This window comes from Streptomyces sp. NPDC006385 (assembly GCF_040612485.1).
Taxonomy (GTDB): Bacteria; Actinomycetota; Actinomycetes; order Streptomycetales; family Streptomycetaceae; genus Streptomyces.
The window spans coordinates 1-95,683 of record NZ_JBEXQG010000031.1; the positions used below are offsets into that span (position 1 = coordinate 1).

At 72.9% G+C, this 95,683-nt stretch carries 89 protein-coding genes and 5 pseudogenes; 50 read left to right on the forward strand and 44 right to left on the reverse strand.

From position 1 onward, the window contains the following. Positions 1–125 precede the first annotated feature (125 nt). The 3 genes from lhgO to ABZ078_RS23160 form a co-directional block, all read right to left on the reverse strand. On the reverse strand, positions 126–1,334 hold the full coding sequence (gene lhgO, locus ABZ078_RS23150) for an L-2-hydroxyglutarate oxidase (RefSeq protein ID WP_356577948.1): 1,209 nt from the start codon (positions 1,332–1,334) through the stop codon (positions 126–128). Between the two features lie 541 nt (positions 1,335–1,875). Beyond that, positions 1,876–2,865 (reverse strand): endonuclease/exonuclease/phosphatase family protein, encoded by a 990-nt coding sequence (locus tag ABZ078_RS23155; protein ID WP_356577950.1) that lies wholly within the window; start codon positions 2,863–2,865, stop codon positions 1,876–1,878. Positions 2,866–3,220: 355 nt separating this feature from the next. Further along, entirely contained in the window at positions 3,221–4,000 is a 780-nt protein-coding gene (locus ABZ078_RS23160; RefSeq protein WP_356577952.1) for an alpha/beta hydrolase, read from the reverse strand. An 88-nt stretch (positions 4,001–4,088) separates the two neighbouring features. Here ABZ078_RS23160 and ABZ078_RS23165 point away from each other — a divergent pair, with 88 nt between their 5' ends. Beyond that, positions 4,089–5,408: a PLP-dependent aminotransferase family protein gene (locus ABZ078_RS23165; protein WP_356577954.1), complete on the forward strand. Its 1,320-nt coding sequence runs from the start codon at positions 4,089–4,091 to the stop codon at positions 5,406–5,408. On the opposite strand, the gene ABZ078_RS23170 is transcribed toward ABZ078_RS23165, so the two are convergent. After that, complete coding sequence (locus ABZ078_RS23170; RefSeq protein ID WP_356577956.1) at positions 5,323–6,243, reverse strand: hypothetical protein; 921 nt, start codon at positions 6,241–6,243, stop codon at positions 5,323–5,325. The two genes, ABZ078_RS23165 and ABZ078_RS23170, sit on opposite strands and share 86 nt — an antisense overlap. Before the next feature lie 219 nt (positions 6,244–6,462). Then, positions 6,463–6,939 (reverse strand): hypothetical protein, encoded by a 477-nt coding sequence (locus ABZ078_RS23175; RefSeq protein WP_356577958.1) that lies wholly within the window; start codon positions 6,937–6,939, stop codon positions 6,463–6,465. Positions 6,940–7,069: 130 nt separating this feature from the next. Between ABZ078_RS23175 and ABZ078_RS23180 the strand changes: the two genes are divergently transcribed. The 3 genes and pseudogenes from ABZ078_RS23180 to ABZ078_RS23190 form a co-directional block, all read left to right on the forward strand. Then, positions 7,070–8,260 carry a PP2C family protein-serine/threonine phosphatase gene (locus tag ABZ078_RS23180; protein WP_356577960.1) on the forward strand — a complete coding sequence of 397 codons (1,191 nt, stop codon included), beginning with the start codon at positions 7,070–7,072 and terminating at the stop codon, positions 8,258–8,260. A gap of 69 nt (positions 8,261–8,329) precedes the next feature. After that, a pseudogene (locus tag ABZ078_RS23185) lies at positions 8,330–8,959 on the forward strand (hypothetical protein); the annotation flags it as partial. Positions 8,960–10,603: 1,644 nt separating this feature from the next. Next, positions 10,604–11,026, forward strand: a pseudogene (locus tag ABZ078_RS23190) (hypothetical protein); the annotation flags it as partial. Between the two features lie 84 nt (positions 11,027–11,110). Here the strand turns inward: ABZ078_RS23190 and ABZ078_RS23195 are convergent. Beyond that, positions 11,111–11,947: an NPP1 family protein gene (locus ABZ078_RS23195; protein ID WP_356577962.1), complete on the reverse strand. Its 837-nt coding sequence runs from the start codon at positions 11,945–11,947 to the stop codon at positions 11,111–11,113. Positions 11,948–12,285: 338 nt separating this feature from the next. Here ABZ078_RS23195 and ABZ078_RS23200 point away from each other — a divergent pair, with 338 nt between their 5' ends. The 3 genes from ABZ078_RS23200 (at position 12,286) to ABZ078_RS23210 (ending at position 17,727) form a co-directional block, all read left to right on the forward strand. Continuing rightward, complete coding sequence (locus tag ABZ078_RS23200; protein ID WP_356577964.1) at positions 12,286–16,011, forward strand: hypothetical protein; 3,726 nt, start codon at positions 12,286–12,288, stop codon at positions 16,009–16,011. A gap of 164 nt (positions 16,012–16,175) precedes the next feature. Further along, a complete protein-coding gene (locus ABZ078_RS23205; RefSeq protein ID WP_356577965.1) occupies positions 16,176–17,039 on the forward strand; it encodes a hypothetical protein in 864 nt (287 codons plus the stop codon). A gap of 85 nt (positions 17,040–17,124) precedes the next feature. Then, a complete protein-coding gene (locus ABZ078_RS23210; protein ID WP_356577967.1) occupies positions 17,125–17,727 on the forward strand; it encodes a TerB family tellurite resistance protein in 603 nt (200 codons plus the stop codon). Between the two features lie 41 nt (positions 17,728–17,768). Here the strand turns inward: ABZ078_RS23210 and ABZ078_RS23215 are convergent, their stop codons facing one another. Further along, positions 17,769–17,942, reverse strand: a complete 174-nt coding sequence (locus ABZ078_RS23215; RefSeq protein ID WP_356577969.1) for a hypothetical protein — start codon at positions 17,940–17,942, stop codon at positions 17,769–17,771. 100 nt (positions 17,943–18,042) lie between these two features. On the opposite strand from ABZ078_RS23215, the gene ABZ078_RS23220 reads away from it, so the two are divergent. From ABZ078_RS23220 to ABZ078_RS23230, 3 genes are all read left to right on the forward strand, one after another. Beyond that, complete coding sequence (locus tag ABZ078_RS23220) at positions 18,043–19,386, forward strand: tetratricopeptide repeat protein (protein WP_356577971.1); 1,344 nt, start codon at positions 18,043–18,045, stop codon at positions 19,384–19,386. A gap of 300 nt (positions 19,387–19,686) precedes the next feature. Next, on the forward strand, positions 19,687–20,430 hold the full coding sequence (locus ABZ078_RS23225) for a GAF and ANTAR domain-containing protein (RefSeq protein WP_356577973.1): 744 nt from the start codon (positions 19,687–19,689) through the stop codon (positions 20,428–20,430). Positions 20,431–20,463: 33 nt separating this feature from the next. After that, a complete protein-coding gene (locus tag ABZ078_RS23230) occupies positions 20,464–20,739 on the forward strand; it encodes a ribosomal protein L7/L12 (protein WP_356577975.1) in 276 nt (91 codons plus the stop codon). 37 nt (positions 20,740–20,776) lie between these two features. Here the strand turns inward: ABZ078_RS23230 and ABZ078_RS23235 are convergent, their stop codons facing one another. The 4 genes from ABZ078_RS23235 to ABZ078_RS23250 form a co-directional block, all read right to left on the reverse strand. Continuing rightward, entirely contained in the window at positions 20,777–21,565 is a 789-nt protein-coding gene (locus ABZ078_RS23235) for a hypothetical protein (protein WP_356577977.1), read from the reverse strand. Positions 21,566–21,801: 236 nt separating this feature from the next. Next, on the reverse strand, positions 21,802–22,080 hold the full coding sequence (locus tag ABZ078_RS23240) for a DUF397 domain-containing protein (RefSeq protein ID WP_356577978.1): 279 nt from the start codon (positions 22,078–22,080) through the stop codon (positions 21,802–21,804). Beyond that, positions 22,040–22,888: a helix-turn-helix transcriptional regulator gene (locus ABZ078_RS23245; protein WP_356577980.1), complete on the reverse strand. Its 849-nt coding sequence runs from the start codon at positions 22,886–22,888 to the stop codon at positions 22,040–22,042. Before ABZ078_RS23245 ends, ABZ078_RS23240 begins: the two co-directional genes overlap by 41 nt. 195 nt (positions 22,889–23,083) lie before the next feature. Next, positions 23,084–23,368, reverse strand: a complete 285-nt coding sequence (locus tag ABZ078_RS23250; RefSeq protein WP_356577982.1) for a hypothetical protein — start codon at positions 23,366–23,368, stop codon at positions 23,084–23,086. A 410-nt stretch (positions 23,369–23,778) separates the two neighbouring features. Here ABZ078_RS23250 and ABZ078_RS23255 point away from each other — a divergent pair, with 410 nt between their 5' ends. From ABZ078_RS23255 to ABZ078_RS23295, 9 genes and pseudogenes are all read left to right on the forward strand, one after another. Then, positions 23,779–24,402, forward strand: coding sequence for an RNA polymerase sigma factor (locus ABZ078_RS23255; RefSeq protein WP_356577984.1), 624 nt, complete (start codon positions 23,779–23,781; stop codon positions 24,400–24,402). Further along, entirely contained in the window at positions 24,368–25,237 is an 870-nt protein-coding gene (locus ABZ078_RS23260; protein WP_356577986.1) for a zf-HC2 domain-containing protein, read from the forward strand. Before ABZ078_RS23255 ends, ABZ078_RS23260 begins: the two co-directional genes overlap by 35 nt. After that, positions 25,234–26,109, forward strand: coding sequence for an ABC transporter ATP-binding protein (locus ABZ078_RS23265; RefSeq protein WP_356577988.1), 876 nt, complete (start codon positions 25,234–25,236; stop codon positions 26,107–26,109). Before ABZ078_RS23260 ends, ABZ078_RS23265 begins: the two co-directional genes overlap by 4 nt. Beyond that, positions 26,106–27,695, forward strand: coding sequence for an ABC transporter permease (locus tag ABZ078_RS23270; protein ID WP_356577990.1), 1,590 nt, complete (start codon positions 26,106–26,108; stop codon positions 27,693–27,695). Before ABZ078_RS23265 ends, ABZ078_RS23270 begins: the two co-directional genes overlap by 4 nt. Next, complete coding sequence (locus ABZ078_RS23275; RefSeq protein ID WP_356577991.1) at positions 27,692–28,399, forward strand: ABC transporter; 708 nt, start codon at positions 27,692–27,694, stop codon at positions 28,397–28,399. The genes ABZ078_RS23270 and ABZ078_RS23275 overlap by 4 nt, the downstream gene beginning before the upstream one ends. A gap of 248 nt (positions 28,400–28,647) precedes the next feature. Then, positions 28,648–29,886, forward strand: a pseudogene (thrS, locus tag ABZ078_RS23280) (threonine--tRNA ligase); the annotation flags it as partial. A gap of 76 nt (positions 29,887–29,962) precedes the next feature. Continuing rightward, positions 29,963–30,976, forward strand: coding sequence for a nucleoside hydrolase (locus ABZ078_RS23285; RefSeq protein WP_356577993.1), 1,014 nt, complete (start codon positions 29,963–29,965; stop codon positions 30,974–30,976). A 161-nt stretch (positions 30,977–31,137) separates the two neighbouring features. Beyond that, positions 31,138–32,160, forward strand: a complete 1,023-nt coding sequence (locus ABZ078_RS23290) for a transcriptional regulator (protein WP_356577995.1) — start codon at positions 31,138–31,140, stop codon at positions 32,158–32,160. Between the two features lie 87 nt (positions 32,161–32,247). Further along, positions 32,248–32,688 carry a hypothetical protein gene (locus ABZ078_RS23295; RefSeq protein ID WP_356577996.1) on the forward strand — a complete coding sequence of 147 codons (441 nt, stop codon included), beginning with the start codon at positions 32,248–32,250 and terminating at the stop codon, positions 32,686–32,688. Between the two features lie 70 nt (positions 32,689–32,758). Here ABZ078_RS23295 and ABZ078_RS23300 read toward each other — a convergent pair whose 3' ends face one another. Continuing rightward, positions 32,759–33,700 carry an LAETG motif-containing sortase-dependent surface protein gene (locus ABZ078_RS23300; protein WP_356577998.1) on the reverse strand — a complete coding sequence of 314 codons (942 nt, stop codon included), beginning with the start codon at positions 33,698–33,700 and terminating at the stop codon, positions 32,759–32,761. Positions 33,701–34,022: 322 nt separating this feature from the next. Here ABZ078_RS23300 and ABZ078_RS23305 point away from each other — a divergent pair, with 322 nt between their 5' ends. The 4 genes from ABZ078_RS23305 (at position 34,023) to ABZ078_RS23320 (ending at position 37,905) form a co-directional block, all read left to right on the forward strand. Then, the gene (locus ABZ078_RS23305) at positions 34,023–35,696 is read left to right on the forward strand and encodes a glycoside hydrolase family 13 protein (RefSeq protein ID WP_356578000.1); all 1,674 of its coding nucleotides are present in this window, start codon (positions 34,023–34,025) and stop codon (positions 35,694–35,696) included. 138 nt (positions 35,697–35,834) lie between these two features. Next, on the forward strand, positions 35,835–36,119 hold the full coding sequence (locus tag ABZ078_RS23310; RefSeq protein WP_356578002.1) for a hypothetical protein: 285 nt from the start codon (positions 35,835–35,837) through the stop codon (positions 36,117–36,119). Positions 36,120–36,298: 179 nt separating this feature from the next. Then, positions 36,299–37,186 (forward strand): carboxypeptidase regulatory-like domain-containing protein, encoded by an 888-nt coding sequence (locus ABZ078_RS23315; RefSeq protein ID WP_356578004.1) that lies wholly within the window; start codon positions 36,299–36,301, stop codon positions 37,184–37,186. Positions 37,187–37,290: 104 nt separating this feature from the next. Continuing rightward, on the forward strand, positions 37,291–37,905 hold the full coding sequence (locus ABZ078_RS23320) for a hypothetical protein (protein ID WP_356578006.1): 615 nt from the start codon (positions 37,291–37,293) through the stop codon (positions 37,903–37,905). Here the strand turns inward: ABZ078_RS23320 and ABZ078_RS23325 are convergent. The 6 genes and pseudogenes from ABZ078_RS23325 to ABZ078_RS23350 all read right to left on the reverse strand — a co-directional run bounded on the left by ABZ078_RS23325 (position 37,877) and on the right by ABZ078_RS23350 (position 41,665). Beyond that, positions 37,877–38,065 (reverse strand): hypothetical protein, encoded by a 189-nt coding sequence (locus ABZ078_RS23325; RefSeq protein WP_356578008.1) that lies wholly within the window; start codon positions 38,063–38,065, stop codon positions 37,877–37,879. The two genes, ABZ078_RS23320 and ABZ078_RS23325, sit on opposite strands and share 29 nt — an antisense overlap. Before the next feature lie 73 nt (positions 38,066–38,138). After that, positions 38,139–38,507, reverse strand: a complete 369-nt coding sequence (locus tag ABZ078_RS23330; protein WP_356578010.1) for a DUF6479 family protein — start codon at positions 38,505–38,507, stop codon at positions 38,139–38,141. Between the two features lie 52 nt (positions 38,508–38,559). Continuing rightward, a pseudogene (locus ABZ078_RS23335) lies at positions 38,560–38,649 on the reverse strand (VOC family protein); the annotation flags it as partial. A gap of 106 nt (positions 38,650–38,755) precedes the next feature. After that, entirely contained in the window at positions 38,756–39,418 is a 663-nt protein-coding gene (locus ABZ078_RS23340; RefSeq protein WP_356578012.1) for a DUF305 domain-containing protein, read from the reverse strand. A gap of 106 nt (positions 39,419–39,524) precedes the next feature. Beyond that, on the reverse strand, positions 39,525–39,941 hold the full coding sequence (locus ABZ078_RS23345; protein ID WP_356578014.1) for a DUF6153 family protein: 417 nt from the start codon (positions 39,939–39,941) through the stop codon (positions 39,525–39,527). Between the two features lie 143 nt (positions 39,942–40,084). Beyond that, positions 40,085–41,665 (reverse strand): CBM35 domain-containing protein, encoded by a 1,581-nt coding sequence (locus ABZ078_RS23350; RefSeq protein WP_356578016.1) that lies wholly within the window; start codon positions 41,663–41,665, stop codon positions 40,085–40,087. 350 nt (positions 41,666–42,015) lie between these two features. On the opposite strand from ABZ078_RS23350, the gene ABZ078_RS23355 reads away from it, so the two are divergent. The 4 genes from ABZ078_RS23355 (at position 42,016) to ABZ078_RS23370 (ending at position 44,139) form a co-directional block, all read left to right on the forward strand. Next, positions 42,016–42,423: a sortase-dependent protein gene (locus tag ABZ078_RS23355; RefSeq protein ID WP_356578018.1), complete on the forward strand. Its 408-nt coding sequence runs from the start codon at positions 42,016–42,018 to the stop codon at positions 42,421–42,423. Further along, a complete protein-coding gene (locus ABZ078_RS23360; protein ID WP_356578020.1) occupies positions 42,420–43,055 on the forward strand; it encodes a class F sortase in 636 nt (211 codons plus the stop codon). Before ABZ078_RS23355 ends, ABZ078_RS23360 begins: the two co-directional genes overlap by 4 nt. 90 nt (positions 43,056–43,145) lie before the next feature. Continuing rightward, positions 43,146–43,637 carry an RNA polymerase sigma factor gene (locus ABZ078_RS23365; RefSeq protein WP_356578022.1) on the forward strand — a complete coding sequence of 164 codons (492 nt, stop codon included), beginning with the start codon at positions 43,146–43,148 and terminating at the stop codon, positions 43,635–43,637. After that, the gene (locus ABZ078_RS23370) at positions 43,621–44,139 is read left to right on the forward strand and encodes a hypothetical protein (RefSeq protein WP_356578024.1); all 519 of its coding nucleotides are present in this window, start codon (positions 43,621–43,623) and stop codon (positions 44,137–44,139) included. Before ABZ078_RS23365 ends, ABZ078_RS23370 begins: the two co-directional genes overlap by 17 nt. Here the strand turns inward: ABZ078_RS23370 and ABZ078_RS23375 are convergent. After that, positions 44,120–44,740, reverse strand: coding sequence for a hypothetical protein (locus ABZ078_RS23375; RefSeq protein ID WP_356578026.1), 621 nt, complete (start codon positions 44,738–44,740; stop codon positions 44,120–44,122). The two genes, ABZ078_RS23370 and ABZ078_RS23375, sit on opposite strands and share 20 nt — an antisense overlap. A 52-nt stretch (positions 44,741–44,792) precedes the next feature. Beyond that, positions 44,793–45,776, reverse strand: coding sequence for an expansin EXLX1 family cellulose-binding protein (locus tag ABZ078_RS23380; RefSeq protein WP_356578028.1), 984 nt, complete (start codon positions 45,774–45,776; stop codon positions 44,793–44,795). 215 nt (positions 45,777–45,991) lie between these two features. Here ABZ078_RS23380 and ABZ078_RS23385 point away from each other — a divergent pair, with 215 nt between their 5' ends. The 4 genes from ABZ078_RS23385 to ABZ078_RS23400 all read left to right on the forward strand — a co-directional run bounded on the left by ABZ078_RS23385 (position 45,992) and on the right by ABZ078_RS23400 (position 50,816). Beyond that, positions 45,992–47,461, forward strand: coding sequence for a hypothetical protein (locus ABZ078_RS23385; protein WP_356578030.1), 1,470 nt, complete (start codon positions 45,992–45,994; stop codon positions 47,459–47,461). Positions 47,462–47,626: 165 nt separating this feature from the next. Beyond that, positions 47,627–48,910 (forward strand): MoxR family ATPase, encoded by a 1,284-nt coding sequence (locus ABZ078_RS23390; protein WP_356578032.1) that lies wholly within the window; start codon positions 47,627–47,629, stop codon positions 48,908–48,910. Further along, entirely contained in the window at positions 48,907–50,166 is a 1,260-nt protein-coding gene (locus tag ABZ078_RS23395) for a VWA-like domain-containing protein (protein ID WP_356578034.1), read from the forward strand. Before ABZ078_RS23390 ends, ABZ078_RS23395 begins: the two co-directional genes overlap by 4 nt. Positions 50,167–50,300: 134 nt before the next feature. Beyond that, a complete protein-coding gene (locus ABZ078_RS23400) occupies positions 50,301–50,816 on the forward strand; it encodes a signal peptide protein (RefSeq protein ID WP_356578036.1) in 516 nt (171 codons plus the stop codon). Positions 50,817–51,061: 245 nt separating this feature from the next. Here the strand turns inward: ABZ078_RS23400 and ABZ078_RS23405 are convergent, their stop codons facing one another. After that, positions 51,062–51,823 (reverse strand): carbonic anhydrase, encoded by a 762-nt coding sequence (locus ABZ078_RS23405; RefSeq protein WP_356578038.1) that lies wholly within the window; start codon positions 51,821–51,823, stop codon positions 51,062–51,064. Positions 51,824–52,290: 467 nt separating this feature from the next. Between ABZ078_RS23405 and ABZ078_RS23410 the strand changes: the two genes are divergently transcribed. From ABZ078_RS23410 to ABZ078_RS23420, 3 genes are all read left to right on the forward strand, one after another. After that, positions 52,291–52,740, forward strand: coding sequence for a hypothetical protein (locus ABZ078_RS23410; RefSeq protein ID WP_356578040.1), 450 nt, complete (start codon positions 52,291–52,293; stop codon positions 52,738–52,740). 117 nt (positions 52,741–52,857) lie between these two features. Beyond that, entirely contained in the window at positions 52,858–53,526 is a 669-nt protein-coding gene (gene cseB / locus ABZ078_RS23415; protein WP_356578042.1) for a two-component system response regulator CseB, read from the forward strand. Between the two features lie 11 nt (positions 53,527–53,537). Then, positions 53,538–54,758, forward strand: coding sequence for a HAMP domain-containing sensor histidine kinase (locus ABZ078_RS23420; RefSeq protein WP_356578044.1), 1,221 nt, complete (start codon positions 53,538–53,540; stop codon positions 54,756–54,758). A 5-nt stretch (positions 54,759–54,763) separates the two neighbouring features. Here ABZ078_RS23420 and ABZ078_RS23425 read toward each other — a convergent pair whose 3' ends face one another. Then, complete coding sequence (locus tag ABZ078_RS23425; RefSeq protein WP_356578105.1) at positions 54,764–55,762, reverse strand: LacI family DNA-binding transcriptional regulator; 999 nt, start codon at positions 55,760–55,762, stop codon at positions 54,764–54,766. 337 nt (positions 55,763–56,099) lie between these two features. Between ABZ078_RS23425 and ABZ078_RS23430 the strand changes: the two genes are divergently transcribed. Together ABZ078_RS23430 and ABZ078_RS23435 are read left to right on the forward strand one after the other, a co-directional pair. Continuing rightward, positions 56,100–58,151 carry a glycoside hydrolase gene (locus ABZ078_RS23430; RefSeq protein ID WP_356578046.1) on the forward strand — a complete coding sequence of 684 codons (2,052 nt, stop codon included), beginning with the start codon at positions 56,100–56,102 and terminating at the stop codon, positions 58,149–58,151. A gap of 214 nt (positions 58,152–58,365) precedes the next feature. Beyond that, on the forward strand, positions 58,366–58,980 hold the full coding sequence (locus ABZ078_RS23435; protein WP_356578048.1) for a dihydrofolate reductase family protein: 615 nt from the start codon (positions 58,366–58,368) through the stop codon (positions 58,978–58,980). 84 nt (positions 58,981–59,064) lie between these two features. Here ABZ078_RS23435 and ABZ078_RS23440 read toward each other — a convergent pair whose 3' ends face one another. From ABZ078_RS23440 to ABZ078_RS23465, 6 genes are all read right to left on the reverse strand, one after another. After that, complete coding sequence (locus tag ABZ078_RS23440) at positions 59,065–59,940, reverse strand: DUF72 domain-containing protein (protein WP_356578050.1); 876 nt, start codon at positions 59,938–59,940, stop codon at positions 59,065–59,067. A 78-nt stretch (positions 59,941–60,018) separates the two neighbouring features. Further along, positions 60,019–60,399 carry a hypothetical protein gene (locus ABZ078_RS23445; protein WP_356578052.1) on the reverse strand — a complete coding sequence of 127 codons (381 nt, stop codon included), beginning with the start codon at positions 60,397–60,399 and terminating at the stop codon, positions 60,019–60,021. 54 nt (positions 60,400–60,453) lie between these two features. After that, positions 60,454–60,741 carry an SCO5918 family protein gene (locus ABZ078_RS23450; RefSeq protein ID WP_356578054.1) on the reverse strand — a complete coding sequence of 96 codons (288 nt, stop codon included), beginning with the start codon at positions 60,739–60,741 and terminating at the stop codon, positions 60,454–60,456. A 119-nt stretch (positions 60,742–60,860) separates the two neighbouring features. Beyond that, entirely contained in the window at positions 60,861–62,408 is a 1,548-nt protein-coding gene (locus ABZ078_RS23455; RefSeq protein WP_356578056.1) for a DEAD/DEAH box helicase, read from the reverse strand. A gap of 185 nt (positions 62,409–62,593) precedes the next feature. Then, on the reverse strand, positions 62,594–62,797 hold the full coding sequence (locus tag ABZ078_RS23460; RefSeq protein WP_007383480.1) for a cold-shock protein: 204 nt from the start codon (positions 62,795–62,797) through the stop codon (positions 62,594–62,596). A gap of 232 nt (positions 62,798–63,029) precedes the next feature. Continuing rightward, a complete protein-coding gene (locus ABZ078_RS23465; protein ID WP_356578058.1) occupies positions 63,030–63,368 on the reverse strand; it encodes a helix-turn-helix domain-containing protein in 339 nt (112 codons plus the stop codon). A gap of 378 nt (positions 63,369–63,746) precedes the next feature. Between ABZ078_RS23465 and ABZ078_RS23470 the strand changes: the two genes are divergently transcribed. Then, complete coding sequence (locus ABZ078_RS23470) at positions 63,747–65,042, forward strand: phosphatase PAP2 family protein (RefSeq protein ID WP_356578107.1); 1,296 nt, start codon at positions 63,747–63,749, stop codon at positions 65,040–65,042. 10 nt (positions 65,043–65,052) lie between these two features. On the opposite strand, the gene ABZ078_RS23475 is transcribed toward ABZ078_RS23470, so the two are convergent. Together ABZ078_RS23475 and ABZ078_RS23480 are read right to left on the reverse strand one after the other, a co-directional pair. Next, complete coding sequence (locus ABZ078_RS23475; protein ID WP_356578060.1) at positions 65,053–65,193, reverse strand: hypothetical protein; 141 nt, start codon at positions 65,191–65,193, stop codon at positions 65,053–65,055. A 132-nt stretch (positions 65,194–65,325) separates the two neighbouring features. Further along, positions 65,326–66,429, reverse strand: a complete 1,104-nt coding sequence (locus ABZ078_RS23480; protein ID WP_356578062.1) for a substrate-binding domain-containing protein — start codon at positions 66,427–66,429, stop codon at positions 65,326–65,328. Positions 66,430–66,795: 366 nt separating this feature from the next. Here ABZ078_RS23480 and dacB point away from each other — a divergent pair, with 366 nt between their 5' ends. Beyond that, positions 66,796–68,079, forward strand: a complete 1,284-nt coding sequence (gene dacB, locus ABZ078_RS23485) for a D-alanyl-D-alanine carboxypeptidase/D-alanyl-D-alanine-endopeptidase (protein WP_356578109.1) — start codon at positions 66,796–66,798, stop codon at positions 68,077–68,079. A 170-nt stretch (positions 68,080–68,249) separates the two neighbouring features. On the opposite strand, the gene ABZ078_RS23490 is transcribed toward dacB, so the two are convergent. Together ABZ078_RS23490 and ABZ078_RS23495 are read right to left on the reverse strand one after the other, a co-directional pair. After that, positions 68,250–68,699 carry an SRPBCC family protein gene (locus tag ABZ078_RS23490; protein WP_356578064.1) on the reverse strand — a complete coding sequence of 150 codons (450 nt, stop codon included), beginning with the start codon at positions 68,697–68,699 and terminating at the stop codon, positions 68,250–68,252. A 30-nt stretch (positions 68,700–68,729) separates the two neighbouring features. Then, positions 68,730–70,085, reverse strand: coding sequence for a hypothetical protein (locus tag ABZ078_RS23495; RefSeq protein ID WP_356578110.1), 1,356 nt, complete (start codon positions 70,083–70,085; stop codon positions 68,730–68,732). A gap of 116 nt (positions 70,086–70,201) precedes the next feature. On the opposite strand from ABZ078_RS23495, the gene ABZ078_RS23500 reads away from it, so the two are divergent. Next, positions 70,202–71,443 (forward strand): molybdopterin-dependent oxidoreductase, encoded by a 1,242-nt coding sequence (locus ABZ078_RS23500; RefSeq protein WP_356578066.1) that lies wholly within the window; start codon positions 70,202–70,204, stop codon positions 71,441–71,443. Positions 71,444–71,756: 313 nt separating this feature from the next. On the opposite strand, the gene ABZ078_RS23505 is transcribed toward ABZ078_RS23500, so the two are convergent. The 3 genes from ABZ078_RS23505 to ABZ078_RS23515 are packed head-to-tail and all read right to left on the reverse strand — an operon-like array spanning position 71,757 to position 73,875. Next, positions 71,757–72,506 carry a class I SAM-dependent methyltransferase gene (locus ABZ078_RS23505; RefSeq protein WP_356578068.1) on the reverse strand — a complete coding sequence of 250 codons (750 nt, stop codon included), beginning with the start codon at positions 72,504–72,506 and terminating at the stop codon, positions 71,757–71,759. Next, on the reverse strand, positions 72,503–73,174 hold the full coding sequence (locus ABZ078_RS23510; protein WP_356578070.1) for a TIGR04282 family arsenosugar biosynthesis glycosyltransferase: 672 nt from the start codon (positions 73,172–73,174) through the stop codon (positions 72,503–72,505). The genes ABZ078_RS23505 and ABZ078_RS23510 overlap by 4 nt, the downstream gene beginning before the upstream one ends. After that, the gene (locus ABZ078_RS23515) at positions 73,171–73,875 is read right to left on the reverse strand and encodes a glycosyltransferase family 2 protein (protein ID WP_356578072.1); all 705 of its coding nucleotides are present in this window, start codon (positions 73,873–73,875) and stop codon (positions 73,171–73,173) included. Before ABZ078_RS23515 ends, ABZ078_RS23510 begins: the two co-directional genes overlap by 4 nt. Positions 73,876–73,989: 114 nt before the next feature. Between ABZ078_RS23515 and ABZ078_RS23520 the strand changes: the two genes are divergently transcribed. Together ABZ078_RS23520 and ABZ078_RS23525 are read left to right on the forward strand one after the other, a co-directional pair. Further along, on the forward strand, positions 73,990–74,745 hold the full coding sequence (locus ABZ078_RS23520; protein ID WP_356578074.1) for a response regulator transcription factor: 756 nt from the start codon (positions 73,990–73,992) through the stop codon (positions 74,743–74,745). Positions 74,746–74,747: 2 nt separating this feature from the next. Further along, complete coding sequence (locus ABZ078_RS23525) at positions 74,748–75,860, forward strand: HAMP domain-containing sensor histidine kinase (protein ID WP_356578076.1); 1,113 nt, start codon at positions 74,748–74,750, stop codon at positions 75,858–75,860. A gap of 20 nt (positions 75,861–75,880) precedes the next feature. Here the strand turns inward: ABZ078_RS23525 and ABZ078_RS23530 are convergent, their stop codons facing one another. After that, positions 75,881–76,882 (reverse strand): NAD-dependent epimerase/dehydratase family protein, encoded by a 1,002-nt coding sequence (locus ABZ078_RS23530; RefSeq protein ID WP_356578078.1) that lies wholly within the window; start codon positions 76,880–76,882, stop codon positions 75,881–75,883. 196 nt (positions 76,883–77,078) lie between these two features. On the opposite strand from ABZ078_RS23530, the gene ABZ078_RS23535 reads away from it, so the two are divergent. Further along, positions 77,079–77,648, forward strand: a complete 570-nt coding sequence (locus ABZ078_RS23535) for a DM13 domain-containing protein (protein WP_356578080.1) — start codon at positions 77,079–77,081, stop codon at positions 77,646–77,648. A 76-nt stretch (positions 77,649–77,724) separates the two neighbouring features. Here the strand turns inward: ABZ078_RS23535 and ABZ078_RS23540 are convergent, their stop codons facing one another. Beyond that, complete coding sequence (locus ABZ078_RS23540) at positions 77,725–78,408, reverse strand: class I SAM-dependent methyltransferase (RefSeq protein WP_356578081.1); 684 nt, start codon at positions 78,406–78,408, stop codon at positions 77,725–77,727. 109 nt (positions 78,409–78,517) lie between these two features. On the opposite strand from ABZ078_RS23540, the gene ABZ078_RS23545 reads away from it, so the two are divergent. The 5 genes from ABZ078_RS23545 (at position 78,518) to ABZ078_RS23565 (ending at position 83,024) form a co-directional block, all read left to right on the forward strand. Further along, positions 78,518–78,853 (forward strand): metalloregulator ArsR/SmtB family transcription factor, encoded by a 336-nt coding sequence (locus tag ABZ078_RS23545; protein ID WP_356578083.1) that lies wholly within the window; start codon positions 78,518–78,520, stop codon positions 78,851–78,853. After that, positions 78,853–79,599: a cation transporter gene (locus tag ABZ078_RS23550; protein WP_356578085.1), complete on the forward strand. Its 747-nt coding sequence runs from the start codon at positions 78,853–78,855 to the stop codon at positions 79,597–79,599. Before ABZ078_RS23545 ends, ABZ078_RS23550 begins: the two co-directional genes overlap by 1 nt. Positions 79,600–79,784: 185 nt before the next feature. Then, positions 79,785–79,910, forward strand: a complete 126-nt coding sequence (locus tag ABZ078_RS23555; protein ID WP_356578087.1) for a hypothetical protein — start codon at positions 79,785–79,787, stop codon at positions 79,908–79,910. Between the two features lie 217 nt (positions 79,911–80,127). Continuing rightward, the gene (locus ABZ078_RS23560) at positions 80,128–81,207 is read left to right on the forward strand and encodes a DUF1611 domain-containing protein (RefSeq protein ID WP_356578089.1); all 1,080 of its coding nucleotides are present in this window, start codon (positions 80,128–80,130) and stop codon (positions 81,205–81,207) included. Then, the gene (locus ABZ078_RS23565) at positions 81,204–83,024 is read left to right on the forward strand and encodes an ABC transporter ATP-binding protein (RefSeq protein ID WP_356578091.1); all 1,821 of its coding nucleotides are present in this window, start codon (positions 81,204–81,206) and stop codon (positions 83,022–83,024) included. Before ABZ078_RS23560 ends, ABZ078_RS23565 begins: the two co-directional genes overlap by 4 nt. Here ABZ078_RS23565 and ABZ078_RS23570 read toward each other — a convergent pair. Continuing rightward, positions 83,012–86,284 carry a S8 family peptidase gene (locus tag ABZ078_RS23570; RefSeq protein ID WP_356578093.1) on the reverse strand — a complete coding sequence of 1,091 codons (3,273 nt, stop codon included), beginning with the start codon at positions 86,282–86,284 and terminating at the stop codon, positions 83,012–83,014. The genes ABZ078_RS23565 and ABZ078_RS23570 overlap by 13 nt on opposite strands. Before the next feature lie 220 nt (positions 86,285–86,504). On the opposite strand from ABZ078_RS23570, the gene ABZ078_RS23575 reads away from it, so the two are divergent. Continuing rightward, entirely contained in the window at positions 86,505–90,323 is a 3,819-nt protein-coding gene (locus ABZ078_RS23575) for a helix-turn-helix domain-containing protein (protein WP_356578095.1), read from the forward strand. On the opposite strand, the gene ABZ078_RS23580 is transcribed toward ABZ078_RS23575, so the two are convergent. The 5 genes from ABZ078_RS23580 to ABZ078_RS23600 all read right to left on the reverse strand — a co-directional run bounded on the left by ABZ078_RS23580 (position 90,324) and on the right by ABZ078_RS23600 (position 93,698). Further along, positions 90,324–90,674 (reverse strand): MerR family transcriptional regulator, encoded by a 351-nt coding sequence (locus tag ABZ078_RS23580; RefSeq protein ID WP_356578097.1) that lies wholly within the window; start codon positions 90,672–90,674, stop codon positions 90,324–90,326. It lies immediately after the preceding gene. A gap of 426 nt (positions 90,675–91,100) precedes the next feature. Then, positions 91,101–91,403: an SCO5918 family protein gene (locus ABZ078_RS23585; protein WP_356578098.1), complete on the reverse strand. Its 303-nt coding sequence runs from the start codon at positions 91,401–91,403 to the stop codon at positions 91,101–91,103. Between the two features lie 70 nt (positions 91,404–91,473). Next, the gene (locus ABZ078_RS23590; RefSeq protein WP_356578100.1) at positions 91,474–91,755 is read right to left on the reverse strand and encodes a CBS domain-containing protein; all 282 of its coding nucleotides are present in this window, start codon (positions 91,753–91,755) and stop codon (positions 91,474–91,476) included. A gap of 53 nt (positions 91,756–91,808) precedes the next feature. Continuing rightward, on the reverse strand, positions 91,809–93,302 hold the full coding sequence (locus tag ABZ078_RS23595) for a DEAD/DEAH box helicase (protein WP_356578101.1): 1,494 nt from the start codon (positions 93,300–93,302) through the stop codon (positions 91,809–91,811). Positions 93,303–93,494: 192 nt separating this feature from the next. Beyond that, a complete protein-coding gene (locus ABZ078_RS23600) occupies positions 93,495–93,698 on the reverse strand; it encodes a cold-shock protein (RefSeq protein WP_028799214.1) in 204 nt (67 codons plus the stop codon). Positions 93,699–94,294: 596 nt separating this feature from the next. Here ABZ078_RS23600 and ABZ078_RS23605 point away from each other — a divergent pair. Further along, a pseudogene (locus ABZ078_RS23605) lies at positions 94,295–94,495 on the forward strand (hypothetical protein); the annotation flags it as partial. Here ABZ078_RS23605 and ABZ078_RS23610 read toward each other — a convergent pair. After that, the gene (locus ABZ078_RS23610) at positions 94,455–95,237 is read right to left on the reverse strand and encodes a polysaccharide deacetylase family protein (protein WP_356578112.1); all 783 of its coding nucleotides are present in this window, start codon (positions 95,235–95,237) and stop codon (positions 94,455–94,457) included. The pseudogene ABZ078_RS23605 and the gene ABZ078_RS23610 overlap by 41 nt on opposite strands. Positions 95,238–95,411: 174 nt before the next feature. Between ABZ078_RS23610 and ABZ078_RS23615 the strand changes: the two genes are divergently transcribed. Continuing rightward, positions 95,412–95,555 (forward strand): hypothetical protein, encoded by a 144-nt coding sequence (locus ABZ078_RS23615; protein WP_356578104.1) that lies wholly within the window; start codon positions 95,412–95,414, stop codon positions 95,553–95,555. Positions 95,556–95,683: the final 128 nt, after the last annotated feature.

Genomic DNA, 95,683 nt, shown 5'->3' on the forward strand with positions numbered 1-95,683 from the left:
GGGGTCTGGGGGCCGCAGGCCCCCAGGGACGCCGGGGTCGAAGGGGCAGCGCCCCTTCAGGATGGGACGGGTAGGGGCGGCGGGGGCGAAGAACATCGACGTCGGCCCCAACCACCCCGCCCCGCTCAAACCCCCTCCAGCACCGCCAACGCCCTCCGCGCCACCTCTCTCCCGATCGGCAGCGAAGCCGTCGCCGCGGGACTCGGCGCGTTCAGCACATGCACGGCCCGAGCCCCCTCCCGTATCAGGAAGTCGTCCACCAGCGTCCCGTCCCGCAGCACCGCCTGCGCCCGCACCCCCGCCGCCGCGGGCACCAGGTCGTCGGACGACACCGCGGGCAACAACCTCCGCACCGCCACCGTGAACGCACCCCGCGACACCGACCGCCGCAGCTCCCCCGCCCCGTACCGCCAGTGCCGCCGCGCCATCCGCCACACCCCGGGCCACGCCACCGTCGCCCCGACCTCCCGCGGCCGTACGACACCCCACCCGTACCCCTCCCGGGCCAGCGCCGGCACCGCGTTGGGCCCGATGTGCACGCCCCCGTCGATCCCCCGCGTGAGATGCACGCCGAGGAACGGGAACGCCGGATCCGGCACCGGATACACCAGCCCCCGCACCAGCTCGGGCCGCGCGAGCTCGTAGTACTCCCCCCGGAACGGCACGATCCGCACATCCGGCTCGTCCCCCGTCATCCGGGCCACCTCGTCGCAGTACAGCCCGGCACAGTTCACCAGCACCCGCCCCCGCACCACCTCCCCGCGCGAGGTCCGTACGGCGACCCCCAGCTCCGCCCGCCGGTCGACCCGCTCGACCTGCGCGCCGTACCGGATCTCCGCCCCCGACGCCTCGGCGAGCTGCCGGGCGACCCCGGCGAAGTCGCACACCCCCGTCGTCCCGACGTGTATGGCGGCGAGCCCCCGCACCTCCGGCTCGTACTCCGCGATCTGCGCGGCGCCCAGCTCCCGCACCGGAATGCCGTTCTCCCGGCCGCGCTGCACCAGCGCGTGCAGCCGCGGCAGCTCCTCCCGCTCCGTCGCGACGATCAGCTTGCCGGTGACGGCGTGCGCGATGCCGTACTCCGCGCAGAACTTGACCATCTCGGCGGCGCCCCGCACCGCGTACCGCGCCTTCAGCGACCCCGGCCGGTAGTAGATCCCGCTGTGGATGACCCCGCTGTTGCGCCCCGTCTGATGCCGGGCCGGACCCGGCTCCTTCTCCAGCACGGTCACCCTCGTGCCCGGCGCGGCACGCGTGATCGCATACGCCGTGGCCAGCCCGACGATCCCACCGCCGACCACGAGCACGTCACAGTCGTAAGCGATCGCCCGCACCTGCCCCACCTCCCGGTTTCGATAATGCACTGCGCCACTGACAACGCCTTCAAACCCGAAGATCCCCGCGCCCCGGGCGGGGGTGCGGGGTGCGGGGCGCGCGTACTTTCCACGACGCGGCCGGAGGCTCGGCCCACGGAGATCATCCCGCGCGCCGCGCTGACGGGCCTGCCCGCCGGCACCGAGGGCGCCACGGCGGCAGGGCCCCGCCCCCGCGCGCGGTGGGGCACAGGCATCGGCGGGCTCAGGACGCCCGCTGAGCCGCCGGCCCCGAGGGACGGAGGGCGTCTAGGGCCTGTTGCGAAAGTGGCGCCTGCCGCGCGACGCCCGGCACGCCCTCTCGCCGCACCGCCCGAAAGCCCGAGTACGCCCAGTACGAGGGCTTCCGGGCGGCACGCCGAGAGGGCGCACCGGACGCCGCGCGGCCGCCCTTCGGGCGACGACGCCACTTTCGCAACAGGCCCTAGTCCGGCCGGAACCCACCCCCCACACCCGGCGCGGTCGCCCTCCTGCACAGGGCGGCCGCGCCGACGTGTGCCCCTCACGGGCGCCGGTGCAGCGTGACGTCGGCGAGGAGGGCGCGGTGGTCGGTGCGGGGGAGGTCGAGGAAGCGGGTGGCGCCGGCGGAGAAGTCGGCGGAGAGGAGCACGTGGTCGATCTGCACCCCGAGCGTCGGCGCCGTGCGGGCCGGCCAGCTGGGCGTGCGGTCGGCGCCGGTGAGCCGGGCGGCGTCACGCAGCCCGGTGTCGAGGATGCGGCGGAAGGCGGCGTGGTCCTGGGAGGCGTTGAAGTCCCCGGCGAGGATCAGCGGCGTCCGGCCGTCCGCGGCGGCGAAGTCCCGCAGCTCGTCGAGCTCCCGGCGCCACTGGTCGGTCCGGCCGGGCAGCGGCGGCATGGGGTGGGCGAGCTGGAGCCGTACGGCGTGCCCGCGTACGTCCGCGACGGCGCCGGGCATGGCCATGGCGCCGTCGACCCCGTCGGCGGGCGCCAGCGGGAAGCGGCTGAGGACGACCGACCCCGCCGATCCGTCGGCCACCCGCGCAGCCCGGTGCGGATAGTCGGCGCCGAGGGCCCGCTTGAGCGTGGCGTCGCAGCCGTACTCGCACTCCTGGACGAACACGATGTCCGGCCGCTCGCGGCGGACGGCGGCGACGAGGGCGTCGGTCGCGTGCCCGAACTCGACGTTCGAGGTCAGCACGCGCAAGGAGGCGAGCGGGGGCCCGTCCGGCTGCTCGCTCTTGCCGTACGGCTCGATGAACCAGGCCAGCAGTCCGAGCACCACGACGCCCCAGAACAGGCCGACCCACCAGCGGGCGAGCAGGGAGAGCAGCAGCGCGCATCCCGTGGGGACGAGCAGCCAGGGGAGGAAGGCGAGGAGTTGGGGGACCGGGGTGATGCCGTCGGTGTCGGCGACCCGGCATCCCACGACGACGGTGACGCCGGCGAGGAGGAGGGCGGGGAGCCACCGTCCGGCCCGTCGTCGGGGCCTGCCGTCCGGGGAGGCCGTCCACTCGGCAGCCGCAGTGTCCAAGTCCCGGCCTTCCGCTCGCGGGTGGGATGACCGAATCCTCCCTCATCGGGAGGGGTCCCGGTGGTGCGCGCCGATGATGGGGCGCCGGTCACCGTAGGGAACAAGGAGATCCGAGATGACACCCGTGCAGGTCAACTGGCTGACCCTGGTGCTCGGCCCCTCGCCGTCGTCGGCCTGGTGGTCGCCTTCGTCGCCGCGCGTTCGGCGGCCAGGAGGGGCGAGCCGATGCCCGGTTGGGGGAAGGCTGTCCAAGGGGTGGCGATCACCTTCGTACTGCTCGTGGCCTTGATGCAGATGGCCTGGAGCGGTTCGTAGGTGAGGGAAGCGGTGAGCAGGTGAGCAGGCGGGGTACGGGTCACCCGTCGATGCGGGCCAGGAACGCCCCCAGCGCCTCGTTGAACTCAGCCGGCCGCTCCAGGTTCGGCATGTGCGCCGCCCGCTCGATCACCCGCAGCGTCGAGTCGGGGAGCGCGGCGTGCATCGACTCCGCGTCCGCGACGGGGGTGTAGGCGTCGTCCTCGCCCACGACGACCAGGGCGGGGACCGTGACGCGGGTGAGCAGGGCGCGGTAGTCGGGGCGTTCGGCCCGCCCGCGCAGGGCGGCCGCGGCGCCCTCCGGGGCCGTCGCCGTCATCATGCGGTGCACATGGGCCTTGACCTCGGCGTCGGCGTACGGCGCGACCATCTTCTCCAGCACCTCGTCGGCGTACCCGCGCATGCCCTCGCGCAGCAGCCGGTCCGCCATGGCGCCGCGGGCCCGCTTGCCCTCGGCCGTCTCCGCCGAGGCGAAGGTGTCCGCCAGGACCAGGCCCCGGACGCGGCCGGGGAAGCGGTCGTAGCACTCCATGACGATCTGGCCGCCCATCGACAGGCCCGCCAGCACGAAGGTCTCCACCTTCAGGTCGTCCAGGAGCGCCTCGATGTCCGCGGCGAAGACGGACAGGGGGGTGACGCCGGGGACGACCGGGGAGGCGCCGTAGCCACGCAGGTCGGGGGCGACGACCCGGCGAGTGGTGGCGAACGCCTCGATCTGCGGGGTCCACATCGTGCGGTCGAAGGGATGGCCGTGGACGAGAACGAGGGGGACCGATGAGGTATCGGCGCCTTTGTCCTCGTATGCGAGGAAGGGGCTCATGGAGACGACCCTAGATCGCCCCAACTCCTCGGTGCAATAAGATCTTTGCCCTCGGTGCAATGGGAACGGCCTGGTCAGGGGGCAGCGCGTGGACGACTACCGGCGGCTGGCCGACCGCGTGGCCGACGACATCACCGCCGGGAGGCTCAAGCCCGGTGACCGGCTGCCCCCGCAGCGGGTGTTCGCCCGGCGGCGCGGGATCGCCGGATCGACCGCCGGGCGGGTCTACGCCGAACTCGTGCGGCGCGGGCTCGTCGTCGGCGAGGTCGGCCGCGGCACCTTCGTGCGGGCCGCTCCGGAAGGAACCGGGCGGACCCTCGTCGAGGCCGCGACCGCGGCGCCGGTCAACCTGGAGCTCACCTACCCGTCCGCGCCCGGCCAGCCGGAGCTGGTCGCCCGGTCCCTCGCACCGCTCCTGCGCTCCGACGTCCTGACCGAGGCCCTGCGCCCGGCCGCCGCCACCGGCACACCCGAGGCCCGCGCGGCGGCGGCCGCCCTGCTCGCCACCCCGCGCTGGCACCCCGCGCCCGACCGGTTCCTCTTCACCGGCAACGCCCGTCAGGCCGTGGCCGCCACCCTCGCCTCCCTGGTCCGGCCCGGCGGCCGGGTCGGGGCCGAGGCGCTGACGTACCCCGTGGTCAAGGAGATCGCCGCCCGGCTCGGCATCACCCTGGTGCCGCTGGCCACGGACGCGCAGGGCCCGCTCCCGGAGTCCGTCGCCGCCGCCCACCGCACGGCCCCCCTGTCCGCGCTGTACCTCCAGCCGACCCTGCACAACCCGACCTCGCTGACGACGAGCCCCGAGCGCAGACGCCAACTCGCCCGTCTCGCCGTCGACTTGAACATTCCGGTCGTCGAGGACCGCATCTGGTCCTTCCTCACCGACGACGACCCCCTCGCCGCCCACGCGCCCGACCTCACCCATGTCGTCGACGGCCTCTCCAAGCGCGTCGCCCCCGGGCTCACCGTCGGCTTCGTCGTCGTTCCCGAGGAGCGCGTCGAGGCGGTGGCGGCCGCCGTGCGGTCCGGCGGGTGGAGTGCCGGGGGGTTCGCGGTGGCGGCGGCCGTGCGGTGGATCGCGGACGGGACGGTGCGGCGGCTGGTCGCGGCCAAACGCGCGGACGCCGCGCACCGGCAGCGCCTCCTCGGCGAGGAGCTGCGCGGATTCGCCGTACGGTCCGATCCGCGCGGCTGTTTCGCCTGGTGGGAGCTGCCCGCGCCGTGGCGTGCGGACACCTTCACGGCCGCCGCGGCCGCGCACGGCATCGCGGTGACGCCGGGCCCCGCCTTCGCCGTCGACCCCAGCCGCACCCCGGACGCGGTCAGACTCGGGCTCGCGTCGGCCCCGGAGCCGGATCTGCGGCGGGCGCTGCGGACGCTCGCCGGCGTCGTGCGAACAGCTCCGTGAGCCGGCAGACGAGAGCGACCGTCAGACCGAGGGCGATCAGCAGCCAGGACACCGTGCGCAGGGTCTCGGTCAGGGCGTCGTAGACCGCGCCCGCGGCCGGACGGTGGGCCGCCTCGGGCAGGTCGGCCAGCGTGAGCCGGCGGCCGATCGCCAGCGCGAGGAGCAGGAAGCCGCCGCCGAGGGCCGAGCCCAGCGCGGTCGCGGTGACCGCGCGGCGGCGGCAGGCGGCGACCGCGATGCCGGTCGCGGCGAGCACGGCGGCCGAGACGGGCAGCCAGAAACCGGCGACCTCCAGCACGTCGTACCCCTTCCTGAGCCGGTCCAGCTCGTGCGCCGGGAGCACGGCGACCTCGGTGTGCTCGACCGGGATGCGATGCGCCAACGGCACGTGGTCCTCGGTGAGCCGGCGTTTGACCTGGGCGGTGACCGGGGCCAGATCGACGGTGACCGCGCGGTCGCGCCCGTCCTGAAGGGCGCTCAGCACGGCGCCGTGGACCGCCCTGTTGCTCGCCTCCCACGCCGTGCGGAACGCCTCGGTCCGGGTGAACGAGCGCACCGCGTCCCGCACGAAGGGCCGCACGGTGCCGCGCTCGTCGCGGGCCTCCCACTCGGGGTGGAGCCGGGGAGCGACCTCCTGCATGATCCCGGCCCCGACGGTGTCCGCCACCGCGCCCTGCACGGCCGGATCCGCGGCGAGCGGCGCCATGGCGGTGACGTACCGCCCGGTGTCGGCCAGCCCGTACGTCACCCAGGCCGCCAGCGCGCCGAACGGCACGAGGAGGCACGACAGCGCGATCAGCGCCGCCGACAGGGCGTTCCGCAGACGGGTGGGCACCCCTACAGGCAAGGAGCACCGGGGCGGGGGCGCCAGTCGTATGACTGCATCCGGCCGCACCGATGCGCTCTCCGGTGGAGAGTTCACCCGAACGGGTGTCTCATGGATCGGGGGAGCGAGTGGAGCGATCGCGTGGGTGGATGACGTGGGTGGATGAAGTGGGTGGATGAAGGGGAACGGTCCGGCCCCGGCGAGCAGCCGGGGCCGGACCGCGAGCCCTCAGCCGATCCGTCGGCCCTGGGCGTCCTCGTGGGTGTAGTAGCGGTAGAACAGCACGACGAAGAAGGCCGCGCCGATCACGGCCGCCATGAGCGCGGACCTGAGGACGCTCTGGTCGGCCTGGCTGAACAGGAACCCGAACGCGCAGCCCGCGAAGGCGGACCACAGCAGCGCGTGCAGCTCGCGCTTCATCCGGGGGGCCAGCGCGCGCACGGCGAGGTAGAGCGCCATGAACACGAAAGCGGTGACGAAGCCGAAAAGCAGGTTCCAGCCGGTGATCTCCCCGCCGGAGCGCCGGTTCGCCGCGGCCCAGTAGCCGTAGACGAGGCCGAGGACGATCGCCGCGGCGACGTTCGCGACGCGGTGCGTCCGTGCGCTGAAGAGGTCGGGCGGGGCGCTCGTGCCGGTCCTGCCGGTCGTCGTCGCCCGTCCGGACCGTCCGGACCGTCCGCCGGGCACGGGTGCCGCATGAGCCATGAGAGCACTCCTCTCTCCTCGCCCCCGCATCCAGGGCACACCTGAGGGCGCCGGCCGGCAAGTCGGCACTGCCGGGAAGGCCCCGGGCACCCGGATGCGGCGCGTCGAACGCCGTGATTCGCTGAGGCTCATGAGGGCCGTCAGCGACGGTGGAGCCAGTGCGCTGGGCAGCGCGCGCCGGCCGCAGCTGCTGCGTGTGCGCGACCGTAGCGTCGCCTGGGTGCCGCCGCTGCTGTTGCTCATCGGCATCGTGGCGGTCGACTACGAGACCAGCAGTGACTTCCGGATCCTGTCCTGGATGGTGCTGGTGCCCGGTATCGCCGCCGCGATCTGCGGGGTGTGGGGGACGGCGGTGTTCGCGGTGCTCGCGCCCGCCACCTACGCCACCGCGGACGCCGTCCTGCCGCACGAGTACCAGGCCGGCCTGCCCGACCTCGTCCTCGCCGGCGTCGGCGGCGTCCTCGCCACGCTGGCCTGCGTCGTCCGGGTGCGCGGCGAGCAGCGCATGCTGCACATGCAGGACGTCGCCGAGACCATCCGCCGTACCGTGCTGCGCCCGCTGCCGCCGGGCTGGGGCGGCCTCGACCACGCGGCCGTGTACCTCGCCGCCGACAGCGCGGCCAGGGTCGGCGGCGACTTCTACGACATCCAGACCGGTCTGCACGGCACCCGCGTCATCCTCGGTGACGTCCAGGGCAAGGGGCTCGGCGCCGTGGAGGCGGCCGCCGCGCTGCTCGGCACGTTCCGGGAGGCCGCCTACCACGAGCCCGACCTGACGACGGTCGCCGTACGCCTGGAGGTCCGCATGCAGCGGCACATCCGGATGCGCACGGCCCTCGGCGGTGAGGAGGGGGACCGGTTCGCCACCGCCGTCCTGCTCGGCTTCCCCGAGGAGCGGCCGGACGCGCTGGACGCCGTCGTCCTCGGCCACGAGTCCCCGCTCGTCGTCCGTCCCGACGGCGTACGGTCCCTGCCGACCGGCCACGGCCTGCCCCTCGGCCTGGGCGGCCTCGCCCCGGTCGAGGGCCCGCCGCCGGTGCTGCACGTGCCCCTCGGCCCCGGCGAGACGCTGCTGCTGACCACGGACGGCGTGACCGAGGCCCGGGACGGCGACGGCACCTTCTACCCGCTCGCCGACGAGGTCGCCGCCGCCGTCGCCGCCGATCCGGACATCGCGCAGCCCCGGCGGCTGGTCGCCTTCGTCCGGGAGAGCACGCTGCGGCACTGCGGTGGGCATCTGGCCGACGACACGACGGTGTTCGCGGTACGGCGGAGAGCCGGTGTGGGGAATGGGGACGGAATCGGACGTAAACGGTCCTGAGATCCCTCTTCGCGGCCGCAGCGGTTACGGTGCTGCCGTACGTGATCGACGGGGGATGGGGAGGGACCGATGCCCGGAACCGTTCTGCTGCTGGCCGCCGCACCGGCGGGCAAGGGCTGTCTGGTGGACGCCGCTTCCGTGCTCCCCGTCCTCGCCGCCGTGCCGCCCGCGGTGCTGTCCGGCACGGACACGGCGAACGTCGTGGAACTCGCCGACCCCCTGGAGCCACAGGCCGTCCTCACCCGGCTGCGCGCCGCGGCGGTCTCCCCCGGCCCGCTGACCGTCTTCGTCACCGGCCAGTTGCAACTGGACCGCCGCCAGCACCTCCCCCACCTCGCGCTGGCCCGGACGACCCCGTCGACGGTCCGCTACACCGGCTTCCCCTGGCACTGGATCCGCGAGGAACTGCGCCTGCGCGCACCGGGTTCGACATCCCTCCTGCTCGACCTGCACGCCGACACCGAGACCTGGGAGTGGCTGCGCGCCCACCCCCTCGACTCGGGCCACAACAACACGGTGTACGGCCGTGTCGCGCCGCCGCCGAGCCGCCGGACGGTGGCGGGGCCGGCGTACATGAAGGCCGTGGCGACCCTGCTGCGCAGCGGCCACCGCCCGCCCCTGGACCAGCTCCACCAACAGGCCCTGTACCGCATCGCCCCCGACGCCGGCGCGGGCATCGACATCGTCCTGACCGCACCGAACGCGCCGCAGGTGCCTGCGCGGGGCATCCACCAGGAGCCACCCCACAGCCCGGCCCGCCAGCAGGAACCCCTGCGGCCCCCGACGCCGGGCGCCCAGCAGGACCGGCCGCAGCCCCCGGCGCACACCGGTCGCCAGAACCTGCCGGAACCCCCTGCGCAGGGTGCCTCGCAGCTTCCGGCGCCGACCCAGCCGCTCCCTGCGACGAGCTCCGTGCCGCTCCCTGCGGCAAGTGCGCCGCTCCCTGCGGCAAGTGCCGTGCCGTCCTCTGCGCCCAGTCCGGCCCAGAGTCCGACGCGGAGTCCTCAGCAGAATCCGACGGAGGCGCCCGCGCAGAGTGCGTCGCAGCTTCCGGCGCCGCGCCAGCCGCTCCCTGACTCCACTGACGCGCCGGTTCCCGTATCGAGTTCTGTACCGGCTCCCGGGCCGAGCGCCGAGCACGGTGCGGTGAGCGCGGCGCCGACCCCTGCGGCGTCCGAGGAAAGAACGCTGCAGTTCCCTGCGCTGAGCGCGACGCCCCCGTCGGAGGCGCCCGCGCAGAGTTCCCCGCAGCTTCCGGCGCCGAGTTCCGTACCGCTCCCTGCGGAGAGTTCGGCCCAGAGTCCGAACCTGCCGGGGGCGTCCGAGGAAAAGACGCTGCGGCTCCCTGCGCTCAACGCGGCGCCCCCTGAGCCGGGTTCGGCTCCGAGCCCGACGCCGACTCCCGCGCCCGGTGCCGCCCAGAGCCCGGCGGGCTCCACGCCGGTTCCGGCGCCGAGTCCAGCGCAGAACCTCGGCCCGGCTCCGGGGTCGGGTCCCGGGTCCGGTCCGGGGTCGGCTTCCGCGTCGGGTCTGGGGTCGGCTTCCGCGTCGGGTTCGGGGTCGGGTCCCGTGTCGGCTTCCGCGTCAGCTCCGGGGTCGGCTTCCGGGTCGGGTCCCGTCCCAGCTCCCGAGCCAGCTCCCGCGCCAGCTCCCGTGTCGGCTTCCGCGTCGGCTCCGGGGTCGACTTCCGTCCCAGCTCCCGCGCCAGCTCCCGTCCCAGCTCCCGGGTCGGCTTCCGCATCGGATCCCGCGTCGGGTCCGGGGTCGGGTCCCGCGTCGGGTCCGGGGTCGGGTCCCGTGTCGGGTCCGGGGTCGGCTTCCGCGTCGGGTCCGGGGTCGGCTTCCGTCCCAGCTCCCGTGCCGGCTTCCGTCCCAGCTCCCGTGCCGGCTTCCGTCCCAGCTCCCGGGTCGGGTCCGGGGTCGGCTCCCGTGTCGGCTTCCGCGTCAGCTCCGGGGTCGGCTTCCGGGTCGGGTCCCGTCCCAGCTCCCGAGCCAGCTCCCGTGCCAGCTCCCGTGTCGGCTTCCGTGTCGGGTCCGGGGTCGGGCCCCGTGTCGGGTCCGGGGTCGGGCCCCGTGTCGGGTCCGGGGTCGGCTTCCGTGTCGGGTCCGGGGTCGGCTTCCGTGTCGGGTCCGGGGTCGGCTTCCGTGTCGGGTCCGGGGTCGGCTCCCGGGTCGGTTCCGGGGTCGGCTTCCGCGTCAGCTCCCGTGCCGGCTCCCGTCCCAGCTCCCGCGCCAGCCCCCGCCCCGAACCCCCCACACATCCCCGCGCACACCATCCCCCCGATCCCCACGCGACCCCCCGCCCCGAGTCCCGCGCAGAAGCCGGCGTCGCCGCGCGCGCCCGGTGATCCGCATGCCGCCATCAGTGCTGCGGTGGAGGCGGGGCGGCATGGTGAGGCCGATGTGCTGGCCGCGCATCATGAGCAGGTCGCCATCCGGGCCCATGGGCATGCCTCGGAGGAGGCCCTGCACTGGATCGAGGTGCGGGCGGATCTGGCGATGCTGGCGGGGGACCCGGTGCGCAGCTGCCGGAATTGGCTGACGGTCGCCTCGGCAAGGCTCTCCGCGGGGCAGAGCCCGGACCTGCCCGCCGTGCAGGCCGCCGTCGACCGGGCCCACCACCAGTGGGGGCAGATCGGCGACGCGGCGCTCGCGCGCGAACTGGGGTCCCACCTGGCGGAGCTGCGCGGCCGCGTCCCGGGGCGTCGGCGGGGCGCACTGGAGAACGTCCACGAGCGGCTGCGTCAGTTGCAGGTCAGCGGGTGAAGGCGACGTAACTCCGGGGGCAAGAGGAAGCCCCCGGCGGGACAGGGGGGGCGTCCCCGCCGGGGGCGGCTGTGGTGCCGGGTGTCAGCTCCAGGCGTTGAAGCTGATGCCGGCCGGCTTGGCCTTGTTCAGGGTGCTGCGGAAGTGGTCGTTCTTGTCCTGGAGCGGGAAGTTGGCCCTGCCCCAGCTGGAGTTCTCCAGCGCGTTCCAGGCGGTGCGGTTGCGGCTCCACAGGGTGTCGTAGGGCACCAGGGCCGGGCGGTCCCAGCTGCCGTTGCCCCACGCCTCGCCCCGCTCGCCCGCCTTCGCGAAGCGGAAGGAGTGCGTGCCGAAGGGGCCGGCCGGGAGCTGCCCGTCCTTGTGGTAGACGACCTTGAAGCGCTTGCCCTCCCGCTCCACGTCGTTGAAGCGCTTGGTGGTGTAGTTGCCGTGCGCGGACACGGACACGTAACTGGGCCACTGGTCCCTGCCGTGGTACCAGACCACGGCGGCCTCGAAGTCGTGCCGGTGCCCGAACGCGTCGGCGGCGCCGGCGACGCCCTGGTCCTTCTCGAAGTACAGGGTGTAGACGATGCCGCACCAGCCGGAGCCCCTGTCGCACTTGGCCCGCGAGTAGGTGTTGGCCTGGCCGAGGTGACCGCTCTTGCATCCGCCGCCGAGCGATCCGGCGTTGTGGAGACCGCCGTTGAGCCGGCCGCTCGCGTCGACGGCGGCCGCCGGGTAGCAGCCCTCCGCGTCGTAGTCGAACAGCGGCTGGAACATCTCCTGGGCCGGGGCGCTGCCGCCCATGTAGGGGAAGGGCTTCAGCACGGCGGCGCCGGCGCTGCCGGCCAGGCCGACGGTCAGGGCGGCGGCGCTGCCCATGACGAGCGCGGCCTTGCCGAGGCGGGAGGTCCGCCTGGTCTTGACTGCCTGGGACATACGGTCTTCTCCAGTTGCTCGGTGTGCCGGGATCCGGCGGTGACACCGAGACTGGCGAGCGGAGCGTTGATCGGCACTCCCTCCGCCCAGAGCGATCAATTCCGTCAATTCCGCGCGATGGTTCGCGGGGATTTCCAGGAACCGGAGGATTGATTGCCGCATCTACTTTGTCAGGACAAGAGAAATCCATGATCATTGATGACTTGTCCGGTGGTGAATATTCCGTCGCCTTTCATTTACCCGTACGTCACTCAGTGCGGGCCAGGGTGAAATGTTCAGCGACGTATCGTCACCGCCCCTGACGTCGGATTCGTCGGCTGTGTGGAGGTACGTAACGCATGGGCCGTCCTGAAAGACCCCTGGACCCGGCCGCCGGCCCCGTGGCCCGGCTCGCCCATGAGCTCCGCGAGCTGCGCAAGGCCGCCGGCAGCCCCGCGTACCGGCGCATGGCCGAGACGGCCGGCTTCTCCGCGACCACGCTGTCCCAGGCTGCGGCCGGCGAACGGCTGCCGTCCCTCGCCGTCGTCCGGGGATACGTCGAGGCATGCGGCGGCGACCCCGCGCAGTGGGAGCCGCGCTGGCAGGAGGCGGAGGCGGCGGCCGCCGAAGCGGTGCGCGCGGAGGCGGCGGACACCACCCCGCCGTACCGGGGCCTCGCCCGCTTCGAGCCCGACGACCGGCATCTGTTCTTCGGCCGGGACCGGATGGTGGAGGAACTGCACCGGCTGGTGTGCGACCACCGGTTCGCGGTGCTGTTCGGGGCGTCCGGCAGCGGCAAGTCCTCGCTGCTGCGGGCCGGGCTGATCCCCGCCCTGCGCGAGGAGATGGGCCGCCGCAGCCGTCGGGCGGTGCTGCGGGTCCTCACTCCGGGCGCGCGGCCCGCGAAGACCTACGGCCACCTCCTGGCCCCCGGCGAGAGCCAGCCGGAGAGCTGGGTGGTGGTCGACCAGTTCGAGGAGGTCTTCACCCTGTGCAAGGACCGCGAGGAGCGCGCCCGCTTCATCGACCTGCTGCTCGCCGCCCGGGACCCGGCGGGCCGGCTGCGGGTGCTGATCACCGTACGGGCCGACTTCTACGCCCGCTGCGCCGAGCACCGCGGCCTGGCCGACGCGCTCACCGGCGCCGGGCTGCTGCTCGGGCCGATGACGGCCGACGAACTGCGGCAGGCGGTGACCAGGCCCGCGCAGTCCGCCGGGCTGCTGGTGGAGCGGGAGTTGACCGCGCGGATCGTCGAGGAGGTCGTCGACCAGCCCGGCGGACTGCCGATGCTCTCGCACGCGCTGCTGGAGACCTGGCGGCGGCGCAAGGGCCGGGTGCTCACCCTGGCCGCGTACCAGGCGGCGGGCGGCGTGCGCGGCGCGATCGCGGCGACGGCGGAGGAGGTGTACGGGCAGCTGACCGAGGACCAGGCGCGCACCGCCCGCCATCTGCTGCTGCGGCTGGTGGAGCCGGGCCGGGGCACCCCCGACACCCGGCGCCCGCTGGCCCGCGCCGACCTGGCGGAGTGGACCGGGCCCGAGGTGCCGGAGGTGGTCGAGCGGCTGGCCCGCGCCCGCCTCCTCACCGTCGACGAGGACGGCGTCCAGCTCGCCCACGAGGCCCTGATCACCAGCTGGCCACGCCTGTCCGGCTGGCTGGACGAGGACCGCGAGCGGCTGCGCCACCACCGCCGCCTGACCGAGGCCGCCCGAGCCTGGCTGGAGCACGACCGCGACCCCGACGGCCTGTACCGGGGCAGCAGGCTGGAGCGGGCCGAGGAACTGTTCGGGGAGGACGACGGCTCGCTCACCGTGCGGGAGCGCGGCTTCCTGGTCGCCGCGCTGGAGGCCCGCGAGACGGAGCGGCGGGCCGCCGCGCGGACGGCCCGCCGGTCCCGGCTGCTGATCACCGCCCTGTCCGCCGTCCTGTCGGTGGCGCTGGTGGTGAGCCTGGCCGCGTGGAGCCAGCACCGCGACAACGACCGGCAGCGCACCGACACCGCGGCCCGCCGCACGGCCGGCGTCGCCGACTCGCTGCGCACCACCGACCCGCGCACCGCGATGCTGCTGGGCGTCGCCGCCTGGCGCGTCTCCCAGCTCCCCGAGTCCCGCCGGGCCCTGCTCGGCGCCCTCGCCCAGCCCGAGCGGGACACCTTCACCGATCCCGCCCCCAGTGGCGGCGCCCGCCGTTTCCTCACCGCCGCCGGCCGCGCGCTGCTGAGCGTCGAGGGCCGTGCCTGGCGGACGTACGACGTGGCCACGCACCGCCGCACCGGCTCCGGCCGGCTGCCGGTCGACAGCGATCAGGTGACCGGGGTGTCCCTCGACGGGACGGTGATCGCGGTGAGGGGGCGGGACGGCATCCGGCTGTGGAACACGGCCACGGGACGCTGGACCGGAGGCGGACCGTGGCCGGGGCACTCCGACGTCGGTTTCGGCCGGGGCGCCTTCCTGGTGACCCGCGCCGGCGACGACCGGGCCGAGCTGCGCTCCCTCGCCGACGGCGAGCGGCTGTTCGACAGCCCGGCGGTCGGCCGCGCGGACGTGGCCCCCGACGCCCGTACCGTCGCCGTCTGCCCCGCCGGCGGCCGGGGCGCCGCCCCGCGGGTGTGGGACGTCGCCCGCCATCGCGCCCTCCCCGGCGACTGGTCGGACGACCCGGACGTCTGCGACGACGACTCGATGCTGGTCCTGGGCGACGGCGCGCGGATGGCCGCCGTCTCGGGCGCCGGCGTGCGGGTCTGGGACACCGGCTCGGGACGGCAGCTCGCCGACCTCGCCGTACCGGGTGTCGAGTACGCCTCGTTCAGCGCGGACGGCAGGTTCCTGGCGGTGGCCGACGGCACGGAGGCCCAGGTGTGGCGGCTGTCGTCCCCCGAGTCCCCGGTCTTCCGGCACTCCCTGAACAACCAGTACATGTACGGCGGCCTCGCCTGGGACCCCGGGCACCCCGTCCTGCGCTACCTGGAGGGCGGCACGGTCCACTCCCTGGACGTGACGGCGGCGGTGACACCGGCCTGGCACGACGACGCCCTGTCCGGCGCCCGGCTCGCCCCCGACGGCCGCACCCTCGCCACCGTCGAGGGCAGCGGCACCGGCCTCCGCTTCCGGCTGCGCGACACCCGCGACGGGCATGTCCTACGGACCCTGCCGACGCCGCCGTTCCCCGTGGCCCGCGCGGGCACGGACCCGGTCGTCCCCGGTGACACCCTGGCGCTCACGGCGTTCAGCCCGGACGGCGCGGTGTTCGCGTACGGCGTCTCGGCACCGGGCCGGGAGGCGGCGCCGCAGCGGATCACCCTCTGGGACCTGCGCCGCGACCGGGTGCGCGGCACCCTGGACCTGGCCACCGCCGACTCGGCCGGGGCGGTCATCGGCCTCGCCCTGGGCTCCGGCGGCCGCACCCTGTACGCCGCCCGTACACCCGGCGTCGGCGATGTGCGCGACGAGGTGTGGGACACGACGAGCCGCCGCCGCGTCTCCACGGTGAGCGGTCTGGGCAGCAGCCACCTGGCCGTCCGGCCCGACGGTGGGCTGCTCGTCGGCGACAACCGCGTGGCCCGCCTCCCGAGCGGCCCGGTGACCGGCGAGAACCTCGTGCAGGGCGACCAGATCGGCGCGCTCGCCTTCAGCGAGGACGGTTCGCGGCTGGCGGTGGGCGACGGGACCGGCCGGGTCGCCCTGTGGGACGGGGACCTGCGGCACAAGTCCGGCGTCCTGCGCAACGTCTTCCCGCCGCGGCTCGGCGACACCCCGGAGGGCGTCAGCGCGCTGGCGCTCAGCCCCGACGGCAGCACGCTCGCTGTGGGCGGCAGCTCCGGGACGCTCCAGCTCTGGGACGTCGCCACGCAGCAGCCGCTGGGCGGTCCCCTGCCGACCCCGGGCGAGGAGATCGTCTCGGTGGCGTTCAGCGAGGACAGCGGCACGCTGTACGCCGCCGGCACCCACGTCCCGCTCCAGGCTTACGTCGTCGACTCCGACCGGGTGGCCGAGCGGGTGTGCGCCAGGGTGGGCGGGACGCTGACGCGGGCGCGGTGGCGGACGTATCTGGGGGATGTGCCGTACCGGACCGTCTGCGGGCGGTGACGGGTCCCGGCGCCGCAGTCGTGGTCGGTTGTTTTCCCTGATCAGCGGGGCTACCAATCAATCCCGCCGCTTGCCAGCCTCGGTCGAGCCGTGGCGCGGGCAGCCTCCTCGTCCGCGTCACGGCCTGCCACCTCCACACCCGCAAGCACCGCAGGAGCACGCACATGAGGCTCACCCTGAAGAAGGCCGCCGTCGCCGCCGCGGCCGGTGCCGTCGCCGTCACCGGGCTGCTGTCCACCACCGGTACGGCCCAGGCCGCCACCGGTCCGCTCGGTGCCTCGAACATCCGGGGCACCACGCCCGGCAACACCGACTCCCTCGTTCAGCGCTTCTGCAGCCAGGGACACGCCGGCAACCCCCACTTCGGCGCCTACAACGTGCGTACCGGCGAGTTCCGGACCGAGAACGAGTACCTCGGCAAGATCAGCACCGTGCGCGCGCCCAGGGGTGACTGGGAGGTCTTCACCGGCCAGTGCAAGTACCCGCAGACGTCCACCTGGTCCTTCACCGGCCCGACCCAGCGCGTCTCCATTTGGCACGAGAACCTGGGCAGCACCGACGACAAGGTGACCTTCGTCCGCAGCTACACCACCAAGACCTCCGCGAAGGCGAGCGTCGGGGGCTCCCTCGACGCCGGCCTCGCCAAGGGCATCTTCACCGGCAAGCTGGGCGGCAACTTCAGCTACGAGTGGGGCTGGGAGAGGTCGACGACCTACGAGCGCCGCGACGAGAAGTCCATCCCGGCGTGCAGCGCCATCGCCGTGACCTGGACGCCGTACAAGCGGGTCGTGCGCGTCAGCCCGGTGATCGACATCTGGTCGTACGCGTGGCGGGGCTCCGACGGCAAGGTGACGCAGGTGAACTCCTGGCGCGGCAAGGGCAACGCCTTCAAGAAGATCTACTCGTACGGCTACTACATCGACGGCATCTCCGACAAGCTCGTCCACGTGAGCGACGGCCGCTGGGAGCCCGACGGGCGGGAGAGCAAGGCCCAGCAGAACCGCGACCCCCGTAAGTGCGCCCACTGACGAGGGCACAGGGCACTCGGTGGAACTTCTGCCGTGCGGTGGGCGTTGATCCGGATGACCCCGACGAAATACCGAGGTGACGTCAATGGCGCTGTTCGACCGGCTCAAGGACCAGGCGAAGAATCTGCAGCAGCAGGTCCAGGGTGGCCACGGAGCGAGTAGCGGGCACGGTGGGCACACCGGAAACACCGGATATCCCGGGCAGGCCGGACACGGTGGCGCCGGGTCCGGCGGCTCGCGGGGTGCTTCGCGCGCCCAGCTCGTGGGCCTGCTCAAGACGCAGCTCGGCTCCCTCAAGACCGAGCTGAAAAGCGGGGCCTACCGGGACGCCAGCATGGCGATGTGCGCCCTGGTCGCGGCGGCGGACGGGCATGTGGACCCGACCGAGCAGCAGCAGATGGAGGCGATGATCCTCAGCAACGAGGTCTTGCAGAACTTCCCGCCGGACCAGCTGCGCCAGCGTTTCCACAAGCACGTGGACCTGCTCACCCGCAACTTCGCGCAGGGCAAGGCCGAGGCGATGCAGGAGATCGCCAAGGCCGCGAAGAAGCCCACCGAGGCCCGTGCGGTCATCCAGACCGGCATCGTGATCGCGGGCGCCGACGGCTACTTCTCCCAGGCGGAGCAGGCGGTCCTCAGGGAGGCGTGCGCGGCACTGGGCGTGTCTCCGGCGGAGTTCCAGCTCTGACCTGCTGACCTGCGCGGCAGGCGCCACTTTCGCAACAGGCCCTAGCGGTCGGCGGAGGCGGTCGGGCCCGTGGTGGGTGCCGACTGCCACGCCGGCTGCGCCTCCGCCGCCCTCGCGGGCCCCGCGTTCGCCGCCAGGACCAGCGTCACCACGGCGACCACGGCGGCGGCGACCCCTCGGGTGTAACGCTCGGCGGTGCGGGTGCGTTCGAGCACGGCGACCTCTCAGCAGCGGTGTATTAAGCCCGTTTAATACACGGTTTAACCTAGGGGTCGTCCGAGCCGGACGGCAAGGGGTGCAGGGGGGTTGGGGGCCATGGCCGAGCGTGACGAACCGGAGGTCATCGGGCGCCGGGTGCAGCAGCTGCGGGCCGAACGCGGCCTGACTCAGCGGCAGTTGGCCGAACCGGCCTACACACCCGCCTACGTCTCCACGCTGGAGGCCGGCCGCGTGCGGCCCTCCGACGACGCGCTGCGGCATCTCGCCGGGCGGCTCGGCGTCGGCTTCGACGAGCTGGCGACCGGACGCCCGGCCCGCCTCGCCACCGACCTGCGCCTCAGGCTCACCGAGGCACAGCGCACGCTGGCCGTCGGAGAGGCCGAGGCGGCGGCGGAGCAGTACGCCGCCCTGCTCGCCGAGGCGCGCGAGCACCGGCTCGTCGAGGCGGAGGCCGTCGCGCTGCTCGGACTCGGCGAGTGCGGCCTCGACACGGGCGAACTGACCGAGGCCCGGCGGTACTTCGAACGGGCCGAGCAGGTCCTCGCCGACGCGCCGCTGCCCGCCCGGGCGCCCGCCCTGCGCGGACGCGCCGTCTCGCACTACCTCGCCGGTGAACTCCGTTACGCCGTCTACCTGTTGGAGTCCACTCTCGACGCACTGAACCGCGGCGGACTGCACGATCCCGACGCCCTGCTCCTGCTCTACGCCAGCGTCATCGGCCCCTACATGGACATGGGCGCCCACGCCCGCGCCGCCCAGGCCGCCGAGTACGCCCTCGCGCTCGCCCCGCAGGCCGGCGACCCCGCCCTGGTGGCCCGCATGCACCGCTCGGTCGCCCGCACCCTCCTCGCCGAAGGGCGGATAGCGGAGGCCGACGCCTCCCTCGCCAAGGCCGCCGAGCTGTACCGGCAGCTCCAGATCCGTACCGAACTCGCCAACTGCCACTGGATGCGCGGCTACGTCCACGCCCAGAACGGCGACCTGGAGCGCGCCGAGGCCGAACTGCGCGAGGCCCGGACCATGCTCACCGCTCAGCGCGCCGCCCTCTACACCAGCCAGGTCGCCGTCGAACTCGCCGACGTGCTGCACCGGCGCGGCAAGTCCGCCGAGGCCGCCGCCCTCCTGCACGAGGTGCTCAGCGATCTCAGCCCCGAACGCGGCGCCCTGCACTCCGCCGCCGCGCACCGCCTCCTCGGCATCATCGCCGAGGACGCCCGCGACACCGAGACCGCCGAGGAGCACTACGTCCGCGCCCTCAGCCTGCTGGAGCGCGCGGGCGCGGCCGGGGACCTGGCCGATCTGTGCCGGCTGCTCGGCGACCTGCTGCGCCGCACCGGCCGCGTGGAGGCGGCCCTGGACGCGTACCGGACGGGACTGGGCCACCGCACGGCCCCGGGCACCACGACCCTCGGCCCCGCGCCCGCCCAGCCTCCTTTGTGAGCGGCACCTGGTACGTCACCCGCCTCCAGGTCGCCCGCTCAGCCGCCGACGCCACCACGGCACCCCGAGGGCGCGCTCGGCACGGACGAGGCATGGCCACCGGCCCCCGGACGCCGGGGTCGGTATGCCGGCTCAAGCCGTCCGCGGACCCGTACGAGAAGCGGGAGCGGCGGTGGTCGCCGCGGTGGCCGGTGTGGTTTCGCGGGGCGGGCCACGGGTAGTCGGGCGTCGTTCGGGCGAGCGGTGACGGCCGCGGAGGCCCGGGACGGAGCAGGGCGCGCTCGGGACGAGGAGGCTGCCGTGCAGCCCAGAGACGATCAACGTGGGAAGCGGGGGCGCGAGTCCGCCGGTGCCGCGGAAGCGATCGCCGACGGCGTGCGCGGTGCGGGCTCCGGTGAGGTCCCGGCGCGGTTGTGCGATGTCGCCGTGGAGCTGCTGCCCGTGACGGGCGCGAGCGTGTCGCTGCACAGCGACGGCATGCCCGTCCAACTGGGCGCGAGCAGCGCGCAGGCCGCCTATGTGACCGAGCTGCAGGCCACCCTCGGCGACGGTCCCTGCCAGTCCGCGGCGCAGAGCGGTGCGCCCGTGCTCGCCCGCGACCTGACGGACGGCCGGGACGTGCTGCGCTGGCCGGTCTTCGCCCAGCAGGCCACGGCAGCCGGGGTGCGGGCGGTGTACTCGATGCCGCTGGGCAACGAGACGGTGTGCGTGGGCACCCTCGACCTCTACCGTGACACCCCCGGCGATCTCACCGACCGGGAGCTGCGGACGGCGCGGCTGGTGGCCGGGATGATGACGTTGGCCCTGATGGCGCTGCCCCGCGCGCAGGAGGCGGGTGATCCGGACGACGAGCGGTGGCTGAGCGGCCTCGCCACCGGCCAGGACCAGGTCTACCAGGCCACCGGCATGATGATGGCCCAGCTCGGCGTCGGCACGGACGAGGCACTGGCCCGGCTGCGCGCACACGCGTTCTCGCACGGACGCACGGCACTGGACGTGGCACGGGACGTGGTGGCCCACCGGTTGCGGTTCGACGGGGAGTAGTCCCGACACCCGGTCCGCCTAAGATCGTTGGTCATGGACATAACGGGGTATGTTTTCGTGGCGGTCGGGATCGCGATGGTGCTCGGCATCGAGAGCCGGATCTCCCGCGCGGACCGGCGAGTCGCCCGGGTCGAGCGCAAACTCGACCTGATCATGGACAACTTGGGGCTGCGTGACGACGACCCGCGGATGAACGAGGTCGTGGGCCTCGTGCGGGAGGGCAAGAAGATCCCGGCGATCAAGCTCTACCGGGAGATCACCGGAGCGGGCCTGAAGGAGGCCAAGGACGCGGTGGAGCGCATCGGGTAGACGTCCGCCGAGCAGCAGACGTCCGCCGGGCGCCTCGTCAGATGTTCGCCCTGCCCCGCTTGCGCACCTCCGCCAGCCGGTGGGCGCCCACTTCGACGGCCGCCTGGGTGGCGTCGGCCGGTACCTCGCCGAGGCCGCCGGTGGTGACGACGATCGCGTCGTCGCCCACGCGCACGGCGGCCACGTCGAGGGTGAGCGTGGGCGCGTCCTCGTACTCGGACACGGCGCTGAGGACGACCCGCAGGCCCTGCCGGGCGTCCCCGGCCTCCGGCAGTTCGATCTCCCGGACCCGTACCTCCATCGGCCCGCCGCCCGCGGTGGCCGTGAAGCTGCCGCACTCGCCCGGCATCCCGCCCAGCCAGGCCAGCGTCCGGTCCACGTCCGCGGGCCGGTGGGCGACGATCCGGTAGCGCAGCTGGGCCTCGTCCCACTCGTCGTCGAGGCCGACCGACGCGCGCGTACGGGCGTCGGGGCCGAAGACTTCCTCCGTGTAGAGGCTGTCGAGGAGCCGATGGCACGCTTCCGATTCGGTGGTCGCCTTCAGCATGGCGTCCCGCCAGGTGGCGAAGCCCTCGGTGGGGACCCAGGGCTCCCCGAGGTCGGCCTCGCCGATGAGGGCGGCCCTGGCCTGGGCGTGGGTGAGGGTCGGGTCGGCGGCGGGCACCGTCGGCGCACCGGCGGTGGCCGCGGGGGAAGCCGGTGAGACCGGGGCGCGGACGGCCCTGGCCGCCTCCTCCAGCCCGACGGCGGAGCACGCGGACGCGGTCAGCAGGGCGCCCGCCGAGAGCGTCGAGGCGACGACGGCGCGGACCGGGGGACGGGGCATCGAGGACCTCCCGGGGTGGTGGTCGAAGACGCGCTCAAGATCGGCACGTGTTCTTAAAGCACCACCCCGGCAGGACGACCACCAGCGCGCCGGGCCGTCCGGGTGACGGGACCGGGTCAGTCGCCGTCGGCTTCGGGGGCCGGCAGTCGGTTCCCGCGGGCGAATCCATCTGGGGGGCCTTGCCACGACTCCCGACGGACGCAGGACGAGACGTGGGGAGGAGAAGGGTCAGCGAGTCAGACAGTACGGGTCTTGCCGACGTGGCCGATGAAGGCGGCGTAGGCCTCCGGCGAGAGCGTGAGGGTGCCGTGGCCGGGGTTCTTGGAGTCGCGGACGGCTACGCAGGGGGTGAGGGCGGCGACCTCGACGCATTCGCCGCCCGTGCTGCCGCTGTACGAGGACTTGCGCCAGGCGGCGGAGCCGAGCGGGGCGCACTCGACGCAGTCGCCGCCCGTGCTGCCGCTGTAACTGGACTTACGCCAAGGGACGTTGACCTGTCCCGGTGTGCTGTCCATAACGCTCCTCCAGTACGCCCTTGATCAGTTCCGCTGAATCCTCCACGGAGAGGGCAGCTCCCTGCAAGCAAGCGTAACGAAGGGCGGCGTCGCGGATGGTGTCAGGATTGGCCGTCATGTGGCCCGAGATCAGGTCCTCCGTGTAGATGACGTCCGGGTCGTTATCGAAACGGAGCAGGTTGAACATGCCATCGAGGCTTGCGTGTCCGCCCACCCCGAAGGGCAGTACCTGAAGGCGGATCCAGCGCTCGCCCTGGAGGCTCAACAGGTGGAGGAGTTGCCTCCGCATGACCTCCGGGCCGCCGATGGGGCGGTGGAGCACCGCTTCGTCCAGCACCACCAACGTGAGCGGCGGTTGCTCCCGCTTGAGGATGCGCTGCCGCTCCATGCGAGCGGCGACCTGCGCGTCGAGGTCGGCGGGTTGACCCGTGGCCAGCACAGCCCGGGCGTACTCCTTCGTCTGCAACAGCCCGTACACCAACTGGCACTGATACGTGGAGATGTAGGTCGCCTTCGCCTCCATGTCGGCATACGGCTGGAACCACGTCGGCAACTGGCTGCGCAGCACCAGCCCGACCATCCGCGAGAACATCCCGTCCGTCACCAGCGCCGCGTCCAGCCGCTCGGCGAAGTCCCGCGTCGGCACCTTCAGCGTTGTCTCGATCTGGCCGATCAGCGAGCCCGAGCAGAACAGGACCGAGCCCAACTGCTTGAGTGTCAGCCCGGCCTCCTCCCGTTTCCTCCTCAGCTCGTAGCCGAAGTAGTCCAACGGAGAAGCCGTGGGATCGAGTTGGCGGATGTGAACCAAGGCGTACCACCCCCAGGTCGGCGAACTGTGGCTGAGCGTAACCGCATGGCTTCGCAGTGGTGACGTGAATCGTGGAAATCGCCGCCGTGCCGGTTCGCCGACGTACCATGTGCACGCAAGGGGCGTTCCCCGGAGCTGACTTCCGGGGAACGCCCTTTGTGCTCACGGCGTCAACTGTGACTCAGTTGTCGCTGTTCAGCAGTTGTTCACGCCGTCGAAGCGGCGCGGCTGGATGGCGACCGTGGAGGTGGCCTTCCAGCCCGGGTCGAGCGTGGTGCAGGTGCCGTCCGCACCGAAGGCCCAGATGATCTTCACGCGCACGCGGTAGCCGCAGTCGTTACGGGCGTGACCGGTCTGCGTGAACGTGGCCTTGGTGACCCAGCCGGCGACGCAGGCGGGCGCCGTGCCCCTGGCGCCGACGGTGGCGGCGGACGCCGGGGCGGCGCCGACGGTGGCCGTGAGAGCCGCCGCGGAGAGCATTACCGCCGCTGTGCGTCTGAGGGTGGTTGAGGTACGCAAAGGAATTCCCCCTTTGTGTGAATCCAACAAATCGCTCCGTCGGAGATCTGGTCGGGCTCTCCCCTGGAAGCGCGGTCGGTTGGAAGCTTCGCCTGTGCTTGATAGGCGCACAAGTGTCTTGCGTTACAGGCGAGTTGAGGACATGTCCGAAAGTGTGCGCGAGTCCGAAAAAGGGAGGGATGTCCTCCGTTCGCCCTTGATCGCGTCCAGTCAGGGAGTTTGTTGTTCGCGAACGTCCTCCGTGGCTGGATCCCGGCCGGATGGACCTCCGCCATATGGCGTGAAACGAGCGGTTCACCCCGGTTGAATGTGACGAGCGTCACATCGGCTGCGTGAACCGGAAGCGCGGGCCGTTACGACGAAGGGGTGTGATGAGAGAGCCGCGCGATGCGGATACCGAAGCGGACCTCGCGGCGGCTGTCGCCGAGGGGGACCGCGACGCCTTCGCGCTGCTCTACCGTCACTACGCCCCTTGGCTGATCGCCCGTTTGCGCCACCGCTGCGCGGACGACTCGCTGCTCGACGACATCGTGCAGGAGACGTTTCTCGACCTGTGGCGCACCTGTGCGGCCGGCCGGCAGCAGCAGGTCGCGGACATGGGCGGCTGGTTGTGGCGCATCGCCTCCCGGCGGCTCGCGGACCAGGCCCGCGCGGGCGGCGCCCGCTCGCGGCTGCAGCAGGCGCTGCGGCGGCTGCGTCCACCCGACGAACCCTCGGCCGAGGAGAAGGCGCTCGCCGACGGTCGGCACGGCGATCTGGCCGACGCGCTGGCCCGGCTGCCCGTGGAGCTCCGGCACGTCATGCAGGCGACGGTGGTCGACGGCCTGACCGTACGGCAGGCCGCGCACGTCCTCGGCGTGCCGCCCGGCACGGTGAAGACGCGCGCCATGCGCGCCCGCACGTTACTGAAGCAGGAACTGGAGGGGCCGCGGTCGCGGTCCGGATGGAGAGGAGGGAAGGATGACGCAGCGGAGTTCGCCGCAGGAGAGCACTGACCACCACACCCCTGACGCGCTGCTGCGCGGCTATGCGCGCGGAGAGACGGCGCCGCACGCCCTGCGGGCCGTCGAGTCGCACCTCGACCGCTGTCCGCTCTGCCGCTCTCGGCTGTCCGGCCACATCGACCCGCGGATCCTGGACCGCGGCTGGGAGCGCCTCGACGTGGCGATCGACGCGCCCGTACCCGGCAGGGGAGAGCGGCTGTTGCTCCGGGCCGGGGTGCCGGACCATGTGGCGCGGCTGCTCGCGGCGACTCCGGCGCTGCGCGCGTCCTGGGTGGGTGCCGCCGCCCTGACGTTGCTGCTCGCCGCGCTGGTCTCGCGCCTCGCCGAGCCGGTCGGGACTCCAGTGATCTTCCTCGGTCTCGCACCGCTGCTGCCCGTGGCCGGAGTGGCCGTGTCCTACGGCCGGCGCTGGGACCCCGCGCACGAGATGGGCCTGGTGGCACCCATGCGGGCGTTCCGGCTCGTGCTGCTGCGCACCGCGGTGGTCCTCGGCACCTGCATCGCCCTGACGGGCGCCGCCAGTCTGGCCCTGCCCGGGCTCGGCCTCGCCGCCTTCGGGTGGCTGCTGCCCGGCTGTGCGCTCACCGCCGTGAGCCTTGTGCTGGCGGCACGTATGGACTCCACCACGGCGGCCGGCGCGGCCGGGGCCGGCTGGCTCGCCGTCCTGATCGCCACCCACGACTCGCACGCCGTCTTCAGCGCGGCGGGACAGACCGCCTCGGCGGCGGTGCTCGCCGTCGCCTCGGCGGGAGTGCTGCTCTCCCGTACCGCATTCGACCGGCCCGCCCAGCGATGGCCCGCCTACCGACAGGGGACTGCCCGATGACCGACCACACCGTCGAGGTACGAGAGCTGGGTGTGCGCTACCGGCGTTCCGTAGCGCTCGGCTCCGTGTCCTTCTCGCTGCAGACGGGCGTCACCGGCCTGCTCGGGCCCAACGGCGCGGGCAAGACCACCCTGCTGCGGGCCCTGGCCACCGCACTCGTCCCCGACGCCGGGGAGATCCGGGTGCTCGGACGGGATGCCCGCGACCCCGGTCAGCGCACGGAGATCAGGCGGCGCCTCGGATTCCTGCCGCAGGACCCCGGATTCCATCCGCACTTCACCGCCTTCGAGTTCGTGGACTACGTCGCGATCCTCAAGGAGATGACCCACCGCGGCCGCAGGCACGACGAGGTGCGCCGGGTGCTCGACGCCGTGGGCCTGAGTGAGCACCGCGGCAAGCGGATCCGGATGCTGTCGGGCGGTATGAAGCAGCGCGTGGCGCTCGCCGCGGCTCTCGCGGGCGAGCCCGAACTGCTCATCCTCGACGAGCCGACCGTCGGCCTCGACCCCGAACAGCGGCTGCGCTTCCGTGAGTTGATCGCCGACATCGGAGAGGGCCGGACCGTCCTGCTCTCCACCCATCAGACCGAGGACGTCGCCGCCCTGTGCCGTCGCGTCGTCGTGCTCGACCACGGCGTCGTCAAGTTCGACGGCGATCCGGTCGGCCTGAGCGCGGTCGCCGAGGGCCGGGTGTGGAGCAGCGCCGAGCGCGACCCGCGCGCGCTGGCCGGATGGCGGACGGGCAACGGCACGTTCCGCAACATCGGCAGCCCACCGCCGGGTGCCGCGACCGTGGACCCGGCGCTGGAGGACGGCTACCTGCTGCTCCTCGACGACACCGGGCGGCGGGCCGGCCAGGGGGCCGCGGCATGAGCGGCACGATGACCGAGGCCCCGGTGGGTGCCGAAAGCCGCACCCCCTCCGCGGCGGGCGCCGCCACGCGCACGCTCGCCCGCGCCGAAGCCGTGCGGCTGCTGCGGCACCCCGCGGTACTCGTCGCGTTCGCGCTGTACCTGGTGCAGTGGGCGTACGGCGCGTTCTCCGGCGACGACCGCTATCCGGTGCTGCACGACGAGGACCGCTACACCCAGATGTCGCTGCTGCTGATCGCGGCGGGAACCCTGCTCGCGGCCAACCTCGCCGCGCTCCGCTCGCACCGGCACGGCACCGACGCGATGTTCGACCTCCTGGCGCTCCCGCCCTGGCGGCGCACCTGGGCCCACCTGCTCGCCCTGCTGCCGGTGACCGCGCTGGCGGCGGTCCTGGCCGGCGCCCGTATCGGATACGCGGCCGCTCAGGACGCGGCGGTCGGCAGCCCCTCCGTGGTGGAGCTCGCCACCGGCCCGCTCGTGGTGCTCCTGGCCGGCGTGATCGGAGTCCTCGCGGCCCGCGTCGTCCGGTCCGTGGTGGCCGCGCCGCTCACCCTGGCCGTGCTCGGGATCGTGACGGTGGCGGGCGCACTGCAGCCGAAGTCGGATGCGCGGTGGTGGGGTCTGGTCGGCATCGAGGACGAGTCCGTCCCCCCGCTGCCCACCGCACTCACCCACCGTCCCGCGAGCTGGCACCTGCTCTATCTGGCCGCCCTGGTGATCCTGGTGGCCGCGGTGGCGGTGCTCCGCGCGGGTGGTCGCTCGACCGCGGTCAAGGCGACGGCCGGCGCCGCCCTGCTCGCCGTGCTCGGCACCGGTTTCGCGCAGCAGCGCGGCCTGCCGGACGAGGTGCGCGAGGCCCGTACGACCGCCGAGAACGCCCCGTCGTCGCAGCAGGTGTGCGTCGAGAGCGACGGCATCGCCTACTGCGCCTTCCCCGAGTTCAAGGACCGGTACCGGCAGTGGGCGGAGGTGACCGGGGGAGTGCTGCGCTGGGTGCCACAGCCCGCGCGGGAGAAGCGGTATGCCGTACGCCAGCACGTCTTCCTGAGCACGGTCGACGACGGTGCCGTACCTCCGTTGCCGGTGGCGCGGTGGGGCGCCGACGACCGTGCGGCCGGGACGCCGGGAGCCGTGCCCGTCGGCACCGACTGGGGCACGCACAGCGATCTCGCGGGCGACCACATGCTCGGCTTCGCCGGGAGCTTCGCGCACCGCGCGGTGACCGGCGAGGCCCCCGCACACAGCCACAACCAGGCGATCTGCCGCGCTCGCGGGGCGATCACGCTGTGGCTCGCGGTCCAGGCGACCGACGGGACCCGGGATGCCTACGACTCGCTGGCCGGGCGGTCCTTCGGCGGTCTCTCGCTCAACGCCTTCAACGCCGGCACCGGCTTCAGCGTCAACGCGCGGGAACAGGACCTCGTACGGACCCTGCTGACGCGGCCCGACGCCGAAGTCGGCGCCAAGGTGAAGCAGTCGTGGACGGAACTCACCGCGCCGGACACCACGACCGACGAGGCGGCCGCCCTGCTGGGCGTCCCGGCCCCGCCGGCCGCGCGCGAAGGCGAGGCGGGCCAGTGCGAGTGAACGCCTCCACGGGCGCGGTGCTGCGCACCCTCCTCGGGCCCGATCTGCGGGCGGCCCGCACCCTTCCGCTGCTCGGCGCGGGCGCGGTGGGGGTGGTCGGTACGGGATGCCCCGCGCTGTTCTCCGCGCACGTCCAACCGGACGCGGCCGCCGTGCTGTTGCGGATCGCGACCGTACTGACCGCCATCGGCCTCGCCTGCCTCCTTGACGACCCCGCGGCCCGCACGACCGTGGTGGTGCCTGTTTCGCGAGGGCTGCGCAGCGGGCTGCGGATGGCCGTGGGCCTGCTGGCCTTCGGACTCTTCTGGGGTGCCTCGGCGAGCCTCGCCCGGCTGGGGGTGGCGGCCGACGCACGGCAGTCGTTCCCCGTCGGAGGGCTCGCGGTGGAAGGCGTGACGCTCGCCGTCGGCACGCTGGCCCTCGCCCTCTTCGGTATGCGGCGCTCGGCACCGGGAGCGGGCAGCCTGGTCGCCGCGCCCGCGCTGACGCTCTTTGTCGTGGCGGCGCTGTTCCTGCCGCACGGCCTGGAGCTGTTCCCCGTGCCAGGTGATCCGGACTGGAGCGATGCCACCCTGCGGTGGGCGGTGCTGCTGGTCTTCGCCTTGGCCGGCTGCGCGGCACAGCTGCGCGACGAGCCGCGTGCGAAGCGCGCTTCCGCGGTCCCGGCCCCTTCGCCCGCTTCCTCTGGGCGGGCAGTCCGCTAGGGCCTGCAGGTACTGGCGGCGTGGGCTCGACCGCCGTACGACTCGCACGCATGTCCGGGAAGCGCTCGCAGAGATGCCCTGGCGGGGCACCTGGTGTTACGGTCGCCCCATGAAGCGCGTCAACCCGTCTCTCACGACGACGCCGGACCCCGTCCCGGCGCGCTGAAAGCTGAGCGAATCCGAAGCCCCGGGGCGAGTGCCCCGGGGCTTCGTCGTGTGGGTGCTCGCTTCCGGCTCGACACAGGGAGCCCACCGTGCACGACCACCGCCGCCTCGGCCGCGAACTCGACCTCTTCGACACCGACCCCCTGATGGGCGCCGGCCTGCCGTACTGGCTGCCCGACGGCGCCACCGTCCGCCACGTGCTGGAGGAGTACATCCGGGAGGCCGAACGCGAGGCCGGATACCGGCACGTGTACTCGCCCGTGCTCGGCAAACGCGAGCTGTACGAGATCTCCGGGCACTGGTCCCACTACAGCGACGACATGTTCCCGCCGATGGACCTGGGCGGCGGCGACGAACAGGTCGTCCTGCGCCCCAGCCTCTGCCCGCACCACGCCCTGATCTACCGCTCCCGCTCCCACAGCTACCGCGAACTGCCCTTCCGCATGGCCGAGTTGGGCGGCATGTACCGCTCCGAGCTGTCCGGGGTGCTCGGCGGCCTCACCCGGGTCCGCGCCATCCACCTCAACGACGCCCACATCTTCTGCACCCTGGACCAGGCCGTCGAGGAGGCCCGCGCCGCCCTCCACCTCATCGCCCGCGCCTACGCCGACCTCGGCATCCGCGCCGTCCGCCACCGCCTGTCCCTCCCGGGCGAGGGCGGCAAGTACGTGGCCGACCCCGCGCTGTGGCGCCGGGCCACCGCGCTGCTGCGCGAGGTCCTCGACGGCTCCGGGATCCCGTACGAGGCCGCCGAGGGCGAGGCGGCGTTCTACGGCCCGAAGATCGACGTCCAGATCGCCGACCAGGCCGGCCGGGAGGCGACCCTGTCCACCGTGCAGATCGACTTCCACCAGCCCGAACGCTTCGACCTGCACTACATCGGCCCCGACGGCGCCAAGCACCGCCCGGTGATGGTCCACCGCAGCATCATCGGCAGCGTCGAACGAGCGGTCGCCCACCTCATCGAGCAGCACGGCGGCGCCTTCCCGGCCTGGCTCGCCCCCGTGCAGCTGGTGATCCTCCCCGTGGCGGACGCCCAGCTGGAGCGGGCGGAGAGGCTGCTGCGCCGGGCCCTCGACCAGGGCCTGCGCGCCGAACTCGCCGGCCCCGAGCAGGGCACCCTGGGCGCCCGCGTCCGCGCGTCCCGACTCGTGCCGTACCAGGCGGTCATCGGGGAACGGGAGGCCGCGGCGGACGGCGACCTGGTGGCCGTACGGCTGCGGGACGGGCGCCGGCCCGGGGTCCTGGCCGGTGCGGAGCTGGTCGGCCGGGTCGCGGACCGGGTCGCCGCGCGCGGCACCGAGCTGTGGGACGCGGCTTGAGGACGCCTACGGGCGCCCCGCCGGACGTAGGGTCACTCCCGTAGGGGCCGCCGCCGCCCGTGAGAGGAGCCTCGCCGTGACGAACGACGGTCAGCCCATCCCGGTGATCATCGACTGCGACACCGGCGTCGACGACGCCCTGGCCCTGCTGTTCGCCGTCCGCCACCCGGGGCTCGACCTGCGCGCGGTCACCTGCGTGGCGGGCAACACGGACGTGGACGGCGTCGTACGCAACACCCTGACCGTCCTGGAGCGGGCCGGCGCCCCCGACATCCCCGTCGCCCGGGGCGCCGGACGCCCGCTGATCGAGCCCGCGCGCTCGGCGCGGCACGTGCACGGCGAGGACGGCATGGGCGACCTCGGCCTGCCCGCCCCGACCCGCGCCCCGGCCGACGTGGGCGCGATCGCGCTGCTGCGCCGCGAGATCCTGGCGTCCCCGCGCCCGGTGACCCTCGTCCCGACCGCGCCGCTCACCAACATCGCCCTGCTGCTGCGCACCCACCCGGAGGTCACCGCGAACATCGAGCGGGTCGTCTTCATGGGCGGCGCGGTGGCCACGGGGAACGCCACGCCGGTCGCGGAGTTCAACGTGTGGCACGACCCGGAGGCGGCCGCGATCCTGCTCACGGCCGGAGTGCCGCTCACCATGTACGGTCTGGACGTCTTCCAGCGGGTCGTGGTCCCCGGGGCGGACGTACGGCGCCTGCGGGCGAGCGAGGAGCCGGGCGCCCGGCTCGCCGGCGACCTGCTGTCCCACCGCCCGGCCGCGCCCGACCTCGCCGCCGAGCTGCTGTCCCGCCGCCCGCCCGCGTCCGACGTCGCACCCGACCCCGAGGCCGGCGGCATCGGCGACGCGGGTGCGGTCTGCGCGGTCGTGGACCCGGCGGGCATCACCACCCGCCTCCTGCCCGTGGAGGTCTCCCTCGCGCCGGGTCCGACACGCGGCCAGACCATCGTCGACCGGCGCCCGCGCCCCGGCGAGTCCGAGATCCACGTGGGCCACCGCGAGCAGCAACTGGTGGACGTGGCCCTGGAGGTGGACGTCGACCGGTTCGTGAAGCTGTACCTGGAGACGGTGACCGGCATCTGACGGACGGTCACGTCCGGACATCCACCGCGCACGGGTGACGGTGACCGAATGCCGCCTTGTCCGTACAAGTGCGGCTCGGTCACTGTCATGGGGCACAGGAGGCACCGTTCTCTCGTCCCATGTCACCCCCCACCCGATGACCGACCACCATCGGAGACCCCATGCTGCGGGTGCACTTCACCGCCGACGACCTCGCGCGCGTACGCGTCGCCGCCGCCCCCGATCCCCTCTGGGAGATCGTCACCAGCTTCCAGGCGCTGATCGGCACGGACGCCCCGCTGCTCCTCGACGAGTGGCGCAGGCTGGTGCGGCCCCGGGTGGGCTCCGTACAGGCACTGCTCGCCGCGCTGCTGCCGCCCAGGGGCTACTTCCCGGACTTCCTCACCCCGGATCCGCGCGGCTCCTCCGACCTGGCGGGCGCGATCGACGCCGTGCTCGGCACGCCCCGCGCCCGGCTGCGCCGTGACCTCGCCCGGCTCGCCGACTCCCCCGTCCGGCCGCATCCGCATGCGCTGCCGCCGGGTGCCCGGGCCCTGGCCGACGGTGACCCCGAGGCCCTGCGCGGGCTGGGCGCCGCCCTGCGCACCTACCACCGGTGCGCCCTCGCCCCCTTCTGGCCCCGGATCCTGGCCCAGGTCGACGCCGACCGGGCCGTACGCGGCCGGGCGGTCCTGGAGGGCGGCACCGACGGGCTGCTGGCGGGTTTCCGGCCGGTGCTGCGCTGGCAGCCGCCCGTCCTGGAGGCCGACTATCCCGTGGAGCGCGAACTGCGCCTGCGGGGGCGGGGGTTGCTGCTCCAGCCGTCCTTCTTCTGCCTGCGAAGACCCCTGACGCTGGCCGTCGACGAAGGGACGCCGGTCCTGGTCTACCCGATCCAGCACACCCTCGGCTGGGCCCGGGAGCGCGGCGGCCCGGACGGGGCCGGCACGGCGACCGGTGGCGGCACGGAACTCGGCGCGCTCATCGGCCGTACCCGGGCCGCCATCCTGGAGGACGTCGTCACCGGCCGCACGACCGGTGAACTCGCCGTGCGCTTCGGCATCTCCGGCGCGGCGGTGAGCCAGCACACCGCGGTCCTGCGCCGGGCGGGCCTGCTGGTGAGCGTGCGCCGCAGCAAGAACGTCCTGCACACCATCACCCCGGCGGGCCTCGCCCTCATCGAGGGTGCCGGGGCTTCCGTTTAAGGCACGGCTTCAAGGTGTGGCAGGGGGAGAGGGGCGCTGACAGCCTGAGGGCGACCAAGCTCCACACCACACAGGGGGAGTTCACTCATGCGTCTACGTTCCCTTCTCGGTACGGCCGTCACCGCCGCCGGCCTGCTGGCCGTCGGCCTGGCCCCGGGTGCCGGCGCCGCGGAGGCCGCGTCGTCCGACCGCGACCTGGGCACCAGGGCATCGGCGCCGACGGTGTCGCCGGCCGCGGACTTCTTCTACACCCCGGGCCCCGGCTACGAGTGCCCGACCGGGAACCTGTGCGCTCGCGTATGGGACCCGACGAGGAACACGTACAAGGTGTTCAAGTTCTACCGCTGCGCCACCTACTCGCTGTCGTACTGGAACGGCACGGGAGGCTACGCCAACTTCCAGACCGGCAGCCGCGCGACGGCGACGTTCTACGGCTCGTCCGGCAACGTCCTGAAGAACGTGCCGATCGGCGAGCAGAACACGAGCTACGGCTGGGGCCCGGTGTACAAGATCCGCAACTGCTACTGACGGCCCGCCACTGAGCACCGCACACAAAGGGCCCGGGGTACGCACCCCGGGCCCCTTCAGTGACGCTCGATCAGGAGCGCGCCGTGCGACGCCGCTTCGACGCCACGACGAACGCCGTACCGCCCGCGAGGAGCACCACCGCGCCGATGGCGATCGGGCCGGTCGCGCTGCTGCCGCCGGTCTCCGCGAGGTTGTCGCCGCCGCCGTTCGGCCGGGGCGCCGGGGGAGTCGTCGACTCGGACGCCTCCGGGGTCGGGGTGCTGGTCGACGGGGTCTCCGTGGCCGGCGGGGTCGTCTCCTCGGCCGGCGGTGTGGTCGGCGGCTCCTCGGACTCCGGCTCCGACGGCTCGGCCGGCGGTGTGGTCGGCGGCTCCTCGGTGGCCGGAGGCTCGCTCGTGCAGTTCTTCGTGCCGCCGTTCCAGGCCGCGATCAGCTTGTCCTTGATGACCGGCCGGTCCGGACCCTTGGGCAGGTCACCATGCTCGAAACCGTCGTTCGCGTCGAGCTTGCCGTCGAACTTCACCGCGCCCCGGTACAGGTCGATCTGCGCGAAGCAGCCCGAGTCCGGGACGGCGATGTCGAGGGTGTCGGTCGCGCCGGGCTTGACCGTGACCGTGTCGAAGTCGACGAAGACCTGCTCGCCGGAGGTGGCGAAGGTCGGGCCGTGGGCGAGGTAGGAGGCGAGCGAGGCGGTGCAGGTCGTGGCGTCGGCGGCGGCGCGGACGGTGAGGTGGACCTTGCCGTCGTCGGTGACCTTCAGGTTCTGGTCGTCGACCTTGACCGAGTCGTGGAAGTTCGTACCGTCGAGCGAGAACTGGCAGCGGTCGGTGGCCGTCTCCGTGCCGGCGCCGGTGCCGGGCTGGTAGGCGCCGCCGGACTTCCAGCCGTCGCCGCCGGGAGTGCCGGCGGCCCAGGCGCCGGAGGCGGAGGCGACGGTGGCCGCGCACAGGGCGAGTGACGCGGCGCCCGTCCCCAGCAGGCGTCGCGCGATGACACGTCTCGCTATGGACATACGTATCCCATCTTGGCGTGTGCATGGGTGGGGGGAGAAGACACCCCCACGGTCGGAGAAACACTGGGCTCATCGGTCACCTGCGCCACAGCGTGAGCACATGGTGGGTCTCTTGGCAGAACCCTGTCAACCTGCGGGAACACACGGCTGGTTCATTGCGTCATCACAATTTCGCCACACCGGGAAGCAATCACTCCGGCTGCCGCAGACGTTCACTTTTCCGGCGATGTGGACAGAGTTCTGGTTGTCGCCGCTCTCGTCGGCGCCCGCACAACCACCGCACCGCCGTACCGCCGTACCGCCGCACCGCAGAGGAGTCCGCGTGACCGTCCGCACCACCACGCCCGCGACCCCCGACCTCTCCTCCAGGGACCCGAACTGGTGGCGCCAGGCCGTCATCTACCAGGTCTACCCCCGCAGCTTCGCCGACGGCGACGGCGACGGGCTCGGTGACCTCAAGGGCGTCACCCAGCGCCTGAACCACCTCGCCGCCCTGGGCGTGGACGCCCTGTGGCTCAGCCCCTTCTACCCCTCCGAACTGGCCGACGGCGGCTACGACGTCGCCGACTACCGCGCCGTCGACCCGCGACTGGGCACCCTCGACGACTTCGACGCCATGACCGCCGAGGCCCACCGGCTCGGCCTGAAGGTGATCGTCGACCTGGTGCCCAACCACACCTCGCACCAGCACGTCTGGTTCCAGGAGGCACTGCGGGCCGGCCCCGGCTCCCCGGCCCGCGACCGCTACGTCTTCCGCGACGGCCGCGGCCCGCACGGCGAACTCCCGCCCACCGACTGGCAGTCCGTCTTCGGCGGCAGCGCCTGGCGCCGGGTCCCCGACGGCCAGTGGTACCTCCACCTGTTCACCCCGCAGCAGCCCGACCTGAACTGGGAGAACGAGGAGGTCCGCGCCGACTTCCGCACCACCTTGCGCTTCTGGTCCGACCGCGGCGTGGACGGCTTCCGCGTCGACGTGGCCCACGCGCTCGCCAAGGACCTGAGCGAGCCGCTGCGCGACCTCGGCGCCCCGGAGCTGAGCCGCGAGGACGCCCTCCCGCAGTTCCCGCCCGGCACCCACCCCTTCTACGACCGCGACGAGGTCCACGAGATCTACCGCGACTGGCGCAAGATCCTCGACGCCTACCGCCCGCCCCGCATGGCGGTCGCCGAGGCATGGGTCAACCCGAGCGCCCGCCGCGCCCTGTACGCCCGCCCGGACGAACTGGGCCAGGCGTTCAACTTCGAGTATCTCCAGGCCGGTTGGGACGCGGAGGAGCTGAAGCGGATCATCACCGACTCGCTGGCCACGGCCCGCGCGGCAGGGGCGTCGGCCACCTGGGTCCTGTCCAACCACGACGTCGTACGCCACGCCTCCCGCCTGATGCTCCCGCCCGGCACCGACGACAACGCCTGGCTGCTGTCCGGCGGCCACGCCCCGGCCGTCGACGAGTCCGCGGGCCTGCGCCGCGCCCGCGCCGCGACGCTCCTCATGCTGGCGCTGCCCGGTTCCTCGTACGTCTACCAGGGCGAGGAACTCGGCCTGCCCGAGGTCGCCGACCTGCCCTTCGAGGTCCTCCAGGACCCGATCTGGGAACAGACGGGGCGGGTGCGCAAGGGCCGCGACGGCTGCCGGGTGCCGCTGCCGTGGACGACGACGGGACCCTCGTACGGCTTCGGCGCGGGCGGCTCCTGGCTGCCGCAGCCCCCCGGCTTCGCGGCGTACGCGGTCGAGGCCCAGGACGGCGTCGAGGGCTCCACCCTGGAGCTCTACCGCAGGGCCCTGCGCCTGCGCCGCAAGCTGCTGCAGGGGGAGGAGCTGGCGTGGGCGCCGGACACCCCGCCCGGCGTCCTGCACTTCGCCCGCTCGGACGGCTGGCGATGCGTGACCAACCTCTCCGGCACGGCGGTGGAGCTGCCACCGGGCGAGGTACTGATCGGCAGCGCGCCACTGGAGGGGGGCCGACTGGGGCCGGACACGACGGTGTGGCTGGCGTAGGCCGTCCCGGGCCGAAGGCCCGCCTCCGGGAACGCGCGCCCGGCTGGCGGCACGCGCCGACCCCGTCTGAGTGAGTGGCGCCGGTCGCTCGCGTGGCGAACCGGGCGGTGCGGCCGGGCTGCCCAAGGATCCGGACGCGTGGCACGCACCTTCGACGAGCTGGTCGCCATGCAGCGGGCGGCTGACCAGGCGCACACCAGGGTCGAGGAACTACGGGACCGCTACGGGCCGCCCGCCCACACACCGTGGACCCAGCTCCAGACCGACACCTACGAGACCGCCTGGCGGGCCTGGCGCGACCTCGCCCGCGACGTGCAGGGCGCGGTGACCGCCTACGCGAAGGAGCAGGGCACTTCGCGCCACGAGGTCGAGGAGGACGTGAAGAGGGCCGTACGGCACGCGGAGCCCGAGGCGGACGGCTGACGTGGGCGGCTGACGGCTGACGGGGCCGGACACCCCGCTCGGCGTCCGGACGGGTGGTGCGGGCCGCGGGGTCGGCCCGTACGGCCGAACAACGCACGTCAGTGCGGGAAAGGGCCGTGAGAATCGCAGACAGTGCTGTTGCCCTGTCGCCGACGCGCGTGTGAGGAGCTCCGCCGACCATGAGCAGGTCCTGGAAGACGACGACATTCGCGTCGCTCGCCGTCGCGGGCGCGATGGTGATGTCCGGCACGGCGCACGGCGGAGAGAGCGCGGCCGGGTCGGCCGGGTCGGCCGGGTCGGCCGGGGGCGGGCCTCGGCCGGTCGGCCGCGATCTGTGGGCGTCCGCGACCATCGAGCCCGGCCGGGAGGGCGTCGTTCAGGTCGGGGGGTACGACGGGGCGGCGCTGAAGGAGGGATCCACGCTGACCCTGACGGCACCGGCGCAGACGAGGGTGACCGGTGTGCCGTTCGCCGCGGGCGCCTACCGGGCGTCGGTGGCGTTGGGCGGGGGCAGCGGGACGTACACGTTCGTGGGGGCGACCGCTTCGGCAGGGGAGCCGGTGCCGGGCGCCGCCACCGAGCCGGACGCGGCGGTCGGGGAGGCATGGAAGGGCCGTACCTTCCCCTTCGTCCTGTCGGTCCGCCCGGACGCCGAGCCCGGCACCCGCCTCCCCGACTGCACCCTGGTGCTCAGAGACGCCAAGGGCACGGTGCGGGAGAGGGGCACCTGCACCGTGACGGTCGGGCTGCCCGCGCCGACCCTGTCCCGCCCCCACTCGGGCGTCCCGCTGAGCGCCTCTCCGCGGGCGTCGGGGACGGCCTACCCGGGCGCCCAGGTGACGGTGCGCGACGCGGCGGAGAAGGAGGTCTGCGCGACGACCGCCGCGCCCGACGGGACCTGGTCCTGCGTACCGGGCCTCGCCCTCAAGGCCGGTCCGGGCCGCCTGCAGGCGACGGCGACCCTGAACGGCGTCAGCGCGACGAGCGAACAGATCAACATCACCGTGGCGGGCTCCGCCGCGGCACAGCCGGACACGGTGTCGGACAGCGGGGGTGACCCGCTGTAACCCGATCGGCCCCTCCCCCGTGGTGGCCGCCTCCGGGCGAACCGATCGTCGTAGCGACCGCAGAACACGACCGCGGAACACGCGAGAAGTGGGGTACGGCAGCCATGAGCCAGCAGCAGCCGCAGTCGCAGCCGCACGCATCCGACGCCGCCCACAGCTCCACTGGAGCGTCCGCATCACCGGGATCACCGGGATCACCGGGATCATCCGGATCACCCTGGTCGCCCGCCTCCCACGCGGGTCGGCCCTCGACCGGGGCCGGGCCCACCCAGGCTCCCGGCGCCGTCCTCGCCCCCGGCTGGGCCACCGGCGGGCTCGTCTTCGCCGGTGTGCTGATGCTGGTGAACGGACTGCTGGCCGTCCTCCAGGGCATCTCCGCGATCGCCGAGGACGACGTGTACGGCCGTATCGGCGACTACGTCTTCGAGATGAACCTCACCGGGTGGGGCTGGACCCTGCTCGTCCTCGGCGTCGTGGTGGCCGCGGTCGGCTACGGCATCCTCAAGGGCGCCTGGTGGGCCCGGATCACCGGCATCTTCGTGGCGTCCCTCGGCCTGGTGCTGCACTTTCTGTTCCTGCCGTACACGCCTGTCTGGTCGGTGATCACGGTGGGGATCGACTTCTTCGTGATCCTCGCCCTCGCCATGGCACCGGACGTCTCGGACCGCGCCGGGGGCCCCGCCGGCTCCGCTAGCGCTTCCGGGCGCGACAGCGCTTGAGCAGTTCGCTGATTCTCGCCGGGTCCTTGCGGCCGTTCAGCTCGGCCAGCAGCTCGTCCGGGCACAGCTCGTAGAAGTCGCCCCAGAACCGGCGGCCGCGGTTGTCCCAGACGCGGTAGCCGCCGGGGACCCCTCTGGCCACGTAGCGTCGTCTGCTCAATCAAGCCCCCGCCCGGAAACAGTCCCGGACAGGATGACATCGGCCGACCGCCTGGGCACCTGGGTTTCCCGGGCTAGAGAGGTCCCAGGCCCCCGCCGCCGAAGGATCCGCTCTTGCCGGGGAGCCAGCGTTTGCGGTGCTGGTCCTCGCTGCGCCTGCTGCCCGCGTGGTGCAGCTCGTGCGGCAGGAGCCGTTCCTTGCCGGTCGCGTGCGGGACCTCGTCCGGCTCCCGCACCTCCCGGATCTCATGGACCGGGCCGGTGTCGGGAAGGTGCGGCTGCTCCTCGGCCTTGGGCCGGGGCAGCTCGCGATCACGGACCCGCATGCCGAGCTGCACAGCCCAGATCAGTGCGCCGGCGATGAACAGGCCACCCACGAAGGCGGCGATCACGTTGAGTACTTCGCTCGACGTGGCCGCTAGTACAAACGTCGCCGTACTCATGCCTCAATTATCACCGAAACGGACGAACAAGCTCCTGCACGGACGGAACCGCCCGGATGTGGTCGGCCACGCGGCGGCCGACCTCGACCTCGTCGATGAACTCGGCGTGGTTCGGATCGGTCAGCTCCAGGGTGGCCCGGCCGGTGCGTCGGACATGGGCTCCTCGTCGGTGGTGAGTGAAGGCGCGGGGAGGTGCCGGGACGGCCCGGGCCGCCGCGCGCGGCCCGGGCCCAGCTCCCGTCGGAGCGTCAGCCCTCGTTCTTGCCGAGCAGCTTGTTCATCTCCCGGATCTCGGCGGTCTGCGCGGTGATGACGGCGTCGGCCAGCTCGGTCGCGGGACCGTACTGGCCCTTCTCCTTCTCGGTGGCGGCCATCTCCACCGCGCCCTCGTGGTGCTCGACCATCATGGTCAGGAACATGGTGTCGAAGGTCTTTCCGGACGCCTTCATCAGCCGGTCCATGTCCTTCTGGTCCATCATCCCGGGCATGCCGGAGCCGGCGGACCCACCGGAGTGACCGCCGGAGTGGTCCATGCCCGGCATCGCCGAGGGCACGTCCTCGCCCCAGGACGTCAGCCACCCGGACATCGTCTCGATCTCCGGGTCCTGGGCCTTCCGGATGCGCGCGGCGAGGTCCTTGACCGCCGCGGAGGAGGCGCGGTCGGCGGCCATCTCCGCCATCTGCACGGCCTGCTGGTGGTGCGGGATCATGCCCTGCGCGAAGGCGACGTCCTGGTCGTTGTGGGCGTCGGCGGTGGCGTCGGCGCCGGCCTCGGCACTCGACGTGGCCGGCTCCCCGGCCGGGGAGCCGGTGCCGCTGCCGTCACCGCCGCAGGCGGCGAGGACGAGGGCGGCGGTGGTGGCCGTCGCGGCCAGGGCGGCACGACGGATCAGGGTACGGGTGCTGGTCATGCGGAGAACTCCTGCGAAAGACGTGAGCTGCCGCGGCATCGAGGCGCGGCACGGGCATGGCTGGGTGCCGTACGCCCGTGGGTGACGGGGACGGCCCGGCCTTGTCCTACGTCCGCAGGATCTGCAGTTCGGCCAGTGAGGGAGGCGCGCGCCCGCCCTCCGGTGCCGCGGCCACGGAGCGCCCGTCGAGGCCGTCCACGACGGCCGTCCCGGAGGGATCCGGCGCCAGGGCCGGCAGCACGGGCCCGGCACCGACGGCACCGGAGGCGCAGGTCGGGTCGGCGTGCCGGGCGTGGCCGCCGCCCGCAGCGCCGCCGTGGCAGACGGACTCGTCGGCGGTGCCGGGCAGATGGGCGCTCATGGCGCCGGGATGGGGGTGATGGGAGGAGGAGGCGACCGCGTCGGCCGGGCCGAGCGCGTGCATCCCGAACAGCCCGGCGAGCAGCCCGAGCAGCACAAGCACGCGCCACGGCCCGGAAACCGGGAGTCGTGGCGCGCGGTGGTGGCGCGCGTGGGCTGTCACGCCGACATCGTACGTACGCCGCCCCGCGTCGGTTCAGCGGGCGACGGGGCCGGCCCGCCCGGAGGATTTCCGGACGGGCCGTTGCCAGGGACGGTCATGGACCGCCTCGTCGGTCACGGTGTGACCTGGTCGTCACGGCGTGACTAGTTGCTCCCGAAGGTGACGACGAGCCGTCCGTCCGAGGCGAAGGACCACTTCAGGGCGCCGGCGTACGACGAGCACCGGGAGCCGTTCGAACCGTTCCACCACTGGTTCGAGCTGTCGGAGGTGCCGATGATCCGGTCGTTGGACCCGCTGTCGCACGAGGTGTTGTTCTTGAACACCGACTTGCTGCCGCTGTCGAAGTTGAAGTTGCGCTGCTCGTTGCCGATGCTGACGTTGTCCGAGATCTGCATCGTGCCGACGTTGCTGTTGTACGTGAACCCGTGCTTGCCGTTCTGGTACGCGATGCTGCGCCGGACGATGTGGTTGACGCCGATGTCGTCGCCGCCGAGCTTGTAGCCGTTGCGGTCACCGTTGCCGGCCTGGCCGCCGTTGCTGAGGGTGCCGTTGTCGTAGGCGAGGGAGTCCTCGATGGTCACCGCGCCGATGGGGCCCGTGTCCGGCTTGGTGTAGAGGTCGTAGCCGTCGTCGATGTTGTTGTGGGCCACGGTGTAGCGGAAGACGTTCCCCGGGCCGACGGTGAGCTTCGGGGCGAAGCCGTCGGCGTCCTCGCCGTCGGAGTCGACGTTGTCGTGCGACTCCGCGCTCAGGATGAGGTTGTTGGCCGGCCACTGGTCCTTGGGCGTGCTGGAGAGCGCCCGCGAGAGCTGGAGCCCCGAGTCACGGTTGTGGCGGGTCACCGTGCGCTCGATGATGTTGTTGCTGCCGCTGAGGAAGATGCCGTTGTCACCGGCCCGTTCGACGACGAGGCCCTTGACGTGCCAGTACGACGCGTTGACGGCGAGACCGCGGTTCGAGGTGGCCTCGGTCTGCGCCGAGAAGTTCAGGACCGGGGTCTCGCCCGGGTAGGCGAACAGTTCCGTGCGGTCGCCGGAGGTGCCGTTCTTGCCGGCCGGGATGGTGACCGTCTGTGAGTAGCGGTAGGTGCCGCCGCGCATGTAGATGGTGCCGCCGGGGGTGATGCGGCTGATCGCCGAGGTGAGCGTCGTCGGCGCGGACTCCGTGCCGGCGGCGCCGTCGGTGCCGTTCGGCGCGACGTACAGGGCGGGGCCGGTCGGCTGCGGGGTGGTGCCGCCGCTCGTCTCGACGTCGACGTAGTCGATGTTGGGCAGACCGGCGGAGGTGGTCGGGTTGAGCCGGATCGTGTTGCTGCCCGCCTTCAGGGAGACGGTCAGGGTCTTGGTGACCCAGGTCGACCAGGCGCCCGTCGCCTCGAAGGACGGCGTCTGCACGGTGCTCCCGTTGACGATCAGGGAGGCCGGGCGGGCGGAGGTGGTGCCGTTGGCGAAGCGGACGCCGATCGTCGCGGTGCCCGCGGCGGGGGCGTTCACGGTGAACTGGGCGTAGGCGCCGGTGGCGTTGTTGCCGTTGCAGAACCCGGTGCCGGTGTAGCCCGGCCAGTCGGAGTCGATGGTGCCGGTGCAGACCGTGGGGGAGGTCTCGGCCTGGTACCGGGTCGTCGCGGCCTCGGCGGAGGTGCCGGTGATCGCGACGAGGGTGGTGGCCAGGAGGGCGGCGGAGGCGAGCGCGGGGCTGACACTGCGAACTGATCTCACGTGCATGGGGGGCTGGCCCCTTTCTGTGCGGCTTCGGGTGTGGCAACGTGACCGCGTTCGGGTGCGTGAACGGGTTGTGCGGCCGGACACCTCAGCAGACGGGGAAAGCGCTTTCTCGGGGAAGGTAAGGTGCTGTCGTATACGCGTCAATAGACTTGTACGTGATTGAAGTTCATGACCATGAACTCGAACAGGTCGGGACGCCGACTCTTCGAGGCCGGACGCGCCCCACCCCGCGGTCCGCTCCCGACGGACTTTGCCTTCTCTTTACAACCCGCCCCACCGCCGCCTCGTCTCTCCGCTCGACCGTCACCCAGCCCGCCGCAGACCGGGCGAACGACGAAAGAGAGCGACTCATGCGCCGTACCGTCCTCAGTGCCGTGTCACTGACCTGCGCCGCCCTGCTGGCGAGCACCGCCCCCGCGTTCGCCACGCCGGGCACGCCGACCCCCGTGCCCAGCCCGACGGCCACCGCGGAACCCAGCGCCGAGCCGAGCGCCGAGCCGAGTACCGAACCCACCTCCCGGCCGAGCCAGGAGGCGTCCCCCGTCCCCTCGGCGCCGTCCGCCGAACCGACTCCGGCGCCGGACGGCGGCCAGGTCTCCGTCGTACCGTCCGGAGCGCCCGACACCGGCGTGACCGCGTCGACCCCCGGATCCGGGACCGACGGGGGCGTGCTGATCGGCGCGGGAGCGGCCGCGCTCCTCCTCGCCGGGGGCGCGACGGCGTTCGTCGTCCGGCGTCGGCGGGCGAACGGGGCGTGACGCCGCTGTCCAGGCGCGCGTTCGGCACGGCGGCGCTGGCGTCGGTGCTGGTGGGCTGCGGTGGCGACGGAGCGGAGGAGGGCGCGCAGCCGGGCTCCCGCAGGAGGAGGGACGTGGAGGCGTCCGAGGAGGACGCGTCCGCCTCGGCATCCGCGAACCCGCCGCACACCCTTGGCCGTTCGGACCCGGTCCGCCTGCGGATCCCGGCGATCGCGGTCGACACCCCGGTCATCCGGCTGGGGCTGGCGCCGGACGGCACCGTGGAGGTGCCGCCGATCACGGCCGACGACCGCGCGGGCTGGTACCGGCACTCGCCGACGCCGGGTCAGGTCGGCCCGTCCGTCGTCCTCGGCCATGTCACCGTGGGCCCCTACGGAGACGGGGTGTTCCGCCGACTGGACCGCCTGCGCCGGGGCGACCGCATCGAGGTGCGCAGGACGGACGGCACGGCGGCGGAGTTCGCCGTCAGCGCCGTACGGACGGTGGCCAAGGCGGACTTTCCGGCGAAGGACGTCTACGGGGACGTGGCCCGCCCGGAGGTGCGGCTCATCACCTGCGGGGGCCCGCGCACGGGGGACGAGTACCGCGACAACGTCATCGTCTTCGCCGAGCTGAGCTCCCCCTCCCCCTGACCCCTCCCCCTGACCCCTCCCCGTGACCCCTCCCCGTGACCCCTCCCCCTTGACCCCTGGTGCTCACTTTCCTCACGACCATGGAGAGCGTTGAAACGGTCCCGCGACACGGCAGCGTCCGAGCTGTTCGCCGCCCTCTACCCACGCCTGGCGGGCTGGTGCCGCCGTCTCGTGGACGACGACGAGACGGCCCACGAGATCGCCTCCGAGGCGTTCACCCGGCTGTGGGCCCGCTGGAGCCGGGTGGACGAACCGAGCGGCTTCCTCTACGTCACCGCGGCCAACCTGGTGCGGGACCACTGGCGCAAGCTGGAGCGCGAACGCAGGGCGATGCGGCGGGTCACGTCGGAAGCGGCGGTCAACTCCCCTACAGAGCAGGCGGATCCGTCCGTACGTCTGCTGGTCCAGTCCCTGCCGGAACGACTGCGGGTCCCGATCCTCCTCCACTACTACGCTGACATGCCGATCCGGGAGGTGTCCGTGCTCACCGGACGCAAGGAAGGGACCGTCAAGGCCGACCTGCACGCGGCCCGCGAACTGCTCCGCGTCCACCTGAGGAGAAGCCTTGACCACACGCTTTGACGACGAGGAGGGACTGGAGTCCGCCGCGGACGATCCCCTGGCGGTGATCCTGCGGCCCCCTTCCGCCGAGCACCTCGCCGCCCCGCCCGGCCGCTACGAGGCGATCCGCCGGACGGCGTCCCGGCGCCGTCTGCTGCGTACGGCGGCGGGGCTGGGCGCGACCTGTGCGGTCGCCGCCCTCGTCGCGGTGCCGCTGTACTTCGCGAGGCCCGACGGCTCCCCGTCCCCGGCGCCGCCGCTGGCACCCGGCCCCACGATCACGCGCACGCCCCCCTCCGAGCCGTCACCGGCACCCACCCCCTCCGAGCCGTCGCGGGCACCCACCCCCTCGGCGTCGTCCACCGCAGCGGGACCGGCCACGCCGACGGTGCCGCCGGACCCCTCGGGCTTCCCCACGCCCACGAGCGACGGGACCAACAGGACCGTGACGCCGAGCGGTTCGCTCCCCACCGCCGAGCCGTCGGCGGATCCGGCCAGGGGGCTCAGTAGCGGAAGCCGATGACGCCGAAGCCCGGGCGTTCCGCAGCGTGTCTCATCCAGCCGAGGCACTGCATGACGGCCTCCACGACCTCGGGTTCCAGCGGCGGCGCCTGGCCCGACTCGTCGACCGCCCGCTTGGTGGCCTCGAACTGCTCCAGGCCCCGGGCGATGTCCTCGGGCGTCCACTCGCCGCAGTCCGGTGTGAAGGTGTACGGCAACGGCGCGGGCAGGCCGCTGTAACCGAACTCCTCGACGGACACGGCGGTGACACCCAGGGCCTTCAGCCCCTGGTCGACCTGCGTCAGCCAGTCACCCCGGTGCGGCGTGAAGCAGCTGTTGTCCAGGAACGATCCGGTGAGCGAGCACAGCTGCTCATAGGCGTACCCGTACTGGAAGGCGTGGTCCTCGTCCTCGCTGAACGGACCGCCGTGGACGACCGCGCGCAGCGCCTCGTACGCCGTGGGGGCGCCTTGCGCTATCTCGTGGCGGAAGGAGCGGTCGGCACGGTCCAGTTGGTCGCCGAAGCTGTCGCGGATCACGTCCAGCAGCTGGTCGTCACGGGAGCCGACCAAGGCACGCGTGGCGGCCACGTCGAGCAGGTAGACGCTCAGGGAAGAACTCATGGGACGAACCTAGGGCACGCCACTGACATCGCCGTTCCGGGCCTCGCCCGGCTCAGTGCGCCGCGAACTGCGTCCCCGTCGGCTGCGGCACGTCCGGCCGGATGGCCAGGGCGTCGAGGGTCAGGGTCTCGCCGTAGATGTCGGTGATCCTGATCGCGCCGCCGCAGCCCTGGCCCTGTTCGGAGAGGAAGTAGTTGTACTCGGTGCGCGGCAGCCGACGCCAGCCGCTGCCGTCACGGACCTCCAGGCGGGCCACGGGATTGCGGTGGCCCACCACCTGGATGCCGCACCAGTGGGGGCTGGACCCCGTCTTGTAGCGGATCGAGACGGTGTCGGCCGTGCCGGGGCTCAGCAGGCTCCAGGTGACGGGGATCCGGCCGGACGACGGGTCGGCGAGCTCGGCGAACGCCTGGGGGCTGAGGTCGAGTTGGCCGGGGGCGCAGGGCAGGGGGCACTCGTTGGTGACGCGGACCGTCACGGAGGCGCCGTTCGCCGCGCGGACGCGCAGGTACGCCCCGCATGCCTGGGAGGTCTCGTAGTCGGTGTGGTTCATCGCCGCCGTCATGACGTCGTCGGTCGGGCCGAACAGGCAGGCGCCGTCGCCGTTCCCGGTGTCGTAGAAGGTGGCGACTCCGTCGTAGGTGACGCCGGGGCGGACGCGTCCCGCCAACGGTGCCGAGCCGGCAGCGGGGCGCGCGGTCGGCTCGGCGGCGGGGCGGGTCGGGGCGGTGGCCGCGGGGCTCGGCGGGGCGGTCCTGGCAGGCGTCGGGGTGGGCGTGCCCGGCTTCGGCTCCCGCTTGGAGGTCGGGCTCGGCGTCCGCGGCGATGACGCCTGCGTGGCGGTCGCGGGTGCCGTCGGGGTGTGATCCGCCGTGGTCCTCCCCTCGGGGCGCAGGGCCATGAGCAGGGACGCGGCGAGCGCGACGGCCGCCACGGCCACGACGGGGGCGAGCGCACCGCGCCACCTGCGGGGCGACCGGTGGCGGGGCGGGGAGGGAGAGGGGGAGGGAGAGGGAGAGGGAGAGGGGGACGCCACGGATGAGTCCTTACGCCGTTCCTTGCGGGGAGCTTTCCAGGTGCCGGTGGTCGCCGGGGGCGGAAAGGTTGCCGGGGTTCGACACGGCGGCCCGGGCGGGGAGAGACGGGGCGGAAAATCCCTGGCGGCCCGACGCGGGCGGCGTTACGCTCACCCGCGATGACGACTCACTCTGTTGACAGATGGGGGGTCCCGTCCGCGCAAGGTGAGTGCTGATGGGCACTCAGAACGCGAACGGGGACTCCCGGCTTTCCGAGCTTTCCTTCTGGCCGCGCGTGCGCGAGTTCGCCGTGCCGGCCTCCATGATCGAGACCGCTACCGCCCGCCGGCTCACCGGGGACTGGGCGGGGGCCTGCGCCGCCTCCGGTTTCGACGTCGATCTCGATCTGCGTTCCGTGGCACGTGATCACGGCCGGGACATCGCCCGGCGCGTGCGGGACGACCTGAGAAACCTCGCTCCCGACTTGCTGCGCTGGCACATGCCGCGGATCGCTCCCGACGGGCTGCTGCGCCCCGGCCTGACCCTCGCGCTCGCGCGGTACGGCGGTGAGGGCCGGGGACGTGAACGCCCCCTGTGTCTCGTCGTGCGGACCGCGCCGGCGTGGGCCGATGCCGGCCAGCGGATCAGCCTCGCCCTGTGGGGCGGGCCCCGGGGCGCGAGTAGCGGTGGGAGCGGGGGTGGCGGCGGTCTCGGGGGCGGTCCCTGTCGGCATCCGCATCCCCGCCCCAACCGGCGGTTCCGCCTCGATCTGCATCGCCATCTGTGGGACGCGCGCAGGGCCGGTGAGCTGCGGATCCGGTCCGGGGCCGATCTTCCTGGCGCAGACCCGCCCGAACCGCGTCCGGACCTCGCGGCCGCCGTGCCGTACGGGCGCCGCTGTGCCGTCGACCGGTGGGCGGACGAGGCGCGGCTGCTGCTGCGCGCCGAGGGGCGGGAGGACGGTGCCGTGCTCGTGCGGTTGGGTGGGCGGCATCGGCTGGTCCTGGAGCCGAGCGACGAGGGACGGGGCGGCGGCCCCGCGCCCGGACCGCGCATCTCTGCGTCCACCGGTGCCCGCACCGCCGCCCGGGGCCGTGTCTCCGCGCTGCCCGTGCTGCCCGACGCGGCGACCTGGGTGCTGCCCGATCTGGAGCTGCTCCGGGCCGGTGCGATCGAGGCCGGCCGGTTGCATCCGCTGGTCGCCTCGGCCCTCGTACCGCACCGCCCGCCGCCTTCCCCGCCGTCCGGGGCCGTGGATCCGGCGGGGCGGCCACGCCTCGTGGAGTGCCGGGGAGCCCGGCACCGGATCGGACTCGTCGACGGCGTCCTCGCGCCGTTGGACCACGACCCGGCCGAGATCCGCCGGGAGGAACTGCTGGCCGCACTGACCGGCACGCCGCTGCCCTGCCTCCAGGCCATCGACGAGGCGCACCGCCGTCCGGCCTGCCTGCCCGACGTTCGCGAACGCCTCAGCCACGGCGACATCGGCGGTGCGCTGGCCGTCGTCGAGGGCCTGCTCGGCCGGGACGCGGTGCTGCGTGACGGCGCGCTGCGGGACGAACTGGAGGCGGCCGCGCGGCAGCGCATCACGTACGGGCTGTTCAGGGCCGGGTTGGCCGGTCCCGGACCGGGGCGCGTCCGCTACGACGAGCGTGGCCGTTCCCGTCCCGACCGGGCCCACCCGCGCCACGCGACCTCGCCCTGACCCGGGCCGACTCTGCCTGTCTTCCCTAGCCCTGTCTTCCCTAGCCCTTTCTTCTCTCGACCTCTTCTCTCGACCTTTCTTCCCTCGACCTCTTCTCTCGACCTTTCTTCCCTCGACCTTTCTTCCGGGGACTGCCGTCCCCCGCGACCCACAAGGTGACTTCACATGCCCACACGCGCTCAGCCCCGTACTCGTATCCGTACCCAGTCCCAGTCCCAGCCCCAGTCCCAGCCCGCACCCTCCCAACTCGACGTCGCGGCGGACCTGTTGGCGCTCCTGGGCGACACCGCCACCGAACCTCGCCCCGACGTCCAACTGGAGGCCCTCACCCTGGCGGTGGCCGCCGATCTGCCCGTGCTCCTCTGGGGCGAGCCGGGTATCGGCAAGACCGCCGCCCTGACGCAGCTCGCCGCCACGCTGGACCTTCCGCTGACCACGGTGATCGCGAGCGTGCACGAGCCGTCCGACTTCTCGGGGCTGCCCGTCGTCGGGGACGACCCCGCGGAACAGGGCGTCCCGATGGCCCCGCCGGACTGGGCCGTACGGCTGGTGAAGGCCGGGCGGGGGCTGCTGTTCCTGGACGAGCTGTCCACCGCGCCGCCGGCCGTGCAGGCCGCGCTGCTGCGGCTGGTGCTGGAACGGAGGGTCGGGGCGTTGCGGCTGCCGCCGGGGGTGCGGATCGTGGCCGCGGCCAACCCACGGTCCTCGGCGGCCGACGGCTGGGAGCTGAGCGCGCCGCTGGCCAACCGGTTCGTGCATCTGCAATGGGCCCACGACCACGAGGTCGTCGTACGCGGACTCGGCGGGACCTGGCCCCGGGCGACCCTGCCACGGCTCGACCCGGAGAAGCTCGCGCAGGCCGTGGACTTCGCCCGGCGGGCGGTGTGCGGGCTGCTCTCCGGGCGGCCGGGGCTCGTCCACCGGCTGCCCGGCAACGAGACTCGGCGGGGCGGCGCGTGGCCGTCCCCGCGGAGCTGGGAGATGACACAGCGTCTGATCGCCTTCGCGACCGCCGCGGGTTCCTCGCGGGAGGTGCTCTCCCTGTTGGTGCGGGGCACGGTCGGGGACGGGCCGGGACTCGAACTGCTGGCGAGCGTGGACCGGATGGACCTGCCGGACCCCGAGCTGCTGCTCGCCGACCCGGCGGGGGCCGTACTGCCCGAGCGGGGGGATCTGCGGCAGGCCGCGCTCGACGGCGTCGTGGCGGCGGTCCGGGCGCGTCCGGAGAAGTCCCGCTGGGACGCGGCGTGGGCGCTGCTCGTGCGGGCGGTGGAGACCGGGGCGCCGGACCTGGTCGTCGTCCCCGCGTCGACCCTCGCCTCGTTGCGGCAGGAGGACTGGGACGTCCCCGCGTCGATCGAGCGGCTCGCCGGCGTGGTGGGCCTGTCCCGGCGTGCCGACCACGCGGCGACCCGGACCGCGGCCGTCGCCGCCGAGGCGGGACGATGAGCGCGGGCGAGCCGAGGGCGTCCGGGGGTGTCCCGGCTGTGGACCGCGACAAACTCTTCGCCGCCCGTCTGCACGCCGCCCGGGTCCGGCCCTACCTGGCCACGGCCCTCTTCGCCCTGCACGTCGTGGAGTCGCGGCGGGTGCCGACGATGGCCGTCGACCGGCACTGGCGGTGCTATGTGTCGCCGGGGTTCGTGGACCGTACGCCGGTGGAGGAGCTGGCCGGCGTGTGGGTGCACGAGGTGTCCCATCTGCTGCGCGACCACCACGGGCGCGGTGACCGGGTGGCGCGTGAGCGCGGGCTGACCGGTCCGGGGGAGCGGCTGCGGATGAACATCGCGGCGGACTGCGAGATCAACGACGACGTGTACGGCGACGGGCTGGCCCGGCCCGAGGGCGCTGTCGAGCCGGCGATGTTGCTGCTGCCCGAGGGGGAGCTGATGGAGGACTACCTGCGTCAGTTCCGGCTGGGCCCGCGGACGCAGGATCTGGCCTGGCTGGACTGCGGCAGCGGCGCCGACGGGCTGGAGCGGGAGTGGGACCTCGGGGCCGACGGCGCGCACGGGCTCAGCGCGCAGGAACGGGACGCCGTCCGGTTCCGGGTGGCGCAGGGCATCACCGGGCGGCCGGGCGACGCCTCGGCGGGGTGGCGGCGGTGGGCGGAGGAGGTCTTCCATCCGCCGCAGCCGTGGCGGGAGTTGCTGGGCGCGGCGGTCCGCTCGGCGGCCTCCGGCCCGGGTGCCGGCGAGGACTACACGTACGGCCGCCCCTCGCGCCGCTCGACCTCGGTGCCCGGCGCCGTCCTGCCGAGCCTGCGGCGCAGGCCGCCCCGCGTCAGCGTCGTCATCGACACCTCCGGCTCGGTCAGCGACGCCGAACTGGGCAGCGCGCTGCTGGAGGTCGCCGCGATCTCCCGGGCCGTGGGCGGCCGGCGCGACCTGGTCAGTGTGGTGCCGTGCGACGCGGCGGCCCAGGGCGTGCACCGGCTGTGCCGCGCCGAGGGGATCGCGCTGGTCGGGGGTGGGGGGACGGATCTGCGCGCCGGGTTCGCCAGGGCGCTGAGGGCGCGGCCCCGGCCCGATGTGATCGTGGCCCTGACCGATGGTCAGACGCCATGGCCGAGCACACGGCCACCGTGCCGGACGGTGGTGGGCCTGTTTCCTCGACGGCACGGTTTCCGGCCGTACGACGAGGACGATCCCGACTACGTGCCGGACCAACCGCCCGCCTGGGCCCGGGTCGTTGACATCGGGTAGGCCCCGGAACCCGCCCCGCCGCCTGCCGAGCCGGACCTGAACCGGCTTGCGTAGGCTTGGCGATGTCTCTGGCGGCAGCCATGGACGGGGGGAACACCAGTCAACACCCGAGCCCTTCCGAAGGAACAGCGAACGTGTCGTTGAAGAACAGCCGCCCCCGGGTCGCCGCCCTGGCCCTCATGGTGGCGCTCGCCGGCCTCGCCGCGGCAGGACCAGCCGCGGCAGCCACATCGCAGACGCAGACCACCCTGACGTCCTCGGCCCCGACCAGCCGGACGCCCGCCATACCCACCGCATTCGTGGACCTGCCCACGAGCCCTCTCGTCGCCGACGCCGCCGGTCACGAGGTCACGGTCACCTACCGCAACGAATCGCCGTCGGATCGCACGGTCGCGCCGCAGCTGCTGGTGGTGTCACCGGACGCCGGGCCGTTCCTGAACCCGTCGGACATCCGGATCGAGCGGCGCACCGCCGCCGGCCGCTGGGAGGCCGTGGACGTCGGCAGCCAGACCGGCACCCTGTTCACCGACCTCACCGCCGCACAGCGCACGCTGCACGCGGGGGACACCCTCACCGAGGTCTACCGGATCACCGTCCTCACCCCGGAGGCCGAGGGCACGGTGCTTCCGAGGGCGGCACTCTTCGACTGACCTCCGACTCGCGGCGCCCTCGGCCGGAGACCGGTCCGGGCGCGGACGCCACCACTCACCACTCCACACGGGCGGCCACCCCGGTGTTGGCCTGCTCCTTGCCCGGCTTGTCACCGGAGTTCCCCGGACCTGCGTCGGCCGCCCGCCGCGGTCGACGCAGGCGCCCCGCGCGGCGCCGCCCGGGCACTGAGCACAGAACCCCCGGGGAAGTCCCGGGGGTTGCCGCTCGTCCGGCAGGGCCGGTGTCAGGCGGACGGTGCCCCGGTGAGGACCTCCACGCGGCCGGTGTCGAGCGAGTAGTAGGCGCTGACGACGGCCAGGTCGCCCTTCTTCACCAGCGGGGCGAGGTCCTTGTTGGTCCGCAGGTCGGCGGAGGTCAGCTTGACGTGGACCCGGATCATGGCGTCAACGGGATCGGCGTGCTTCTGCTGGGAGATCTGCTCGTACGCCGGGCGCAGCTCCTCGACGATCGACTGCAGGTTGCCCGGCAGCGGCTTGTCGTCCTTCAGCGCCGAGTACGCCGCCTTGATGGCGCCGCAGCGCTGGTGGCCGAGCACGACGATCAGCGGGGTGCCCGACGTCATGGGCCCGTACTCGACGGAACCGGTGACCACGGAGTCGACCACCTGACCGCCGGTGCGCATCACGAACAGGTCGCCGAGCCCGGTGTCGAACAGCAGCTCCGGCGGGACCCGGGAGTCGATGCAGGACAGGATCACACCGTAGGGGTCCTGCTCCTCGGCGACGAACTGACGGCGCTCGGGGTCGCGGTCGGGGTGCTGGAGCTTTCCGTCGACCCAGCGCTCGTTCCCGTGCATCAGCCGGGCGAAGGCGGCCCACGGCGAGTCCGGCCGGGGACCCGCGGCGGGGGAGGGCGACGGGCTCTTGACCGACGTCGTGGCCGCCGTGGTCTCCGCCTTCGAGGAGCAACCGGTGATCAGGGCCGCGGTGGCCGCCAGCCCTCCGGTGATCAGGGCCCTGCGCTGCGGTTGTCCGATTACGCCCATGTGACCTGTGGTCCTTCCTGATGTGCATGGTGGTGCAGAAGTGCTTGAAAACTTGAGCGCGGCAACAGTGGCAGACGACTGTGCGGCTGCTGTGAGTGCGGTGACACGCGACCCTCACCCGACGGGTGAAGATGTGCACACGCCCGCTGGTAACGGCGGTGTCGGCGATACCCCCGGCCTTTTCACAGGGCCTTCGCAGGCGTCTGCCTGTTCGCCGTGTTTGCCCAGGTGACGCCCGTGGCGCAGCTGTGACATGAGAAGTCCTTCACCAGGCGGACGCTAGGGACTGAATGCGTCAATGGCCCGAAGGTTCCGTTACGGACTTCCGTCAGTCGCGCCGTGATTCCCCCGCGTCCCGGGACGGCCGAGGTCGCCGGTTCACCGGCTTATCCTTGTCAGGACATTTCCCGTTCATCGAAGGTCGCCAAGGTGGTCCTCCTTCTGCATCGGAGTGAAAGAGGGGCGGTATGCGATACGGCGGACCGACGCTGTGCGTGCTGCTCGTCATGAGCCTGGCCGGCTGCGGCACGGCGGTCGGCGGCACGCGGGTCGAGGGCCCGGCGCCGACGGCGGTCCCCTGGTCGGGTCCGGTCTACGTCGCCGATGCGCGCTCGATACCGCGGCAGCGTCCCGACGTGGTGGACCTCACCGACGTCACCACCCTGTACGGGCTGAAGTGGCGCGGCTGGGGCACGCCCCGGGCGGTGGCGACCGGCCTGGTGGTCGACTTCGCCTGCGTGTCCGACTGCCCCCGCGGCGACCCCCCGTCCTTCCCGGCCCACCTCGTCCTCAGCGGTCTGGTCAAGCGCCGGTACGCCGCGTACTACGGTCACGCGGTGCTCAGCCCCGACCGGCCACCCGCACCCGGCTGGGCGGTGGACGTCGGGGAGGTGCCTCTGCGGGTGCCGAAGGCGTGACGGCGTTCCGTCCCTGAGCCGTGACCTGGCCGACGGGTCACCGACACACACGGCTGGTCTTCTTGTACGGAACGCGGCGGTCGGGGCCGAGCGAGCACCGAAGTCCCAGGAGAGCACATGCATGAGGTCCTGCTCGTCGAGGACGACGACATGATCCGGGAGGCGACCCGGCTCAGCCTGCGGGCGAGCGGGTACGCGGTGCGGACCGCCGCGGACGGGACGACCGGACTCGCGCTGTTCCGCGAGCGGCCGCCGGACGTGGCCGTCCTGGACATCATGCTGCCCGGTCTGAACGGGGTGAGCCTGGCCGGCCGGATCCGCGAGGAGTCGGGGGTGCCGGTGCTGCTGATCTCGGCGCGCAACGATCCCGTGGACGTGGTGATGGGCCTGGAGGCGGGCGCCGACGACTACGTCACCAAGCCGTTCGACGGCCTGGTGCTGGCCGCCCGGATCCGCGCCCTGCTGCGCCGCGCCGAGCCCGTCGGGCGACGGCCGGAGAGCGCCCCGCTGACCTTCGGGGACCTGGCCCTCGACCCGGACACCCTGGAGGTGCGCCGCGCCGGGAAGCCGCTCGCCCTGACCACCACGGAGCTGAAGCTGTTGCAGGAGTTCGCCGCCGCGCCCGGCATCGTCCTCACCCGGGACCTGCTCCTCGAACGCGTGTGGGACTACGCCTGGTCCGGCGACACCCGGGTGGTGGACGTCCACATCCGGCGACTGCGGACCAAGATCGGCCATGAGCGCATCGAGACGGTGCGCGGCTTCGGCTACAAGCTGCGCGCGTAGGTCCGGGCTCCATGAACATCGGTACGAAGCTGGCGCTGGCCGTCGCCGCGGCAGCTGTGTGCGTCGCGAGCGCGATCGGCCTGCTCGTGCACCGCTTCACCGCCGCCGAACAGCTGGCCACCGCCCGCTCCGACCTCGACCGGCGCCTGGTGAGCGCCGTCTACGACCACGCGGCCGGCCGCACGTCCGAGGCCCGGATCGACCCGCCGGACCTGCCAGGGTCCGTGTCCGAGGCGGTGCGCCGCGGCGTCCGCGTGACCTACCTCCAGAACGGACCGCGTCCGGTGCTGTGGGCGGCGACCCGTGTCTCGGACCGCACCGTGCTCGCGCTGTCGCGTTCCTACGGTCACGAGGCCGGCGAACTGGCCGCGCTGGACCGGACGTTGGTCACCACGGGCGTGGCGGCCACCGTCGCGGTGTCCCTGGCCGGACTGGCCCTCGGCCTGCGCATGGGCCGCCGGGCCACGGCCGCCGCCCGGACCGCCGAACGCATCGCCCACGGCGACCTGGACGCCCGTATCCGCCCGCGCGGGCAGGACGAGATCGCCAGGCTCGCCGCGTCCGTGAACGCCATGGCCGACGCGCTCGGCGCCCGGTTGGAGGCCGAACGACGGGTGACCGCCGACATCGCGCACGAACTGCGCACCCCGGTCGCGGCCATGGTGACCGCGACCGGCCTGCTGCCGCCCGGACCGGCCACCGACCTGGTGGCGGGCGGGGTACGCAAACTGCGCGCCCTGGTCGAGGACGTCCTGGAGGTCGCCCGCCTCGACGCCCACGTGGCGACGCTGGAGACGGAGCCCCGCCAGGTCAGCGCGATGGCCCACCGCGCTGTCACCGGGCTCGACGGCGTGGAGGTGCGGATCGTCGCCGACACGCTCGCGGAGACCGATCCGCGGCGCGTGGAGCGGATCCTGACCAACCTGGTCACCAACGCCCTGCGGCACGGCGCCCGGCCCGTGCTGGTCGAGGTGGACGTGGCGGGAGGCCAGGGCGACGACGGGCCCGTCGTCCGGGTCCGTGACCACGGCCCCGGGTTCCCGCCCGACCTCCTGGCCGTGCTCACCACCTCGGGCCCGCAGCGGTTCCGGAGCGCCGGCGACTCCACGGGAACGGGCCTGGGGCTGACCATCGCCGCCGGCCAGGCCCGTCTCCTCGGCGCCCGCCTCACCTTCCGCAACCAACCCGACGGCGGCGCGGAGGCCACCTTGCACCTCCCGGCGGCCGGCTGAGACCCCTAGCCGTCCTGGCGCGGCGGCCTGCGCGCCGTGCTCTCGCGCAGCACGAGCCGGGTCGGGACGAGTGTCGTGCCGTGCGCGGTGCCGTCGTGCCGCATCTTGCCGAGGACGCCCTCGACGCAGAGGCGTCCCACTTCGGCGAAGTCCTGGTGGATGGTGGTCAGCGGGGGCAGGAAGGACGCGGCCTCGGGGATGTCGTCGAAGCCGATGACGCTGACCTCGTCGGGCACCTTCCGGCCGCGCTCGTGCAGGGCGCGCAGCAGTCCCAGCGCCATCTGGTCGTTGGCGGCGAACACCGCCGTGCAGTCCCGCTCCCCGGCGAGCCGCAGACCGGCCCGGTAGCCGGACTCGGCCGACCAGTCGCCGCGCACCAGGGGCGGCGGGACGGCGCCCGCCTCCACGAGGGTGCCGCGCCAGGCGTTGGCCCGCCGCTGGGCCGCGAAGGAGTCCTCCGGGCCGGCCAGGTGCCACACCGTGTCGTGCCCGAGGTCCAGCAGATGCCGTACGGCGTCGCGGGCGCCGCCCGCCTGGTCGGTGTCGACCACGGTGTACCGGTCGCCGGCGTCCGAGTCGGCCACCACGACCTGGACGCCGGGCGGCAGCGAGATGGTCGCCGCGTCGAGCAGATGGATCTCCATGATGACGATGACCGCGTCCACGGCGAGTTCCCCGAGACGGGAGAAGGCGCCGTTCACCTCGTCCTGGGTGGGGACGGCGACGGGCAGCAGCGTGACGGCGTAGCCCTGCTCGGCGGCGGAGGTCGCGATCGCCTCCAGGGTGCGGATGTTGCCCATGGTGGACAGCGAGAAGGTGATCACGCCCAGGGTGCGGAACTCGCCGCGCCTGAGGGCCCGTGCCGCGCTGTTGGGCCGGTAGCCCAGCTCCCGCATCGCGGCCAGGACCTGCCTGCGCGTCTCCTCGGTCACCCCGGGGAAGCCGTTGGAGACACGGGAGACCGTCTGCGAGGAGACCCCCGCGAGCTGGGCGACGTCGGCCATGGAGGCGCCCTGGCGCGGGCGGGCGGCGCGTTTTCTCGTACGGGCGCCGACCCGGCTCGTACCCCCTGGCGCGCTGTCACCGTCCACCGTGCCCACCTGCCCCTCGCTCCCCTCGCCGCGCGGCCGTCGCACGACCGTCGCGGATTTCGGTCCGGAACGACTCCTTGACCCCTGAGATTCGGACAGTGTAGACATCCCGCCAGTGGATGTTTACGTAAACATTGCCTAGTCGAAATCGTACGAGAAGACGCCAGACCCGCACGAAGCGCACCACGTTGGCCCCGTTCTCTGCGTCCCGCCGGGACGCCCGGCACGCAGAAGAGTTGGAGTACTCGAGATGGCACACCGCACCCGCAAGAGAAGGCTCCTCGGGGCCATCGGCGTCACCTTGGCGACCGGCACCGTCCTGGCCACGACCACCCTGCCCGCCGCGCACGCCGAGACGACCGTCCAGGCCGCCGCCGGGGTCACCGTCCAGCCCGACCCCTCCTACAAGCAGGAGAAGTTCGAGGGCTGGGGCACCAGCCTGGTCTGGTTCGCCAACGCCACCGGCGACTACCCGCCCGCGATACGCGAGAAGCTGGCCAAGCTCCTCTTCGGCGACGACGGCCTCGCCCTGAACATCGCCCGCTACAACATCGGCGGCGGCAACGCCCCGGACGTCAAGGACTACCTGCGCGCGGGCGGCGCGGTCGAGGGCTGGTGGAAGGCCCCGGCGGGCACCACCCGCGAGGACGTCGACTGGTGGGACGCCGAGGACCCCGCCGACTGGAACAAGGACGCCGACAAGACGCAGCGCTGGTGGGTCGACCGCATCAAGAAGGACATCACCCACTGGGAGACCTTCAGCAACTCCCCGCCCTGGTTCATGACCGAGAGCGGCTACGTCTCCGGCAACTTCGACGCGGGCAAGGACCAGCTCAAGCCCGAGTCCGTCGACGACTTCGCCAAGTACCTGGTGGGCGCGACCGAGCGGCTGGAGAAGGCGCACGGCATCAAGGTCGACACCCTGGACCCGTTCAACGAGCCGAACACCAGCTACTGGGGCACCAAGCTCGGCCCGGACGGCGAGCCCGTCGGCGGCCGGCAGGAAGGCGCCCACATGGGCCCCGAGCTCCAGCAGAAGGTGCTGCGCGCGCTGGCCCCGGTCCTGGACAAGTCCCGTAGCCACGCGGAGATCTCCGCGATGGACGAGACCAACCCCGGCACGTTCGCCACGAACTGGAACTCCTACCCCCAGGAAGTGCGCGACCTCGTCGACCAGATGAACGTCCACACCTACGGCACCGGCCAGCGCACCACCGTCCGCGACCTGGCCAAGGCCGCCGACAAGCCGCTGTGGATGAGCGAGGTCGAGGGCGACTGGGGCGACGGCCAGAGCTTCACGGACATGCGGCCGGGCCTCGGCCTCGCCCAGCGCATCGTCGACGACCTGCGCGAACTGGAGCCCCGCGCCTGGGTGTTCTGGCAGCCCGTCGAGGACTACGACAACATGAAGCCGGGCGGCGAGTCCGCGAAGGGCGGCAACTGGGGCGAGATCCAGCTCTCGTTCAGCTGCACGTCGAAGGACACCCTGGAGTCCTGCCCGATCTACACCAACACGAAGTTCGACACGGCCCGTAACTTCACGCACTACATCAAGCCCGGCGACCGGCTGATCAAGACGAACGACACCTCCAGCACCGCGGCGGTCTCCCGCAAGGGCGACGCGGCGACCGTCGTCCACGTCAACAGCACCGCCGAGGCGCGTGACGTCACGCTCGACCTGTCGAAGTTCGGCCAGGTCTCCTCCCGCGCCACCGTCACCCCGGTGGTGACCAGCGCCGACGGCAAGCTGGAGAAGCAGAAGGCGGTCCGGGTCACCGGCAAGCAGGCCACGCTCACCGTGCCCGCCCAGTCCGTGACGTCCTTCCTCGTCAAGGGCGTCTCCGGCGTCGCGAAGGACGCGGCCGAACTCCAGAAGGGCCACACCTACCGGCTGACCGGCGTCCAGAGCGGCAAGGACCTCAGCATCGCCGACAACGGCACCGGCCTCGTCATCAAGAGCGCCAACGCCTCCGACCCGAGCGGTCAGCAGTGGCGGGTGGAGGAGATCCGCGGCACCGACAACCGCAAGCGGTACGTCCTGACCGAGGCGACCGAGGACAAGCGCCTCGCCGTCCGTGACGGCGCCCTGGTGGCCGAGCCCGACGAGGGCCGCCGCGACAGCGCCGCGCAGTGGATCATGTCCACGACCGGCGACGGCACCTGGACCCTCGTCAACGCCGGCACCGGCCGCCTCGCGGACGTCTCCGGGCAGTCCACGAACGAGGGCGCCGGGGTGGGCCTGTGGCTGCCGAACTCCGGTACGAACCAGCGCTGGAAGGTGACCGACGTCACGAGTGAGTGACGGGGCACCCCCGTCCGTCCGCGACGCCCCCGCCCGCCGCCGTATGCCGACTTCTCGACATCTCGGCGGCGGTGACGGGGGCGTCGCGTCGTGCGCGTCGTGTCGTGCGCGTCGCGCGTCGGTGGGAGTGTCGAATCCGTCGCTCCCCGATCGACGGGAGAGTGAAGGCAGCGATTCAGCGCGCGCCACGACCTCGACCTCAGGAGCACCCACCGTGACCGTAACCGCGGATATGGCCATCTCCCTCGACGGCTACGTCGCCGGCACCGGTGTCACCGTCGACAACCCGGGAGGAGACGGCGCCGAGCCGCTTTTCGAGTGGATCCACAACCTGGCGAGCTGGCGGGAACGCCAGGGCATGACCGGCGGGGAGGAGAACCGCGACTCCGAGCTGATCCGGGAGTGGTTCGACGCCACCGGAGCGGTGGTCATGGGGCGGATGATGTACGACACGGGCGAGGAGTTCTGGGGCGACAACCCGCCGTTCCGGACCCCGGTGTTCGTCCTCACCCACCGTCCCCGGCCGACCCTGGTCAAGGAGGGCGGCACCACCTTCACCTTCGTCACCGACGGCATCCACAGCGCCCTCGACCGGGCGAAGGCCGCCGCCGGGAACCGGAACGTCGACATCGCGGGCGGGGCGCGCACGGTGCGGCAGTACCTCAGGGCGGGCCTCATCGACGAACTGCACCTGCACGTGGTGCCCGCGCTCCTCGGCGACGGACTCCGCCTCTTCGAGGGACTGGGCCCGGGGCGACGCGACCTGGAGCCGACCAGGGTCGTCGCCACGCCCTCGGCCACCCACCTGAAGTACCGTTTCGTGAAGTGACCCGGGACGCGAGCCGAGCGCTCCCTCACCGGCGGCGGCCCCGGCCTCCTCGTCCGCGGGCCGGCGCCGCTCCATCAGTTCACGTCACCCGGCCGGTGCCGAGGGGGCGTCGACGGGGCGTCCGAGCAGCCGGGTCATGGTCTCGGCGGCCCGTACGGCGGCGTCACCGCAGCAGTTGTTGAACAGCACGTGGAGCTGGTCCACCCGCGCGGCGAGGGCGCGCAGCCGGGGCAGCCATTCGGCGAGTTCGTCACCGTCGTACGCGTACCGGAACCGCTCCTCCTTGCTGCCGGTGCCCCAGGCCGCGCTGCGCCCGTGGAACCGGACGACGGACAGCCGGGGTGACGTGACGGGGGTGACGGGCGGCAGGGAGGACGGCAGCGTCCGGTTCATGTCGACGGCGACGGCGGTCATGCCGTACCGCGCGAGCAGCGCGCACGTGGCCGCCGCCCGCTCCTCCCGCCACCACCCCGGATGCCGGAACTCGACGGCGACGGGCCACCCTTGGGTGCGCCGGGCGCAGTCCGCCACGAACGCCTCGGCCTCGGCGCCCGGCCGGAACCACGGGGGGAACTGGAACAGCACGCAGCCCAGCCGGCCGGCCCGCCGCAACGGGGCGATCCCCGCGGCGAACCGTGCCCACACCTCGTCGAGCACGCCGGGATCCCGGGCGTCGGCCGGCAGTCCGTCCGGCATCACCGCACTGCGCGTGGGATGCCCCGTCAGCAGGGAGAACGCCTTCACGTCGAACACGAACCCGTCCGGTGTCCGCTCCGCCCACAGCCGGCTGTTCCGCTCGCCGGGCAGGGCGTAGTACGACGCGTCGACCTCCACGACCGCAAACCGCTCGGCGTAGTGCCGTAACCGCCCCTCGGCGTCCCGCCGTCCCACCGGATACCAACCGCTGCCCACCAGCGCCCGATCGGTCCACGAGCACGTGCCCACGAGGATGTCACCCATGGGGTGCGGTTACCCACCCGGCCGGAACCCGCACAGCCGTCCCGGCCCCCGGCCCAACGGGCCTGGGGGCGCCGGGCCTCACTGGTCCGAGTAGCCGATGTCCCCGATCGTCCAGGCGCTCACGTCCTCCAGGGCGACGCGGTACATGCCTCCCGTGTCGGGGATGCCGAAGCTGCCCTGGAGGATCCGGGCGACGTGGAAGTGGAGGTGGGTGGGTCCGTCACCGCGCTCCGGCCGGGGGGCGCCGTTGCCCTGGGGCGGGCCGAACGCGGCGGCGAACGGCCTCAGGTGCTCGGAGTCCCGCAGGACTTCGGCGACGCGTTCCTTCCACAGGGCTTCCGGGGCCAGCCGTCCGGTGATGACGGCCCCCGGAATCACGACGGTCAGGGACATCTGGCTGCTGTGCCGTTCCTCCACCAGCGCCGCGATCGCGACGAGCAGGTCGTCAGGGTGCCTCATACCCCGTGAGCCTAGTCCGACGGAGGGCCTCGGTGCGTGGCAGCCGCCGAGACGTCACCAGCCCAGTGCGCCATCGTCGGCTCGCGTGTCCCCGGCCGGCGCGGCCGCGGGCACGTCGTGGCAGACGAAACCGAGCCGGGTCAGCGCCCGGTGCATCTCGCCCACGGTGAAGTCGCGGCGGTTCTGCCTGGTGATCACTTCCCCCACCTGCATCACGGGATAGACGCGGCGGCCGATGGTCACGGCCAGGCCGGCGACGGGTTCCGGCGTGATGCCGCTCATCGACTGCTCGACCTCGCTCTTGATCAGGTCGAAGGGGAAACGGGCGATGACACAGCGCATGGATGCCTCCACAGAGTTGGGGAAGAAACACCGGGTCCCGGGCCGTGGCCGTACTCGTCGATCACGGGGACCGTGCAAAGGTCCGCCGCCCCGGCCGGGAGTGCGTCCCGGTGGTCGAGCTAGGGGTTGTTCTTCGAGGCGGAGCCACGGGTTCGGGAGGTGCCGCGCGCGTTCCCGCCACGCCCGGCGCCGCCCCGTCCGTTCCCGCCGCGCCCGCCGGCTCCGCCGTTCCCGCCGCGCCCGGAGCCCCGTCCTCTGCGACCGCGGCCGGCGGACCCGGTGCGCTCACGGGGTTCGGCGGCCGGTGCGGTGAGCACGACGGGCACCCCGGAGGGGGGCCGGGCGCCGGTGATGCGCTGGAGTTCGGCGTCGCCCGGGCGGACCTGGACGGTACGCGCGGTGATGCCGGCATCGGTCATCACACGGTCCACCGCGCGACGTTGGTGCGGCAGGACGAGGGTGACGACGGTGCCGGACTCGCCCGCGCGGGCGGTACGGCCGCCACGGTGCAGATAGTCCTTGTGGTCGCCGGGAGGGTCGACGTTCACGACGAGGTCGAGGTCGTCGACGTGGATCCCGCGCGCGGCGACGTTGGTGGCCACCAGGACCGTGACGTGGCCGTCCTTGAAGTGGGCGAGCGTCCGGTTGCGCTGCGGCTGGGACTTGCCGCCGTGCAGGGCCGAGGCACGCACACCCACGGACAGCAGGTGCTTGGCCAGCCGGTCGGCCGCGTGCTTGGTGTCCAGGAACATGATCACTCGGCCGTCGCGCGCGGCGATCTCGGTCGCCGTGGTGTGCTTGTCGGCGTCGTGCACGTGCAGCAGATGGTGCTCCATGGTGCTGACGGCGCCCGCGGACGGGTCGACCGAGTGGACCACGGGGTCGTGGAGGTAACGGCGTACCAGGAGGTCGATGTTGCGGTCCAGGGTGGCGGAGAACAGCAACCGCTGCCCGTCGGGAGCCACTTGGTCGAGCAGCGCGGTCACCTGCGGCATGAAGCCCATGTCGGCCATCTGGTCGGCTTCGTCCAGGACGGTGACGGCGACCTGGTCCAGCCGGCAGTCGCCCCGTTCGATGAGGTCCTTGAGGCGGCCGGGTGTCGCGACGACGACCTCGGCGCCGTCGCGCAGCGCGCTCGCCTGGCGGCCGATCCCCATGCCGCCCACCACGGTGGCGATGCGCACCCGCAGGGCCCGGGCGTACGGGGCGAGCGCGTCGGTGACCTGCTGGGCGAGCTCCCGGGTGGGGACGAGCACGAGGGCGAGCGGCTGCCGGGGCTGGGCCCGCTGCCCGTCGAGCCGGGCCAGCACGGGCAGGCCGAAGGCGAGCGTCTTGCCCGAGCCGGTGCGGCCGCGGCCGAGTACGTCACGGCCGGCCAGCGCGTTCGGCAGGGTGGCCGACTGGATCGGGAAGGGCACGGTCACGCCCTCGGCGCCGAGCGCGGACAGCAGACGGGCCGGCAGGTCCAGTTCGGCGAACGTCTCGACCGCCGGAAGCGGCTCGGTGAGGGTGACCGGCAGGGTGAACTCCTGGGGGCGCGCGGTGGAGCGTGCTCCTGTGCCCTGCCCTCGGAAGCGGCTGCCACGAGGCTTGCCCGTCGAGCGCGTGGAGTTTCGGTCTGCGTGGAAGCGGCCGGAGCTGCCGCCGGCACGACGGGTGCGGTTCAAGAAGGAACCTTCCTCGATGCGGCGTATCGAGGAATGCCGTCCAGCGGTGGAGAGCCGCACGGGGATTCGCAAGAATCAGCCGAGGGAAATGCGAGATCCGGGGATGCCCGGGAAATTCGGAAAAGCAATGAGCTGGGGCCCGCACCCCAAGAGCGCGGGCCCCAGCCACATAGTTCGCGTCAGTGTCAGGCGGGAACGATGTTCTCGGCCTGCGGGCCCTTCTGGCCCTGCGTGACGTCGAAGGTAACCTTCTGGCCTTCCTGAAGCTCGCGGAAGCCGCTGGTGGCGATGTTCGAGTAGTGGGCGAACACGTCAGCGCCGCCGCCGTCCTGCTCGATGAAGCCGAAGCCCTTTTCCGCGTTGAACCACTTCACGGTGCCAGATGCCATATTGAATCTCCCTTGGGGGGCAGTGCCGGAGTCCGCACTTTACGGATTCCGAGTCGCCGCTGTGATCACCCCTCCGGAAAGATCCGGAAAGCTCTGCAAAGAAATAATTCTCTGGCAACCAAAACTGCAACTGCTATCACGTTAACACAGGGACGGTGGTGGCTCCCAGGTTTTTTCGGGGTCGCTCACTGATTCTCATGTCGCCGCGGACTGTATTTCTGTGCCGACGGGACTAGGTATGCGCGCCGGTCCCGTCCAGCTTCCGGCGCATCTCCAGGTTCAGGCGGAGGGCGTCGTCGAGCTGGTCCTCAAGGGAGACGATGCGGCAGGCGGCCTCGACGGGGGTTCCCTGGTCGACGAGTTCACGGACGCGGGCGGCGACGCGCAACTGGCGGCGGGAGTACCGGCGGTGGCCGCCTTCCGAGCGCAGGGGAGTGATCAGCGCGGTCTCGCCGATGGCCCGCAGGAAGGCCGGAGTGGTGCCGAGGGCGGCGGCGGCTCGCCCCATGGTGTAGGCGGGGTAGTCGTCGTCGTCGAGGTTCCCGGCGGCAGGGGCGTTCTCAGCGGGCATGGCACCTTCGTCTCGGGGATGCGGCGGGGGCCCGGGCGTGTGCTCCAACCCTAACGCCGACGCACGCGGAGATGTGTCCTCGCGGTGACAGGATTTCCGCCGCCGCGGAGGCCGGAGTGCGCACGGCGGCGGTCGGCGCACCGGACGCCGGCGAGGGCGCCGCGACCCGCTACCGCGACGAAGGCCACATCGGCCACGAGGAGCAACGTCCTCGCGCCGGCGGCCGTCTTCATCTCCGGAGTGGCCGTGTTCGAAAACCGCCCACTGGGCTCCGATAACATGTTCGAACTTAATGATCACCTTTAAAATCTGACAAATCGGCCGAATAGTTTGATACCTATACGATCGCGGTTTTTTCCGCGAACAAAATACAGAACGCTGCTGTGGGTCGCGGCGGGGGCGGTAGCCCTCGGGTTCCTCGTCGCGCTGGAGATCGCCGCTCGCCGCTACGGCCAGCCGGGGCCGATGACCCATCAGGCGCGAGAGGCGATATTTCCTCCTAAATCGGGCTTCTTGTTGTACGCCGGCATGGCGCTGACGATGGTGGTGCTCACCTGGCGGCAGCGGTTCCTGGCGATGGCCGCCGCGATCGGTATCGACCTCGCGTTCTTGCTGGTGCGGTGGCTGGCCGACGCCGAGGTGACCGACGGCCACCCCTTCGGCAACGGCGCGTTGTGGGTGATGCTGGGGTGTGCGGTCGTCGCCGTCACACGCCGCACCGGCCCCGAACGCGTCCTGCTGCTGAAGGGCGTCGGACTGGGTCTGCTGCTGGTGGCCGGCCGCAAGACCGGTGACGCCTGGCTGCTGATCACCTCGAAGACCTGCCCGGTGGTGCTCGACCAGTACGTGGCGATCGCCGATCACGCGCTGGGCAACCCGTCCTGGCTGGCGGGGCGGATCGTCGACGCGACCGGCCCGGTGGGCGAGCATGTTCTCGACTGGGTCTACGTACAACTCGCGGTGGCCGCGGTCGTCGTCGCGCTGTACCAGATGCGCCACGTGGCGGCCGAGCGGCGCTTCCCGCGCCATCATCTGGTGCGCACCTTCCTGGTGATCGGCCTCCTGGGGCCGGGCATCTACATGATCTTCCCGGTCGTCGGACCGGTCTTCGCCTACGGCACCGGAGCCTTCGGCACCGGCGGCGGGCACTGGGCGATGGCCAACCTGTGGCCCGACGTGCCGCCGCCGGTCATCGCCCCCCAGCCCATGCCGTACGACGGCATCACCCCTCGCAACTGCATGCCCAGCCTGCACACGGCGTGGGCCACCGCGATCTTCATCCACACCCGCAGGGGCCCGCGCGTTCTGCGCTTCGCGGGAACGTTCTGGCTGATCGCCACACTCGGCGCGACGCTGGGCTTCGGCTACCACTACGGCGCGGATCTCATCGCCGGTGTGGTCTTCGTGGTCACGATCGAGGCGGCTCTGCGCTCGCTCGACCGCGGCTGGGACCGGGCGGGAATCCAGCTGGTCGCGTACGGGGTGGCGGTGTTCGCCGCGCTTTTGCTGTCGTACCGCTACATCCCGATGGAGATGGCCGCACACCCTTGGCTGTTCGGACCGCTTCTCCTGCTGGCGATGGTCTCAGTGGTCTACGGCTACCTGCGGACCACCAGGCAGTGGGAACCGCAGGCCGCGCCGGCGCGGCCGGAGCCGCAACCCGAACTGGTGTGAGGACCCTGCGCTACAGCAGCACATTGGTGAGGAAGATGTTCCAGTCATCGCTGCCGACCCTGCCCAGGCCCCGGTGGACCGCGGCCGGTAGGGCCGACAGCACCAGCCCGGTGACGGCAACGGCCAGGACGGCGACGACACGACGCTTCACGGTTCCTCCTCGACGGCGGCGGTACGGAGCACCTGCACGGAACACCCTGCTCCGAGCCGCCCGCCCCACTCGCCAGACACGCTGCTCGGCCTGCGGATTCAGTCGCTCGGTGGGCGTCCGGCAGGCCCGCTGTCACCGGGTGAGCCCGGCCTTCTCGCAGGCGGCGGCGACCCTCGGCACACAGATCTGGTCGGTCGTGTACACGCCGTCCTTGACCACGGTGTCCTCGATGGTGGTGACCGTCACGGGGACGGGGTCGAGCAGGACGGCGGGGATGTCCTTGGTGGTGGGCGTGTCGACGGTGGTCTCGGCGATGTCGTCGACGTTCCCGCCGCGGCCCAGGGCGACGGCCATCTCCGCGGCCGTGTCGGCCTCGGCCTTGAAGGGCTTGTAGATGCTCATGTACTGCTCGCCGACGAGGATGCGCTGCACGGCCGCGAGGTCGGCGTCCTGGCCGGTGACGGGAGGCAGCGGGTCGATGCGGGCGGCCTTGAGGGCGGAGATCACGCCGGCGGCGAGACCGTCGTTGGCGGCGTAGACGCCGTCGATGTCGTCGGCACCCAGGGCGGCGACGGCGCGGACCATGTTGGCGTGGGCGCTCTCCTGGCTCCAGCCCGGGACGTCGTACGTCCTGCCGATCCTGACCTTGCCCTGGAGGGCGGACATCGCGCCCCTCTTGAAGGACACGTTCGTCGGGGAGGTCTGGGGGCCGTTCATCATGACGATCTGGCTGTCGGCCGCCTTGTCGCCCAGGGCCCTGAGGAGCGCCTCGCCCTGGAGCCTGCCGACCCGTTCGTTGTCGAAGGAGACGTGGGCCGAGATCGGGCCCTCGACGAGGCCGTCGTAGGCGATGACCGGGACGCCCGCGTCGTGTGCCCGCTCGACCGAGGAGCGGAGCGACCGGAAGTTCACGGCGCTGAGGATCAGCACCTTGACGCCCTTGTTGAGGAGGGTCTCCACCTGTTGCTGCTGGGCGGCCACGTCCCCCTCGGCGTTGGCGTACTCCAGCGCGCAGTCCGCGCACAGCTCCTTGAGTCTCTTCTCGATCAAGGGCCTGTCGAACGTCTCCCAGCGGGTCTGGATGTTCTGACTGAACAGCAGCCCGACCCCGAAGCCGCCCTCGCCGGGGGCAGCCCCGCCCGAGTCGGACTCCCCGGAGCCCCCGCACGCGGCCAGGGTCACGGCCAGTGACAACACGGCCGCGACGATCGCCGTACGACCCCGATGCCCGCTCACACGGGGACCTCCCTGGCTCGTCCGAGAGAAACCCCCTGGCCGCGCACGGCGGCCACTCATGGCCAGGATAGGCCGGACGCTTCGACACGGCGTCCTTCGCCCTGTCGGGCATCCGAGCGCCACAGCGCCCCGGAAGTTGATTCGCACCCCCTTTCATCAGGGCGTTCAATCCCGTTTCCGCCCGCGTGGCGCTCGTCACCGCCCTTTTTCACAAAATACTCATCCGTAACAACAGTCACTCTTGTACTTTCCCCTTCAAGTACTTTTGTCCCGTCCGTACCAACGGACCCAGCACACGAGGCCCCCCACGTGCCCAGTTCCTCCCTGTCCGCCGCAGCAGGCGGACGTCACCGCAAGCCCAAGTCGATGAGTCCGGCGGTCCGCCGCGCACTCGTGATCGCCACCACCGGCCCCGTCGCGGGGTCGATCCTGGCCGCCGCCCCGTCGGCCTTCGCCGCGGACAAGGTCGTCTCCAAGAGCACGGTCACCGCGCTCGATCCGGCCGAGCAGAAGATCGCGGACAACCTCACCACCCGTGCCCAGGACCCGCGTCTGGGCCCGTCCCTCAGCGGTGTCGTGATCGACGCCAAGTCCGACAGGGTGGTCTGGGGCCATGACGCGAGCACCGCGCTGATGCCGGCGTCCAACACCAAGCTCGCCACCGCCACCGCCGCCCTGACCGTGCTCGGCCCCGACCACCGGTTCACCACCAAGGTCGTCTACGGCGACGGCACGCTCACCCTCATAGGCGGCGGCGACCGCACGCTGACCACCGACGACCTCGACGCGCTGGCCAAGGACGCGGTCGCGGGCCTGAAGCGCGCCGGTCTGACCTCGGTGAAGGTCCGCGTCGACGACAGCCTCTTCCCCGAGCCCGCACTCGCCACCGGCTGGAACGCCGGCTACTACCCGAACGAGATCGCCCCGGTGCGGCCCCTGGTGGTGGACGGACACGCCGTCGCGGACACCGCCGTGGACGCGGGGCAGGTCTTCGCCAAGCTCCTCACCGACCGGGGTGTCGCCGTCACCGGCGATGTCACCCGAGGCGCGGCCGGGGCCGGGAACGTCCCCGTGGCCCAGCACAGCTCGGACAAGCTGTCCAAGATCGTGAAGCACATGCTCAAGGTGAGCGACAACAACATCGCCGAGACGCTGCTCCGGATGACCGCGCTCGGCGCCGGCCGCTCGGCGACGTTCGAGGACGGGACGGCCGTCGTACGGTCCGTGCTCAGCCAGCGGTACGGGGTGTCGCTGGACAACTTCGAGATGTACGACGGCAGCGGACTGTCCCGCTCCACCCGGATCCCGGCCCAGACGCTGGCCGAGATCCTCGACCTGACCGTCGACCCCCGCCACCGCCAGACCCTGAAGTACATCGCGGACGGCCTGCCCGTCGCGGGCGAGGCGGGCGCCACCCTGGGCCCCGAGTGGGGCCGGTTCGACACCCCGGACTCCCAGTGCGCCGTCGGCAAGGTCAAGGGCAAGACCGGCACCCTCACCGGCGCCATCGCCCTCAGCGGCATGACGAAGGCGCAGGACGGGCGCTGGAAGGTCTTCTCCTTCGTCGAGAACGGTTCCACCGCCGCCGGGAACGACATCAAGGACGCCCTCGACGGCCTCGCCGCGACCGTCAACGGCTGCTGGGCGTGACCCCGGGCTGAGCGGGGCGGCCTTCGGGGCGGCGCTGCGGTCGGCCGTTCGGCCGAGGCGGGGGAGGGGGCGACGGGAGAGCAGGGCCACGGCGCCCGGCCCGGCCTCCCCCCCCAACGCCAGGGCCGGGCGGCCCTGTTCGCCTCGCTTCGTCTCATCGCCGTGCCACGTCACCCCTGTGTCACGAGTCGCGCTTCGAGGTCGCGCAGGTCCTTGGCGAGGTTGGTGCGGACCTGCCGGGCCAGCAGAGGTGCCGCCAGCCGGTAGAACCCCCCCTCGCCGCCCCGCACCCGGATGCGGGCGTGCGTGCCGCGCGGGTGGGGGTCGAAGGTGTAGGTGACGTGCATGGGCATCGGGCCGGCCACGGACACCATGTCCAGCAGGTGGGGTGGGTCGTACGCGGCGACCCGCAGCACGTAGTCGATGCGCCGACCCAGGAAGTACGCCGTACGCGTGACCTCCGCTCCCGTTCCGAAGCCGCCCCCGGACGCCTCCGCGGTGAGTGCGGCCGTGCGGATGCCCTGGGTCCAGTCGGCGTCGTGGCGCCAGTCCATGGCGTACGCGGCCACGCGTTCGGGCGGCAGGGGCAGGACACGCTCGGCCGTCACGTCGATCGTCATGGCATCGAGCATCCGCCTCCTGCCGAGCGGTCACCACCCGGTGAGCAGCAGATGGTTCAGGAGCAGCGCGAGCAGGGCCTGGGCGGTGAGCCAGGCGCGGGGGCGGGGCAGGAGCGCGCAGGCAGGGAGGAGCCACAGGGCGAACGGGAGCCAGATGCGTTCCGTCTCCGCCTTGCTCATGCCGGACAGGTCCGCGACCAGCAGGGCGAGCAGGGCGGCGGCCACGAGGAACGCGAGCCGGACGTCGCCGCGCGGCCGGGCGGGACGCCGTATCAGCACCGCCCCCGTCCGCCGCAGTCCCGCCGCTGTCGCCAGGCCCGTGATGAGCACCGTGCAGGCCGGGTTGGCCCAGACCCAGTAGCCGTAGGGACGGATGCCGCCCGCGCCCTGGTGGTAGCGCGTGACCAGCAGGTGGTATGCCTCCCACCAGTTGAACCCGGCGAGCGTGAACGCCGCGGGGACGACCGCCAGTCCGGCGAGCAGCGGCACCAGCAGGGCGGGGCGCTCCCGGATGCCGTGCCGGCCGAGCACCAGGACCGCCGCCCCGATCAGGGCGACGAGCGTGAGGCCGTACGACAGATAGCAGGTCAGGCCGAACAGCAGCCCGGAGGCTGCCGCGCACCACAGGGACCGGGTGGTGACCGCCAGCGCCAGTGACGCCACCGCCCACGCCGCCACCGCCGCGAAGTACGCGTCGGCCGAGGTGCCCATCCACACGGCCGCCGGGGCCAGGACGAGGAAGGGGGCCGCCCGGCGCGCGAGCGCCTCGTCGGCCAGGGCGCGGATCGTGACCAGCACGGCCACACAGGCCGTCGCCCCGACGACGACGCACCACACCCCGGCCCAGCCCCCGCCCCGCAGCCCGATCCGGTCGAGCAGGACGAAGGTGAGCGTGGCGGCCGGTGGGTGGCCGGCGATGTGGGCGGGCCAGTGGTCGGGGGAGTCGAGCAGGATGTGCTGCGTGAAGCCCTGCAGCGCGGCCGGGATGTCGTGGAAGCGGTCGATGACCTGGAGGTACTCGTAGCGGGTGGTGAGCCTGCGTGCGACGCCACGGTGCCAGCCGTCGATCAGGGCGAGGGAGAAGATCCACGCCGTCGCCGTGCCCCAGACCGCCGGCAGCAGGGCTCGCCAGGGGAGACGGGCCGCCACGGCGGGGCCGTACGCCACGGTGGCGATCGCGACCAGGACGGCCGCCGGAGTGCCGGGGCCCAGGTGCGGGCCCCAGGACGCCAGCAGCGGCGGCCAGTCGACGAACAGCGTGCGGCTGGTCCCCTCGATGTGGCGGCCGATCAGGACGGCCGCCGTCACGAGCAGTACGGCGGCCGCGGCGGCGTACAGGTCACGACGGCGGCCTCGGGACGGTGCTGTGGAGGGCGGGGTGCGGATCACACCGGAACGCTAGGCCGCGCCGCCCGTCACGGACCGCCGTCCGGGTCCGACGTCAGCGTTTCGTCATGGGTTGAGCACGCCTTCACGGGGGGCTCCCGGCCTACCGTCGGCTCATGCGAGACGATCCACGCGCTCCGCGGCTCCCCACGTCCCCGGGCTTCTGGCGCAGCCCCCTGCGCGGCCCCTGGTTCACCTCGGTGCTGGGCCTGGTGCTGCTGTTCGGCATCACCGTGCTGTTCGTGACGGGACTCCTCTCGTACGCCGCCTACAACCCGGACCTGTCGCCGGTGAACGACAAGACCCCGGACAAGGGGATCCTCGGCTTCTACCTCTTCGCCTGGCCGACGAACCCGCACTGGCTGTACCGGCTCAACCAGGGCGTCCACGTCACCCTCGGCATCGCCCTGATCCCCGTCCTGCTCGCCAAGCTGTGGTCCGTCGTGCCGAGGCTGTTCGCACTGCCGCCGGCCCGCTCGCTCGCGCACGCCCTGGAGCGGATCTCGCTGCTGCTCCTGGTGGGCGGCGCGCTGTTCGAGTTCGTGACCGGTGTGCTCAACGTCCAGCTCGACTACGTCTTCCCCGGCTCCTTCTACCCGCTGCACTTCTACGGAGCATGGGTGTTCTTCGCCGCGTTCGTCGCCCACGCGATGCTGAAGATGCCCACGGCGCTGCGCAATCTGCGGCAGCTGCGGGAGGAGAAGAACGACCTGGTGCCGGTGCGTCCCGCCGAGCCGACCGTCTCCCGGCGGGGTGCCCTGTGGTTCGTCGGGGGTGGCTCGCTGCTGCTGTTCGCGACGACGGTGGGGCAGAACTTCGACGGTGCCCTGCGCCGGACCGCCCTCCTCGCCCCGCACGGCGGCGCGGAACCCGGCGGCGGCCCGAACGGCTTCCAGATCAACAAGACCGCCGCGTACGCCGGGATCGAGGCGGCGCGGACGGGCGAGGACGCCTGGCGGCTCGTGGTGACGGGACGTACGGGCACCGTCCGTCTCAGCCGCGCCCAGCTCGCCGAACTCCCCCTGCACAGCGCGGCGTTGCCCATCGCCTGCGTGGAGGGCTGGTCGACGTCGGACCAGTGGTGGCGCGGGGTGCGGCTGCGCGACCTCGCGGCGCTCGTCGGCCACGACGACGACCCGCCGGACGTGTTCGTCGAGTCCCTCCAGCGGCGCGGCGCCTTCCGGAGCGCCGCCCTGCGCGCCAACCAGGTGGCCGACCCGCGTTCCCTGCTCGCCCTGTACGTCAACGGCGAGGACCTGTCCCCCGACCACGGCTACCCGGCGCGGATCATCGTGCCCGCCGCACCCGGTGTGCTGAACACCAAGTGGGTGGCCCGGATGACGTTCGGAGACCTCTGATGCGTCCGCGGATCCCTGTCGGCAGCCCCCTCCAACTGCTGCTGCTCGCCGCCTCGTTCGCCCTCGCCGCCTACGCGGGCGTACGCCTCCTCGCCGACGACTGGTTCGGCGTGGCCCTGTGGTTCGTGGCGGCGGCACTGCTGCACGACCTCGTGCTGCTGCCGTTGTACGCGGTCGCGGACCGGGCGGTCGTACGGGGGCTCGGTGCGCTCCGGCGCCGGGAGTGGGTGCCGTACGTGCGCGTACCGGCGGCCCTGTCCGGGCTGCTCCTGCTCGTGTGGTTCCCGCTGATCAGCGGCATGGTGGAGCGGCGCTACCGGTCCGCCACCGGGCTGCCGGCGGACGTGTTCCTCGCCCGCTGGCTGCTGATCAGCGCCGTCCTCTTCGGCGGCTCGGCGCTGCTGCTGGCGCTGCGGCTGCGCAGGGCGGCGAAGCGGCGCCCGTCGGCCGCCCACTGATCGGTCTGCTCCCAGCCCCGTGCGTGGCGCAGCAGGGCCCGGGTGCCGAGCCGTGCCCAGGGGAAGGGGTCACCGGCGGTGGCGCGGGCGTCGGTGATGTGGACGCGGACGCGTTCGTCGACGTCCTCCGGGGCGGTCTCGGCGATCAGCAGACCGCCGGGGCGCAGGATCCGCGCCACCCGGTCCAGCAGGGCGCGCGGGTCGCCGCCGATGCCGACGTTGCCGTCCATGAGCAGGACGGTTCCCCAGCGGCCCTCGCCGGGCAGCGGCTCGAAGACCGACCGCCGCAGCGCCTGGCCCCCGAGCCGTACGGTGTGGTCGACGGCGGCCTCGCTGACGTCGATGCCCAGGCCGACCCGGCCCCGGCCGGCGAGTTCCGCCACCAGCCGCCCGGGCCCGCACCCCACGTCCAGCACGGTCCCCTCGCACCGGTCCAGCACGTCCCGGTCGACCGCGTCGGCCCTGGCGCACCAGCGTTCCACCTCCAGCGGCAGCAGCCAGCCGTCGGTACGACGCAGGAACAGCGGCCCGTGACCGGCGCGCAGGGCGGCGGCGTAGGGGTCGGCGGTCGCCCAGGCGAGGGCGGTGGCGGGTGGGGTGCTCATCGGGGACCGGCCGGGCGCGGGGCCGGTTCCGCGGGCGGCCGGGAATCCCGGGGTGGGTCCGGCTCCGCCGTACACCTCGCCAGCCGCGCCGCGAACCGGCCGTGCGGGGCCAGGGCGGCGACGGCCTCGGCGTCGGCGGCGGTGTCGACGTCGCGCAGGCGGGGCAGATCGCGCACCCGCAGACCGGCGGCCACGAGCCGGTCCCGCTGGACCGCTCCCGTCACGGAGGCCGACATGGGCACACCCCGCAGCAGGGCGGGCTCGGGGCGGGCCAGGCCGAGGGCCCAGAACCCGCCGTCCTCCGCCGGGCCGAACCAGGCGTCGCAGTCGGCGAAGTCCACGGTGAGCAGCTCCGGCGTCACCTGCGGGGTGTCCATGCCGATGAGCAGTGCCGGACCCGCGCAGTGCGCGAAGGCGTCCGCCAGCCGCTCGTCCAGACCGCCCGCGCACTGCGGTACGACCTCGAAGCCGGGCGGCAGCCAGGGGCCGGGCCGCCCGGCGAGGACGAGGATGCGTCGGCCGGCCGGGGCCGCCGCGACGGCGGCCAGGGTGTCCGAGAGCGACGCCTCGGCCAGCTCCGCCGCCTGACGGGGCGTGAACGGCGGGGTGAGCCGGGTCTTGACCCGGCCGGGGCGCGGTTCCTTGGCGATGACGAGGAGCGTGGTCAACGCGCGGTCCTCCCTTCGTGTGCGGGCGTCTCGGTCAGCACGCGGCTCATGTCCCTTACGGCCTGCCAGGTCCCGCGCCAGGTGCCCGTCACCTTCGAGGCCCCGGTGCGCGGCAGGTACGGCACGTCGTGCTCGGCGATCCGCCACCCGGCGTCGGCCGCGCGGACGACCATCTGGAGCGGATAGCCGCTGCGCCGGTCGGTGAGGCCGAGGGCGAGCAGCGCCTCACGCCGGGCGGCGCGCAAGGGACCGAGGTCGTGCAGGGGCAGCCCGGTGCGGCGGCGCAGCATCCGCGCGAGCGCGAGGTTGCCGGCGCGGGCGTGCGCGGGCCAGGCGCCCCGGCCCCGCGGGCGCCGCCGGCCGAGGACCAGGTCGGCCCCGCCGCCTCGCACCTCGCGGACGAAGGGGACGAGGAGCGACGGGTCGAGGGAGGCGTCGCAGTCGCAGAAGCACACCACGTCGGCGGTGGCCGCGCTCAGCCCGGCGTGGCAGGCGGCGCCGAAGCCCCGGCGCGGCTCGTGCACGACGGTCGCGCCGAGCGCGCGGGCGACCTCGGCCGAGCCGTCGGTGGAACCGTTGTCGACGACGAGTGCGCGCCAGCCCGGCGGGATCCGTTCGAGCACCCAGGGAAGGGCCTCGGCCTCGTTCAGGCAGGGCAGCACCACGTCGACGTCCGAAGGTGTCGTCGTCACGGGTTTCACCCTACGAACGCGAATCAGGCATATCGGACCAGTGCTCCTTACGAAACACGGACGTCGAAGGCCCGAAGGGCATCCGGCCCCGCGCCGGCGGCGGCGCGGTGCCAGGCTGGGGGCATGCAGCAGCAGCCGTACGAGCCCCCGCGGTCCGAAGCCGAAGCCGAAGCCGCCGGCTCCCCCCGGATCCTGGTCGTCGACGACGATCCGACCGTCGCCGAGGTCGTCGCCGGGTATCTGGACCGCGCCGGTTACGCCGTCGACCGCGCCGACGACGGTCCCACGGCCCTCACCCGTGCCGCCGCGCACCGGCCGGACCTGGTCGTGCTCGACCTGATGCTGCCCGGCATGGACGGCCTGGAGGTGTGCCGGCGGATCCGCGGCCAGGGCCCCGTGCCGGTCATCATGCTCACCGCCCGCGGTGACGAGGACGACCGCATCCTGGGCCTGGAGGTCGGCGCCGACGACTACGTCACCAAGCCCTTCAGCCCCCGCGAACTCGTCCTGCGCGTCGAGTCGGTGCTGCGCCGCAGCGGGCCGGCCGCCCCCGGACCGCACCGGCTGGCGGCGGCCGGCCTGACCGTCGACCCGGCCGCCCGCCGCGCCACCAAGAACGGCACCGAACTCGCCCTGACGCTGCGCGAGTTCGACCTGCTCTCCTTCTTCCTGCGGCACCCCGGGCGGGCCTTCGGCCGCGAGGACCTGATGCGCGAGGTGTGGGGCTGGGACTTCGGCGACCTGTCGACCGTCACGGTCCACGTCCGCCGCCTGCGCGGCAAGGTCGAGGACGACCCGGCCCGGCCCCGCCTGATCCAGACCGTGTGGGGCGTGGGCTACCGCTTCGACCCCGCCGGGGCTGCGGACGAGGAGGACTGACCGTGCGTGACACCCTCCTGATCGCCCTGTACGCCTTCGCCGGGGCCGCCGCCAGCGGTCTGGCCGGAGCGGGCGTCCTGCGCCTGATCCGGCGCCGCTCGCTCACCGCCTCGCTCGCCGTGGTCGCGGCGGTCGGGGTCGTCGCGATGCTCGCGGGCACGCTCGCCGTCGCCTGGGCGATGTTCCTGTCGCCGCACGACCTGACCGTCGTCACGACCGTCGTCGCCATGGCGGCCGTCGTCTCCCTGGCGACCGCCCTGCTGCTGGGCCGCTGGGTCGTCGCCCGCAGCCATGAACTCGCCCTGGCCGCACGGTCCTTCGGCGACGGCGGGGCCTTCGCCGCCCCCGACGGCCCGACGACCGCCGAACTGGAGTACCTGAGCCGCGAGTTGGCGGCCACCAGTGCCCGACTCGCCGAATCCCGGGAGCGCGAACGCGCCCTGGAGACCTCCCGGCGCGAACTCGTCGCCTGGATCTCGCACGACCTGCGCACCCCGCTGGCCGGCCTGCGCGCCATGTCGGAGGCCCTGGAGGACGGCGTCGCCGCCGACCCCAGCCGCTACCTGAGACAGATGCGCACCGAGGTCGAACGCCTCAACGACATGGTCGGCGACCTCTTCGAACTCTCCCGCATCCACGCCGGCGCCCTGTCCCTGACACCCACCCGGATCTCTCTGTACGACCTGGTCGGCGACGCGCTCGCGGGAGCCGACCCGCTGGCCCGGGAGCACGGGGTGCGGCTGGTGGGAGGGCGTATCGAGCCGGTGCCGGTGGAGGTGGACGGCAAGGAGATGAGCCGGGTGCTGGGCAACCTGCTGGTCAACGCCATCCGCCGGACCCCGGCCGACGGCACGGTCGCGATCGCCGCGGAGCGTTCCGCCGACGGTGTGGTGCTGTCGGTGACGGACGGCTGCGGCGGCATCCCCGAGGAGGACCTGCCGCGCGTCTTCGACACCGGCTGGCGCGGCACCCACGCCCGCACGCCCCCGGCGGGCGCGGGCCTCGGCCTCGCCATCGTCCGGGGCATCGTGGAGGCGCACCAGGGCCGGGCCGACGTACGCAACATCCCCGGCGGCTGCCGCTTCGAGGTGGTGCTGCCCGCCGCCGCTTCCTGAGGCGGGCAGCACCACCGGCCCTAGGTTTCGCGCATTCCGGCGCGCGCGAACTCCGCCATGCCCTCCTCGAATCCGACCTGCGGCTTCCACCCGAGGGTGTGCCGCAGCCGCGAGGAGTCCGCGGTGATGTGCCGTACGTCCCCGAGCCGGAACCCGCCGGTGACGACCGGCTCGGGCCCGCCGTACGCGGTGGCCAGCGCCCGCGCCATCTCGCCGACGGTGTGCGGGTCACCGCTGCCGGTGTTGTACGCCGTGAGCGCGCCCGGGGCGGACCGCGCCTCCAGCGCCACCACGTTGGCGGCGGCCACGTCCCTCACGTGCACGAAGTCCCGCCTCTGCCGCCCGTCCTCGAACACCCGCGGCGCCTCGCCCCGGGCGAGCGCCGAGCGGAAGAAGGAGGCGACACCGGCGTACGGGGTGTCGCGCGGCATCCCGGGGCCGTACACGTTGTGGTAGCGCAGCGACACCGCCGAGCCGCCCGTGCAGCGGGCCCAGGCGGCGGCCAGGTGCTCCTGGGCGAGCTTGGTCGTCGCGTACACGTTCCGCGGATCGGCCGGGGCGTCCTCGCCGACCAGGCCGGGGGAGAGGTCCTCCCCGCACACCGGGCAGCCGGGCTCGAACCGGCCCGCCTCCAGGTCGGCGACGGCCCGCGGCCCGGGCCTGACGACCCCGTGCCGCGCACACCCGTACCGGCCCTCCCCGTAGACGACCATCGACCCGGCGAGCACGAGCTTTCGTACGCCCGCCTCCGCCATGCCGGCGAGCAGCACGGCCGTGCCCAGGTCGTTGTGCGAGACGTACTCCGCCGCGTCCGCGACCCCGGCACCGAGCCCGACCATCGCGGCCTGGTGGCACACGGCGTCCACACCGGCCAGAGCGCGCCCGACGGCCGCCGGGTCCCGCACGTCGGCACGGGGATCCACCCGCACGTCGAACACGATCGCCTCGTGCCCCCGCTCCCGCAGGGCGGCGACCACTTGGGACCCGATGAACCCGGCACCGCCGGTGACCAGTACACGCATACCGCCACGCTAGGGCCGCCCCGGCGGCGCACCACGGGATCGCGCCCGTACGTCATGACTCCGTAAGGCATGAGAGGGGGGCGGCGCCGGACCGGGCCGACGTAAGGGTTTCGTCATCCGCCGGGCCGCCTCGGACGGCCGCCCGGCCCGTTGAATGGGGGTGAGACGAGTGACTCCCAGGAGGTGGGTGGGCGGTATGAGTCGACAACGACGCGCGCGGACCAGGCCGTGGACGGCCGTCGTACTGGTCGTGGCGCTCGCGGGAGCCGGCTTCGGCCTGTACTGGTTCCAGCCGTGGAAGCTGTGGCAGGACGAGACGGTGCGGGAGGCGCTGCCCGGCGCCGTCGACGCCCCGAAGGCGCCGGCCGGGGCACCGCCGACCGGCGCGTCCCCCGCACCGGCCCCGGCGGGGCCGCGGACGCTGGCGAGCGGCGAGCTGATCAGCCACGAGCACGCGACGTCCGGCACGGTGAAGCTCCTGCGGCTGGCCGACGGCAGCCATGTGCTGCGCCTGGAAGGGCTCGACACCAGCAACGGCCCCGACCTGCGCGTGTGGCTGACCGACGCGCCGGTGAAGGAGGGACGCGCCGGCTGGCACCTGTTCGACGACGGGAACCACGTCAGCCTCGGCGCGCTCAAGGGCAACAAAGGCAGCCAGAACTACGCCGTGCCGAAACAGGTCGACGTGAGCCGGTACAGCAGCGTCAGCATCTGGTGCGACCGCTTCGACGTCTCCTTCGGCGCCGCGGAACTGGCCCGTACCTGATCCGGAGCGGGGGACGCGGACGCCCCGTCGCCGACGTGGGCTCTGCCACCGGAACCGGCCACGCCGGCGGAGCGCCTCACTCGTTCTCCCGCGACGCGCCTCGCAGCCTCTGGGTGACGCGCCAGAGGCGACGCGGCAGGTCGCCCTCCTCGAACGAGTGGACTTCGTCGAGCGTCCAGCCCTCGGCGAGGGCGTCGACGAGGTGACGTGGGAAGAAGTGCACGGCGAACCCGCCGTGTTCGAAGATGTCGTCGCCATGGGCGATGCCGGAGCCGTAGTGGGCGTCGCCGGTGTGACGGACGGTGTAGACGAAGGTCCCGCCGGGCCGCAGCACCCTGGCGATCTCGTCCGTCAGGGCGTGGATCTCCTGGGTGGACAGGGCCATGCACAACAGCATGTGGGCGAACACCGCGTCCACCGAGGAGTCCGGCAGGGGCAGCGGATCCCGGACGTCGTGGACCGTGGTCGTCACGCGGTCGTCCACTCCCAGCCGGCGGGCGGTGGCGCGGAGCTGCTCCAGGCCGGTCGCGGAGAAGTCGGTGGCCCGGACCGTGAACCCCTCACGGGCGAAGTGCAGGGCGTCGCGCCCATGCCCGGCGCCGAGTTCGAGGACGTCGCGGACCCCGGCCGCACGGAAGACGGCGGTCGCGTGGACGGCCGGTGCCGACGGCTGCTCGCCGTACATCGCCGGGTGGGCGGTGTAGGTGCTTTGCCAGTGCGCCCGTTGCGTCCCGCCCAGATCCTGCCCGTCGTCGGTCATGGTCCCGTCCTCTCCCGTCCCCTCGGTTCGAGCGTATGGCTGAGCGCTGATCGCCCGCCACCAGGGTTCACTGTTTCCTGAATTCAGGATCTGATGTACTCTCGCTCCCGTGCTGACTGTTGCCGCCGACATCGACGTGCTGGTCCGTTTCGGCCGGGCGCTCGCCGATCCCATCCGCTGCCGCATCCTGCTGGCCCTGCGCGAGGCGCCGGCCTACCCGGCCGATCTCGCCGACATGCTCGGGGTCTCCCGTACCCGGCTGTCGAACCACCTGGCCTGTCTGCGCGACTGCGGCCTTGTGGTCACGGTCCCGGACGGCAGGCGGACCCGCTATGAGCTCGCCGACGAACGTCTCGGCCACGCGCTGGAGGACCTCCTGTCCGCCGTGGTCGCGGTCGCGGAGGACAGGACCTGCGCGGACGCCGCCACGGAGGGCTGCTGCTGATGGTCTCCCCATCCCTCGGGCCGACCCCGGCCCGCCGCGAGGTGCTGGCCCGGCGGATACGGCTCCTGGTCGCCGGGACGATCGCCTACAACGTCATCGAGGCCGTCGTGGCCCTCACCGCCGGCAGCGTGGCGTCGTCGACCGCGCTGATCGGGTTCGGACTGGACTCCGTCATCGAGGTCTCGTCCGCCGCCGCGGTCGCCTGGCAGTTCTCCGCCTCCGACCACGCCGCCCGCGAGGCCCGCGAGAAGACGACCCTGCGCATCATCGCCGTCTCCTTCTTCGTCCTCGCCGCCTACGTGACGATGGACGCCGTCCGCGCCCTGACCGGCGCCGGCGAGGCCGACCGCTCGATCACCGGCATCGTGCTGGCCGCCCTGTCGCTGGCGGTCATGCCGTTCCTGTCCGCCGCGCAGCGCCGTGCCGGTCGCGAACTCGGCTCCGCCTCGGCGGTCGCCGACTCCAAGCAGACCCTGCTGTGCACCTACCTGTCCGCCGTCCTCCTGGTCGGCCTCGTCCTCAACGCCACCCTCGGCTGGTCCTGGGCGGACCCGATCGCCGCCCTCGTCATCGCCGCCGTCGCCGTCAAGGAGGGCCGGGACTCCTGGCGGGGCAAGGGCTGCTGCGCCGTGCCGGCGGCCCCCGCCGGCGCCGCCCCGGCGCCGGCCCCCGGTCCGACGGAGAGGACGGAGACGACGGAGACGACGAAGGCAGGGTGCGACTGCCGCGCCGGAGCCTGCTGCTGAACGCCCGTAACCAACGCACCGCACCGCGCACGAGCCACTCTCGCTTCCGCCGAGCCCCCGATGTCACCCCGCGCACGGTACGCCCGTACGGACCAGCCCGAGGCGCCGCCGCCGGTGCTGTGGGGCGCCGGGTTCGAGGGGCCGCGGGGGCGGGACGGCCGGATCGCCGTGGGCTGGAACTCGCCGTGGTGCGGGCGGACTTGGAAGGGGCGTTCTTCCACGAAGTCTCCGGCGTGGCGCCGCCGCCGCTTGTGATGCCGTCCGCCGGACAGCCGACGTACGCCGCGATCCAGCGGGTCGTCGTCCGTTAGGAGTTCCGGATTGCTCGGATTGCCACATATGACGGTGGTCGGAGTGCGCAGTCTGCGAGCGCGGCGGATGCTGGTGCTCCGCGGGACGTCGGGTAAGGAGAAATCCATGCAGAGCGTGCGGTTCAATTCTGCCGGTCAAGAGGTGGCGAAGGTTTCCTATACGGCTCGCCGCCTTGTCGAACTGGGCTACGGAAGCACCAGAACCCTGGGACTGCGCGTGGAGGATGAGCCTCCGCGGGCGGGCCAACTGGTGCTGTGCCGGGTGACGGAAATCGGCCAGCACCGATTCCTCGGGCAGGTACACGGAAAGCGGAATCGGCTGTTCGTCGGCGACACCGTCGTCGTCGCCTACGGCGCACGCTACGCCCCCGACCAGTTCGAGGCGGAGGTGCCCGACGACCTCGGACCCTGTGACCTGGTCGCCGGAGGCGGCATAGCAGGACGGGTCATGTCCTCCCACTCCAGGATGAAGTCCCCCACCCGGCTGCAGCCCCTGGGCCTGGTGACCGACGAGCAGGGCGAAGTCATCACCCTCGCCCGCCTGGCCCGGCCCGTGGTGCCGGTCCTCGCTCCACGCCCGCCCACCGTCGCCGTACTCGGCACATCGATGAACGCGGGCAAGACGACCGTGGCGGCCGCCCTCATCCGCGGCCTCAGCCTGGCCGGCCGCCGGGTCGGCGCGGCGAAGGTGACCGGCACCGGTGCTCCCGGCGATCCGACGCTGATGGCCGACGCGGGCGCGGCGCGGGTCATCGACTTCACCGACCTGGGCTTCGCCACCACCTACCAGCTGCCGATGCCGCAGGTGATCCGTGTTCTGCGCAGCGCGGTCACGGATCTGACGAGCCACCAGGCGGACGCCATCGTGCTGGAGGTCGCGGACGGGATCCTGCAACGGGAGACGGCGGCGCTGATGCGGACCCCGGAATTCCGCGCCAGCGTGGACGGCATCGTGTTCGCGGCCGGTGACTCGGTCAGCGCGGTGGCGGGGGTACGGCTGCTGCGGGACGAGGGACTTCCCGTCGTGGCTCTGAGCGGCGCGCTGACGGCCTCTCCGCTGGCCATGGCCGAAGCGATGACCAACGTGGACATCCCGCTGTACCAAGCGGCCGCCCTGTCCGACCCGTCCATCGCGGGTCAGGTGTTCGCGGGCGGCGTCACGGTCGGGGGCCTCGTGGCGGACGGCGGCGGGCTGTCGGAGGACGGCGGCCAACTGGCCGACCACGGCAGGCTGCCGCAGGAACGCAGTCGGCTGACGGAGTACAGCGGTCCCCTGACGGCCGAAACAGTGGCGTGAGCGCGAAGGGCCGACGGCGCGTCCGGATCCCGCACATGCTCGGTGGTGTGCGGCGCCGGCTGATGCTCCTGTTGGTGCTCGCGGGGTTCGGGCAGGCGGTCTGCGTGGTCGGCTTCGCCCTGCTGGCGCATGGCGCGGCCTACCGCGTCTCGCACGGCGGGGAGATCGCCCCCAGCCACGACCGCAGCGCCATCTACACACATGTCGCCGGTTACGCGCCCACCACCCTGGCCGTCGGGCTCGTCACCTCGGCCTGCGCCACCGTGCTGCTCAAGGCGGCGGGCGAACCGCTCGCGGAACGGCTGGCCCAGAGCTACGTGCACAGCGTCAGAATGCGTCTCTTCGACCACGTCACCGGAAGCGAGGCGGGGGGACCGTACCGGCGCACGGTCGGTGTGACCGTGCTCCGCTTCACCGGCGACGCCTCCGCGCTCCGGCTGTGGATCAGCAAGGGCGTGGCGCCGATTCTGGTGGACGGGGTGTTCGTGGCGTGCGCGCTCGTCGTACTGGCCGTCGTCGCACCGGGCATAGGCGCGCTGTCGGCGGCCCTGATCCTCCTCGCCGCGGCCGCCGTCGCGCTGATCGGGCGGCGGCTGCGCGAACGCGTGCGCGAGACCAGACGGCACAACGGCAGGCTCGCCGCCTTCGTCAACGAACGGGTCGCGCACACCGCCGTCATCCAGTCCCTCGGGCGGGTCGAGCAGGAACGCCGGGTCATGCGGCGGCACAGCCGTGAGTACGGTCGGGCCATGGTGTGCCAGGCCCGCCTGACCGGAGCGATGTCGGCGACCGCCGAGGCGTGCGGCATCGGGATCCTGCTGGTCGTGGTCACCGTGGGCCTGGTGGCGGGCATCACCTGGGAGGCCCTCGCCTCGCTGCTGACGGTGGCGAACTTCCTCGGCGGGCCCCTGACCTCGCTGGTCCGTGTGCAGGAGCACTGGCAGCAGTCGCGGGTGGCGCGGCGGCGCATCGCCGAGATACTCGCGGCACCGGCGCCGCTGGGCCGACTGCGCGGAGCCGAGCCGCTCGCGGACGGGCCCGGTCGGCTGGAACTGGACGGGCTGCGCGTGGAGGGTGTCCTGGACGCGTCGGCCGTCGCGGCGCCCGGGCAGCGGATCGTGCTGCAAGGAGCTGCGAGCGCGGGAAAGTCCCTGCTGCTTCGCCTCATCGCGCGACTGCAGGATCCGGACGCCGGCGCCGTGCTGCTCGACGGCCAGGACCTCGCCCGGCACGATCCCGAATCGGTACGGCGGGCGATCAGGCTGACCAGCCCCGAACTGCCCCTGCTGCGCGGCACCGTGGGCCAGAACCTGCGGCTCGGTGAACCACCGGACGCGACCAAGGGAGCGGACGAGGAACACATCGAGGCCCTGGCCGAGCTGCTGCCCTACGGTCTGCGCACCCGGGTGGGCGAAGGGGGGCACGGCCTTTCCATGGCGGTGCGCTACCAGGTGGCGATGGTACGGGCGCTGCGCAGCGAGCCCCGGGTTCTGCTGCTGGACGAGGTCAGGTCGGACGAAGCGCTCGGGTCCGATCTGATGGAACGTCTGCTCGAACGGTATCCGGGCACGGTCATCTACGTCACCGACGAGCCCAAGCTCGCCGCGCGCGCGGACGTGCTCTGGCACATCGAGGACGGCAGGCTGACGGTCCACGAGCCGGTACGGCAGGTCGATGAGCCCGCGCGGCCTGCCGGAAGCGGTGCTTCCGGCAGGCTTTCCGCCGAGCGGACCGGGTCAGAGGAGCAGAGCAGCGGATCCGGTCAGCGGATCCCGCCGGCGGAACCGCTCAGCGAGCCCTCTCCTCACTTGCCGTGATACGCGTCGTGGATCGAGATCGTCGACGTGTTGTTCTTCTTGTCGGTGATCACCGCGCGGAGGGAAACGGCCTTGCCCTTCGCCGGGTTCCCCACGGTGATCTTGCCCTTCTCGACCTCGACCTTCTTCCAGGTCCTGCCGTGGTCGTACGAGACGTACACCGACAGCGACTTGAGATTGCGGCCCTTGGCGGGGCCCTCGACGGTGACCGGGAACGTGGCCTTCCTGCCGGCCGTGACCTTGCTGTCCAGGCCGGTGGCGGCACCGAAGTGGGCCGTGGAGGCAGGCAGCCGGACCGACTCCCCGCCGGACGGCCGCTGTGAACGGAACGTCCAGGTCGCGTCGATCCGCGAGGAGGCGGCCCCGAGCGCCGCGCCGCGCCTGACCGAGGTGGTCAGCTTGTACGCGGCCGCTCCGGCCGGGACCTTGAACTGCTCCTTGCCGGTGAGCGGGTCGCTGTTGGAGCCGACCTTCACGCCGTTGCGGTACAGCGTCGTCGTCGCCGAGGCGATGGCCGATTCGGTGGTGTGCCCCGCGCCGTCGGCGAACAGCGAGAGCGCGCCGTAGAGCTTGTCGCCGTCACGGAAGACACCGTTGCCGATGGAGCCGCCGGCCGTCATGCGCGGCCCGATCACCGCCGCGTTGAACTTCTGCCGGTAGGTCCGGCCCGCCTTGAGCTTCAGGTAGTCGTCGACCCAGGAGGACACCTCGGGGACCGGCTTGCCGTCGGAGTCCAGCTTGCCGGAGTACTGGTAGAAGTCGGGCCGCCACTCGACGCCGCCCACGGCCGACACGTGGTACGTGCGGGTGCCGGGCAGCTTCTGCGGGACGGCGTCGGCGAAGGCGGACAGGTAGCCGTAGCCGTCGGGCACGGTACCCGTGAGGGTCACGGCGCCGGTCTTGCCGGGCGCCGAGGCGCCCATGCCGACCTTCAGCGTCGCGAGGTCGCCCGCCTTGTAGTGGCGTACGTACGCCCCCTTGAGCTTCTTCACCGGAGCGGCGGCGGCGATGTCGTACTCGGCGGTGCGGCCCTTGGTCCACTGCCCGGACCAGGTCTGGGCGAGGTGGTCGACCGCCGGGCCGAGATGGGCGACGCGGATGTCGGAGAAGGAGTCCGCGAGAACGCCGCTGCCGTTCTGACCGCTGGTGCCCGCGTAGTACTTGTACGACACCCAGGCGCTCTTGGGCCTGGCCGCGCGGTCCGGCACGGTGATGTCGGGCGACCTGGTCCTGTTCAGGTCGAGCGTGACCGTCATGTTCCTGGTGACGGTCAGCCTGGGCGCGACGAGCCAGTCGACGCCCCCCGTGTAGGAGGTGAGGTTCTTGGCGCTGACCGACTCCAGTGTGTAACTGCCCTTGGGCACCCGGACGGTGACGCTGTCGTCCGTGGACCCGGACGACAGCCAGGACGTTCCTTCCTGGCCGTCGATGCTCGTCAGGGAGGCGAGGTGCTTCGGGTGCTGCCCGGCGCGGTTGACGTACTTCAGGGTGACGTCGTAGTGCTCGGTCTCCCGCATGACACCCACCGACGTACCGACGCTCTGACCGCCGCCCGTGGCCGTCACCCGTGCCGAGTACCCGCCGTCGAGCGTGCCGCCCAGCTTGCTGTTCACGGTGACACCGACCGAGGCCCTGCCGCCGGCCGGGACGGTGACCGTCTTCGCCCCGAGGGTGAAGAAGCCCGCCGGAGCGGCCTTGCCCCGGGGGTCGCGGGCCGTGGCGGAGAGGGCGAGCGTGACGTCCTTCGTGCCGTGGTTGCGGTACGTCAGCCGCCGGGTGACCGGGGTGTCGTCGGTGTGCGGCCACTGCTGGACGGGGAATTCCAGCGCGGACGGCTCGGCGACCACGCTCTGTCCGAGGGCCTTGTCGACCTGGATGCGGCCCGCACCGCCCTGGAACGGGGCGTAGTCGCCGGCCTTCGAGGACGCGGAGAGCACGGCCTTCAGCTCACTGAACCGCCAGTCCGGGTGCTGCTGCTTGAGCAGGGCCGCCGCGCCCGCGACGTGCGGGGTCGCCATCGACGTACCCGAGATCGTCACATAGCCGGCCGGCTTCTCGCCGTACTCCTCGGCGATGACGCTGCCCTTGACGGAGGCCGCGGTGATGTCCACGCCGGGCGCGGTGACGTCCGGCTTGAGCGTGCCGTCGGCGGTCGGGCCGCGGCTGGAGAAGGAGGCGAGCGCGTCCTTGCCGTCCACGGCGCCGACGGTCAGCGCGTTCGCCGCGCTGCCCGGCGAGTCGAGGGTCGCGGCGCCGCCCTCGCCCTCGTTGCCGGCGGCGATGGCGAAGAGGATGCCCTTCTGCTCGGAGAGCTTGTTCACCGCGGTTTCGAGCGGGTCCACGCCCGGGGCGTCGGCGCTGCCCAGGCTGAGGTTGACGATGTCGGCGCCCTGCTGGGCGGCCCACTCGACGCCCGCGAGGATGTCGGAGTCCTCGCCGCCGCCCTCGTCGTTCAGGACCTTGCCGTTGAGGATCTTCGCGCCGGGCGCGACCCCCTTGTACGTGCCGCCGGACTTGGCACCCGTGCCCGCCACGATGGACGCGACGTGTGTGCCGTGCCCGAAGTGGTCGCCGGTGTCCCGGGCGGAGGTGAAGTTCTTGGCGGCGATCACCTGGGTCCTCAGATCCGGGTGGGTCGTGTCGACGCCCGTGTCCAGGACGGCGACCTTGACGCCCTTGCCGTCGTAGCCCTTCGCCCAGGCGGTGGGCACGCCGATCTGCGGTACGGACGTGTCGAGGCTGGCCCTGCGGACGCCGTCCAGCCACACGTGCGCGATGCCGGAGGCCGCCCTGTTGCCGTTGGTGAGCGCGTCCCACAGCTTGCGCGTGTCCGCGACCCGGGTCTGCACCGCGTCCGCGTTCAACGACGGGAAGGTCCGGCGGAGGGTGCCCGAGTCCCGGACGCCGCTCCTCGCGGTGGACGCGTCGCCCTTGTAGCCGACGATGACCTTCAGGCCGTCGCGCCGGCTCTCGCGGACGGCCGCCTTGCCGAGCTCGGTGACGTCGAACAGCCGCTGGTCGAGCCGTTCGGCCGCGATCAGCGGGGCCGCGTCCATCGGTATGACGAGGGTGTGTCCGCCGACGGTGCGCGTCTGCACCGGGACGTGCTCGCGCCCCTTGGCCCGTTCCACGCCGACGACCCGGCCCTCGGCGTCGACGACGACACGGTCACCGGTGATGAGGGTGAGGCGGTGCTGGCCGGACGGCGCCGCGCCCTTGGCAGCGCTCCCGGCGGAGGGCACGGCCGTCGCCTGGGCCATGCCGGTCAGTCCTGTCAGTCCTGTGGCGAGCGCCGTGGCGACCGCCGCGGCGGCCCATGCTGTTTTCCTGTGGCTGCGCAAGGTTCCCCTTCGAATGATCAGGAGTCGGACGGTCCGAGCCTGATCAAGGAAGCGTTGATGCACAGCCCTCCTTCGCCGGTGAAACAACTTTTCGCGGCCGAGCGACATCTAGCCGGGCGAGAGCTGAGGGAGGTGACCAGTGGGTCGTCCGGAAAGGCCCCTGGAACCGGAGGCCGGGCCCGTTCAGCGCCTCGCGCACGAGCTGCGGGAGTTGCGCAGGGCCGCCGGCACTCCGTCGTACCGGGCCATGGCCGCGGCCGCCGGCATCTCGGCGACCACGCTGTCACGGGCCGCGGCCGGGGAACGGCTGCCGACGCTCGACGTCCTGCGGGGATACGTGCGCGCGTGCGGCGGCGACCCCCCGGAGTGGGAAGCGCGCTGGAAGGAGGCCGAGGCGGCGGCCGTGCGAGCGGCCGTGAGCGAGGAGGCGGACGACACCGGCCCGCCGTACCGGGGCCTGGGGCGCTTCGAACCCGGTGACCGCGACCTGTTCTTCGGCCGCGACCGGGTGGCGGAGGAACTGACCGGACTGGTCCGCGACCACCGGCTCGCGGTGCTGTTCGGGGCGTCCGGCAGCGGCAAGTCCTCGCTGCTGCGGGCCGGACTGATCCCGCGGCTCCAGGAGCGGATCGCCGAGGAGCGGATCGCCGAGGAGCGGGCCGCTGGGGCGCGGGCTGCCGAGGCCGGGGGCTCGGCGGTGCTGCGGATCCTCACGCCCGGGCCTCGCCCCGCCGCCGCTTACGGCCACCTGCTGGCACCGGCCGCGGGCGAGCCCGAGAGCTGGGTCGTGGTCGACCAGTTCGAGGAGGTCTTCACCCTCTGCCGGGACCAGGCCGAGCGGGCCCGCTTCATCGACCTCCTGCTGGCCGCGCGCGACCCCGGCAGCCGGCTGCGGGTCCTGATCTCCGTACGCGCGGACTTCTACGCCCGCTGCCTGGAGCACCGGGGCCTGGCGGACGCGCTGCGCGGGGCCGGGCTGGCCCTCGGGCCGATGACCGCGCAGGAGCTGCGGGAGACAGTGGTCAAACCGGCCGCCGCGAGCGGACTCGTCGTCGAGCGGGAACTGACCGCGCGGATCGTCGACGAGGTCCTGGACGAGCCCGGCGGTCTGCCGATGCTCTCCCACGCCCTGCTGGAGACCTGGCGGCGGCGGCGCGGGCGGATGCTGACCCTGGCCGCGTACGAGGCGGCCGGCGGAGTGCGCGGCGCGATCGCGGCGACCGCGGAGGAGGCGTACGGGCAGCTGTCCCCGGACCAGGCGCGTGCCGCCCGGCAGCTGCTGCTGCGGATGGTGGAGCCGGGCCGGGACGACCAGGGCGGCGGCCCCGACACCCGGCGCCCGCTGACCCGGACGGAACTGGACGAGTGGGCGGACCCCGCGGCGTCGCAGGTCGTCGAGCGGCTGGCCCGCGCCCGCCTGCTCACCGCCGACGAGAACGACGTCCAGCTCGCCCACGAGGCCCTGCTCACCTGCTGGCCCCGGCTCGCCGCCTGGTTGGAGGAGGGGCGCGAACGCCTGCGCCAGCACCGGCGCCTGACCGAGGCCGCCCACGTCTGGGTGGAGACCGACCGCGACCCCGGCGCCCTCTACCGCGGCACCCGGCTCGACCGTGCCCAGGAGCTGTTCGGGGACGACGGTGGGCTCACCGCGACCGAGCGGGAGTTCCTCGCGGCGGCGTTCCGGGCCCGCGACGAGGAACACCGTACGGCCGCCCGGATCGCCCGCCGCTCCCGGGTCCTGCTCGCGTCGCTGTCCGCCGTCGTCGTCGTGGCGCTGGTCGCCGGGCTGACCGCCTGGAGCCAGTACCGCGCGGGCGAACAGCAGCGCACCGACACCGCCGCCCGGCGCGTCGCCGCCGTCGCCGACTCCCTGCGCACCACCGACCCGCGCACCGCGATGCTGCTCGGCGCCGCCGCCTGGCGGACCTCCCCGCTGCCGGAGACCCGCCGCGCCCTGTTCGACGCCGTGACCCAGCCGGAGCTGGACGCCTTCACCGAGCCCGCGCCGAACGCCTTCCTCGCCGACTCCGGCCGCACCCTGCTCGGCGTCGACGGACGGGCCTGGCGCACCTGGGACGTGACCGCACACCGCCGTACGGCCTCGGGAACGCTGCCGGCCGGCGCCCAGGTGATCGCCGCCGGCCCCGACGGCCGGGTGCTGGCGCTCGCCACGGACGACGCCGTACGGCTGTGGGACACGACGCGCAGCCGCTGGACCGGCGACCCCGGCCCGCTCCCGCGCCGCTTCGCCGGCGTCGCCTTCGGCAGCAGCGGCCGCAGCTATCTGGAGAGCGACCTGGACGACGACCGCGTGCGCCTGCGCTCCCTCGCCGACGGCCGACCGCTGTTCGAGACCCGGGCGTCCGGTGAGGCCCGCGTCGCCCCGAGCCCCGACGACCGCCACGTGGCCGTCTGCACCGCAGGGCAGGCCCCTCAGGTCTGGGACACCCGCACCCACCGCACGCTCCCCGGCGCCTGGCGCGACGCCGGCGACCTGTGCGACGAGGACGACGTGCGGGTGGTGTTCGGCGCCGGGAGCGGGAAGACGGGGGAGGCCGGGAACGCGGGGGAGGCCGGGAACGCCGGGGAGGTGCGGGAGGCCGCCCACCGGTTCGCCGTCGTCTCGGCGACGGGCGTACGCGTCTGGGACACGCGGACGGGACACCAGGTGGCCGCGCTCACCGACCCGGAGGTGAAGTCGGCCGCCTTCAGCGCGGACGGGAGGTTCCTGGCGACGGCCGGTGACACGCGGATCGACGTCTGGCGGCTCTCGGCCCCCGACGCCCCCGTCTTCCAGTACCCCCTCGACGAGCAGCAGACCGACGGCGCCCTGGCCTGGGACCCCGTCCACCCCACCCTCCGTTACCTGGCGGGCGGCACCGTGCACTCCTTCGACACGACGACGGCCACCACGCCGACGTGGCGCGCACGCGCACTGGACGGCGCCCTGCTCGCCCCGGACGGGCACACGCTCGCCACCGCCGAACTCAAGGGCGGCCAGTGCCACTTCGCGCTGCGCGACACGCGCACCGGACACGTGACGCGGACACTGCCGGCCGTGCCGCTCTCCGGCCGGTCCAGCCACCCCCTGATGGCGTTCAGCCCGGACGGCAGGACGTTCGCGTACGGCGTCTCGGCCGCCGAGCGGGGCGCCGCCCAGCGGATCACCGTCTGGGACGTGGCCCGTGCCCGCGCCCTGACCACAGTGGACCTGGCGCCGGACCGCCCGGCGGAGAGCGTGGTCTCCCTGGCCCTCGGTCCCGGCGGCCGCACCCTGTACGCGGCCCGTCCCAGGAACGACGGCGGGGTGACGGACGAGGTGTGGAACACGACGGCGCACCGCAGGCAGGGCGTGGTGCCGGGACTGTCGAGCACCCGCCTCGCGGCCCGCGCCGACGGCCGTCTCCTCGTCGGCGACAACGGTGCCGCCCGCCTCCCCACCGGCCGGGCGACGGCCCTGGACCTGACCGGGGGCGAGGGCATCACGGCCCTCGCCTTCACGGCGGACGGCTCCCGGCTGGCCGCGAGCGACCGCACCGGCCGCGTCGCCCTCTGGGACGGCGACCTGCGCTTTCGCACGGGCGTCCTGCGCGACGCCTTCCCCGGCTCCCCGGCCGACAGCGCCGAAACGGTCGGCGCCCTCGCCCTGAGCCCCGACGGCCTTACGCTCGCGGTGGGCGGCGACCAAGGCACGCTCCAGCTCTGGGACACCGCGACCTGGCAGCCGCTCGGGGGCCCCTTGCCGACCCCGGGCGAGGCGATCGGCTCCCTGGCCTTCAGCGGCGACAACCGCGTTCTGTACGCGAGCGGCGCCCACGTCCCCTTCCAGCGGTACGTCGTCGACCCCGCCCGGCTGGTCCGCCAGGTCTGCGACCGGGCCGGCGGCGCCGACCTGACCGAGGAACGGTGGCGGACGAACGTGCCGGACACGCCGTATCGGAGGGTGTGCGACCAGTGATCAGTTCGAACCGGGGCCGGAGCGGTCGGACGCCTCGTTCGCGGCACGGCGGTACTCGGCGTTGATGCGCTGAGCCTCCTCGAGCTGGTCCTCGAGGATGACGATGCGGCAGGCAGCCTCGATCGGGGTTCCCCTGTCGACGAGCTCGCGGGCGCGAGCCGCGATCCGCAGCTGGTAGCGGGAGTACCGGCGATGTCCGCCTTCCGAGCGCAGCGGTGTGATCAGACGAGCCTCACCGATGGCTCGGAGGAAGCCAGGGGTGGTGCCGAGCATTTCGGCCGCCCGACCCATGGTGTACGCGGGGTAGTCGTCGTCGTCCAGACGATCGCTGAGTGGGGTATCTGCTGCCATGTCACCTCGTTGTGCAACGCGTCGAGGGGCCCTGGTGCCGTACGGCACCAGGGCCCCGAAGGGAATTCAACACCATCTGTCGGCCCTCATGCTGGGCCGGGCGATCCTGATGGCGTCTGCTCCTCCATCCTTTCCTGTGAATCAATCACTTGGTGAAGGGGGTACTGCGGTACTGCCGTACTGCTTCAGGTACTGCCACCCGCCAGTTCGTGTCTGCCGGGTCTCGTCTGACCTTGTCGACGAGAAAAAGGTTAACCGTGCCAGGAGCCGATGTCTACTCTGGCAAGAGTAGATTTTGGTGTCCGCGTGCCGCAGGCATCCTGGCGCTCGCGACAACGGGTGGGAGACGCCGACACAAGAACGGTGAGGGCCCTGCCGACGCGCGTCGGCAGGGCCCTCACCGGGTCTGTGGTGTCTGTGATGTTCCTAGGCGGTGCCCCCGAGCAGCGCCGAGGCGGTCCGCAGCGGAGTGGGGACAGCCACCGGCGCGGTCTCGATCCGGTCGTGGCAGGTGAAGCCGAGGCGGGTCATGGCTCGCACGACCTCGCCGCTGGTGAAGTCGCGGCGGTCCTGTCGGGTGACGACCTGGCCCACTTGCTTGACCGGGTAGCGGCGGCGGCCGATGGTCACGGACTCGCCCGTGACGAGTTCGGGCGTGACGCCCTTCATCGAGGTCAGCACCCCGCTCTTGGTCAGCTCGAACGGGTACCGGGCGATGACACAGCGCATGATGCCTCACAGACGAGAAGAAGGAGAACGGACTGACCGGGCGAGGTGGACCGGCGGGCGACGCCGAGGATCAGCGGGTGAGGGCGTGGACGTCCCGTAGACGGATCCGGTCCGTGTAGGCGGGGCTGTCGCGGAGAACGGCGAGCCCGGCCAGGGTGATCAGGCCCGTGCTCTGGTCGTCCCCGTCGCAGAGGACGACATGGTCGACACGGGCACCGGCCATGAGGGACAGAGCCACCTCGACCGTCATGTCGTCACGGACCCGAGGTCCGGCCGCGCCGCCCCCGCCGTCGACCACGGTCCTGGGGGAGCGGTCCAGTACCTGCTGCGTCTGCGTCTGCGTCGGCGTCATAGGTGCCTCCAGCCGGAAAGGGGTGGGCTTGTGATCACAGCGCTCACAGCGCTCTAGGCGGCCGAGCCGGAGCCGGGCCGCCGCTGTGCTCCGCGGCGCGCGGCTTCGCCGGCGGGCCGGCCCTGGCCGGCGTGGCCCCGGCGACCCCGACGGCCCCGGGACGAAGAAGACGCGCCGCGGGGGCGTTCCGCGCTCGGCGCGGTGATGACGACCGGGACACCGGACGGGGCCTGGGCGCCTGTGATGCGGCTCAGCTCCGCCTCGCCCGAACGCACCTGGGCGATCCGGGGGGTGATGCCCGCCGAAGCCATCAGCCGGCTCATACCGCGACGCTGATCAGGGGTCACCAGGGTGACGACGCTGCCGGACTCGCCGGCGCGGGCCGTACGACCGCCGCGGTGCAGGTAGTCCTTGTGGTCACTGGGCGGATCCACATTGACGACCAGGTCGAGGTTGTCGACGTGGATGCCCCGCGCCGCGACGTTGGTCGCCACCAGTACCGTCACATGCCCGCTCTTGAACTGGGCCAGGGTGCGCGTGCGCTGCGGCTGGGACTTGCCGCCGTGCAGGGCCGCGGCGCGGACACCGTTGCTCAGCAGGTGCTTGGTCAGCCGGTCCGCCGCGTGCTTGGTGTCGAGGAACATGATCACTCGACCGTCTCGTGCCGCGATCTCGGTGGTCGTCCGATGCTTGTCCGCGTCGTGCACATGGAGGACGTGGTGCTCCATCGTGGTGACCGCGCCCGCGGACGGATCGACCGAGTGGACCACGGGATCGTGGAGGTAGGTGCGCACCAGGCGGTCGACGTTGCGGTCCAGGGTGGCCGAGAACAGCATCCGCTGCCCACCCGGACGCACCTGGTCGAGCAGGGCGGTGACCTGGGGCATGAAGCCCATGTCGGCCATCTGGTCGGCCTCGTCGAGGACCGTGATGTCGACGGCGTCCAGCCGGCAGTCGCCCCGGTCGATGAGGTCCTTGAGCCGTCCGGGCGTCGCGACGACCAGCTCGGCACCGGCGCGCAGCGCACCGGCCTGCCGACCGAGGGACATCCCGCCGACGACGGTGGCCAGCCGCAGGCTCACGGAGCGGGCGTACGGGGTGAGCGCGTCGGTGACCTGCTGGGCGAGCTCGCGGGTGGGGACGAGGACGAGGGCGAGCGGCTGCCGTGGCTCGGCACGCCGCCCCGCTGTACGGGCCAGTACGGCGAGGCCGAAGGCGAGGGTCTTGCCCGAGCCGGTGCGGCCACGGCCGAGTACGTCACGGCCGGCCAGGGAGTTCGGCAGGGTCGCCGCCTGGATCGGGAAGGGTGCGGTGACGCCTTCGCGGCCGAGCGTGGCCAACAGCCGTGCGGGCATGGCGAGATCGGCGAACGACTCGACGGCGGGCAGCGCGGGCGTGATCGTCTTCGGTGGGGCGAACTCGCCCTGTACGACGACCCGTCCGGCCGGTCGATTTCCGTAGCTCTTGCGGCGCGGACCACCGGAGCGGCTGGCGCCGGCACCTCCTGCGGTGCGGTCATATGTGCGGGATGTATGGGCACGCTTCATGCGGAGCCTTCCTTGACGGGGCGCGCGGCAAGGAATTCCCGCAGCAGACGAGCAGCGCAGAGAATCTCGAGACGAGCCGAAGTAGATGGGGGCCGAGGGGAATCTTCCCGTCTCGTGCCCTGAAATGCAGCGAGCTGGGGCCCGCCCCAGAGGTGCGGGCCCCAGCTGCAAAGTATGTGTGGTGCGCCGATGTCAGGCGGGCACGATGTTCTCGGCCGTCGGGCCCTTCTGGCCCTGCGCGATGTCGAACGACACCTTCTGGCCTTCCAGCAGCTCGCGGAAGCCTTGGGTGGCGATGTTCGAGTAGTGGGCGAAGACGTCGGCGCCGCCGCCGTCCTGCTCGATGAAGCCGAAGCCCTTTTCCGCGTTGAACCACTTCACGGTGCCAGTAGCCATGTCATTTCTCCTTCGGAGGCGGTGTCAGGAATTCACCCTGTGTGAATTCCGTGTCGCCGTGATGATTACCCCGTCGGAAATGAACCTTCTGGCAACCACACCTGCAACTGAGATCGACAGTAGCACGGTGCGACCGCCCCTGCGCGATCGGGAATTTCATTCCGATCGCCCGTCCGAGGAATACTCGCCGTACCCCGCACCTATTTCTCATTTCACGGGCACAGATATTGCTCTGCGCGGGCACAGCCTTCCTGCCGTGCCCTTCCCCCCGCAGCCCTGTGACCTCCGCCGACGGGATCCGCGTCGCCGCCGCCGTCGGCAGCGGACGACACCACGGCGAACGCCCCGACACCCCACTACAGCGAGGAAGGTCACATCCCCCGGCGATGCAGGCTCCCGCCTGCCTGTCGAGGTCAGGTGCTTCGGCATGCCCGCACTCGATCCTCGCCGGGAGGTGCCTTGTCTTTCCTCACCGCACTCAGTACGTCCTGCCTGGGCGTCGTGTTCCTGGTCTCCTCCACTCCTCGTACCAGGCCCTGTCCCCGGCGGGACCGCCGAGGTCGAGACCGCTCGGGCGGCAGGGTCACGGCCCGGCCCGACTGCCGCTGGCCCTGGAGGGACTGGACAGCACCGCCCTGCGTCAGCTGACCTGCACGATCGCCTACAGCCAGGACGCCGACGGCCAGGTCGTCGTGGAACTGACGGGACAGGACAGGGCATCGAGGTCCGGCACCTGCGGACTCGCCGCACTTCCCCTCAGCGCACCGGGAAGCCGAAGGAATGGCCCTGTTCCTTGAGCCGGGGGAGGATCCGGCGCAGGGCCTCGACGGTCTGGGAGCGGTCGCCTCCCGCGTCGTGGAAGAGGACTGTCGGCCCGCCCGGCAGTTCCCGCTCGACGGTGGCGACGATGGCGTCGACGCCCGGCCGTTCGAAGTCCTTGGTGTCCACGTTCCAGCCCAGCGGGCGCATGCCCCGGGAGGCGGCGAGCGTGCGGCTGTAGGGGGTGAAGGCCCCGCCCGGCGCCCGGTAGTACATCGGTCGTACGCCCCCGGACGCCTTGGTGATCATGCGTTCGGCGTCGAGTATCTCCCGCGACTGGTAGGCCCGGGACTTTCCGTCCATGGCGGTGTCGTGCGACACCGAGTGGTCGCACAGCCGGTGCCCGTCCGCGACCACCTTCTTCACGAGGTCCGGGTGGGCCTGTGCCTGCGTCCCCACCATGCAGAACGTGGCCTTCACCCCGTACTCCCGCAGCACGTCGAGCACTTGGGGGGTCCACACGGGGTCGGGGCCGTCGTCGATGGTGATGTTGACGCCGCGCGCCCCCTTGTCCGAGGCGTGCGCGATCGTCACCGCGACCGGCTCGACGTCACCGCCCGGCGTGCCCGGCGTGGCCGACGCGGTCGCCCTTGGCGACGAGCCGCCCACGGCACCGGCCTGCGCGGTCCATATCGAGGCACCGACGGCGAGCGCCGTCACCCCGAGCGCCGCCCCGACCACCTTGCCGTACCAGCCCCGCCCGCCGCCGTGCCGTGCCATGTCCGCCCCGCTTTCCCGCAGTTCCTCGCCGATCCCCGGCCGCCCTCGCGACCACCTGGCAGGACGGAGGGCGGCGGCCACGGGATGCGTCCGTTACCGATCACGGACAATCCCGAGGGCGTTCGCGGACAACTCGTCGAGACCGTCGAGACCAGGGAGGCCAGGGAGACCAGGGTGACCATCCCCGTCATCTCACAGGCGGCGCAGGCCGGGACGGCCGGGCGGCTCCTGGTCCGCACGCCGGGCAGCCAGGCGGTGGTCCGCACGGTCTCCGGGCCCTTCTCCGCTGGGGCCCTCCAGCGCTCGGGCGGCAGATAGCGGCCAACCGCTGGGTGAACGGCCCCTGCTGACCCACCCTCCCCACTGACCCACCCTCCCCACTGACCCGTCCCCGCCGCTCGCGCCCATCACTGGAGGAGTACGACTTCGGCGCCAAGCGCTACCAC

Bases quoted from the DNA above. Each gene is read 5' to 3' on its own strand.
- ABZ078_RS23340 (WP_356578012.1), bottom strand. From the start codon at position 39,418: ATGACCAGCACCCGTACCCTGATCCGTCGTGCCGCCCTGGCCGCGACG.
- ABZ078_RS23590 (WP_356578100.1), bottom strand. From the start codon at position 91,755: ATGACGCCGACGCAGACGCAGACGCAGCAGGTACTGGACCGCTCCCCC.
- ABZ078_RS23460 (WP_007383480.1), bottom strand. From the start codon at position 62,797: ATGGCATCTGGCACCGTGAAGTGGTTCAACGCGGAAAAGGGCTTCGGC.
- cseB (WP_356578042.1), top strand. From the start codon at position 52,858: ATGCATGAGGTCCTGCTCGTCGAGGACGACGACATGATCCGGGAGGCG.
- ABZ078_RS23440 (WP_356578050.1), bottom strand. From the start codon at position 59,940: ATGGGTGACATCCTCGTGGGCACGTGCTCGTGGACCGATCGGGCGCTG.
- ABZ078_RS23600 (WP_028799214.1), bottom strand. From the start codon at position 93,698: ATGGCTACTGGCACCGTGAAGTGGTTCAACGCGGAAAAGGGCTTCGGC.
- ABZ078_RS23220 (WP_356577971.1), top strand. From the start codon at position 18,043: ATGGCCGAGCGTGACGAACCGGAGGTCATCGGGCGCCGGGTGCAGCAG.
- ABZ078_RS23490 (WP_356578064.1), bottom strand. From the start codon at position 68,699: ATGACGATCGACGTGACGGCCGAGCGTGTCCTGCCCCTGCCGCCCGAA.
- ABZ078_RS23410 (WP_356578040.1), top strand. From the start codon at position 52,291: ATGCGATACGGCGGACCGACGCTGTGCGTGCTGCTCGTCATGAGCCTG.
- ABZ078_RS23390 (WP_356578032.1), top strand. From the start codon at position 47,627: ATGCCCACACGCGCTCAGCCCCGTACTCGTATCCGTACCCAGTCCCAG.
- ABZ078_RS23520 (WP_356578074.1), top strand. From the start codon at position 73,990: ATGCAGCAGCAGCCGTACGAGCCCCCGCGGTCCGAAGCCGAAGCCGAA.
- ABZ078_RS23420 (WP_356578044.1), top strand. From the start codon at position 53,538: ATGAACATCGGTACGAAGCTGGCGCTGGCCGTCGCCGCGGCAGCTGTG.
- ABZ078_RS23570 (WP_356578093.1), bottom strand. From the start codon at position 86,284: ATGGCCCAGGCGACGGCCGTGCCCTCCGCCGGGAGCGCTGCCAAGGGC.
- ABZ078_RS23195 (WP_356577962.1), bottom strand. From the start codon at position 11,947: ATGTCCCAGGCAGTCAAGACCAGGCGGACCTCCCGCCTCGGCAAGGCC.
- ABZ078_RS23530 (WP_356578078.1), bottom strand. From the start codon at position 76,882: ATGCGTGTACTGGTCACCGGCGGTGCCGGGTTCATCGGGTCCCAAGTG.
- ABZ078_RS23405 (WP_356578038.1), bottom strand. From the start codon at position 51,823: ATGGGCGTAATCGGACAACCGCAGCGCAGGGCCCTGATCACCGGAGGG.
- ABZ078_RS23355 (WP_356578018.1), top strand. From the start codon at position 42,016: ATGCGCCGTACCGTCCTCAGTGCCGTGTCACTGACCTGCGCCGCCCTG.
- ABZ078_RS23250 (WP_356577982.1), bottom strand. From the start codon at position 23,368: ATGCTCTCCGCGGCGGCTCTCACGGCCACCGTCGGCGCCGCCCCGGCG.
- ABZ078_RS23395 (WP_356578034.1), top strand. From the start codon at position 48,907: ATGAGCGCGGGCGAGCCGAGGGCGTCCGGGGGTGTCCCGGCTGTGGAC.
- ABZ078_RS23210 (WP_356577967.1), top strand. From the start codon at position 17,125: ATGGCGCTGTTCGACCGGCTCAAGGACCAGGCGAAGAATCTGCAGCAG.
- ABZ078_RS23425 (WP_356578105.1), bottom strand. From the start codon at position 55,762: ATGGCCGACGTCGCCCAGCTCGCGGGGGTCTCCTCGCAGACGGTCTCC.
- ABZ078_RS23375 (WP_356578026.1), bottom strand. From the start codon at position 44,740: ATGAGTTCTTCCCTGAGCGTCTACCTGCTCGACGTGGCCGCCACGCGT.
- ABZ078_RS23160 (WP_356577952.1), bottom strand. From the start codon at position 4,000: ATGAGCCCCTTCCTCGCATACGAGGACAAAGGCGCCGATACCTCATCG.
- ABZ078_RS23230 (WP_356577975.1), top strand. From the start codon at position 20,464: ATGGACATAACGGGGTATGTTTTCGTGGCGGTCGGGATCGCGATGGTG.
- ABZ078_RS23300 (WP_356577998.1), bottom strand. From the start codon at position 33,700: ATGTCCATAGCGAGACGTGTCATCGCGCGACGCCTGCTGGGGACGGGC.
- ABZ078_RS23255 (WP_356577984.1), top strand. From the start codon at position 23,779: ATGAGAGAGCCGCGCGATGCGGATACCGAAGCGGACCTCGCGGCGGCT.
- ABZ078_RS23385 (WP_356578030.1), top strand. From the start codon at position 45,992: ATGGGCACTCAGAACGCGAACGGGGACTCCCGGCTTTCCGAGCTTTCC.
- ABZ078_RS23295 (WP_356577996.1), top strand. From the start codon at position 32,248: ATGCGTCTACGTTCCCTTCTCGGTACGGCCGTCACCGCCGCCGGCCTG.
- ABZ078_RS23180 (WP_356577960.1), top strand. From the start codon at position 7,070: ATGAGGGCCGTCAGCGACGGTGGAGCCAGTGCGCTGGGCAGCGCGCGC.
- ABZ078_RS23535 (WP_356578080.1), top strand. From the start codon at position 77,079: ATGAGTCGACAACGACGCGCGCGGACCAGGCCGTGGACGGCCGTCGTA.
- ABZ078_RS23240 (WP_356577978.1), bottom strand. From the start codon at position 22,080: ATGGACAGCACACCGGGACAGGTCAACGTCCCTTGGCGTAAGTCCAGT.
- ABZ078_RS23505 (WP_356578068.1), bottom strand. From the start codon at position 72,506: ATGAGCACCCCACCCGCCACCGCCCTCGCCTGGGCGACCGCCGACCCC.
- ABZ078_RS23350 (WP_356578016.1), bottom strand. From the start codon at position 41,665: ATGCACGTGAGATCAGTTCGCAGTGTCAGCCCCGCGCTCGCCTCCGCC.
- ABZ078_RS23610 (WP_356578112.1), bottom strand. From the start codon at position 95,237: ATGGCACGGCACGGCGGCGGGCGGGGCTGGTACGGCAAGGTGGTCGGG.
- ABZ078_RS23265 (WP_356577988.1), top strand. From the start codon at position 25,234: ATGACCGACCACACCGTCGAGGTACGAGAGCTGGGTGTGCGCTACCGG.
- ABZ078_RS23290 (WP_356577995.1), top strand. From the start codon at position 31,138: ATGCTGCGGGTGCACTTCACCGCCGACGACCTCGCGCGCGTACGCGTC.
- ABZ078_RS23585 (WP_356578098.1), bottom strand. From the start codon at position 91,403: ATGCGCTGTGTCATCGCCCGGTACCCGTTCGAGCTGACCAAGAGCGGG.
- ABZ078_RS23320 (WP_356578006.1), top strand. From the start codon at position 37,291: ATGAGCCAGCAGCAGCCGCAGTCGCAGCCGCACGCATCCGACGCCGCC.
- ABZ078_RS23550 (WP_356578085.1), top strand. From the start codon at position 78,853: ATGGTCTCCCCATCCCTCGGGCCGACCCCGGCCCGCCGCGAGGTGCTG.
- ABZ078_RS23330 (WP_356578010.1), bottom strand. From the start codon at position 38,507: ATGAGTACGGCGACGTTTGTACTAGCGGCCACGTCGAGCGAAGTACTC.
- ABZ078_RS23595 (WP_356578101.1), bottom strand. From the start codon at position 93,302: ATGAAGCGTGCCCATACATCCCGCACATATGACCGCACCGCAGGAGGT.
- ABZ078_RS23580 (WP_356578097.1), bottom strand. From the start codon at position 90,674: ATGGCAGCAGATACCCCACTCAGCGATCGTCTGGACGACGACGACTAC.
- dacB (WP_356578109.1), top strand. From the start codon at position 66,796: ATGAGTCCGGCGGTCCGCCGCGCACTCGTGATCGCCACCACCGGCCCC.
- ABZ078_RS23540 (WP_356578081.1), bottom strand. From the start codon at position 78,408: ATGACCGACGACGGGCAGGATCTGGGCGGGACGCAACGGGCGCACTGG.
- ABZ078_RS23205 (WP_356577965.1), top strand. From the start codon at position 16,176: ATGAGGCTCACCCTGAAGAAGGCCGCCGTCGCCGCCGCGGCCGGTGCC.
- ABZ078_RS23430 (WP_356578046.1), top strand. From the start codon at position 56,100: ATGGCACACCGCACCCGCAAGAGAAGGCTCCTCGGGGCCATCGGCGTC.
- ABZ078_RS23450 (WP_356578054.1), bottom strand. From the start codon at position 60,741: ATGCGCTGTGTCATCGCCCGTTTCCCCTTCGACCTGATCAAGAGCGAG.
- ABZ078_RS23235 (WP_356577977.1), bottom strand. From the start codon at position 21,565: ATGCCCCGTCCCCCGGTCCGCGCCGTCGTCGCCTCGACGCTCTCGGCG.
- ABZ078_RS23200 (WP_356577964.1), top strand. From the start codon at position 12,286: ATGGGCCGTCCTGAAAGACCCCTGGACCCGGCCGCCGGCCCCGTGGCC.
- ABZ078_RS23500 (WP_356578066.1), top strand. From the start codon at position 70,202: ATGCGAGACGATCCACGCGCTCCGCGGCTCCCCACGTCCCCGGGCTTC.
- ABZ078_RS23175 (WP_356577958.1), bottom strand. From the start codon at position 6,939: ATGGCTCATGCGGCACCCGTGCCCGGCGGACGGTCCGGACGGTCCGGA.
- ABZ078_RS23270 (WP_356577990.1), top strand. From the start codon at position 26,106: ATGAGCGGCACGATGACCGAGGCCCCGGTGGGTGCCGAAAGCCGCACC.
- ABZ078_RS23445 (WP_356578052.1), bottom strand. From the start codon at position 60,399: ATGAGGCACCCTGACGACCTGCTCGTCGCGATCGCGGCGCTGGTGGAG.
- ABZ078_RS23465 (WP_356578058.1), bottom strand. From the start codon at position 63,368: ATGCCCGCTGAGAACGCCCCTGCCGCCGGGAACCTCGACGACGACGAC.
- ABZ078_RS23315 (WP_356578004.1), top strand. From the start codon at position 36,299: ATGAGCAGGTCCTGGAAGACGACGACATTCGCGTCGCTCGCCGTCGCG.
- ABZ078_RS23260 (WP_356577986.1), top strand. From the start codon at position 24,368: ATGACGCAGCGGAGTTCGCCGCAGGAGAGCACTGACCACCACACCCCT.